The sequence below is a fragment of the Phocaeicola coprocola DSM 17136 genome, from assembly GCF_000154845.1.
GTDB classification, from domain to species: domain Bacteria; phylum Bacteroidota; class Bacteroidia; order Bacteroidales; family Bacteroidaceae; genus Phocaeicola; species Phocaeicola coprocola.
The window spans coordinates 1-82,608 of the sequence record NZ_DS981439.1; the positions used below are offsets into that span (position 1 = coordinate 1).

Annotated in this window: 87 protein-coding genes and 3 pseudogenes; 67 read left to right on the forward strand and 23 right to left on the reverse strand. The window is 49.7% G+C overall.

Annotation, left to right across the window (positions count from 1 at the left end):
- From BACCOP_RS01600 to BACCOP_RS01610, 3 genes and pseudogenes are all read left to right on the forward strand, one after another.
- A pseudogene (locus tag BACCOP_RS01600) lies at positions 1-565 on the forward strand (IS66 family transposase); the annotation flags it as partial.
- A 112-nt stretch (positions 566-677) separates the two neighbouring features.
- A complete protein-coding gene (locus BACCOP_RS01605; RefSeq protein WP_007565513.1) occupies positions 678-1,376 on the forward strand; it encodes a hypothetical protein in 699 nt (232 codons plus the stop codon).
- Between the two features lie 64 nt (positions 1,377-1,440).
- Positions 1,441-1,842: a hypothetical protein gene (locus BACCOP_RS01610; RefSeq protein WP_007565514.1), complete on the forward strand. Its 402-nt coding sequence runs from the start codon at positions 1,441-1,443 to the stop codon at positions 1,840-1,842.
- Between the two features lie 37 nt (positions 1,843-1,879).
- Here BACCOP_RS01610 and BACCOP_RS01615 read toward each other — a convergent pair whose 3' ends face one another.
- The gene (locus tag BACCOP_RS01615) at positions 1,880-2,611 is read right to left on the reverse strand and encodes a toxin-antitoxin system YwqK family antitoxin (RefSeq protein WP_007565515.1); all 732 of its coding nucleotides are present in this window, start codon (positions 2,609-2,611) and stop codon (positions 1,880-1,882) included.
- Positions 2,612-2,881: 270 nt separating this feature from the next.
- Between BACCOP_RS01615 and BACCOP_RS01620 the strand changes: the two genes are divergently transcribed.
- The 11 genes and pseudogenes from BACCOP_RS01620 to BACCOP_RS19415 all read left to right on the forward strand — a co-directional run bounded on the left by BACCOP_RS01620 (position 2,882) and on the right by BACCOP_RS19415 (position 12,534).
- On the forward strand, positions 2,882-3,280 hold the full coding sequence (locus BACCOP_RS01620; RefSeq protein ID WP_007565517.1) for a hypothetical protein: 399 nt from the start codon (positions 2,882-2,884) through the stop codon (positions 3,278-3,280).
- Positions 3,281-3,314: 34 nt separating this feature from the next.
- On the forward strand, positions 3,315-3,878 hold the full coding sequence (locus tag BACCOP_RS01625; protein WP_147401049.1) for a hypothetical protein: 564 nt from the start codon (positions 3,315-3,317) through the stop codon (positions 3,876-3,878).
- Positions 3,879-3,889: 11 nt separating this feature from the next.
- A pseudogene (locus tag BACCOP_RS19410) lies at positions 3,890-3,988 on the forward strand (transcription initiation factor IID); the annotation flags it as partial.
- Between the two features lie 152 nt (positions 3,989-4,140).
- The gene (locus BACCOP_RS01630; RefSeq protein WP_007565520.1) at positions 4,141-5,007 is read left to right on the forward strand and encodes a helix-turn-helix domain-containing protein; all 867 of its coding nucleotides are present in this window, start codon (positions 4,141-4,143) and stop codon (positions 5,005-5,007) included.
- An 87-nt stretch (positions 5,008-5,094) separates the two neighbouring features.
- Positions 5,095-7,503 (forward strand): ATP-binding response regulator, encoded by a 2,409-nt coding sequence (locus BACCOP_RS01635; protein ID WP_007565521.1) that lies wholly within the window; start codon positions 5,095-5,097, stop codon positions 7,501-7,503.
- Positions 7,491-8,801: a sigma-54-dependent transcriptional regulator gene (locus BACCOP_RS01640; protein ID WP_007565522.1), complete on the forward strand. Its 1,311-nt coding sequence runs from the start codon at positions 7,491-7,493 to the stop codon at positions 8,799-8,801. The genes BACCOP_RS01635 and BACCOP_RS01640 overlap by 13 nt, the downstream gene beginning before the upstream one ends.
- 295 nt (positions 8,802-9,096) lie before the next feature.
- On the forward strand, positions 9,097-9,540 hold the full coding sequence (locus tag BACCOP_RS01645) for a dihydrofolate reductase family protein (protein WP_040311719.1): 444 nt from the start codon (positions 9,097-9,099) through the stop codon (positions 9,538-9,540).
- A gap of 231 nt (positions 9,541-9,771) precedes the next feature.
- Positions 9,772-10,413, forward strand: coding sequence for an RteC domain-containing protein (locus BACCOP_RS01650; protein ID WP_007565527.1), 642 nt, complete (start codon positions 9,772-9,774; stop codon positions 10,411-10,413).
- Positions 10,414-10,490: 77 nt separating this feature from the next.
- Entirely contained in the window at positions 10,491-10,670 is a 180-nt protein-coding gene (locus BACCOP_RS01655) for a hypothetical protein (protein ID WP_007565529.1), read from the forward strand.
- A gap of 6 nt (positions 10,671-10,676) precedes the next feature.
- Entirely contained in the window at positions 10,677-11,282 is a 606-nt protein-coding gene (locus BACCOP_RS01660) for a GNAT family N-acetyltransferase (protein WP_007565531.1), read from the forward strand.
- An 82-nt stretch (positions 11,283-11,364) separates the two neighbouring features.
- Positions 11,365-12,534 carry a GNAT family N-acetyltransferase gene (locus BACCOP_RS19415; RefSeq protein ID WP_007565533.1) on the forward strand — a complete coding sequence of 390 codons (1,170 nt, stop codon included), beginning with the start codon at positions 11,365-11,367 and terminating at the stop codon, positions 12,532-12,534.
- A 41-nt stretch (positions 12,535-12,575) separates the two neighbouring features.
- Here the strand turns inward: BACCOP_RS19415 and mobC are convergent, their stop codons facing one another.
- The 3 genes from mobC to mobA are packed head-to-tail and all read right to left on the reverse strand — an operon-like array spanning position 12,576 to position 16,313.
- Complete coding sequence (gene mobC, locus BACCOP_RS01670) at positions 12,576-14,585, reverse strand: conjugal transfer protein MobC (RefSeq protein ID WP_007565535.1); 2,010 nt, start codon at positions 14,583-14,585, stop codon at positions 12,576-12,578.
- A 34-nt stretch (positions 14,586-14,619) separates the two neighbouring features.
- Positions 14,620-15,891, reverse strand: a complete 1,272-nt coding sequence (gene mobB, locus BACCOP_RS01675; RefSeq protein ID WP_007565537.1) for a conjugal transfer protein MobB — start codon at positions 15,889-15,891, stop codon at positions 14,620-14,622.
- Positions 15,876-16,313: a conjugal transfer protein MobA gene (gene mobA / locus BACCOP_RS01680; protein WP_040311721.1), complete on the reverse strand. Its 438-nt coding sequence runs from the start codon at positions 16,311-16,313 to the stop codon at positions 15,876-15,878. Before mobA ends, mobB begins: the two co-directional genes overlap by 16 nt.
- Before the next feature lie 7 nt (positions 16,314-16,320).
- Between mobA and BACCOP_RS21275 the strand changes: the two genes are divergently transcribed.
- The 23 genes from BACCOP_RS21275 to BACCOP_RS01790 all read left to right on the forward strand — a co-directional run bounded on the left by BACCOP_RS21275 (position 16,321) and on the right by BACCOP_RS01790 (position 32,473).
- On the forward strand, positions 16,321-16,449 hold the full coding sequence (locus BACCOP_RS21275; protein ID WP_260401392.1) for a hypothetical protein: 129 nt from the start codon (positions 16,321-16,323) through the stop codon (positions 16,447-16,449).
- Positions 16,450-16,677: 228 nt separating this feature from the next.
- Entirely contained in the window at positions 16,678-16,899 is a 222-nt protein-coding gene (locus tag BACCOP_RS01685; RefSeq protein WP_148315652.1) for a hypothetical protein, read from the forward strand.
- Between the two features lie 201 nt (positions 16,900-17,100).
- A complete protein-coding gene (locus tag BACCOP_RS01690) occupies positions 17,101-17,859 on the forward strand; it encodes a ParA family protein (protein ID WP_007565545.1) in 759 nt (252 codons plus the stop codon).
- Positions 17,860-17,864: 5 nt separating this feature from the next.
- Positions 17,865-18,281 carry a DUF3408 domain-containing protein gene (locus BACCOP_RS01695; protein ID WP_040311715.1) on the forward strand — a complete coding sequence of 139 codons (417 nt, stop codon included), beginning with the start codon at positions 17,865-17,867 and terminating at the stop codon, positions 18,279-18,281.
- A gap of 36 nt (positions 18,282-18,317) precedes the next feature.
- Positions 18,318-18,614 carry a DUF3408 domain-containing protein gene (locus BACCOP_RS01700; RefSeq protein ID WP_007565549.1) on the forward strand — a complete coding sequence of 99 codons (297 nt, stop codon included), beginning with the start codon at positions 18,318-18,320 and terminating at the stop codon, positions 18,612-18,614.
- A complete protein-coding gene (locus BACCOP_RS01705) occupies positions 18,608-19,282 on the forward strand; it encodes a hypothetical protein (protein WP_007565551.1) in 675 nt (224 codons plus the stop codon). The genes BACCOP_RS01700 and BACCOP_RS01705 overlap by 7 nt, the downstream gene beginning before the upstream one ends.
- Positions 19,283-19,458: 176 nt before the next feature.
- Positions 19,459-19,770, forward strand: a complete 312-nt coding sequence (locus tag BACCOP_RS01710) for a DUF4134 domain-containing protein (RefSeq protein WP_007565554.1) — start codon at positions 19,459-19,461, stop codon at positions 19,768-19,770.
- Between the two features lie 42 nt (positions 19,771-19,812).
- Entirely contained in the window at positions 19,813-20,172 is a 360-nt protein-coding gene (locus BACCOP_RS01715; protein WP_007565556.1) for a DUF4133 domain-containing protein, read from the forward strand.
- Complete coding sequence (locus BACCOP_RS01720) at positions 20,169-22,685, forward strand: TraG family conjugative transposon ATPase (protein ID WP_007565558.1); 2,517 nt, start codon at positions 20,169-20,171, stop codon at positions 22,683-22,685. The genes BACCOP_RS01715 and BACCOP_RS01720 overlap by 4 nt, the downstream gene beginning before the upstream one ends.
- Before the next feature lie 43 nt (positions 22,686-22,728).
- On the forward strand, positions 22,729-23,406 hold the full coding sequence (locus tag BACCOP_RS01725; RefSeq protein ID WP_007565561.1) for a ferritin family protein: 678 nt from the start codon (positions 22,729-22,731) through the stop codon (positions 23,404-23,406).
- A gap of 59 nt (positions 23,407-23,465) precedes the next feature.
- A complete protein-coding gene (locus BACCOP_RS01730) occupies positions 23,466-23,879 on the forward strand; it encodes a DUF3876 domain-containing protein (RefSeq protein WP_007565563.1) in 414 nt (137 codons plus the stop codon).
- Between the two features lie 27 nt (positions 23,880-23,906).
- A complete protein-coding gene (locus tag BACCOP_RS01735; protein ID WP_007565565.1) occupies positions 23,907-24,551 on the forward strand; it encodes a DUF4141 domain-containing protein in 645 nt (214 codons plus the stop codon).
- Positions 24,552-24,554: 3 nt separating this feature from the next.
- On the forward strand, positions 24,555-25,583 hold the full coding sequence (gene traJ, locus BACCOP_RS01740; protein ID WP_007565567.1) for a conjugative transposon protein TraJ: 1,029 nt from the start codon (positions 24,555-24,557) through the stop codon (positions 25,581-25,583).
- 97 nt (positions 25,584-25,680) lie between these two features.
- Positions 25,681-26,304 (forward strand): conjugative transposon protein TraK, encoded by a 624-nt coding sequence (gene traK, locus BACCOP_RS01745; RefSeq protein ID WP_040311722.1) that lies wholly within the window; start codon positions 25,681-25,683, stop codon positions 26,302-26,304.
- A 4-nt stretch (positions 26,305-26,308) separates the two neighbouring features.
- Complete coding sequence (locus BACCOP_RS01750) at positions 26,309-26,596, forward strand: TraL conjugative transposon family protein (protein ID WP_007565571.1); 288 nt, start codon at positions 26,309-26,311, stop codon at positions 26,594-26,596.
- A complete protein-coding gene (traM, locus tag BACCOP_RS01755; protein WP_185150263.1) occupies positions 26,562-27,908 on the forward strand; it encodes a conjugative transposon protein TraM in 1,347 nt (448 codons plus the stop codon). The genes BACCOP_RS01750 and traM overlap by 35 nt, the downstream gene beginning before the upstream one ends.
- 59 nt (positions 27,909-27,967) lie before the next feature.
- Positions 27,968-28,960, forward strand: a complete 993-nt coding sequence (gene traN, locus BACCOP_RS01760) for a conjugative transposon protein TraN (RefSeq protein WP_040311723.1) — start codon at positions 27,968-27,970, stop codon at positions 28,958-28,960.
- Positions 28,957-29,514: a conjugal transfer protein TraO gene (locus BACCOP_RS01765; RefSeq protein WP_007565577.1), complete on the forward strand. Its 558-nt coding sequence runs from the start codon at positions 28,957-28,959 to the stop codon at positions 29,512-29,514. The genes traN and BACCOP_RS01765 overlap by 4 nt, the downstream gene beginning before the upstream one ends.
- A gap of 11 nt (positions 29,515-29,525) precedes the next feature.
- Entirely contained in the window at positions 29,526-30,437 is a 912-nt protein-coding gene (locus BACCOP_RS01770) for a toprim domain-containing protein (protein WP_007565579.1), read from the forward strand.
- 5 nt (positions 30,438-30,442) lie between these two features.
- Positions 30,443-30,961 (forward strand): DUF3872 domain-containing protein, encoded by a 519-nt coding sequence (locus BACCOP_RS01775; protein WP_007565581.1) that lies wholly within the window; start codon positions 30,443-30,445, stop codon positions 30,959-30,961.
- Between the two features lie 7 nt (positions 30,962-30,968).
- Positions 30,969-31,481 carry a glycoside hydrolase family protein gene (locus tag BACCOP_RS01780; protein ID WP_040311724.1) on the forward strand — a complete coding sequence of 171 codons (513 nt, stop codon included), beginning with the start codon at positions 30,969-30,971 and terminating at the stop codon, positions 31,479-31,481.
- A 116-nt stretch (positions 31,482-31,597) separates the two neighbouring features.
- The gene (locus BACCOP_RS01785) at positions 31,598-31,942 is read left to right on the forward strand and encodes a hypothetical protein (protein ID WP_040311725.1); all 345 of its coding nucleotides are present in this window, start codon (positions 31,598-31,600) and stop codon (positions 31,940-31,942) included.
- 27 nt (positions 31,943-31,969) lie between these two features.
- Entirely contained in the window at positions 31,970-32,473 is a 504-nt protein-coding gene (locus BACCOP_RS01790; RefSeq protein ID WP_007565586.1) for a hypothetical protein, read from the forward strand.
- 113 nt (positions 32,474-32,586) lie between these two features.
- Here the strand turns inward: BACCOP_RS01790 and BACCOP_RS01795 are convergent, their stop codons facing one another.
- The 10 genes from BACCOP_RS01795 to BACCOP_RS20595 form a co-directional block, all read right to left on the reverse strand.
- The gene (locus BACCOP_RS01795) at positions 32,587-32,892 is read right to left on the reverse strand and encodes a hypothetical protein (protein WP_040311716.1); all 306 of its coding nucleotides are present in this window, start codon (positions 32,890-32,892) and stop codon (positions 32,587-32,589) included.
- 54 nt (positions 32,893-32,946) lie between these two features.
- Entirely contained in the window at positions 32,947-33,153 is a 207-nt protein-coding gene (locus BACCOP_RS01800; RefSeq protein WP_007565590.1) for a hypothetical protein, read from the reverse strand.
- 64 nt (positions 33,154-33,217) lie between these two features.
- Entirely contained in the window at positions 33,218-33,460 is a 243-nt protein-coding gene (locus BACCOP_RS01805) for a DUF6956 domain-containing protein (RefSeq protein ID WP_040311717.1), read from the reverse strand.
- Positions 33,457-33,675 (reverse strand): DUF3873 family protein, encoded by a 219-nt coding sequence (locus BACCOP_RS01810; protein ID WP_007565594.1) that lies wholly within the window; start codon positions 33,673-33,675, stop codon positions 33,457-33,459. The genes BACCOP_RS01805 and BACCOP_RS01810 overlap by 4 nt, the downstream gene beginning before the upstream one ends.
- 11 nt (positions 33,676-33,686) lie before the next feature.
- Positions 33,687-33,944 (reverse strand): hypothetical protein, encoded by a 258-nt coding sequence (locus BACCOP_RS01815; protein WP_040311726.1) that lies wholly within the window; start codon positions 33,942-33,944, stop codon positions 33,687-33,689.
- A 27-nt stretch (positions 33,945-33,971) separates the two neighbouring features.
- Positions 33,972-35,288, reverse strand: a complete 1,317-nt coding sequence (locus tag BACCOP_RS01820) for a PcfJ domain-containing protein (RefSeq protein WP_007565598.1) — start codon at positions 35,286-35,288, stop codon at positions 33,972-33,974.
- Positions 35,289-35,290: 2 nt separating this feature from the next.
- Entirely contained in the window at positions 35,291-35,701 is a 411-nt protein-coding gene (locus BACCOP_RS01825) for a PcfK-like family protein (protein ID WP_040311727.1), read from the reverse strand.
- Between the two features lie 7 nt (positions 35,702-35,708).
- A complete protein-coding gene (locus BACCOP_RS01830; RefSeq protein WP_007565601.1) occupies positions 35,709-35,966 on the reverse strand; it encodes a DUF6926 domain-containing protein in 258 nt (85 codons plus the stop codon).
- An 18-nt stretch (positions 35,967-35,984) separates the two neighbouring features.
- Positions 35,985-36,206 (reverse strand): hypothetical protein, encoded by a 222-nt coding sequence (locus BACCOP_RS01835; RefSeq protein WP_022217990.1) that lies wholly within the window; start codon positions 36,204-36,206, stop codon positions 35,985-35,987.
- Between the two features lie 11 nt (positions 36,207-36,217).
- Positions 36,218-36,436, reverse strand: a complete 219-nt coding sequence (locus tag BACCOP_RS20595) for a hypothetical protein (protein ID WP_022217989.1) — start codon at positions 36,434-36,436, stop codon at positions 36,218-36,220.
- 1,721 nt (positions 36,437-38,157) lie between these two features.
- Here BACCOP_RS20595 and BACCOP_RS01845 point away from each other — a divergent pair.
- The gene (locus BACCOP_RS01845; protein WP_007565610.1) at positions 38,158-39,264 is read left to right on the forward strand and encodes an SGNH/GDSL hydrolase family protein; all 1,107 of its coding nucleotides are present in this window, start codon (positions 38,158-38,160) and stop codon (positions 39,262-39,264) included.
- A 31-nt stretch (positions 39,265-39,295) separates the two neighbouring features.
- On the forward strand, positions 39,296-40,720 hold the full coding sequence (locus BACCOP_RS01850; protein WP_007565611.1) for a sialate O-acetylesterase: 1,425 nt from the start codon (positions 39,296-39,298) through the stop codon (positions 40,718-40,720).
- Between the two features lie 394 nt (positions 40,721-41,114).
- Here BACCOP_RS01850 and BACCOP_RS01855 read toward each other — a convergent pair whose 3' ends face one another.
- Positions 41,115-43,322, reverse strand: a complete 2,208-nt coding sequence (locus tag BACCOP_RS01855; protein WP_040311728.1) for an alpha-galactosidase — start codon at positions 43,320-43,322, stop codon at positions 41,115-41,117.
- Between the two features lie 626 nt (positions 43,323-43,948).
- Between BACCOP_RS01855 and BACCOP_RS21350 the strand changes: the two genes are divergently transcribed.
- The 5 genes from BACCOP_RS21350 (at position 43,949) to BACCOP_RS01880 (ending at position 47,960) form a co-directional block, all read left to right on the forward strand.
- Complete coding sequence (locus BACCOP_RS21350) at positions 43,949-44,806, forward strand: helix-turn-helix transcriptional regulator (RefSeq protein ID WP_007558946.1); 858 nt, start codon at positions 43,949-43,951, stop codon at positions 44,804-44,806.
- A 105-nt stretch (positions 44,807-44,911) separates the two neighbouring features.
- The gene (locus BACCOP_RS01865) at positions 44,912-45,772 is read left to right on the forward strand and encodes an RteC domain-containing protein (protein ID WP_004295489.1); all 861 of its coding nucleotides are present in this window, start codon (positions 44,912-44,914) and stop codon (positions 45,770-45,772) included.
- Positions 45,773-46,169: 397 nt separating this feature from the next.
- Complete coding sequence (locus tag BACCOP_RS01870; RefSeq protein ID WP_004303820.1) at positions 46,170-46,481, forward strand: helix-turn-helix domain-containing protein; 312 nt, start codon at positions 46,170-46,172, stop codon at positions 46,479-46,481.
- 3 nt (positions 46,482-46,484) lie between these two features.
- On the forward strand, positions 46,485-46,811 hold the full coding sequence (locus BACCOP_RS01875) for a helix-turn-helix domain-containing protein (protein WP_004295487.1): 327 nt from the start codon (positions 46,485-46,487) through the stop codon (positions 46,809-46,811).
- A 135-nt stretch (positions 46,812-46,946) separates the two neighbouring features.
- The gene (locus BACCOP_RS01880; RefSeq protein WP_004319206.1) at positions 46,947-47,960 is read left to right on the forward strand and encodes a PDDEXK nuclease domain-containing protein; all 1,014 of its coding nucleotides are present in this window, start codon (positions 46,947-46,949) and stop codon (positions 47,958-47,960) included.
- 63 nt (positions 47,961-48,023) lie between these two features.
- On the opposite strand, the gene BACCOP_RS01885 is transcribed toward BACCOP_RS01880, so the two are convergent.
- The 5 genes from BACCOP_RS01885 to BACCOP_RS01905 all read right to left on the reverse strand — a co-directional run bounded on the left by BACCOP_RS01885 (position 48,024) and on the right by BACCOP_RS01905 (position 58,517).
- Entirely contained in the window at positions 48,024-54,146 is a 6,123-nt protein-coding gene (locus tag BACCOP_RS01885) for a helicase-related protein (RefSeq protein WP_007558953.1), read from the reverse strand.
- A complete protein-coding gene (locus BACCOP_RS01890; RefSeq protein ID WP_004295482.1) occupies positions 54,133-54,582 on the reverse strand; it encodes a DUF1896 family protein in 450 nt (149 codons plus the stop codon). The genes BACCOP_RS01885 and BACCOP_RS01890 overlap by 14 nt, the downstream gene beginning before the upstream one ends.
- Before the next feature lie 143 nt (positions 54,583-54,725).
- A complete protein-coding gene (locus BACCOP_RS01895) occupies positions 54,726-56,825 on the reverse strand; it encodes a type IA DNA topoisomerase (RefSeq protein WP_004319201.1) in 2,100 nt (699 codons plus the stop codon).
- Between the two features lie 15 nt (positions 56,826-56,840).
- A complete protein-coding gene (locus BACCOP_RS01900; RefSeq protein WP_004319199.1) occupies positions 56,841-57,056 on the reverse strand; it encodes a hypothetical protein in 216 nt (71 codons plus the stop codon).
- Positions 57,057-57,059: 3 nt separating this feature from the next.
- Positions 57,060-58,517, reverse strand: coding sequence for a DUF3945 domain-containing protein (locus tag BACCOP_RS01905; RefSeq protein WP_007558960.1), 1,458 nt, complete (start codon positions 58,515-58,517; stop codon positions 57,060-57,062).
- A 312-nt stretch (positions 58,518-58,829) separates the two neighbouring features.
- Between BACCOP_RS01905 and BACCOP_RS01910 the strand changes: the two genes are divergently transcribed.
- From BACCOP_RS01910 to BACCOP_RS01995, 18 genes are all read left to right on the forward strand, one after another.
- Complete coding sequence (locus BACCOP_RS01910) at positions 58,830-59,948, forward strand: tyrosine-type recombinase/integrase (protein ID WP_007565622.1); 1,119 nt, start codon at positions 58,830-58,832, stop codon at positions 59,946-59,948.
- A gap of 72 nt (positions 59,949-60,020) precedes the next feature.
- Entirely contained in the window at positions 60,021-60,551 is a 531-nt protein-coding gene (locus BACCOP_RS01915) for an SMI1/KNR4 family protein (RefSeq protein ID WP_004295476.1), read from the forward strand.
- Between the two features lie 85 nt (positions 60,552-60,636).
- On the forward strand, positions 60,637-61,224 hold the full coding sequence (locus tag BACCOP_RS01920) for a leucine-rich repeat domain-containing protein (RefSeq protein WP_044192934.1): 588 nt from the start codon (positions 60,637-60,639) through the stop codon (positions 61,222-61,224).
- A gap of 77 nt (positions 61,225-61,301) precedes the next feature.
- Positions 61,302-62,198 (forward strand): immunity 22 family protein, encoded by an 897-nt coding sequence (locus BACCOP_RS01925; RefSeq protein ID WP_007558970.1) that lies wholly within the window; start codon positions 61,302-61,304, stop codon positions 62,196-62,198.
- 181 nt (positions 62,199-62,379) lie between these two features.
- Positions 62,380-63,054, forward strand: coding sequence for a hypothetical protein (locus tag BACCOP_RS01930; protein WP_007558971.1), 675 nt, complete (start codon positions 62,380-62,382; stop codon positions 63,052-63,054).
- Between the two features lie 15 nt (positions 63,055-63,069).
- Positions 63,070-63,669 carry a hypothetical protein gene (locus BACCOP_RS01935; protein ID WP_007558973.1) on the forward strand — a complete coding sequence of 200 codons (600 nt, stop codon included), beginning with the start codon at positions 63,070-63,072 and terminating at the stop codon, positions 63,667-63,669.
- Positions 63,670-63,719: 50 nt separating this feature from the next.
- Positions 63,720-64,274 carry an imm11 family protein gene (locus tag BACCOP_RS01940; RefSeq protein ID WP_007480245.1) on the forward strand — a complete coding sequence of 185 codons (555 nt, stop codon included), beginning with the start codon at positions 63,720-63,722 and terminating at the stop codon, positions 64,272-64,274.
- A 73-nt stretch (positions 64,275-64,347) separates the two neighbouring features.
- Positions 64,348-65,097 (forward strand): hypothetical protein, encoded by a 750-nt coding sequence (locus BACCOP_RS01945; protein ID WP_007482664.1) that lies wholly within the window; start codon positions 64,348-64,350, stop codon positions 65,095-65,097.
- A gap of 73 nt (positions 65,098-65,170) precedes the next feature.
- Positions 65,171-65,563 carry a hypothetical protein gene (locus BACCOP_RS21505; RefSeq protein WP_007482662.1) on the forward strand — a complete coding sequence of 131 codons (393 nt, stop codon included), beginning with the start codon at positions 65,171-65,173 and terminating at the stop codon, positions 65,561-65,563.
- A 72-nt stretch (positions 65,564-65,635) separates the two neighbouring features.
- On the forward strand, positions 65,636-66,229 hold the full coding sequence (locus BACCOP_RS01955) for a hypothetical protein (RefSeq protein WP_007482659.1): 594 nt from the start codon (positions 65,636-65,638) through the stop codon (positions 66,227-66,229).
- A gap of 47 nt (positions 66,230-66,276) precedes the next feature.
- Positions 66,277-66,855: a hypothetical protein gene (locus tag BACCOP_RS01960; protein WP_007482658.1), complete on the forward strand. Its 579-nt coding sequence runs from the start codon at positions 66,277-66,279 to the stop codon at positions 66,853-66,855.
- Positions 66,856-66,917: 62 nt separating this feature from the next.
- Positions 66,918-67,385, forward strand: a complete 468-nt coding sequence (locus BACCOP_RS01965; RefSeq protein WP_007482656.1) for a hypothetical protein — start codon at positions 66,918-66,920, stop codon at positions 67,383-67,385.
- Between the two features lie 22 nt (positions 67,386-67,407).
- A complete protein-coding gene (locus tag BACCOP_RS01970) occupies positions 67,408-67,866 on the forward strand; it encodes a hypothetical protein (RefSeq protein WP_007482655.1) in 459 nt (152 codons plus the stop codon).
- A 28-nt stretch (positions 67,867-67,894) separates the two neighbouring features.
- A complete protein-coding gene (locus BACCOP_RS01975) occupies positions 67,895-68,737 on the forward strand; it encodes a helix-turn-helix domain-containing protein (protein WP_032535963.1) in 843 nt (280 codons plus the stop codon).
- Between the two features lie 31 nt (positions 68,738-68,768).
- Entirely contained in the window at positions 68,769-69,671 is a 903-nt protein-coding gene (locus BACCOP_RS01980) for an RteC domain-containing protein (protein ID WP_007482647.1), read from the forward strand.
- A gap of 35 nt (positions 69,672-69,706) precedes the next feature.
- Positions 69,707-70,135, forward strand: coding sequence for a helix-turn-helix domain-containing protein (locus tag BACCOP_RS01985; protein ID WP_007482646.1), 429 nt, complete (start codon positions 69,707-69,709; stop codon positions 70,133-70,135).
- Positions 70,098-72,170: a bifunctional DNA primase/helicase gene (locus BACCOP_RS01990; protein WP_007565634.1), complete on the forward strand. Its 2,073-nt coding sequence runs from the start codon at positions 70,098-70,100 to the stop codon at positions 72,168-72,170. The genes BACCOP_RS01985 and BACCOP_RS01990 overlap by 38 nt, the downstream gene beginning before the upstream one ends.
- Positions 72,171-72,578: 408 nt before the next feature.
- Positions 72,579-73,097: a dihydrofolate reductase family protein gene (locus BACCOP_RS01995; protein WP_004326099.1), complete on the forward strand. Its 519-nt coding sequence runs from the start codon at positions 72,579-72,581 to the stop codon at positions 73,095-73,097.
- Positions 73,098-73,194: 97 nt separating this feature from the next.
- Here the strand turns inward: BACCOP_RS01995 and BACCOP_RS02000 are convergent, their stop codons facing one another.
- Together BACCOP_RS02000 and BACCOP_RS02005 are read right to left on the reverse strand one after the other, a co-directional pair.
- Positions 73,195-75,282, reverse strand: a complete 2,088-nt coding sequence (locus BACCOP_RS02000) for a type IA DNA topoisomerase (RefSeq protein ID WP_007482644.1) — start codon at positions 75,280-75,282, stop codon at positions 73,195-73,197.
- A 26-nt stretch (positions 75,283-75,308) separates the two neighbouring features.
- Positions 75,309-76,625 (reverse strand): DUF3945 domain-containing protein, encoded by a 1,317-nt coding sequence (locus BACCOP_RS02005; RefSeq protein ID WP_007482643.1) that lies wholly within the window; start codon positions 76,623-76,625, stop codon positions 75,309-75,311.
- Positions 76,626-77,569: 944 nt separating this feature from the next.
- Between BACCOP_RS02005 and BACCOP_RS02015 the strand changes: the two genes are divergently transcribed.
- The 5 genes from BACCOP_RS02015 (at position 77,570) to BACCOP_RS02040 (ending at position 81,435) form a co-directional block, all read left to right on the forward strand.
- Complete coding sequence (locus BACCOP_RS02015; RefSeq protein ID WP_004309980.1) at positions 77,570-78,196, forward strand: Crp/Fnr family transcriptional regulator; 627 nt, start codon at positions 77,570-77,572, stop codon at positions 78,194-78,196.
- Between the two features lie 154 nt (positions 78,197-78,350).
- On the forward strand, positions 78,351-78,761 hold the full coding sequence (locus tag BACCOP_RS02020) for a hypothetical protein (RefSeq protein WP_004309979.1): 411 nt from the start codon (positions 78,351-78,353) through the stop codon (positions 78,759-78,761).
- Between the two features lie 34 nt (positions 78,762-78,795).
- Positions 78,796-78,996 carry a hypothetical protein gene (locus BACCOP_RS02025; RefSeq protein ID WP_007478170.1) on the forward strand — a complete coding sequence of 67 codons (201 nt, stop codon included), beginning with the start codon at positions 78,796-78,798 and terminating at the stop codon, positions 78,994-78,996.
- 711 nt (positions 78,997-79,707) lie between these two features.
- The gene (locus tag BACCOP_RS02035) at positions 79,708-80,409 is read left to right on the forward strand and encodes a DUF6088 family protein (RefSeq protein WP_004309978.1); all 702 of its coding nucleotides are present in this window, start codon (positions 79,708-79,710) and stop codon (positions 80,407-80,409) included.
- A gap of 9 nt (positions 80,410-80,418) precedes the next feature.
- A complete protein-coding gene (locus tag BACCOP_RS02040; protein WP_004309977.1) occupies positions 80,419-81,435 on the forward strand; it encodes a nucleotidyl transferase AbiEii/AbiGii toxin family protein in 1,017 nt (338 codons plus the stop codon).
- Between the two features lie 43 nt (positions 81,436-81,478).
- On the opposite strand, the pseudogene BACCOP_RS02045 reads toward BACCOP_RS02040, so the two are convergent.
- Positions 81,479-82,057: pseudogene (locus tag BACCOP_RS02045) on the reverse strand (TraM recognition domain-containing protein); the annotation flags it as partial.
- Between the last annotated feature and the right edge of the window lie 551 nt (positions 82,058-82,608).

An 82,608-nucleotide genomic window follows, 5' to 3' on the forward strand; every position in this document is an offset into this window, starting at 1 on the left:
TCATATAGGATGCTGGACACAATGCAAGGAGGCTGTGGGTCGATGCCTTGCCATCAGACAGAACTGCGATGGATATAATAGACCCTATCGGTGATATGTCAGAAATGAAGACTTGTTCCGCACAATGAAACTCAGCGGTGAGCAGATTAAGGAAAAAAGACTTAAGCTTACGAGACCTATTCTTGAACGTATCCATCATAAGGTGGTCATGATGATGCAGGATACCAAACTCATGGCAAACGAACTGATGAGAAAGGCTGTGAACTATACGATAAACCAGTGGAAATCCCTGAAAAATATCCTCAAGGACGGTTCTGCGGAAATATCGAACAACCTCTGTGAGCAAAGGATGAAACCTGTAAAGCTGCTGCTCAAGAACTGTATGAACATAGGCAGTGAGGATGCAGCAGGAAACTCGGCATTCATCTTTTCTCTGATAGAAAGCTGCAAGCTTAATGATATAGCCCCTCAGGATTACCTGAAGCACTTGTTTGAATGTATTCTTCATGGTAAGGACTGCGACAAGAAGGTCCTTCTGCCATGTTTTTATAAATCGGAATGTTAAAACTAAACTATTTTCTTGCGGACATTTTTATTTTATCGGCTGAAAAACAGCCGATAAAATTGTCGTGGCGGAAAATAGAATGGTTACAAAGTGGCGGTGTATCTGATAGAGTATGCTGTACGGCATTCGGAGTAAAACGATAACACAACAAACAGACAAAGAATATGAAAGCGAACAGAAAATGCCCGGTGCTGCCTCTCCTACTGACAGGGATAGTGGCGGTATTCTCCCTGTACGGCTGTTCTGCCACACGGGGAGTGGAAAAGGTGTCGTGCCACATCGAATACGACACGGCGGTAACGGCGGAGGAACTCCATCCAAACATAGATTCCCTGTGTCCCTCTGCATATCAGTGCATCTGCGACACCGAAAAGAAGTTGGACTACATCATTTATTTGAGAGATGGTTCATGCGTTATGTCATCGACTGGAGTAAAGGCATCGCCAAAATTTACAGGTATGAGGATGTGCGACAGACGCAGCTCACGGATATTCTGTTCGTCTGCTTGAACTATCCCGGTCTCTCTACAATGCTCAGGGCTTACTACTACGACAAGGACGGGAACGTAACCGGGATGAAAGACCATCTTGAAGGCTTCCGCCTGTGTCTCCGTCAGGCACTATACATAGGCAATCGATATACCCGGCGATGCAGAAGCCGGAAGAACCCGGAAAGCAGTGTCGTCCCCCACCAGTCCCCCGTCGAGCCTAAGCGGTGGCGCTATTCCTTTTTGGACAGGAAAGGAAGCAGATGGATGCTCATCATAAACGATGCCACGGGAAAGGTAATCAGTAAGAAAAAAACATACTGACAGTAAACTGACGGTCGGATGATGCGGCACGGAAGATTTTACGACTCAAGATAAACGAGCGATTATGGATATACACAGAATATTAGGATATTTATTTTATAAAACCGAACGTCTGACATGGATGATGGACACAAGGATGTATTCATGGCACACGCCGTTGATATTAAGCATTATCTTGACCATTTACAGCACAGACATCGCATTGGCTTGCCTTATGACTGCGGAAAATATTCCCATTCATCCGTACAAAGGTTTAGCCGATACCATCGTGTGGGGATTCGGCATCTGGTGTGCCATCCTATGGATTGCCTTACATGCGTATTACCATCATAAAAGGAGGTATCTGAAAATACGTCAGGACAAGTCATATGAAAAGTGCAGCAGTATCTGGGCTGTACTGTTCCTGATATTGCCGCTTGTCATTCTGATTGTGCTGGGGCATATCGCTGACGGTGAAATGATATGACAATCCATACATTATACCACTGACCTGTGTGAGATTTTCAATCTGCTCCCACTTCGTCATATTCTGATTCTTCATACCTGGTTTCATACGTAACATCCAAAATCCTGCCGGTTTCCCCGTCGATGCTGTAACGGGCGTATTTTCTGTAAAAAGGAGATACAGGGTTTGCTTCAGGTTCCTTCTCAAAGTCGAGATTAATATCCGCAAGCCATATATTCGTCTTATCATCATATTCCAAACTGAAGAAGAATGCAAATTCTGACGCCGAGACCTTGCGTGACCTTCCATCTGACAAGGAAATAACCTTTTCTCTCTCCAGTATGGACAATATATCCTGTGGGGACATTTTACCGAATTTTTTACTGTAATCCACCTGCTCTGATATATTCCCGTTTTCATCAAAAAAAGTCTGGATTCCCACCGGCAGATTTGCCACACACTCTACGATCATTGAAAGTCTGCCGTTGTCCCAATACCTTACATAATACTGCGAATAGGATGGTGCCAAGGGAAGGATATGTCCGCAAGCCATTTCTCTATCAGTCAAATCCCGTATATCCAACATATAGAACATCCATCCATCTTTTTCGAAAACCGCCTGCAGAGATCCACCTGAAAAAACATCAGCTTCCAACCTGGTGTCCAATATCACATCGGGATATTCCCTCTCACTGGAATAACCGTCCACAGGAACAAGCAGGATTGCTGCCATTACCGCCATGAACAAGGCGGCATATCCTTTAATTCTGTTTATGAATCCCGTATCCATACATCTCTTCATTTATTTGTCTTATAACTGACCTTCAATTCAGCTATCAATCCTGTATTCATACATTCTGTCTCAGTCGTAACAAAACGGCAAGTGCCTATAATTGATACCAAAATACTAAAATGGCGAGAGCGAAGGTAAAACGACAGTGTGAAATATGTGTAAATAATCATAAAATGTAACTTTAATATAAGTATATGACTTCTGCTTCAAAAGAAAGAAGCTATATTTATAGAGAAACAGACTGAACCATTAAATTGAAAGAATAACATGGTGCCTAAGATTTATTATTTGAATGAAGCATCCACTACAGGTATCTGTATATTGCTCGTATTGAAGTTATTGTTTCCCGAAATCATAGCCGGGACTTGGTTTGTGAGTGCGGTCATCATATTGATGGCCATCATTCTTTATTGTGAAATGAACAGAAAAAAAGAGCAGCGCCCCTTATTGTACACCATGCAGCGGGAACTCTTTCTGACTCCTTTTCTCTGGTTTTATTATTATTATGAGAAAGCGCTGTTTATAGTCGCCATATTGTGCTTCTTCACTGATTCCGACGATTCGCCTCTGGTTATGTTCATTCCTTTTATTCTCGGCATATATATCGGATTGAAGGTCGCTGTCAATCTGATTGAATATGCAATACAGAAAGATAGGAAGAACTGATTGTCAATATAAAGGAATAACAAGTGAAATGAATATGGAGAAAGTGATACGTTTCAAGACTATGATCGGATACTGCTACCTGTATCCGGATAAAATAATAATGGCCAGAAACGGCAATCCGGAAGAGGTCAATCTCAAGAACGAGGAACAAAGACTGTGGAAACATCTGGTTTTCTATACCATAACCGGATTGTTGCTCGCGTGGCTGGCCTACATGGACAGAGACCATCTGCCCATGTGTCTGTGGTTGGGGCTGACAAGCGCATGGTTATTGTTCAATGTCTTGAGAAGTATCTTTCAAAAAAGTTCAAGTTCGGCATTAATAGAGCGGGACAAGATTCGTTCTGTCCGGTTCAAGAAAGGTGTAAGATACCTGACACGTTCCCGGTTCATCGTTGTCTTCGAAGACAGGAAAGGATGCAACAGAATCAGGTATATCCTTTTACCCGGTTCTCTCAACGATGGCCCGAAAGCAACAGAAGAGGCATTAATAGCCATGCGGGACAGTGGTTATTATCCGTTTTCGAGCCAAGAAGGATCTCTGACGGGTATAAGGAAATACAATGAAACTGAGGGAAAAGAAAGTGGAACAGGTTAAATTAGAGGACAATGAAAATCAAGGAATACAATACCGATGAGCTGCTGATGATAGCCCACAATGTTACCGGAGAATATCCGGAAAAGAAGGTCAGGCAGGCGAAAGAGGAACAAAAACTGTATTTCACTTATAAGAACATACACCCCATTTCTACAATACAATAAAACCGAGCATTGATTTTTATCAGGATTTGGAACAATAGTCCAGCGACTCCACGCTACTTTTGCCGGAAAACCATTATAAACCATTAAAACAGAGAAAGATGAAGCTGAGAATTACAGAAGCGGTGCTTGCGGAGGCATACAGGGCAAAAGTGTGCAGGGAACGGATGGAAGAACTGGCGGAGAGCATACGGAAGTCGGTGAAGGAACGGCATTCGCTGCCGAAGATGAGAATACGGCTGGCGGAGTACGGCAATGACACGGAGCTGATGCTGGCGGCAGTGAGCGCACTGCGGAAGGATAAGGAAGCACCGTCGGCAAGGGACAGGGATTTCAGGGCATGGATGATCATGCTGTGCCGCTCACGCGAGCATGAAGTGATCTGCTACATGTGCAATGAACTGACGGATGCATGGGAACGGAAATACCGGACACGGGAAATGCTGGTGCTATGCGACGTGCTGCATACACTGAAAGGCCATGCACGTACGAACGAGATGACTAACAGGGTATGCGACTATTTCTTCAGGGAAAGACGCAACAAGCTGTATGGCAAGACTTTCCGCATAGAGGAAAAGGATATGGCATACGCCGAGAGCAGGCTGCCGGAACTGGACAAGGCGGTATTCCGCATGACAGTGAACCACTACAGCCACCGCACATTCGTGGCGGAGGAACTTGCCGGACTGTGCGGCATGGGCTATTCGCTGATGCGGCGCAAGTTCAGGAAATACTACGGCATGGGACCCTCGGAATGGCTTCGCAGGGAGCGGATAAGGCGCATAGAGGAGGATATGGAATACCGGGTGGAACTGCCGCTGAAGGAAGTGGCCGAGCGCAACGCCTTCGGCTCGGCAAGCAATTTTGCGGACTTCTGCCAGAAGCAGACCGGAATGAGTCCGTGCGAACTGAAAGCCATAGGATATGAGAAATGGGAGAAGCGCAGGATGGATTTCTGGAACCAATAAAAACGCGCACTGATTTTTGTCAGGATCTGGAACATCCCTTCGGGAAGGTTCCACTAACTTACCGCCTAAAAAACAATCCGAAAATACATGAACAACAATACATTTTCAAGATGGAAGGAATCCCTCCACCTGAAAATCCTGTCGGGCTATCTCATACTGGGACTGCTCGTACTGGGCATCATCACGGCTGTATGGTACGAAAAGCAGGTATTCGAGCAGGCGGAGGCAGAGGAACGCAGCCTGCTCATGCAGCGTACCGCCGCCAGCGAAGCATACCGGGGACTGATCACACTGTTTCTGGACAATGACCGCGCAATGCTGTGGGACGACTCGGACATGGATACATACGACCGGAGGGAATCGCACACGATGGAGGTAATAGACCGGCTGAAAGGCTACTACGGAGAACCGGCGCAGACGGCAAGGATAGACACGGTAGTAAGGCTGCTGCACGAGAAACGCAGGCTAATTGAGCGGATGGTGGATATGCCGACTACGGCGTACCGCATGGACAGCCTGCTGGAACGCCACCTGCCCGGACTGGAGCAGACGGCATCGGTACGGACAACGACAGTGACAGAACGCACCGAACCGGAAGAGGAAAAGAAACGGGGCGGGCTGTTCGGTCTGTTCCGCAAGAAAAAGAAAGAAGAACCGGCACGCACGACCACACGGGTGAGCACGACGCCCAACACCCGGCACATTGCGGAGATGCGTCGGTTTGAGGAAGAGATGCGTACGGCACTGGCAGAGCAGGAACAGGCATTCTCCTATCTGTCGGATTCACTGAAAATACGCAACAGCATACTGAACCGGAACCTTTCGAGGCTGATACGGGAAATCGGACAGGACGAGACGGAACGCATGGAAGAAAGACACATGCGGGTGGCGGAACTGAGAGAAACGGCATTCGTACTGATATGCGGCATATCGGCGGCAGGTGTCCTGTGTGCGGTGCTGCTGTATGCAGTAGTCCGGAGGGACATCCGCCGCCGCACCAGAGACAGGAAACAGCGGGAGGAACTGATAGAGACCCTGCGCAGGTCGGTCCGGGAGAATGAAGAGCTGATAAAAAGCAGACAGAACATCATGCAGACGGTGACGCACGACCTGCGCTCACCGCTGACCGCCATACGCGGCAATGCGGAACTGATACTGAAGGACGGGAACCGGGAGGCAACAGCGCTGCACGCGGAGCATATACGGCAGTCGGCGGAGCGTATGGGGGCACTGATGGAGAACCTGCTGGACTACTACCGCATAGACAACGGAAAGGAGACCGTCAGGGTGAAGCCGTTCAGACTGGCGGGAGTGGCGGAAACGCTGGAAACGGAGTTTGCCGCACGGATGGAAGAGAAACGGCTGGAGTTCAGGGTGAACAACGCCGCTGACGAGGTGGTCATGGGCGACAGGAACCTGATACTGCGTATCGGCAGCAACCTGCTGTCGAACGCACTGAAGTTTACGGAGCGTGGAGGCGTGACACTGACCGCCCTGTATGCCGGAGGGAAATTCACGCTTGCGGTGGAAGATACCGGAGGAGGAATAGACAAGGACAAACGGGAACAGATATTCAAGCCGTTCGAGCGGCTGAGCAATGCCGCCACGCAGGACGGATTCGGGCTGGGACTGTCGATAGTGAAAAGCCTTGCGGAACTGATGGAGGGCAGCATATCGGTAGAGAACATACGGAACACGGGCAGCCGCTTCAGCGTGGTGCTGCCGCTGCCCCAGGCGGAGAAAGCCGATGAGACAGACCGCAAGGCAGCAGCGAAGCAGACAAGACTGGGCGGATGTTCGGTGTTGTCGCTGGACAACGACAGCATCATACTGGGGATGATACACGACATATTCGTGCAGAACGGGGTGCACTGCGACACCTGCACGAGCACGGGGGAAATGGCGGAGAAGCTGCGCGAGGGACACTATGACCTGCTGACCACGGACCTGAAGATGCAGGACGCAAGCGGCTACGAGGTGCTGGAACTGCTCCGCACGTCGGACATAGGCAACTCACGCACCATCCCCGTGATGGTGGTGACCGGCTCGAAAAGCATCACGAAAGAGGAGCTGGCAGGTGCGGGCTTCGGCTCGGTGCTGTACAAGCCGTTCTCCATCGACGAACTGCTGGCAGCCGCGGAAGAATGCATCGGCGAGGACAGTACCCCACGCATAGACCTCGGTCCGCTGTTCGCATACGGCGACAAGCGGCAGAGGCTGGAATGTCTGGTCAGGGAAACGGAGAAGGAAATGGCCGCCATACGGGAGGAAGCGGAAAGGTGTGACAGGGACAGGCTGGACTACTGGATACACCATATCCGCAGCTCGTGGATGCTGATACATGCCGAAGGACCGCTGCAGGAGCTGTATGACGTGCTCCACGGAAACGGGACGGCAGAAGAAATCAGGGAGTATGCCGGAAAGGTAACCGGTCAGGGCGAAACGATCATCCGGCTCGCCCGAAAGGAAATGGAGAGAACGGTATGGGAAGAATAATAGTAATAGAAGACAACCCGGTATTCCGCGACCATGTCTGCGGAATGCTGGAGAAGGCAGGCTACAAGACCCGCACGGCATACGACTGTGCCGGGGCACGGAGGCTGCTGGAGGAACTGGACGATGGGGACATCATCGTGTCGGACCTGCGTCTGCCCGACGGAGAATGTACGGAAGTGCTGGAGCGGATGCGGGAAGCGGGTGTCAGAAACCCGTTTGTCATCATGACCGACTATGCGCAGGTCGCGTCGGCGGTCAGCTCCATGAGGCTGGGAGCCGAGGACTATATCCCCAAGACCCTGCTGCAGGAAAAGCTGCTTCCGAGGATAAGTGAGCTGGTACGCAAATCGGAAAGAAGGCATACCATGCCCATACTGGAGCGCAGAAGTGCCGCATTCCGGACCATCGACCGGCGTATCTCACTGGTAGCCCCGACGGACATAGGGGTACTGATACTTGGAGAAAACGGCACGGGCAAGGAACACGTAGCAGAAAAGATACATGCGCAGAGTACCCGGCAGAAAGGTCCGTTTGTCGCGATAGACTGCGGTATGCTGACACGGGAGCTGGCTGCATCCGAGCTGTTCGGATACGAGAAAGGTGCATTTACGGGAGCCACAACCGGAAAGAAGGGCTGCATGGCAGAAGCTGACGGCGGCACGCTGTTTCTGGACGAGGTGGGCAACCTGCCCGCTGAGGTACAGCAGAAACTGCTGCGTGCACTGCAGACCAAATGCTACCGTCCGACGGGCTGCACCCGCGAACGGAAAGCGGACGTACGCATCGTGGCGGCTACCAACGAGAATCTGGAGAAGGCAGTGGAGGAAGGACGTTTCCGGCGGGACCTGTATCACCGCCTGAAGGAGTTCGTCATCAAGATACCGCCGCTGCGGGAGTGCCGGGAAGACATACTGCCCCTTGCGGAGTTTTTCCGGGAGCTTGCCAACGAGGAACTGGGACGGCATACGGAAGGATTCGACAAGGAGGCGGAAAAGGAACTCATGAGGCGGATGTGGGCAGGAAATGTGAGGGAGCTGAAACAGACGGTGCGTTCCGCCGTCCTGCTGACGGAAGGAAGGCTGATAGGAGCCGACAGGCTGGAAGCGGAAAGCACGGCACAGGCAGGCTGCTCCCTGCTGCTGAAAGACGGGAATGAGGAAAGGGAACGCATCGTGCGGGCACTGGCACAGGCGGACGGGAATCGCGAAATGGCTGCCGGACTGCTGGGCATCAGCCGCACGACATTGTACAACAAGATGAAAGAATACGGTATCATGCAGAAAAAGAGCGAAAAATGAGAAAATCTCGACTGAAAATCCTATCTTTGCATGAACATAGAAGAAATACGGTACGGAGAAACACGGTTTCCCGTACCGACTAAGATATAGTATAGAATAAGACCGCAAGGCGTTCTAATGGAAATCTGGTAAATTTCGACATCGGGAGCGATTGCGTGATGCTTATGCTATGCCTTGGCATAGCGTGCATTCGCGTATATTTCCCGATAGGCTTTACCAGAGCCTCCATTAGAGATAACGTGTATTGCACGCTATTTTTTATTTTACGGCTTCCGGTCGCAACAGAATGACCGCTATGGCAAAAGTCCGATTACTCGCCGTCCTGACGATGGACGGCTGTCCGGCAGAAACAACCGGTCTGTCCGGGCGATGGCTTGGTTCCGACCAGTACGGGATAGGTGCGCTGAAAGAGGCTGCCACCTGCGTCCTGACAGAAGACACGTCGCTTACACTCCTCTCCAACCGGACCGAACAGACCGACGACTCCCTGAACTATCTGATAGAAGCAACCGAAAAGACGGCAGGCATCATCAACGGCATGATACGGATGCGGCTTGTGGATGAAATCATCCTCTACATGGTTCCCGTCATTGCGGGAAACGGCAGCAGGCTGTTCCAGTCGTCGCTGCCCGAAAGCGAATGGACATGCACGGAAAGCAAACGGTGGAAAGACAACATAATACGGATAACCTACGGGCGGAAAACACCCCGCCAGCCGGTGGTTGTGTTCAAGAAATGAACATTTTCAAGAGCTTCCGACGTTCAAAATGTGAACACACGTTCAGATTTTGAACAAAAAATGAGGCATCGGGAAAAGCTCCAAAAAATATTTTCGGTAAATATTTGGCTGAATATCAGTGTAATATATCCATGCAAAAAGAAAAACACTCCCGCAGGACCGCAATTTGTCCCATAGTTTTATGTGCGCACACTTTTAACCCAAGTGTAATAACATAAAACTGAAAGAGATATGAAATACCTCATATTGACAGAAACCGAATTTTTCGGTCTTATAGACGGGAACGATGAAACAGTCAGTCTGAATGCCGCATACAGCCGCTTTGTCAGGGCGGTTGTGGAACTGATGCATGACGGCGATACGGACGGGGCGAAGATTGCGCTGGCGTACGCCGAAAACGAACTGCAATACCACCACACGCAGTACATTGCGGGTGTGAGAAACCATACCCACCTGTTTGTCCGCAAAGCCCTGTCTTTCGTCCGCAAGATGCAGAAACATATCCCTTCCAACCGCCCGCAGGTGTCGCCACTATCCACAACCATCCACTCCGAATGCGAAAAGAAAAATGAAATGCCTGTCAATGCCCCTTCCATGCGTTGGACGGGCAGTATGGCTGAGTTGGTGGAGCTGATTTACGGGCTGGATGCCATGAAGCTGGTAAACGAGGGTGAAACGGGTATCAAGGAATTGCTGGACGGTTTCTGCAAGGTGTTCGGCATGGAAATAAAGGAGAGCCAGTGCTACAATACCTATGCGGACATCAAGCGGCGGAAGAACGACAGCCGCACCTATTTCTTCGACAAGGCTGCGGAGAAGCTGAACCGGCGGATGCAGGAGGACGAGGAACGGGAACGGATGCGGAAAAGATAACGAGAAAATGAGGCATGGGCGTCATAGTCTGCAAAAAATTGCTTACCTTTGCAGAAACAATTATAATACAATAGATTATGGCATTAGAAATTAAACCTATTCCGGTACTTCGTGGCAAGGCGGCGGAGCGTTTCGTGGAAGAAGCGGACAGGAACGCCAGAGAAAGGCGCGGTTCCATAGACTTCACGAAGCAGGTGGAAAAGATGCGTGCTATCCTGAAACGCTCCAGACTGTACAATATAGATAAGGAGGGATAGGTCGGTATGCTGGAGTATTGTGAGTTCCGTGAGCTGAATGAAGACGTGCTGCGCGAATGCGGCGGCTTCTTGTGCAAGGACAGGGATATAACCGAGTTCTTCACGAGAGAGTATGCGGATTATGCCTACCAGCTTTTGGGAAAGTCCTACTGCTTCGTGGAGCAGGACAAGCACCGCATCGTCGGAGCTTTCACCGTAGCCAATTCGAGTATCCGTGCAGACCTGCTCCCGAACAGCCGGCGCAACAGGCTCAACCGTAACATCCCCAACGAGAAACGCCGTCCCCAATATCCTGCGGTGCTGGTGGGGCAGCTTGCCGTCAGTGACGGCTATATGGGACAGCATATCGGCGATGAGATACTGGATGCCATCAAGTCATGGTTCATCGAACCATTGAACAAAACCGGATGCCGCTATATAGTGGTGGATGCCCTGAACAATCCGAAGATATTTGATTTTTATCAGCGGAACGGCTTCAAGTTCCTGTTTTCCACAGAGGAAGAGGAATGGACTTTCCTGCACGGCAGGAGAACGGCAGAAGAACAATCAGCCATGCAGCCCATGCACACCCGGCTGATGTACTTTGACCTGATACTGCTGCGTACCCGATAAGAAGAAACTGTAAAACAGTACAAGAACGTATCTCCCATGCAATTTGCGGTCTATTTTGCATGGGAGTTTCTATATCGTGAAAATGGCAAAGAAAAAGAAAAGACATAACGGACACTATTGTAAAATATGCGGCTGCCGCAAGTCCAACGAGAGCTTTACGGGCAAAGGACACGCACGGCATATCTGTAAGGAATGCCAGTCGCTTCCGAAAGACGAGCAGGCGGACATGATGCGCTGTAACGAAGTGGAGCGTGCCGCATTCCGTTTCCCTATGAGGCGGCAGGATTGGGAACTGCTGGAAAAATATGCCAAGAAATACAAGGACAGGGAGTCCGGACAGTTCGCACAGGAAATGCTTGACATGAAACGCGGCAATTATGCACCGGAAGCGGATGATGAAGAGGCGGATGAATTGTCTGGCAAAATCTACGAAATCGAAGAAACTCCCTTTTCGGATTTGGATGAAGACAACCGTATTGCCGTTGAAGAACTGCTGGAGGACAATATCAACGAGTTCATGATACACAAGGACTATATCCCCGAAGGAAAGGACTTGCAGGATATAGCGGATTGGGTATTGAAAGAAACCAACGCTGCGTTTTATCTGAAAGTCGTCCCTAATGACGCATACCGCAAGCTCATAGACGATACCGTCCGGAAGCTGGTCAGGGAATGGAAAGACGACGGTATGGAAATAAAGACCTATACCGAATCGCTTACGGTCATGGAAACCGAACGGCTTATAATCAGAAAAATCACCCGAAAGGACATGGGTGCATTACTCGCCCTTATGAGCAAGCCGGAAGTCATGTACGCATGGGAACACGGATTTGAAAAGAAGGAAGTGCACCAATGGCTGAACCGCCAGCTTACCCGTTACCGTAAGGACGGATATGGGTATTTTGCCGTCATATTAAAGGAAAACAATAAGTTTATCGGACAGGCAGGCTTAATGAAAAGCGTGATTGACGGGAATAATACCGTGGAACTCGGCTACATGCTGGACAATGTGTATTGGCATCATGGTTATGCAACGGAAGCCGCCCGAAGATGCCTGCAACATGCTTTTGAGGAATTGGGATTACAGGAAGTCTGTTGCAGCATCCGTCCCGAAAACTCGCCTTCCCTCCGTGTGGCAGAAGCCATCGGAATGATACCCTGCGGCAGCCACACCATTGTATATAATGGAAAGGAAATGCCCCATCTGTTATATAAAGCAGAAAATATAATTGACAAAAAAGAAAATCCGTAACAGTCAGTGCTACGGATTTTCCTTTTTTCGCCTGCGACGCGTTACTTGTTCTGCAAAAGGTATTGCAGTTCCGGGTCGGACTGGATGCGCTGCAACTCGTCGGCGACAATCTGCCGCACTTCGGCACGGATGCGGTTGTAGTTCTCCTGAATCATCTCCTTCATGCGGTCGTTGCCGTCAGCATCGGTAAAGTCCGTGATGACGGGAATAGGCTTGTAAGCCTGTTCCTCACGCTTGACCTTCTCGGCATCCACCACAATCTCGCAATGGAAAATCTTCTGCTCGATGCGCTCGCTGAAGTTGTCGGCGACCGCCCCGACGAACATGCCCTGCGTGAGCGTGGAAATCTTGCTCGCCGGGATAAGGCTCTCCATCTGCGTGTTAATGGAGGTGGACTTGTCCTCGCGGTTAATGGTGATGCTCTGCCGCTTCTGCAAGATTTTACCGAAACGTTCGGACAGGGTCTTGGCGGTCTCGCCGACCACCTGCCCGGAGAAGACGTTGCCGACGGTGTTCATCACCACGGCGGCCTCCTTGTCGCCGTAGTCACGCTTGAGCTGGGAAAAGTCCTGAAAACCCAGCAGGGTGGAAACCTTGTTGCTCCGGGCGGTGGCAATCAGGTTGTCCAGTCCCTTGAAGTAAATCGTGGGCAGCTCGTCGATGATAATGGAGGATTTGAGCCTGCCCTTCTTGTTCACGAGCTTTACGATGCGCGAGTTGTACAGCCCCAACGCCGCCCCGTAGATGTTCTGGCGGTCGGGATTGTTGCCCACGCAAAGGATTTTCGGCTCGTCGGGGTTGTTTATGTCGAGCGTGAACTCACTGTCGGACATGACCCAGTAGAGCTGCGGGGAAATCATGCGCGAGAGCGGAATCTTCGCCGAGGCTATCTGTCCGGCGAGCTGTTCCATCGCTCCGCCCTGCCATGCGTCCATGAACGGGGAAAGGTAGTTTTCCAGTTCGGGGTAGCTGGTCAGAATGGGAAACACGTCCTCGTAGCGGCGGTTGAGCAGCTCGATGGCATGGGGAAAGGTACAATACTTGCCGTCTTTGTAAATCCTTAAAAACCAAATCACTGCGGCGAACAGGATAATCGGCGACTCCACGAAGAAATCCCCTTGTTTCTGCACCCAAGTCTTGTTCAAATTGAGCATTATCGTGTAGGCACTCTCGTAGGCATCGGTGATGTCCTCCATGAAATCCGGGTGTATGGGATTGCAGCGGTGCGAGCGGCGCGGGTCATCGAAATTGATTACATAGAACTTCGGCTTGACCCTGTACCCGTCCGGGTGGTTCAACAGATGGTTGTAGGCGATGGTGGAAAGGTCGGGATATTTAAAGTCATAGATATATTGACTAAAACCTTTCTCAATCTGCTGCTTTATGAAGGAATTTACCACGGCATACGACTTGCCGCTGCCCGGCGTGCCCAGCACGATGGAAGCACGGAACGGGTTTACCACGTTGATAAATCCGTCGTTCCACTTCTTCCTATAATAGAAACGGGTAGGCAGATTGACTGAATACTCGTTCTCCATGAGGCGGGTTTCCTGCATGAAACTTTCGTTTTCCACATTGAACACGTCTTCCATAAGGTTGGTACGCAAGAGGCGGCTCATCCACGTGCCCGCCATGAGCAGGCAGACATAGCCCGCCGCCATCGAAGCGGTGTAGAAACCGGCGACCACCTCCACCGGAAGCGGCAGGGACAATATCCACCAGTTAAGAAAGAACAGCACAAGCCCGGCGGCAAGCACCGCCCAAATCCTGCGCCAAGTGATTTTCTCCTCCTTGACGCCCTTCGTGCCGAGGCACGAGAGCGCGAGCAGCAGAAGGGCAAAGAACTTTGTGTAGAGGATATGATGGAACAGCCCTGCGGTGCGGTCGAAGTTCATCAGTACCCTGTCCATGACACCTATGCCGATGCCCCACAGCCTTACGGCTTCATAACAATACCAGTAGAGGTGGATGACCACCAGAATAATGCTCACGGCACGGAGAAAGTCCATGATTTTCGCCAGTGCCCTCAAATCGTCTTCCTGTTGTGACATAATCTGTTTCTGTTTTTAAGTGTGAATGATTGAATTATAGCCCCAGCCCCTTGCGGCGTTTCTTCCGCCTGCGCTTGAGGTCGCGCTCGAAGGCGGCTTCCTCCGCCTGTGCGCCCGAAGTGTCGCCGCCGAGCAAGCCCAAGCCGGAGGAATACCCCCCGTCGTGTTCCACGGCGGAACGGGTGTCGGGTTGCTGCCCGTCCACGGTAATGGTGAACGGTATGGGCGGAATGCCGGCATAAGGCAAGGTGAAATGCTCCTGCAAGGCATTGGCGGAAAACTCCCTGCCCAGACGAGAGCCGTTGAGCACACAGCCCGTGCGGTGGTCGATGAAGGTTGCCCCGTAGATGCGTCCTTCGTCGGTGTGGCGGAACACCACATCCACGCCTTTCGCTTTGAGCAGGGCGACAAACTCCTCCCGGCGGTACGTCCGGGCAAGGGCGGCGGCGACGGTCTTGCGGGTTATCTCCGCCAGATGCCTGTCGCGGATTTGCCCTTTGGAGTATTCAAACCTGCGCTGTACGGCTTCATAGCCGACGGACTTGCCGATACGGGAAGCCTTGAAAGGGTTGCCGGTCTTGTTCCCGGCACCGTCGGTGGCGGACGAGTTGTCGGGCGATAGCGAAAAATAGACCAGCCCGTGATACTCGCGCCCGTTCACCATGCCGCGGGCTTCCTCCACCGTGACGTTATAGAGCGAGAGCAGGGCGCGGTATTCACCCATCGTCTGGAACTTGTAACCTGCCATGACCGCCTTGGCTACATTCGATACCTGCCGCTTCACGTCGCCCTGCGATGTGTCCACCCGGCGGAGCGGGTTGTCGGTACGGAGCCGGCGGCGGTCAGCCGGGTGCAGCCCGTACTTCTTTTCCAGCTCGGAGGTAATGCGCTTGCTGCGGCGGTGGATGAAGTCACGGTTAAGCCGCCTGCCCCGTTCGTCCACATTGACGGAAACGATGTGCAGGTGGTGGCGGCTGATGTCCTCGTGCTTGAACACGAGATAAGGCTGGTCGCCGTAGCCAAGCCTGTCGAGATACTCGCGTGCGAGCTGTTCCAGTTCCGTGTCGGTCAGACGGTCGTCGGGGTGCGGATTGAGGGAAATGTGGATAACCTTATTACGCGTGCGCACCTGCTCCGGCATGAACCGCTTGAAATCCTGTTCGGTACGTGCCACGTCCACCCGTCCGCTGCCGTCGTCGAAGACCCTGTTCACGGCAAGGAGCCTGCCTTCGCCCTCGTTCACCTTCAGACCGTTGTAGGCGAGTGCGCCGTACAACGATGTCCCCATGCTTATCTTCGCGACCATCTCTCCTCAAACTCCCTTGAAAGTTCCACGACCTGCCGCGTCAGGGCGACCAGTTCCTCCGTGCATTTTTCCAGACGGTAGAGCAATGCCATCGCCTTCTTTTCCGAGAAATGGCAGCGAAGCTCCCTGACCGTCTGGTTGTAGTTGTTGCCGACCATGCGGTACTGCGCATGGAAAGCGGAAAGCTTCGTGCAGTAGTCCAGCAGCGTCCTGTCCGTGACCAGCACACGGAAGGGTTGCCCGAAGAAGTGCGCTTTCAGGAACACCGCCCTCGCGTACACGCCGGATTTCTCATACATGGCGAGAAACTTCTGCCATTCCTCATTGTCGAAGCGCACCATCACGCAGTGCGACTTGCGGCTCTCTTTCGGATGCCGCCCCCATTTGAGGGACGCTTCATCCACGTTCTTTTTCTTGTTCATCTTTATTATGGATTTAGTGGTTCGTTTCACGGCACAAGCGCAGCTTCCGGCACGCATACCGCAGGTAGGAAACAGGCTTCCCGACTTCGGAGGGAAAGCCCTCCCCCGCAAGGGGCAAGGTCGTTTCCGGGAGTAACCGGAAACCCTTTGAGTAACTCAAAGGACACCTTGCTGTGTCTTTAAGGACACAAGAATCCGTACACGACGGATTGGGGATAAACCTGCTATAACAACCCATAAAGGTATCGGTCGCCCGATACCTTCCAGCTGCCCAAAAGAGAGACGAAACCGGGGGCGGTGTGCGCATCGGGAGCGTTGCCCTGCCGCTTGGGGGCAAAGGTACGGGGTAAAAACACACCGGGAAGTGGTTGAAAAACGCCACAAGCTACCGGAACGAAGCCAAATGCTGCCACGCAAGGGGGAAACGATACAGACCGGCAGATTTGTATATTCCTTTGCGGACAGAAACGATGAAGCAACAAGGCAAATAAATGAACATGGACGGAAACAGACATTTGAAAAGGCAGGTCCGCACGGACGGACAGACACACAGCTCCGCTGGCGTACTGACATACATACGTACTGATGCACTGACGTACATACGTGCTGACGTACTGACGTATTGGCGTACGACAACACACCAGCGGAGACTCAAACCAAGACCTCCGTAGAAATACGTGTATGCAAGAAAGTGCGCATACGCATATATACAGAGGCAGAGAAATGAACAGGCGGGGAAGCACACCGCCACAGTCATAAACCCACAACGATTAAAACATAGAGAAAAATGAACAAGGAAACATTCGTTGCATTCGCAACACAGAAAGGCGGTGTCGGCAAATCGACCGTCACCGCGCTCGTAGCCAACTACATCCACAACGTGATGGGGATAGATGTCGCCGTGATAGACTGCGACGAGCCGCAGCACAGCATCGCTGGGCTGCGCGACAAGGAAACGGCACTTATCGAAAAGAACGACAGCCTGAAAGCCGTTGCCTGTGAACATTTCCGCAAGTCGGGGCGCAAGGGATTTCCCATCGTCCGAAGCAACGCCGTGCAAGCGCTGGACGATGCGGACAGCCTGCTGTCAGAGAAAGGATACCAGCCGGAAATCGTGTTCTTCGACCTGCCGGGCACGCTGAAAAGCGACGGGGTGATAAAGACGCTCTCGCAGATGGACTACATCTTCACGCCCGTCAGCGCCGACCGCTTCGTGGTGGAAAGCGCATTGCAGTTCGTGATGATGTTCAACGACAACCTCGTCACCACCGGGCTTGCCAAGACGAAAGGCATATCCCTGTTCTGGACAATGGTGGACGGACGGGAAAAGACCGGGCTGTACGACCTGTACGGGAAGCTGTTCGCCGAAAACGACTTCCATGTCCTTGACACGAGGCTGCCCGACAGCAAGCGTTTCCGCCGCGAGCCGTCGGACGACCGCAAGTCGGTGTTCCGCTCGACCATCCTGCCGCCGGACGCCTCCATGCTGAAGGGAAGCCGTATCCGCGAGCTGTCGGAAGAGATATGTTCCATCATCAACGGATAAACCTCATGGCAAGCCGAAAATTGAATACGGAGGGTATAGACGAAAGCCTGCTGCTTGCCTCCATAGGAAAATCCCGTCAGATGGGCGGACCTCCGGCAAGGGAAGGAACGGACGAACCCGATGCCGGCAACGTACCGGAAGATGCGGTACAGCCCACGGAAGCTAAAGCACGGAGCGAACCCGCGAAAAGAAAGAAGCCTGACTACGGCTCGACCTTCCTCAAACGGAACGAGGTGAAACTCCGGCACTGCGTGTACATCAGCAAGGAGGCACACAGCATCGTTTCCAAGATAGTGAACACCATCGCCGACAAGGAAATAACCGTGGGCGGCTACATCGACACGGTGCTGATGCGCCACTTTGAGGAGAACAAGGACGAAATCAACAACCTGTACCGCCGCAACAGGGACAATCTGATTTGAGGAAAACATTGTATCACATAAAAAAGTAAAGACGAAATGAAACTGAACATCCAAATTTTCAAAAGAAAGCAGAGAGAGGAAGCCTATAAGGGCAAGTACCTGAACGGATGCAAGCCGGAAGGCACCGCACGGAAGGCGGTGTACATCAGCCGGGAGAAGCACAAGGCGGTCAGGCGCATAGCGGGCATGGCGGGAGAAAACGGGATGACCATATCCGGCTATACAGACCGCATCGTCACCGAACACCTTGAACACCACGGTACGGAGCCGGAGAGCCTGCACAGGAAGAAAAGCCACGATGTTGTCGGACAGATAGCGGTAAGCCTATGGTGACGCTGCTGCTAATCCTGATGATGGCGTGCAACCTGTGGGTACTGCTCTACCTGACATGGGAACGCAAGGAGTCACGAAAAGCTGACGGCAAGGACGGCATTGAACCGGCACGGGAACCGTTGCCCGATGTCATTGGAAAAAGCAGGTTCAGAATGCCGGAAATGAAGCCACAGGCTGCCACTCCGACGCCAAATGCTGCCACGGAAATGCAAAGCGAGGCGGTGGACGAAAAGGACGTTACCTTTGACGACGAAATGGAAACCGCCGGCAGCCACACAGCGGAAACAAAGCCGTCGCGCCAAGTGCCCGACGAGGATCTGGACGAGGTTTTCAGGGACAACCGCGTCCACGACACGGACGGGGAGTTTGACGGGGAACCGCCAGAGGCAAGCGGAAGTACCTTTGACGAAATTGACCGTGCGGCAAGGGCGGTGAAGGACCCGAAGGCAAGGAAAGCCGACATCCTGCAAGCGGGCAAGGTATTCCACGAGCTGGAAGGGACAGAGTTCTACGACATGTTCCGGCGCAACAATGCCCGGTACGAGGCAAGGGTGTCGGAAATGGTGGAAACCTATCTCACAAGTATCCAGCCCGCAGAGAAGAAAACAAGAATGAAAGCGGCTGTACGGAAGGAATACGAGAACTTCAACATCCGCGACTATGTATAACAATGTAAAAGATGTAACTAAGATGCGAAAAAAGAAAATCGACTACGGCTGAAAGACGGCTTGCCACCGAATCCACTAAATCCGGAAGCCGGCTTTATCCGAAGCCGCAAGAATTAAAAAGTATCAATCGCCGAAGGGAATATCCGACCCCAAGGCACAAAAAACGAAAAAAGATTATGACAATGACATCGAAAAAGAAACAGATTATCCTCGCAGCCCTTCTGCTGGCTGCCAACATCTCCGCCTTCGCTCAGGGCAACGGTATGGCGGGCATCACCGAAGCAACCAGCATGGTGACCTCGTATTTTGAACCGGCGACGAAACTCATCTACGCCATCGGCGCGGTGGTGGGTCTTATCGGGGGCATCAAGGTGTACGGGAAGTTCTCGTCGGGCGACCCGGACACGAGCAAGACCGCTGCGAGCTGGTTCGGAGCCTGCATCTTCCTGATAGTAAGTGCGACCATCCTGCGCTCGTTTTTCCTCTAAACAGGCGTTTCCCATACATATATAATATAAGGTATAAGGACAATGACTGACGAATTGTTGAGCGCTAAGCGCGAAAAATACCCGGTAAACAAGGGCATCGGTCGTCCGGTGGAGTTCAAGGGGCTGAAGGCGCAGTACCTGTTCCTGTTCGCAGGCGGGCTGCTCGCCGCCTTCATCCTGTTTGTCATCCTGTACATGGCTGGCGTGAGCCAGTGGGTCTGCATCGGCCTGGGAGTCACGGCGGCTTCCGCCGTGGTATGGCTCACGTTCCGGCTGAACGCGAAGTATGGCCAGCACGGGCTGATGAAGCTGGGCGCTGCACGGATGCGCCCGCGCTATCTGCTCCACCGCAGACGGGTGTCCCATCTGTTGAGACGAAAAAAGAAAGGAGGAAAAGCATGAGAAACGTAATGAAAGCCACCACGCTGGAGAGCCGCTTCCCGCTGCTGGCGGTGGAACACGGCTGCATCATCTCGAAGGACGCGGACATCACCGCCGCCTTCGAGGTGGAGCTACCGGAAGTCTATACCGTGACGGCGGAGGAATACGAGGGCATCCACGCCACGTGGTGCAAGGCAATAAAGGTGCTGCCCGACTACTCGGTGCTGCACAAGCAGGACTGGTATGTAAAGGAGGAATACCGCCCCGACTGGCAGAAGACGGGCACGGGCTTCCTCGCGCGGAGCAACGGGATGCACTTTAACGAGCGTCCGTATCTGAATCATAAATGCTATCTGTTCCTGACCAAGACGACGAGGGAGCGCATGAGGCAGCAGAGCAACTGGAGCACGCTGTGCCGGGGACACATCGTCCCGAAGGAGATACAGGACCGGGAGACGGCGGTGAAGTTCATGGAGGCGGTGGAACAGTTCGCCCGCATCCTGAACGATTCGGGGCACATCCGGCTGCGCCGGCTCTCCGATGACGAGCTTGCCGGCACGGAGAAGGAAACGGGTATCATAGGCAGATACCTCACCCTGTCGCTTGGCAACACGAACTGTCTGGAAGACATCGCCATGAGCGCGGAGGAAATGCGGGTGGGCAGCAACCGCCTGTGCCTGCACACGCTATCGGACACGGAAGACCTGCCGGCATCGGTGGAAACGGATTACCGCTACGAGCGTCTTTCCACCGACCGCTCGGACTGCCGCCTGTCCTTCGCCGCCCCGCTGGGACTGCTGCTTCCCTGCAACCACATCTACAACCAGTACGTGTTTGTCGGCAACAGCGACGAGGAACTGCGCCGCTTCGAGAAGTCGGCGAGGAACATGCAGTCGCTCTCGCGCTACAGCCGCCAGAACGCCATCAACTGCGAGTGGATAGAGGAATACCTGAACGAAGCACACTCGCAGGGGCTGAAGTCCGTCCGCGCCCACTTCAACGTGATGGCGTGGAGCGACGACGGGGAGGAGCTGAAACGGATACGGAACGACGTGGGGAGCCAGCTGGCAAGCATGGGATGTGTGCCCCGCCACAACACGACGGACTGCCCGACGCTGTTCTGGGCGGGCATACCGGGCAATGCGGCGGACTTCCCGGCAGAGGAATCGTTCCACACGTTTGTCGAGCAGGCGGTATGCCTGTTCGCCGGAGAGACCAACTACCGGGACTCGCCCTCGGCTTTCGGCATCCGCATGGCGGACCGCATCAGCGGCAAGCCGCTGCACATCGACATCTCCGACCTGCCGATGAAGCGCGGCATCATCACCAACCGCAACAAGTTCGTGCTGGGACCGAGCGGCAGCGGGAAGTCGTTCTTCATGAACCACTTGGTCAGGCAGTATTACGAGCAGGGCACGCACGTGGTACTGGTGGACACGGGAAACTCCTATCAGGGACTGTGCGAGATGATACACCGCCGCACGCACGGGCAGGACGGCATCTACTTCACCTACACGGAGGAGAAGCCCATCTCGTTCAACCCGTTCTACACGGACGACGGGGTGTTCGACGTGGAGAAGAAGGACAGTATCAAGACACTGCTGCTGACGCTGTGGAAAAGCGAGAACGAACCCGCCACGAAGACGGAGACGGCGGAGCTGGGAAGCGCGGTGAACGCCTACATCCTGAAACTCCAACAGGACAGGAGCATCGCACCGTCGTTCAACACGTTCTATGAGTACCTGCGGGACGTGTACCGCAAGGAAATGGAGGAACGCTACATCAAGGTGGAGAAGTCGGACTTCAACATCGACAATCTGCTGACCACGCTCCGGCAGTATTACCGGGGCGGGCGGTATGACTTCCTGCTCAACTCGGCGGAGAACATCGACCTGCTGCACAAGCGGTTCGTGGTCTTCGAAATTGATGCCGTGAAGGACAATGCCGAGCTTTTCCCGGTGGTGACGATTATCATCATGGAGGCATTCATCAACAAGATGCGGCGGCTGAAAGGCGTGCGCAAGCAGCTGATATGCGAGGAGGCATGGAAAGCCCTGTCATCGGCGAACATGGCATCCTATCTCCAGTACCTCTACAAGACAGTGAGAAAGTATTTCGGGGAGGCAATCGTGGTGACGCAGGAGGTGGACGACATCATTTCATCGCCCATCGTGAAGGAGAGCATCATCAACAACTCGGACTGCAAGATACTGCTTGACCAGAGAAAATACATGAACCGCTTTGACCAGATACAGTCGCTCCTGGGTCTGACGGAAAAGGAGAAGTCGCAGATACTCTCGATCAACCAGTCCAACGACCCGGCAAGGCGGTACAAGGAAGTCTGGATCGGACTTGGCGGCACACACTCGGCGGTGTATGCCACGGAGGTGTCGATGCACGAGTACCTCGCCTATACGACGGAGGAGACGGAGAAGATGGAAGTGCGTGAGCTGGCGGAGAAACTGGGTGGCGACATGGAAGCCGCCATCCGGAAGGTGGCAGAGCGACGGAAAGAGGAATGGACGGGACAGTGAACCGGCAGGAAATATACAGTAAATGAAAAATAGAAAATGATTTATGAACCAACAGACTGACAACATGTACATTGATGACCGATACAGCGATGAAGCGCTGCGGAAACGGGAGGAAATCCGGGAGCATATCTCATGGTTCCGTGAGTTCCTGACATTCGGGACTTCGCTACCGGAACATATTAGAAGGCGATACGGACTGGAAGAAGACTACCAGCGGTACAAGAAACTGGAAATACAGGTTCACCGGATGCCTGCTGAACCGGACTGCAGGGGATATGGGAAGGAGCAGCGCATGAAAGAACTGTGCGAGGCAGGAAGAGCCAAGGGAAAAATCACTCTTGCGGTGGAAAAGGCTTACGAAAGCATCTGCCCCGCTCCGGCACGGGACTATCTGGAAGAAAAATATCAGGAACTGCTCTATCTGAGAGGTATGGTGTACCGGAAAGACTATGACGACCCGATGTGGTACAAGCCGGAAATCCTGAACAAATACGGCATTGACCACAAGGGACCGCGCGAAACGGTGCTCAAGCAGGTGGAAAAGGCATACCGGGAACTGGATGCCCGATTCTGCCGGATGACGGGCAAGAAGCCGGATGCGGACGAGCTGTTCGGCAAACCCGCAGCCCAGAAAGCGGTACCGGCACAAAGGGAGGCATCCGAAAGCAACGCCAGAGAGGTCCGTATGCACAAGCGTGGAGGCAGAAGGCCGGGTTTCTGACGGAAAGGGACAGGAAAGGGCAACCTATTTAGAAAAACAAAACTTAAAAAGACAAGAAAATGAATATTAAAATGACAAAGACGGAACGACTGCTGCTGTGCGGCGGTCTGATAGGGCTGGCATCGCTGATGCTGCAAGCCTGCGAGACGGTAATGAAAGAAAACGAGGATGTGCGCGAGAAGATTTGCGGCAACTGGGAAAGCGTGGAGGGCAAGCCTGATATATTGGTGTACAAGGAGGGCGCGCACTACAAGGTTACGCTGTTTCGCAGGACGGGAGTCCGCAGGAAATTGAAGCCGGAAACTTACCTGCTGCAAAGGGAGGCGGACGGTAACCTGTACATGAACACGGGCTTCCGCATCGACGTGGCGTACAACGAGGAAACGGACGTCCTGTCCTTTTCGCCTAACGGCGACTATATCCGGGTGGATACGGATGAAACAGCTAAAAGCGGAAAGAAAGAAGAACAATAAGCATGTACCACTAAATCCAACGTGAATATGGAAATAAGACAGAAACTGAAAATGCCGCTGATAGCGGTCTGCCTGTGCCTTGCGGGTACGGGCGGGGCATACGCCCAATGGGTGGTGTCCGACCCCGGCAATCTTGCCCAAAGCATCATCAACTCCGCCAAGGAGATGGTGGAGACAGCCGGGACGAAAGCCAACACCCTGAACGGCTTTCTGGAAACGAAGAAGGTGTTCGAGCAGGGAAAGGCGTATTACGACGCACTGAAATCAGTGCACGACGTGGTAAGGGGCGGCGCGAAGGTGGCGAAAAGCATCTCTCTGGTGATGGAAATCTCGGAAACCTACGTGAACAACTACCAGAAGATGCTCTCGGACGAGAACTACACGCCGGAGGAGCTTGCCGCCATCTCGTCGGGCTATGCGATGCTGATAGACGAAAGTTCGGACGTGCTGCAGGACCTGAAGAATGTGGTGAACGTGACGGGAATGTCGCTTACGGACGCGGAACGGCTCGCCATCATCGAGAATGCCTACCGCAGCCTGCTGAACTACCGCAATCTCGTGCGCTACTATACGAACAAGACCATTTCGGTATCCTACCTGCGGGCAAGGAAGAAGAACGACATGGACCGGGTGACGGCACTCTATGGAAACCCCGACGAAAAATACTGGTAGCCTATGGGAGAGTTCGAGAACCTTCATCAGATACTCCTCTCGCTGTATGAGGAGATGATGCCGCTCTGCTCGGACATGGCAGGGGTGGCTAAAGGGCTTGCGGGACTGGGCGCGCTGTTCTACGTGGCGATGCGCGTGTGGCAGTCGCTCGCCCGTGCCGAAGCGATAGACGTGTACCCGCTGCTGCGCCCGTTTGCCATCGGGCTGTGCATCCTTTTCTTCCCGACCGTCGTGCTGGGTACGATGAATTCCGTGCTGGGGCTTGTCGTGCAGGGCACGCACTCGATGCTGGAAGAACAGACCTTCGACATGAACAGATACAGGGAGCAGAAGGACAGGCTGGAGTACGAGGCGATGATGCGGAATCCGGAAACCGCCTACCTTGCTTCGGACGAGGAGTTCGACCGGCAGATAGACGAGCTGGGCTGGTCGCCGTCGGACCTGGTCACGATGACGGGGATGTATATGGACTGGGCGTCTTACAACATCAAGAAGAGCGTGCGCGACTGGTTCCGCGAGCTGCTGGAACTGGTGTTCTTTGCAGCAGCACTGATAATCGACACGCTCCGGACGTTCTTTCTCGTGGTGCTCAGCATACTGGGACCGGTAGCCTTCGCCTTTTCCGTGTGGGACGGCTTTCACTCGACACTTTCGGCGTGGTTCAGCCGCTACATACAGATTTACCTGTGGCTTCCGGTATCGGACCTGTTCAGCACCATACTGGCGAAAATCCAGATACTGATGCTTCAGCAGGACATCGAGGCGATGCAGGCTGACCCGAATTTCTCGGTGGAGGCAAGCAACGGGGTGTACATCGTGTTCCTCATCATCGGCATCGTGGGATATTTCACTATCCCGACGGTGGCAGGCTGGATTATCCAAGCCGGTGGCGGCATAGGCAGTTACAACAAGAACATCGGCACCGCCGGAGCTCTGGCAGGCAGTCTTGCAGGAGCCACAGCGGGAAATGTGGCGGGACGCACGGGCAGGTTTATCAAGAAACAGGCCGGCAGGCTGCTGAAAAGGAAATAGCCTGAACTTCCGGGGCGGACACCGGTAGCCCCGAAGCGCCGCTCCGGAAAACAGATACCGAAACATGATTTTACAACCCAAAAAGAAAGACAGAAAAATGGAGTTCAAGAGTCTGAAAAACATCGAAACCGGATTCCGGCAGATACGGCTGTTCGGAATCATCTACACGGCGGCGTGCGCCCTCGTGGTAGTCTGCTCGGTGGTGTGCGCCTTCCGCTTCGCCGAAGCGCAGAGGCAGAAAATATACGTCCTTGACGGGGGCAAGAGCCTGATGCTCGCACTCTCGCAGGACCTGTCGCAGAACCGCCCTGCGGAAGCAAGGGAACACGTGCGCCGCTTCCACGAGCTTTTCTTCACCCTCTCGCCGGAGAAGAGCGCCATCGAACACAACGTGAAGCGCGCGCTGCTGCTGGCGGACAGGAGCGCGTACAACTACTACGCCGACTTCGCGGAGAAGGGTTTCTACAACCGCATCATAGCGGGGAACATCAATCAGGTGCTTCAGGTGGACAGCGTGGTCTGCAACTTCGACCGCTATCCCTACGAGGCGCGGACATACGCAAGGCAGATGATTATCCGCGAGAGCAACGTGACGGAACGCACGCTGGTAACGGTCTGCCGCCTGCTGAACGCGAGCCGCTCGGACGACAACCCGAACGGGTTCACCATCGAGGGGTTCACGATACTGGAGAACAGGGACATCAGAAGCGTGGAGAGATAGGCGTATGGGAAAGACAAGAATAATAATTGAAAAGTGCGCCACCCGTTTCAGGACGGAACTGCACGGAATACTGGACGCGCTGCCACCGAAAGCAAGGCTGGCAGTCATTGCCGGGATGCTTGTCCCCTTCGCCGCCGGATGCCTCTATACGACAGCCACCGCCATTGCCGGCTTCGGGAAAAGTGAAAAGGCACTGGAGATACGGCACATCGGAAATTTGAACCTGCCCGTGCAGGAAAGTGATAACCTATATAATAATGTATATGGAAACGAAAAAAGAACAGAAGAATGAAACAAAAGAGAAGAGACCGCTGACAGGGGAACAGCGTCAGTTGAGAAGGAAGATGCTGGTCTATCCGCTGATGGGGCTGACCTTTCTGGGCTGTATGTGGCTCATCTTCTCCCCCTCGCAGGAGGACAGGGAGAAAGAAAAGCTGGGGCAGGGATTCAACACCGACATGCCCCAGCCGGAAAACGCCGGAATCATCGGCGACAAGGCGAAAGCCTACGAACAACAGCAACTGGAGAAAAGGCAGAAGCAGCGCCGGGGCATGGTGGGCGACCTGTCCTCGTTCTGGGACGACACGGACGTGAAACCGGATACGACAGCTGCACCGGACGACTACCGCCTGACACCGGCAGAAACGCCCCGAAAGGAAACGGAGAGCCGGCAACATGCGGGTATCCGTTCTTCGGTTACTGCCAACAAGCGGCTGAACACCTCGCTGGGCACGTTCTACGAGCCGCCGAAGGAGGATGCCGAGAAGGAGGAACTCAGGCAGCGCATCGACGAGCTGGAGCGCATGGTCATGGAGCAGGAGAAAAAGCCCTCGACAATGGAGGAACAGGTCGCCCTGCTGGAGAAGTCCTACGAGCTGGCTGCGAAATACCGGAACGGAGGAAACAATGCCGGGCAAGTCGTACAGCCCGAAACGGAAACGCCCGCCGGTCATAGAGGCAAAAAGAGAATGAAGGCGGAAGCCGTGAGCGGGGTGCGTCCGACAACGGTGTCCGCCCTGCCGCAACCCCTGACGGACCCGGCTTTCATCGCGGACTACGGCTGCGAGCGCAACTTCGGCTTTCACACCGCCATCGGCACGGCAGAGGCTGCCGGAAAGAACACCATCACCGCCTGCGTGCAGGGCGACCAGACGATAACGGACGGTCAGACGGTGAAGCTCCGGCTGCTGGAGCCGATGCGGGTGTCGGGCAGGACTGTTCCACGGAACGCCCCCCTTGTGGGGTCGGCACGCTTGCAGGGCGAGCGTCTGGAAATCGGCATCACCTCGCTGGAACATCAGGGGAACATCATCCCGGTGGAGCTGGAGGTGTATGACAACGACGGACAGGCGGGCATCTTCATCCCCGGCTCGATGGAGATTGACGCGGCGAAGGAAATCGGGGCGAACATGGGCAGCTCGCTGGGAAGCAGCATCAGCATCTCGACCGATGCCGGGGCGCAGCTCGCCTCCGACTTGGGAAAGGGCGTGATACAGGGAGTGTCACAATACATCTCGAAAAGGATGCGTACCGTCAGGGTGCATCTGAAATCGGGATACAGGGTGCTGCTGTATCAGGAAAGGAATGACAACCGAAAAACATAAAGACGAAAAGAAAAAACAACAAGACAATTTTAATCCACTAAATCCAAAGTAAAATGAGTATCAAGAAAGTAATGACAATGTTTGCCTTTTTCACAGGCATAGCCTGTGCAACCTATGCACAGGGTGTAAGCAATGACAGTACCGCCACTGCAAAGGCAGAGGGGCTGAAACTGACGAAGGAGGTCTGTCCGCAGGCGGAAGAGGACGGCGACCTGTACCACGGGCTGACGAAGAAGCTGATGTTCGACCGCATGATACCGCCGCACGGTCTGGAGGTCACGTATGACAAGACGGTGCATATCCTGTTCCCCTCGGCGGTGCGCTATGTGGATTTGGGTTCTCCCAACCTCATAGCGGGCAAGGCGGACGGCGCAGAGAACGTCATCCGCGTGAAGGCGACGGTAAGGAACTTCCGCACGGAAACGAACATGAGCGTCATCACGGAGGACGGCTCCTATTATTCGTTCAACGTGAAATATGCCGACGAGCCGCTGATGCTCAACGTGGAGATGAAGGACTTCATCCATGACGGCAGCATGGTAAACCGCCCGAACAATGCGCAGGAAATCTATCTGAAGGAGCTGGGCTGTGAAAGCCCGATGCTGGTACATCTCATCATGAAGTCGCTGCACAAGGAGAACAAGCGCAAGGTGAAGCACATCGGCTGCAAGCGTTTCGGCATCCAGTACCTGCTGAAAGGGATATACGTCCACAACGACCTGCTGTACCTGCACACGGAGGTAAAGAACCAGAGCAACGTGCCGTTTGACGTGGACTATATCACGTTCAAGATTGTGGACAAGAAAGTGGCGAAGCGTACCGCCATGCAGGAACAGGTGCTGTTCCCGCTCCGCGCCTACAACTATGCGGTGCGCGTAGCCGGGAAACAGTCCGAACGCACAGTGTTCTGCCTTCCGAAGTTCACCATCCCCAACGGCAAACAGCTCGTGGTGGAAATGAACGAGAAAGACGGCGGTCGCCACCAGACGTTTGTCGTGGAGAACGGGGATTTGGTACAGGCTGAAACCATCAACGAACTGCGCGTACGATGAAAGGCAAGGTACTGTTTATGGCAATGCTTCTGTCCGTCCTTCTTGCAGGACGGGCGGAAGCCCAGCGATGCCTGCCGAAGATGCGGGGCATCGAGATGAAAGCCGGAATGACCGGGTCGGACGGCTACTGGCTGGGAGCCGCACTGTCAAGCTATGCGAGGGGCGGAAACAAGTGGGTGTACGGAGCGGAATACCTTCAGACGAACCATCCGTACAGGAGTGTGAATGTTCCCGTGGCACAGTTCACGGCAGAAGGGGGCTACTATTACAATTTTCTTTCGGATGCGAAAAAGGCGGTGTTCCTCTATGCCGGTGCGTCAGCCCTTGCCGGGTATGAGACGGCGAACTGGGGCAAAAAGACACTTTATGACGGGGCAAGGCTGGGCAACGGGGATGCCTTTGTCTATGGCTGCGCCGCCACGCTGGACATGGAGGTGTATCTTGCGGACTTCATCGCGCTGACCGCCACGCTCCGAGAGCGTTTTCTCTGGGGCGGCAGCACGGGCGTGTGCCGCACGGAGTACGGGATAGGTATAAAGTTCATCATCAACTGACGTGTGAGCCTATGGAAACGGAAATAGACAGAATGAAGAAAATGCCGATAGAGGACTTCCTTGCACGGCTGGGGCATCATCCCGTGCAAAGGCGTGCCAATGCCGTATGGTACAGGTCGCCTTACCGGGAGGAAAAGACACCGTCTTTCAAGGTGAACCCGGAGAAAAATCTCTGGTATGATTTTGGCGAAGGCAAGGGCGGAAACATCTTCGCACTTGCCGGGGAGTTCATCAGGACGGACGACTTCCTTGCGCAAGTGAAGTATGTGGCGGAGATGTCGGGTATGCCGCTTCCGGAACATGAGCCGCGTCAGAGTTCCGGAGTGCGACAAGCTGGCGGGCAGAGCTTTGAGGATGTGGAGATACTTCCCTTGCAGAACCGGGCTTTGCTCCATTATCTGCAAGAGCGTGGCATACCGTCCGCCATCGCCGTAGCAAACTGTAAGGAGATTCGCTATACCATGCACGGCAAGCGGTATTTTGCCGTTGCTTTCGGCAACGGAAGCGGCGGATATGAGATACGCAACCCGTTCTTCAAGGGGTGTGTGCCGCCGAAGGATGTCACCCTGCTGCCGTCCGGCTCGACCGTCTGCAACGTGCATGAGGGCTTCATGGACTACCTGTCTGCCCGTGCGCTGGGTATCGGGAACGGGGAAGACCACCTCGTGCTCAACTCGGTGTCCAACGCGGCGAAGGCGTTCCGGTATCTGGACGGCTATGGGCGGATAAACTGTTACCTTGACAACGACGAAGCCGGGAGGCGGACGCTGGAAGCCCTCGGCACCCGCTATGGGGAAAGGGTGTCGGACTGCTCCGGTATCTATGGCGGATGCAAGGACTTGAACGAACACCTGCAAAAGACGCTTGCCGGAAGGCTGACGCAACATGAGAACGAAAAGAAAAGCAAATCCATTAAAATGTAACGATTATGAACATGAACAGATTGAACAATAGAACAAAAACGAAAAGAAACATGGTGAAATCACTGGCAACTTTCTGTTTGGGGCTGCTCGCTTTCGGCTTCGCCTCCTGCGATGATGAGCTGGACGTAATGCAAGCCTACCCGTTCACGGTGGAAACGATGCCCGTGCCGAAGGAACTGAAACAGGGGGAGACGGCGGAGATACGATGCGAGCTGGTGCGTGAGGGCGAGTTTGACGGGGCGGTCTATACCATCCGATATTTCCAGTTTGACGGCGAAGGTACGCTGAAATTGGACAACGGTCTGGTATTCCAGCCCAACGACCGTTACCTGCTGGAAAACGGGAAGTTCCGCCTGTACTACACCTCGGAGTGCGACGAATCGCAAAGCCTGACCATCACGGTGGAGGACAACTTCGGCAATGCCTTTGAATGGGAAGTGGAGTTCAACAACGACACGGACACGGAGGACATTCCGTCCGGGGTTGATACTTCGGCTATGATGAAAGGAGGTGTCTATCAGTAAGGCAGAATTGAAACGGCTGTTTGTGTCGGCGGTGCTGGCGGTCACTTTCTCCGCCAGCCTGCCTGCACAGGACACGGATGAAACGCCCGCATCGTTCCATGATGAGCCGAAGGCGGAGTTGGCGGTCGAACTGGTCAAGAAATACGAGGGACTCCATGACCGTTCGGACTATCCATACTACGGTTATGGACATTGTCGGCTAGAGGGAGAGGAACTGTCCTACGACATGACGGAGGCGGAAGCGGAGGAACTGCTGCGGAAGGATTTGGAGGAGCGTTACAGGCTGTTTTGCAAATATAAAAAAGATGCCCTGCTCCTGACCGTTCTCAGCTACAATGTGGGGCACGGAACGCTGTTCGGCTACGGGAAGCGTCCGAAAAGCCGGCTGCTGAAGAAGCTGGAAGCGGGCGACCGAGACATTTATGGGGAATACATATCCTACTGCCACTATAAGGGACGGAAAATCCGCTCGATAGAGCGGCGGCGGAAAATGGAATTTCTGCTGCTGTATGAAAAATAGCCATGAGGGAGGGCTTCACGGACGGTGAGGTTCTCCCTTGTATTTTCCTTAAGCTTTTGCTTTGCTCCGGTAAAAGTCCTAAATTTGTATCACTTTTGAAAACGGAAAAGGCAATCATGGAAAATTATATGGCAAAAGCGGCGGATGCCTTTCTGACGGGGCGTCCGTATGGCATACATCTGGACTTCAAACGCAGGGGCTTTGCCCTTTTCAACCACAATCTGAACGAACTGGGAAACGACCTTCCCGGCAGTGTGGACACGCTCCCGCTGGAGAAATTCGATGTGGAGGATATTCCGCTGTGCGGGGAGCATATCGTCCGCAGGGAGAATATAACGGACATATTCTTTTATGACGAAAAGAGCAACCCGTATTCGGGCAACCGGGTGGATATGGAAAAACTGAGGGCATACAACAAGTACATTTATCCGCTCTCGCTTATACTGAATAGAAATCTGTAAAATGAGATAATATAATACACAACAATTATGACAAGAAAAGAGAAAACATCTGCTTTTTTTAAGCAAAGTGAGCTTTTTGATTATATGGTAACTCGCCCTTTATCGCACATAGTACCAAATTGGGAGTTGACTTGGAATTTGAAAGAAAACAGAGTAGAACCAGAAGAGGATTCATTGGCAGAAGAAGTAAATAGATTATTGGATGAAATATCAGAAGTACAGCCACCAAAGGAATATCATGCTAATGAAGATGTTCTTGCAGAATATGTAAAATCACATTTGAATTGGAATATCTATAAAAAAGGTAATAGATGGGAGTCTTCTGATTATGAAGCTATTATTAACCAGGGTAGTTTTGGAGATGAAGACCAGAAAAATCTAATATTAGCTGCTGCTGGAAGAATAGAAGCTGCAATAGAACACGGACAAACAAATTTTGATGATATGGAATATGGACATCAAAAAATATTAGCGATGGTAATGGCTAGTATTTTATATCAACGAATAGATTTTTCTAAAATATTAAATTAAAAGACTTCCGTCTGTGGAAGTCTTTTGAACATGGTTTCTTTGCTACTTTCTTATCCGCTGACCTGCTCATGAAAGAAAGTAGCGGGCAGCAATTTTCGCCATCCGCCAAAGGGTCAGAAACAGGTGTAAAGTCCCGTTACCTGCGTAAAAATGGGCTGGAGCATATCGAAGTACACTCCCTCGTATCTGGCGATGTCCTTGACCTTGATGTCCGCACATTTCGTCAGTGTCTGACGGTAAAAATACATGGTATATGTATCGGTGTCCCCGTCCAAGATGATTTTCAGCCTGTTGGCTGAAGTCCTGTTCCTTGCAAGGCTCATTTGAAGTCCGTTGCCCAAACTGATGAAATTGCGGCTGCCCGTCATTACTGCGAAGCCGTGTCCGCCCAACTGCTGTAAGATTGTATTCGCTACCATTTGTCCGTGAATTTAAGTTATTGTCAGTGGGTGGCTTCTGCCACCCGATTTTTTTCATTTGGAGTTCATCCGCTGTCGGACATGTTCAAGCGTGCGCTCGGCAATGGGCTGTGTATCCTTGTTCCAATGGTCATAGTCATGTACGGATATTCCCACGCTCCGCAAATCACGGATATAGCCGGACACATAATCTCCCGTAGGGAGGTAAACGAACTGCATCCATGCGTCCTTTTCGTCTGTCAGTATAAAATAGTATTTCATGCTCTTTCCGTTTTATGGGTTTTCGCTTCATGAGCGAATGGGCGGTGTTTCCACCGCCACGCACTCAAAATTCTTTCATCTCCGCAATGGGGGTATGCTTTCTGAGCCATTCCACCACGTGCACCGTGTTATACTCGGAAGTGATGACTGCCGTATGGTCGTTTATTGGGGTCATGCGTGTGCTTTCGTAGCCGTCTATCCATTCCTTCAGACTTTCCACTCCCCATGCAGGGCAGTCAAACATACGGTCTAATACGCAAATGGGATCGCTGAATGTAACTATCAGCGTGTCATATCCTGCTGTCATAATCTGTCCTCCTTTTCTTTTATCCATTCGTCACGCAACCGCCTGCACTCCTCCAAAGTGGGCTTCACGCAGGAGAACAGTTCTCCCGACAAGGTGTCCCGATAGTCGTACTGGTACATCGTGCGGACTTTACGCCCGATTTTCATTTGGAATTTCTCGTACTTCTCACCTGTCGTGCAGGTGCTTACTCCGTTGATGGTCATTCTTGTTGCCATAGCCTTTTCAATTAAAATTCAACAATCAAAAGTCTGTAATCCGTGTTTCCATAAATGGTGGGTACACCTTTTTGCTTGACCCACAAATGCCTGCGTCCAAATCCGTAGAGGAAGAAGTCATTGAAATCCTTGTCTTGGGCTAAGGTCGCCATCGCTTCCCTCACTTCCTTCCCGTTCCTTGTCAATACCAATGTATTGACAAGTCTGATGAATGTTTCGGGCAGCTTCTCATGCCACCCGAAAAACAAGTTTTCAATTTTTACGTCCATATCTGTAAGTATTAAGTCATTATACATTTATGCCGCCTTGTTCATCCGTTGCCGTATCAGTTCGGCATTGCTCTCCACAAGGTTTATGATGCGGTCGTGGTATTCGGTATTGGAATTGCATACACCTCTGCTTTGTACGACCTTGAATGTATCTAATGACAATTCCACTGTTTCAATACGTTTTCCGTCTATCCGTGCGGAAAGTATCAGTGTGTTGTCCTGATTATAATATTCGTTGGTATAGACGCAATGGTGCATGGCTTTCCCTTCTTCCAAAAAATCGTCTACGCTCTGTAACACCTTGATAATTAGTAATCCGTCTGTCAGTGCAAGATTGAAAAAAACGGCTTTCTTTCGTATATAATTTTCTTTGTCTTTCTCCATGTCTTCCAATTTCTTACGCTCACGTTCCAACCGCTCGGCTTCCTGCAATATGCGTTGTTGCTCCCGTTCACGTTCCAATATGGCTTGTCGTTTTTCCATGTACCGGTCATGTGCTGCCTTGAGGTCGGGCGGACAGACAAAATGAGGGTTACGTAAGTCTTTGCCTAATTTATCCAACAGACATACGAGGTCGCACCATATCACCATGTCCGATATGTCATATTTATTGCGCATGGCAATTTTATAGGAGTTCCAACATCTGTCAAGTGTTTGCGGATTGAATAGGAAATGGCGCAGGTGATTGATTTTTCCCGACTTCATCAATGTTTCCACCCGACTGTCAGAAAGCAGTGCAGGGATTAGCTTGGTCGGAACAATGCCGTGAAAGTTCCTTTTGAAGCCGTTTCTTTTCAATGTGTCAATAACTCTGATTTTCGGATACATGGGGCAATATGAAATGTGGTCATAAGCGATGTTGTCCTGCCGGATAGCCATAGGCGAGCCAAAAGAGAAAGTGTCCAAATATCTGCCAAGTATCCGTTGTATGCCCACGACAGCCTTGCGTCCCTCCTTGTTCCACCAATACTGCCCGATTTCAAACGCATAAGGCTGTGCCTTGAGTCCTTTTTCCATTTCCACGATAAGCAGGAACATGCGCAGCACTTGGTATTCTCCGCTTGTGGTAAGTATGGTAAAGTATTGTTTTTGCTGAACCTTGCGTGCATAGGTAAGACGGACTTCAAGCCTTGCCCCACATTCGGGGCAAGTGCATTGTTTGGTCTGTTCGCTCATTATCCAGCTATGACCGCAATCCATACAGGTAGTACGACCTTTCGGCAAGCGGTGTGCGAAGTGGTCTATACATTCACGGAACGCCCATTTCATCTGTGCTTTGCTTATACGGGGCAGTTTCTTGCTTTGAGCAAAAACCGCTTTTTCAAACTTGTTTCTCGGTTTCATAATCAAAATTCAAATAATGAGGGTTGGACTTGTGTTTCTTTTTTCGCTGTCGGCTTGTTGCGGTTCTGTAACTTTTGGAGTTCCATCTGCTGATATTGGGCAACCGCCTTTCTCCTTGCTTCCTGCTTTTCCTCTTCTGTCAGTTCCACCACATGGTTTACAGCTACTTGACATTGTATCGGTTTGCCTACTTCAATCTCGTTTTCATCGTAATAGTGAATGGCTTGTCCGTAAATCTCTTCGTCTGAAAAGCCGTTGCAACCGCTTTTCTGCACATAGTTCAGAATGTATGTGACACAATCGTCTATGTTCTTGGCTGGGTTGCGGTAGCTTTTGGCGAATAGTTCATCTTCCGCTGCTCTCTGCTCCAAAAACATCTGTATAGTTCGTTTGAAATGGTCTGTTCCTTTCATCATAATCTCAAATTTTAGTCGGGTTGTCGTTCAAATAAAGTATCTCGCAATCTTCCACTTCTGTGGGAAGTCCGAAAAGGGGGTAATGGGTGAAATAAGGCTGTGCGTTCCCTTCTTCATCTGTGAGGGGTGAAACATCTTGTACTTGCCATTGCTTCATCCATCTGTCTATTGTCTGAACTTCATCGTCTGTGAGTGCGCTTGCATCGCCATTGATGATATAGGCTAAACTCCATGTGGGTATCTTTTCCGTTGTCCTGTTCATCTCCGTTTCTTTATGGGGTCAGACAATCTCTTGTAAAATCTCCGTGTGGTATTGTGGAGGACATTCCACCAAAAGAAAACCGATAAAGTCCTTTCTCGCTTCCTTGTTGAGTTCGTGGTATAGCCTTCTTAGAGTTGAATGGTTGCCGTTGATGTAGGTTTCCACCATATACTCAAAGATGTTGTCCACCTCGTAAAACCTGCATTGCTGTGCTGCTGTTCTGCTGTATCTTCTTGCCATATCTTTATTTGTTAAATAGTTAATAACCAAATGAAAAAGCCGATTGCCGCCATTACTGAAAATAGGGAGATTAGGATGCCGAACATGATGCTCAACATGCCGAATAGGATTTCTCCTATGATACCTACTACCAAACCGCCAGCACAAAAGGCTATGTTTGATGTTGCCGTTACTACTGCGGATAATGCTTTCCACAATACCTTTCCGATGTCACTCAATATCATTCTCATATTTTCCGATTTTAGATTGTTGATTACCTTGTTCGGATTTGGAGTGGGCGGTTTCTTTTTCTTTTCGCCTCTCTGTATGTCCGATGTTTTCTTGTGACGTCTTCCGACCGCATTGGTCGTTTTCGTTTCGGGGGCTTCTCAAAGGTTAGGGAGTAGGATTAGCAAATTTTTTAGATAAAATACTACCCCTGAAAGGGCGTGGAGATTTTTCGACAAAAAATTTGAGTTCCTAATCCCGTCTTTACCTTTGCCCCATGCAACGAAAATGACACCTGATGCCGTCCTGGATGGCGGCATGGAAACAGAGGCATACGCATAGAGAGGCGGAAAGGAAAAGGGAACAGAGGTATTGGCGTGCAGCGCCATGTGGATGGATTAAGGGCGGTGCTACAACTAAGGGGAAAGTTGGCTTTCCGACCACCGTGTGGAAATCCTGTAACCGTCATTGTCATACGTGCATGGCTTGCGGTTACTGGTGTTCCTCCGGTGGTACATTGTCGTAAAAACGGGATTGTCTGCTGTTGCTTTGTCTGCAATGGAAGGCAAACTGGTTTTACGACACGGGGCTTTGTAGCCGAAAATGGTCACAAGAACAGATCCACGCTTGGCGTGTCCTGTAGAAGTGGCATTTTCGGCTACTTGTATATGGATGAAATAATGACTGTAAGAACGGTTTTACCGTTTTAGTACAAGCATATAAAAGAAGTGCCCACGGCGATGGCAGTGTCATTTATGACATTGTGGTCGCTGTTGGCTTTTCTTTTGCTTGTACTGTTTCTGAAATCGGCTTTTAGTAGGCAGAAAGCGTTTTTGGAATTTTATGAAGAAAATGGGTTTCTGACTACGATAAATAAAGCAAAAATAGGTTGTGCGATAAAAAGGAGGTGAAACCTTCTTCATCGTTGAGTAACTTCTGTAATAAGCATTAGTCATGGAATAGCATGGCTTGCGGTTATAGGTGTTACTCCGGTGTATTGCCTTAAAATGGACTTTGGAGATTTACAGAAAAGTCGGTTTTAAGGCAGTGGTCTTTCTGAAAAATGAAACAACAAATTGAAATACAATGTATAAGACGTTATTAGAGAACTAATTAGAGGTCTGAACTTTAATCCATACCGATTTGATTTTGAAAAAAATAGGATAAAAGTTTGCTGTTACAGAAAAAGTGTGTATCTTTGCAACCGTAATGATAAAACGCGCAGATATTGTTAAGTCACATTAGGACATAATCAGTCAAATGTTCGTTACATATTCGTTACAGAAAAGATATACGGTCGTTGTAACAATTTGAAAATCAAATTGTGGACATTTTCGGGTTCGAGTCCCGTACGCACCGCAGAAGTCTGCAAATCATTTTGATTTGTAGACTTTTTTTATGTTATAAACTGTAGTCTTGACATTTTTCATTACCGAATCATTGCAGAATTTCTAACCGTTGCAACGGCTTATGTACAAACTCGTAGATTTTATCTTTTCCTATTTGCTTATATTAGTTAGTTGACAAGTTTTTTGTTGTAGATCTTACTGACGAACATTGTCATTCGAAAAAGGATAGAAAAAGAGAAGTTTATGGTTATAAGAAAGGGTAAAAAAAGTACCATATCAGTAAGCAAATAATCCGAAACAGAGTGAATAGATCTTAAATTTGACAGATATTAGATAATAAAGTATCAAACGCTCTTGAGTCAGATGTGCTATATTTGCAGAAAATACTATGATATATGAAAAACAAAAACTATTTGTATGGTTTATTGCTGTACGGATTCATAGCCGGATTTACTTCTCCGGTTTCAGCCGAAATCCGTCAGTGTGATAAAGAATTTATATCCTCAGATGATTCACGCATCGTTTATATGGGAAGAATTAGCCGGAGTATTCCTCATATTGTCCGTTTTACTTATCCGGGAGTCAGTATACTGGCAAACTTTGAAGGAACATCCTTACAGATGAAAGCAAAACCGGGAAGCGGAGCGTTTATGGTAGAAGTTGACGATGAATTGCCTTATCGGATTAACTTCGCTGAAAACGATTCGATCCAGACGTTAGCAGAAGGATTACCGGAAGGAACACACCGTGTTCGCATTATGTATGCCATAGAAGGATATGAACTGAAGCCAGCATTCAAGGGCTTTTATTTAGATAAAGGATGCAGACTGGCCGAGGCTCCGGTGTTACCTGAACGTCGAATTGAATTTATCGGTAATTCCATTACTTGCGGTTATGGAGTAGAATCAGAAAATCCTTCTGATCCGTTTACCTATGAAACAGAAAATCATTTTTATACATATGCAGCCCGTACGGCGAGAGCATTGAAAGCCCAGCATCTGGTAGTGGCCCGTTCCGGAATCGGTGTATACCGTAACTACGGTGCACCTCGTTCGGGCAGTAAGGACTGTATGCCTGCCATGTACGAACAGGTCCTTTTTACAGACTCTACAGAGTTATGGGATCATACGCTTTATACACCGGATGTGGTGTGTATTAATTTGGGAACAAATGATACAAGTCTCGACAATTATGACATGAATCTGCTGACTGAGGGATATCGCAGTTTTGTGAAAAAGCTCCGTGCTGTCTATCCTCATGCTAAACTGGTATTGCTGACAGGTTCCATGATGAATGGAAAACCATTGGATGATGTAAAGAAAGCAATGGATACCGTAGTGGGTGAAATGAACAGTCATGGAGATAAAGAGATATATCGTTTTGATATGTCGCCTCAGACAGGTTCGCTGGGGATAGGTGCTAGTTACCATCCTTCCATGCGACAGCATCAGAAGATGGCTTCAGAGCTGACCGCCTTCCTTAAGAAACTGATGAAATGGTAAACTGAAAGAATTACTTTAAAATATTGAAGATATGAAAAAATGGATTATCAGTGCCTGTCTGCTGATGATGCAGGCTGGGGCATGGGCAAAAGTTACATTGCCTGATATTATGAGCGACAATATGGTTTTGCAGCAACAGACGGAAGCCTGTTTGTGGGGAAAAGCCAATGCAAATGCCGAAGTTACAATCCGTCCGTCGTGGAATCGTGAAACATACAAGGTTACTGCCGGTGCAGACGGAAAGTGGATTGCAAAGATTAAGACTCCTACGGCAAGTTACAACGCTTACACCATTTCTATTTCCGATGGTGAAGAAATCATTTTGAATAATGTACTGGTAGGAGAAGTATGGTTCTGTTCTGGTCAGTCGAACATGGAGATGCCGTTGAGAGGCTTCTGGAATTGTCCGATAGCAGGAGCTAATGAAACGATCGCTACTTCATCAAAGTGGAAAGGAATCCGTGTAGCTACTGTTGAAAAGAACGGACAATTGCAGCCTGTCGACGAATGTAAAGGAAGCTGGAAAGTTAGTAATCCGGAAAATGCTCCGGCATTCAGCGCGACAGCCTTTAACTTTGCGATGATGATGAATCAGGTACTGGATATTCCAATTGGTATTATCAACTGTAGCTGGGGAGGTTCGATGGTAGAAGGATGGTTGCCCCGTGAGATTGTTTCTCAATATCCCGATATTGACTTGAAACGTGATATCCGTAAGGAAGACGGACACGACTGGTGGCATTATCTGAGTCCGACATTGATGTACAACGGTATGCTGAAACCTTTGCAGAATTATACTATTAAGGGATTTTTGTGGTACCAGGGAGAATCGAACGTAGGTAAACATAAAACGTATGCTGAACGTTTGAAAACGATGGTCGAACTCTGGCGTAAAGAGTGGGGATTGGGTGAGTTGCCGTTCTATTATGTAGAGATAGCTCCATTCAATTCTACAGAAACTACAGGATGTGCATTGCTTCGCGAAGCACAGTTCCAGGCACAGTCTATCATTCCAAACAGTGGAATGATTTCTACAAACGATTTGGTAGAACCTTATGAAATAAAAAATGTTCATCCTAAAAATAAGACTGATGTAGGAAAACGTCTTGCCTATATGGCATTGAGTAAGACTTATCATGTTCCGGGTATAGAAGCTTACGGACCAGTCTACAAATCGATGGAAGTAAAGGATGGTGCAGCTATCTTGTCATTCGATCATGCAGAAGAAGGATTTAACCGTTTGTCTGATATGGAAGGATTTGAGGTTGCAGGAAGTGACAAGGTCTTTTATCCGGCAAAAGCTGAGGTCTTTAATAATTTGCAGATAAAGGTGACTTGTGATAAGGTTGCACAGCCCGTTGCTGTACGTTATTGTTTCCGAGATTTCCAGCCGGGAAATGTTGCAAATCTTCGTGAACTTCCTTTATATCCGTTCCGCACTGATAATTGGGAATAAATTATAAAACTTATTTATTCTAAAAGAGCCATGTCAATATTCCGAAATGGAGTTTGATATGGCTCTTTTATTGTTTTCTATGTCATATATGTTTTTTGGGTTTAAATGAACATTGACAGGTCATTGGACATATACGACAACTATGGGTTATGGCTGAGGGCTGTTATAGAAAATAATCTGTTGGATTGTATTATTTCCACAGTGTGAAGAACTTAAAATGATTAGATCTTTGAGGTTGGGAACCGGCATATGAAAAAATATGCTGTACATTTTGTCTGTTGAGTAAATGAAAGGTCTTGGATAGCATATCAGATTGGAAATTCTGATGAACGAAAAAGGCTGTTTCAGACCTAAAACCTCTGAAACAGCCTTTATTTTTACTTAATTTACAGACTTATTTTACTTCTTCCAAATACAAGACTCTGCTGGAATAATCATTCTGTTTGTGATAATCAACGATATGGTTGTAAGGTATTTCCAGTCCGTTCGCCATCAGATAAGCACCACTGTATACCTTCCCTTCAAAGGCAAGCGGTTGATTGTCTATGCGGTTCAGTTCTGTGATGCGGTACTTTTTGTCAGGATTAAGTCCTGCCATTGTTACGCGAGGCAAATGTTGGTTGACGAAGTGTTCTGTTTTCCACCAGTAGAATACGGCCTTGTCCTTTTCAGGGCTAGTGTACATCAGCGAAGCTACTCCCAGACGGTCGTAAGGTGAGATGAGGCGGTAAATATCTCCCAACTGCACAACTGGGCGAATCTTTTTATAGTCAGCTATAGCCTTGCGGCATAAGTCCTTTTCTTCATCGGTCATATTCTTGGGCTGAATTTCCATACCCAGTCGTCCGCTCATTGCCACATCAATACGGTATTTTAATGGAATGGTACGGAAAGTCTGATGATTAGGAGCTGCGCTGATATGTGAAGCCATGGCAATAGCAGGGAAGAAGTACGATGTTCCCCATTGCATATATACGCGCTGAAGTGCATCGGTATTGTCGCTCACCCAAAATTCATCAAAATAGGGAAGAATACCATAGTTGGCACGTCCGCCACCGCTTGCACATGCTTGAATAGTCAAATCTGGATATTTGGCACGGATGCGCTGGCATATTTTTTCGAATCCTTTGTGGAATTCTATATACATATGGCTTTGTTTATCCGCAGGCAGATAGTTGGAACCATGATTCATGATAGCCATGTTTGCATCCCATTTGATATAAGCTATTTCAGGGTAATTTGTCATCAAGTCGTCTACGACTTTAAATACGAAATCCTGTACTTCCGGATTGGCCAGGTCAAGTACTACCTGTGTACCTCCACGTCCCAGTACCGGGTCACGCTGAGGAGCTTTCAGTATCCATTCAGGATGTTTTTCATACAGTTCGCTGGTCGTGTTTGCCATTTCAGGCTCTATCCAGATACCAAACTTGATTCCGTGTTTCTTGGCGTCTCTTATCAATCCCTCAATGCCTTCGGGAAGCTTGTTCTTGTCTACTACCCAGTCGCCCAGTGAAGAACTGTCGTTCTTACGCGGATATTTGTCGCCGAACCATCCGTCGTCCATTACGAAAAGTTCACCTCCCATTGAGGCAATGTCACCCATCATCTGGTCCATGCCCTTCTGGTTAATATCGAAATATACACCTTCCCAGCTGTTCAGCAGAATATCGCGTACGGTGTTACCATGTGCCAGCTTATACGCTCTTCCCCATTTATGGAAGTTACGGCTCGCACCGCTCAGACCTTCGTTGCTATATGTAAGTGCAACGGCAGGAGTCTGAAATACAGTTCCTTTAGGAAGTGTATACGAAGAGTTCTCTTCGTTGATACCTGCATAAAACTGATGGTAGTCGCTGTCGTCAGTATCTATTCTCAGTTTGTAGTTTCCCGAGTAACAAAGTGCAGCTCCGATAACACGTCCTTTGTTTTCCTGAGGAGCGCCATCGAGTGAAAACATCACTTCCGCGTGCGATGTGTGTGAATTGCGTGCACCGTCTTTGTTCTTGATAATTGTCATGCCCGGTTGTAAAGGCTCTTGGGTAAGCTGACCTTCGTTAGCCCATGAACCTGATAAATGTGAAAGCCATACGTTTCCTCTGCGGATTGGCAAGTAGGCAGATGCAAATTGTGTCAGGTAAACAGGTTTTTTCTCTGTGTGGCTTATTTCAGTCCATGTTTCTATCATGTCTACATCTTCGTAGGCTTTATAGCGTACATCTATATAGAAAGGATATACCTTATCTTTCAGACGTACAGTGGTTAGTGTAGCCTGATTCTCTTTATCAGTACTTACGCTTACCACTTCCATTTGTGTTGACATGTTTCCATCACCATGTCTGACAGCCAGTGCAGTTTCTCCAGGGCAGTTCATACCATAAGTCGGATAAGCTGTATGGTCGCAGTTCTTGCCCCCGTTGATATTCTGTAAATCAGTTTCATTTAACTTGTTTCCATAATAAAGATACTTCAGCTCACCACCGGTTGGTGCATTCAGAACAAGCGAAGTGTTTGGGGTAGAAATGCAAATGTTTTGTGCCCACATGTTTCCAGCAAGTAAAGAGAATCCTGCCAGCAGATAGATTTTGTTTTTTACTTTCATGCTTTTCATCTTTTTGATAATCGGTTTATGCAGTTATTAACTCATTTGCAAAAATAGTAATTATTTTATGAACAGACTGATATGGTTTTATCTTATTTTGATAGAAAGGTGGAAGTAAGATAAAATATTATCGGGAACAGGTGATAAAAGTTTGTACAGAAAATAAAAAAATATCAGCATGTTTTCCTGAAGATATCAGCATATTTCTTTGAAAATATCAGCATGTTTTTTCTATAAACGTGAACACGTTTTTTCTTCGGTTTTATGGTTTTGTCATTTTATTTTTATATTTGATGTAGTCTGAAGGTATTTAATTGACTACAAATAGATTAAAAGAAACTCGCATGAGAATGGGCAACGGATAAGAAATTGGTAAAGTGCTTTGATACACTATATTTCTCATGCTGTCAAACAACTCTTATTTGTTTGCAAATATAATATTATTGCAGGTAATAATCAAAAATAACGAGGTTTATTTTCATTTTTACCTGCTGATATTTGTTCCGGATTATCAGATGCGATATATTTGTAATTAGGATTCGTACCGTGTTCCAAGCGGTTCATAAGTAACGACTTGCGGAGTTTTGGCAACAAGGGGATGCGGCTCCGTTTTATAGAAATGACTTATGCAAACCGACTTATCCATTTACAACAGTCTTCGCCCTTCCTTTATAGAAGGCGTTCACGCCGTGAAGTTCAATGCTTTGTCGGCGGTCATATCGCGTTACCGGGATTATGCCCGCAGTTCCGAACAAATAAAAGCGTACTCGGGAGATTCTCTGCTGATGCGGGACATCGCCTCCTTGCTTGACGAAGCACCCCGTCCCATAACGAGGGAATACCAGGATTTCACCCCGTTCCTGCTTCTTCTGATGCTTTCGGAGGAATTTCATGCCGTCCATTACGTCGAGCGTCTTGTAACGTGGTATTTCGGCTACTGTTGTGTCGATGAACTGCGGACGGTTTGCACCATTCTGTCCGAGTGTTCCTACCCGCATCACGACACGCTGCGGCTGCGGTTCAAGAATTACCTGCGTGAAGCCCGTAAGACATTGGGTATGCCCGTTGAATGTAACGCTGCTGTCATGCTGAAAATGCTCGACGCCTCTTATGAACATCTCACTCCCGCCGATGTCGGGGAGTTCGAGGAGCTGTTGCACCTGGGGGACGATTACGAGTTCATCTCCCGTGTCAAATCGAATTATCTTGCCTCGGATAACGTCACGGAACTCGCCGGGGTTTGCGGGTATTCCAGCACGATTACCTTCCGCCGGCGTTTCCAGCGGGTTTTCGGCTGCTCGGCCTCCTCGTGGTTACGTCAGCGCCGTATCGAACGTATCGGGGAGTTGTTGCGGACGACACACTACACGTTGCAGGAAATAGCCTACATGTGCGGTTTCTCCGCCCAATCCCACTTTACGGACTTTTGCAAGCGGAATATGGGGAGCAATCCCACTTCCATCCGCCAGGAAGGTCGGATCTGACATTAAAATCGGCTCCGTGATAAAAAAACGAAGAGAAAGATAAAAATCGTAATCCGCCGGTTTTTCGATTCGCTAACTTTATACGCGAAAGTAACAAGACGGATTATGATTGCATTTATAGAAAAATTAAACAGCGAAGTCCTGCGGAGTATCGAACGTATCGAATCGCGGGATACCGACGTGTTGAAAAAGTCGCTTGAAGCGTCACGTGTCCTGGGAGAAGCGTTCGACCGTTTGAAACAATATATCATCGGCTACCGTTTTCAAAACGATGACGAGGAAATAAAGTTCTTCAAAGAAATCAAACCTCGTCTTTTTTGCCGTCTGATCTATTACCGCAAGCTCTACAATATCGAGATGAACCGTCCGGTAGGAAGTATCGAGGCACAACGGGAGTACCTGGACGCCCATGTTCGGGCCATCAACGCGTACACGCAGAAACGCCTCGACTTTATCCGCTATTTCCGCAGCGGCGCTACACACCTGGACAGCCTCTATTTCCTGCGCGGGCAGACCGACACGGAGCAATACCTGGAAACCTTCTACTATGAACTCGACCCGCAGTTTTCGACAAACGCGGATTTCAAGGTGGCGAAAATCCTGGCCAACGATATGTTGTCGGTTTATCTTATGGGCGAATTGGAATCACTGGAGAGCACGAACCTCCGGAACATGGTTCTGCCATTGCCTGACGTGCGTCCGACATGGCAGGACTCGAAGACGGATCTGACGGAACTTATTTACCTGCTCGACAGTAAAGGCTGTTTCGGCAATGTGCCACTCACGCAACTTGCCAGCTACATTTCCAACGCTTTCAACGTACACCTCGACATGAACCTTTCGAGGACATTCTGCGATATGAAAATCCGAAACAACCCGACACCGTGGCTTGACAAGGCGAAAGAGGCCCTGCTTAAACGTATGCAGACGTGGAAGCGAAACAAGAAAAACGGCAATTCCGAGTAGAACATGAACCGGTAAAGCACTCTATTTCTTATAGAAGCACTGATAATCAGCGTTGTATATAACAAAAGAACCGAGGTCGGTTTTCCCCCGTAACTCTCGAAAGGAACTTTCCCGAACGCCCGTATTTGCACCCGTATAAGGAGCCGATACGGGTGTTCCGTTGTAGCCCCGTCCGGATTAGAACACCGTTAAGCGTTGAATCACAGTATGCTATCGCATTTCTGCCAATAAAAATACCGAGTACGGGCAGCGGATTTCGGCAAAAAACACTGCCTTCTTCACCGCATGAACCGTTGAGAATCAGTTCACTGCAAATTATCAAAAAAAGTCGTACCGACCTCGTTTTAAGCTGTCCATATAAGCCCGACCTTTGTAACAGACTAAAAAACAAAGGAGTATGAAAATCATAGTGATCGGTTCGCGAGCCTATAACGAGCTTGTCGGGCGTATAGAGAAAATAGAGGCTGCAATCGCCTCTCTCCCTGAAAAGGGGCGTGCATGGAATAAGGAGTATATAAACGACGAATGGATGGACGGCGAGCAGGTCTGCCGTTACCTGGGCATCAGCGGGCGTACCCTTCAACGCCTCCGCTCGGATCACGTGATCACCTATTCGGCCATCAACCGGAAGCTGTATTATTCCCTCACGGAAATCCGCCGTGTGCTGAAGGAGCGTTCCGTGCGGCGCAAAAACCGACCAAAGGAGTAGGCCATGTTTCTGGATAAGGAATATTTCGACGGATGGATGCAGCGGCTCTCGGAACGGCTGGAACGTATTGAGAAGCTGTGCGCGGGGGACGTGGAGCAACCGCTTTCCATCCTGCCTGACGGGGAGCGTCTTCTGGACAATTACGACCTGTGCCGTATGCTCAATATCAGCAAGCGCACACTCCAGCGTTACCGCACCTCGGGAGAGCTGCCTTACGAGATGATCTATCACAAGACCTTCTACCGGGAATCGGACGTCCTGCGGTTCATCGAGCGTAACTTCAGTAATTTCCGCAAGCTGAAAAAGGATCGTCCTGCCGGTTCCGGTTAGGCCCTGTCCCGAGAGTCCGGCGTCATGGAAAAACGCGGAGATACATGGAATAAGGCACGACAAGGCGGTACAACCGTTCGATATTTGCCGTAAAATCAGTATGTTTGCACTTGGAAGCCTATATAATAATGAACAATGAAAGAAACAGATAAAATATATCCTGCCGACAAAGGGGAGGAAGAGCTGCTGCATAACGTGCGCCATATCTTGCAGGAAGCGCGCGCGAAGGTGATACATCATGTCAATTCGACCCTCGTGAGGGCTTACTGGCAGGTAGGGAAATATATAGTGGAGTACGAGCAGCAGGGAACCGGCCGTGCCGGATATGGCAAGGCTGTCATCAACACCCTTTCCAGGCGGCTCGTGGCGGAGTTCGGAAACGGGTTCACGGCCACCAACCTGCGGTACATGAGGCAGTTTTACCAGTGCTACCCGAAATATCACACGCTGTGTGATAAATTGAGTTGGTCGCATTGCCGCACGCTTCTCAAGGTGTCGGGCGATGCCGCCCGTGATTTTTACCTGCACGAGTGCGTCAAGGAAAACTGGAGTGTCCGGCAGCTCGACCGCCAAATCAACACGCTTTTCTATGACCGCTTGCTGGCCAGCCGAGACAAGAAAGCCGTGAAAGAGGAGATTTCCCGTACCGAACCCGGGCGTGTCGAACCCAAAGAGATCATCCGCGACCCGTATATCCTGGAGTTTCTCGGTATCCCCCAGGGAGAGCATTTTCTGGAAACCGATCTGGAGCAACTGCTCATCAGCCGCTTGCAGCGCTTGATGCTCGAACTCGGGAAAGGCTTCGCCTTCGTCGCGCGACAGAAGCGTATCTCCTTCGACGACAAGCATTTCTACATCGACCTGGTCTTTTACAATTACCTGGCCCGCTGTTTCGTTTTAATAGACCTTAAATCCGGGGAGCTGACCCATCAGGATTTGGGGCAGATGCAGATGTATGTCAATTACTACACCCGTGAGTTGATGAATCCCGGGGATAACCCTCCGGTGGGTATCGTCCTCTGCGCGGAGAAAAACGACGCGGTCGTCCGTTATACGCTGCCCGAAGATGAAAAGCAGGTCTTCGCCGCCCAGTACATGACCTATCTTCCCACGCAGGAGGAGCTGCAAACACTCTTGCAGGAAGTGTGACGACAACGCTCACGGGCATATGAAAAAAGCCGATGGAAATATGTACTTCCGTCGGCTTTTCGCTTACATCTTGATCCCTTTCTTCGCGGGGCCGTTCTCCGGCGGGCTGCCCACGCCCGCGATCACGATGCGCCCCCCGGAGGCGTCGGCAATCTGCCGCAGCCGGGAAGGAATACGGGCCGCCGTGTTGTTTTCCTTCGGGAGCTCTTCCGCCGTGTCATGCCGTTCCCGGCACACGTCGTTATCCTCCTCCGCCTCCTTTCCCTCGCTCTCTTCTATCGATTTGAGGCTTTGCTGTATCCTGCGGTCTATTTCCGTCAGGTCAGCTTTCAGGGCCGTCAGTTCGGGCTCCTTGCGCCAGGAACTTTCCACCACTTCCCGCAGGACGGGAATATCTTTCTCCAGTTCCTCGTTCTTTTTCCGGAATTTTTCCAGTGTCGGCTCGATGGTCGCGAGCGCGTGGATGAAGTTCATCGCCGCCAGTCGCGGGTCGGAGGCGATATTCCCGTAGTTATACTGGTATAGATAATCCCCTTCACCCCGGACATAAAAACGGTTCTGCACCAGGTCGAGCCCGTCTTTCCCGGTCGTTTCGCTCTGGACGAGCAGTTCGAACCCGTAGAGGCTCCCGATGGGTTCGAGCCTGTCGAGCGTGCGTGCCGTTTCGGCGATACGGTTGAGCTGTTTCCCGATGAGCTTGGGGTCGGAGGTTTCCAGCCCGTTCAGTTTCACGGGATTGCGGTACGAGCCGTCCTCGTTGAACTCGACGCGGGCCTTGAAGTGTTCCAGATCCTTGCCGATACGCCGTATCAGGTCGTTGTTCTTCTCTATCTTCTCCGTGATCTGCTCCAGCTTGTAGCGGCTCGATGATTTGCCGCGCACGAATGCCTGGCGTTCGCTTTCGAGCGTGGCGATCTTCTTCTCCAGGCGGGCCTTGTCCAGCAGGTCTGTATTTCCCGAGAGGACGGCGACATACTCGGAAAAATTCATGCCGCTCTTCTCGTCGATGGCCCCCTCGTCGATGGTACGGCTTCCCATGTTGTTGGTCTTGAGCTGGCGGATGAACAGTTGCTTGTTGTGCAACAGCCCGAACTTGTAGGCGTCGAGCGACTTCTCGACGGCGTATAATATCACGTCCACCTTGTTGTCGGCATGGAGTTTGGCGATCTCGTTCCCGGTGCGTATTCCCCGCCCGTCGCGCTGCTCCAGGTCGCTGGGACGCCAGGGGCAGTCCAGGTGGTGTATCGCCACGCAGCGTTTCTGCGCGTTCACTCCCGTCCCGAGCATCTCGGTCGATCCGAAGAGTACGCGGATTTTCCCGGCGTTCATACCGGCGATCATCTCCTTGCGCGCTTTTTCCGAGGTCGCCTCCTGGATGAACCGCACCTCGCTTTGGGGTATGCCGTAATCCTCCGCGAGTTTACGCCGTATCTCGGAATAGACGTTCCACCCCGCTCCGGGTTTGTAGGTTCCCAGGTCGGAGAATACGAACTGCGTACCTTTGTACGCCTCGAAACGGCGGTAGTAACCGGCAATCATACGGGCGCAGTGGCTCGCCTTGTTGTCCACGTGGTCGCTGTATAGTTCGGGGTCTATCATACGCATATCGAGCGACATCTTGCGGGCGTAGTCTGTGGCAATGAGCATTTTCGCCTTTTCCTCCCGCTCCGAGAGCGGCAGGCGGCCCAGGAGCGTGGCATCGCCCGATTTGGCGAACTGCACCAGCCGTTCTATGAACTCCGTCTGCTGGGGTGTCGGCGGGATATTGTGCAATATCTCGTTCTTTTGCGGTCGGTCGATCCCTATATCCTCCGCCGAGCGGTAATCTGTAATCTCGGAGTAGAACATGGCCAGTTCGGGAACCTTGATGAAATATCGGAACCGTTCTTTCTGCACGACCTCGTTGGTCACGGAAAACTCGTAGTCGATGGTTTTCTTGGCAAATATGGCCGCCCAGGCATCGAAGGTGCGGATATTCTGACGCTCCAGTTCCTTCGGGCGCAGGTACTTGAAAAGCAGGTACAGTTCCGTGAGCGAGTTGGAGATGGTCGTTCCCGAGAGGAACGTCGCCCCCAGGTCGCGGCCCGTGCGCTGCTGTATGGTACGCAGCGCGAAAAGCATGTTGAGCGCCCGCTGCGACCCCTCGGGATTTCCGAGGCCCGCCACCCGGTCATGCCGGGTCGTGAAAGTCAGGTTCTTGAATTTGTGGCTCTCGTCCACGTAGAGGTGGTCGATACCCATGAGGCGGAAGTCCACGGCGTCGTCCTTGCGTGTTTCCAGCGCGTGCGCCACCTTCTGCAACTTGGCTTCCAGGTTGGCCTTGCGTTTCTGACACCCTTTCATCATGGCGCGGGAAACGTCCCTGCCTTGTGCTTTGAGCACTTCGAGGTTCTCCTCCACACAGTCCAGCTCGGCCTGCAATATCTCCTGCTGTATCTCCGGGGACTGGGGTATCATGCCGAACTGTTCGTGCGAGAGGATCACGGCGTCCCAGTCGTTGTTGCGTATCTCCCGGAAGATGCGCTCACGCTTCCGGGGCGTGAAATCCTCCTTGCCCGGGTAGAGGACTTTGGCCATCGGGTAAGCGGTGCAGAACGTCCGGGCTATTTCATGGATGTTGGCTTTCAGCCCGATAATCATGGGTTTGTTGGCCAGCCCGAGGCGTTTCTTCTCGTAGGCCCCGCAGCACATGATAAGGGTCTTTCCGCCGCCCACCTCGTGGTCGATTATCCCGCCGCCGAGCAGTTTGTCCATCCATATCGCGTCCTTCTGGCTGTCATACAGTTTGTCGATTCCCAGCCCCTTGAGGTCGAGGTCGGGGAATTCCTGGTGCGTCCCGTCGTACTTCGGGCGCACGTAACAGTTGAAAGTACGGTTATAGAGGTCTGTCAGGCGGTCTTTGAAGTCGGACGACTGCTCGCGCAGCCATTCGGGGAAAGCACCCCGGATCTCGTCTATCTTGCTGTTGGCGAGCTGTATGGCCTCCCCGTCACGCACCTTGACCTCCCGCCGTTCGCCGTCCACCCATTTGAGGACGGTCTTGGTGATGTCGGGCGAAGTGTTTTGCAGGGCGTGTTTCAAAAGGTGCAGGCCGTTGTACTTACGGGTCTGCGCGCTGACGGCATACTGCTCCGTGATCTTCACGTTCGTCGCTTCCGCCTTCACGCCGTACTCGTCCAGGTTGGAGGCGAAGGTGATCTTCACCTCCGTATCGAAGAGCGAGGAGGCGAAACGCTCGTAAACACCTTTTGGAATCCACCGTTCGCCCAGGTTGAAGTCCAGGTCGTCGAAAGCGATGGGTTTGGGCGTCGCCTCGCGCAGAGCCTCCAGCGATTCCCGGGCCGGGGCGTGGTCGGGATTCTCCCGCAGGAACGCCTCGATCCGGTCGGCTTTCCCGATGACATTGCCGGCGATGAACTTGTCGGCAACCTCGTAGCCGTCCGTTTCCGGGTTGTAATAGATGCGTCCTTTCAGTTCCCCGAGTATTCCCTCCACGGTAGTTCCCGTGAGCGAGGCCATGTAGTGCGGTTCCACCCGGCCGTACTTGTTCAGGCTGGCCACAAGGGCCTCCGAAGCGTCGTCGGCGTGCGTGATCTCATCGGGATTGAAGGCCACGGGACGCTCGAAGATGTCGGCTTTGCGTGCCTTGCCGTCGATGTAACGCTCCAGCGACAGAATCTCCGTCCCCCGCGCGTCCATCTTGATCAGGTCGAGGTTGCGTTTGTCATTGAGCCGTCCGAAGCGTTCGGTGAAATTGTCGTAAAGCCGGTTGAGCATCTCCCGCAGGGCGGGGTTCGCCGTCAGCGTTTCCGCCTCGTTGTTATAAAGGTGGTAATAGGCATCGCGTATCTCGATATACATGGAGGCTTTCGTCCGTTGTGCAGGCGTGAGTTCCAGCGGGTGGAACATGGGTTGCAGGGATTCAGTCTCCCGCAGGTAGCCGACCCGGTTTTGTCCGTCCGTGACGAGTGTCCCCTCGCGGAAATAGGGGGCGACCTCCCCCTCGAACGGGCGGGGTTTCATATCCGCCTCCCGTATCTGCGGCGTTTCTTTACCGGGTTCTTCCTCCTCCGGATTTTCCGGCGTGTCGAACAAGCTGCCCGTTCTCGGCGTACCGGCGGCTTGTTTTCGTCTGTCTTTCGGGGCTTCCGTCGGGGGGCGTACCGCCTGCCGTTCCCGCTGTTCCGGGGTTTCCTGCTGCCGGGCGCTTTGTCGGCGTAGTTCCGCCCTCCGTTCCGGGGTAAGCGACATCATCATCTCGTAAAAGCCGTTGATCGGCGGGTTGTCCTCCCAGTTCAGGGAGGCATACAAGTCTTCGGGATCACGCTCCGGTGGCGTCGTTTTCGGCATTTCGCTCTTCTGTTCCTCCGGAGAGGAGGCCGGGGCGAATAATGAGGGTTGTCGGGGCGTCTTCCGCTTTGCTCCCCGGCGGCTGTTCCTTTTCTTGGATATACCGAGTTCTGCCTGCCGCCGCTCCTCGGCGCTGAAGCCGAACAGATCGTAGAGCGTCAGCAACGGTTCCTGCTGCACGTTTACCGGTTCGGCAGCTTGGGTGGCAGGTGCGGGAGCCGCCGTTTCCACCGTGTCGAAAAGCGACCCGGCGAAGCCCTCCCGCGGTTTCGGTTCCGTTATTCCGCCCACGTGCTGCACGGGAGTATCCGTCATGCCGAAATCTTCGGGTTTCGGCGGGTGTTGCTCCCACAAGCGATTCTCCCGCTCCTTCGACCAGGCCCCGAAGTCGGCCAGATCCTCCCCGGTCGGTTCTCCGGCGGATGTGGCGGCAGAATCCGGTAACGCTTGTCCGGGTTTGTTTTCGATTCGGGTAATCTCCCCGGTTTCGGTATCGACATGGTAGCCCTGTGCCGCCATTTCGGCGACGACGCGGCGTTTTTCCTCCTCTTCCCGCTGCTGCTGAAGGTTACGGGCATCGGCGATAATCTCCTTGACGATTTCTCCGGCAAGGCGGGGCTCGTGTCTTTCGGCACGCTGGCGTTCCGCCTGACGGGGACGGGACAATTCCCGCTCCGGTGTACCGGGTGTCTGTTCCGGAGCATGTTCCAGGCAATAACTCTCGTTGAAATGCCGGTTGAAATCCTCCGAGAGCATACGCCGCATCTCCCGGTCGATGCCGTCCACGCCCTCCGCGTGGGTGAACTCCATCGCCGGTTTGCCGTAGGGGTCTTTGCCTACTTTGGCCTCGGTATGGATCACCCTGTCGAACGACTGGAAAAGGTTGTTTATCCGGATGCCGTTCGACAGCTTGCGGGATTCGATGAAATCCCGCTGCCGTTCGGACAGTTCCCCCGTGGCGGCTTTCTTTTGCAGGATAACCAGGTCGCTGCCGACCTCCGTCCCCGCGTGTTCTGTAAAGAGGTTGTTCGGCAGCCGGATGGCCGATACGGGCTCGCAGCGGTTCATCAGCCACTCGCGCACGGGGCGTCCCTGCTCGGCGTTCAATACTCCCTGCGAGGTGATGAATGCCACCAGGCCGCCCTCGCGTACCATATCGACGGACTTCATGAAAAAATAGTTGTGCAGCGCCCGTGTGCCTTGCCGCCGCACGGGGTCGGTATGGGTGGAGAAGAACGGGTCGAAGAGCGCCACGTCCCCGAAAGGGATGTTGCTCACGGCCACGTCGTAGTAACCGGCGTATTTGGGTTCGATGCGCTCGAATCCCTGTACCCGCACCCGTTTTTCGGGGTGCAGGTGCTTCAGGATCAACCCCGTGGCGGGGTCTTTCTCGAAGCAGGTGATCTCCGCATAGGGGGCGTGGAAATCCACGGCACTGACGAAAACCCCCGTTCCCGCACTGGGGTCAAGAATACGTTTGGGGACGATCCGCGTGTCCCATATCGCCTCCACGATGGCGTCTGCCACTTTCGGGGGCGTGTAAAAAGCCGTCAGGACGGAGTTCTTGATCCCGTCCATGTAGCGCTTGTATTCCCGTTCGTCGGGGGTGTTCGCCCTGATGACCTCGTGCAACTCGGCCACGAGCGTTGCCATGCCGTCCTTGTCCGGTTTCCCGGTGGGGTTTTCCAGCACTTCCTTGATGGCGCCGAAGCCGCTGTATGCGCCGAGTGTCCTTTCTTCTTCGGGAGTCGGCGCCCGCCGTTCCCTGTCGAGCGTGAAGGCCGTCTTCAGCGCGTCGATATTCTGGCGGAGGTGGGTTTTCTTATTGAATGCCATCTTCGAGAAGTATTTGGACGGTTCCCGTCAGTTCGGTATAGAACAGTTCGTAGTCGGGCGTGTCGGCGAAGTCGTCCGTGAGGTCGTACTTCTCCAGCACCCCGCGGCAGAGGGGCAGCAGGCGTAGAGCCGCCTGCCGGGCGGTATCCTCGGGAATCTCCGCCTCGAATTCCCTCCAGAGGATGTTTACCAGCGTGTTGTAGGGTGAAAAGTGCAGTCCGCGGCAGAGTTCCTCGCGGGCAATTTCTTCGGCCTCGATGTGGTTGCAGCCCGAACGGATCGCCTCGCTGTACGCTTGGGCGGCGCTGTCGGCCCGCTCGGCGATGAACTCACTTTCGGCGATGAGTTCCGGGTGGCTGTCCTTGAGGTAGGATAGTAACGAAAGTCCGTAATAGGACAATTCCCCCGTGGGGGTATGGTGTTGCTTGTCTGGCATGATAAGAATTTTTAGTGGTCGTTGATAATCGGGGAAGAGAAAGGCGCCCCGGGTTCCCACCCGAAGCGCCGACCACTGAAAAAATCCTTATCAAACAAGCGTATCTCGTTATGACAGGTCTTTTCCAGTGGCAAAGGTAACGATTATTTCCGTTTGTTCCTCTTTCCCTGCCTGGGAGTATCGCGCGGTTCGAAAACGAACGAGGTCTTGAACTGGTCATCGAGCGTGAGGGCCGCGTCGAACGTTCCGCCGCCGTTTTTGACGAATCCCCGGATCGTGCCGGTTTTGCCTTTGGTCAGCAGTTCCGCGAGCTGCTTGTCGGTCAGCTCCTTGCGGCCCACGGTTCTCCATACGGTCAGGCCGCAATCGGGATTCTGACACTTGGCGAGTTTGGGATAGAACACCACGGGCCTGCCGCAACGCGGGCAGGCTGTGTCACTCTCCGCGCCGTCGATTCTTGCTTCCAGCAGTTCTTTGGCGATTTGCGAGGTGAAGACCTCGATACCGCGATGGAACGTCGGGGCGTCCATCTCCCCGGTGGCGATCTTCGAGAGGGCCAGTTCCCAGCCGCCCGTCATGGCGACATCGGCAATCTTCTTGTCCCTGACCACGGCATACACGGCCAGTCCCTTGTCCGTGGGTACAAGCGACTTTTTCTCTCGCCTGACATACTCGCGGGCAAAGAGCGTTTCGATGATGGCGGCACGGGTGGCGGGCGTGCCGATGCCGGCATCTTTCATCGCCTCGCGTTCGGCCTCGTCGGACAGTTCGCGTCCGGCGGTTTCCATCGCCGCCAGCAGGCTCGATTCCGTGTGAAGGGGGCGCGGCCGGGTCTGTTTCTGTTCCGTGCCGCATCCTTTGACGGGCAGCTCGTCGCCTTGCACGATGTCGGGAAGGAGGGTCATGTCCTCCTCTTTCTCTTCGACAGGTTCATTCAGGACGGCCCGCCAGCCCGTCTCGACCATGATACTGCCGCGGGCCGTGAAATCATGTCCCGCGCTTTGCAGGGTAAGGAAAGTGTTTTCTTTCACGCAGGCCCCGGAAAAGGTTTCGAGCATCCGCCCCGCGACCATCTCATAGACGATGCGGTGGTCGGCATCCAGTTCGGAGGGGAGGTTCTCGGTGGGAAGCAGCGCGTGGTGGTCGGCGATCTTTTCGTTGTCCACGCTTCGGCGGGAGAGAGATGCGGTATCCATCCTGCCCGCGTATTCCGCGAAACGGGGATAGCGTGTCATGTTCCCGATGAGTGCCGGAATCTCCTCGGCCACATCTTCCGATATATAGCGTGAGCCGGTACGGGGATAAGTGATGAACTTCTTCTCGTAAAGCGACTGGGCGATGTCGAGCGTTTTTTCTGCCGAAAAACCATACCGGCTGTTGGCCTCTTTTTGGAGTGTCGTCAGGTCGTACAAGAGAGGCGGCTGTTCCCTGGCCTCCTTGCGCTCCACGTTCACGACGCGTACCGTTCGGACGCCGATAACTTCGGCGCGGGCTGCTTCCGCCTTCTCCCTGCCGTCGAATTTCTCCGTGGAGAGGACGGTGAACTCCGTGCCCTCCTTTGCCGTGGAGAGCTTCAGCCGGAAATAGGTGGCGGGCTTGAACGCCTTGTTCTCCAGGTAACGGGAGCAGATGATCGCCAGCGTGGGGGTCTGCACCCGTCCGAGCGACCAGACGCCCCGCCCGGCAGCCACGGCAAGCGCTTGCGAGGCGTTGATACCGACGATCCAGTCGGCTTCGCTGCGGGCTTTGGCCGAGAGGTAAAGGTTGTCGTATTCGTTGCCGGGGCGGAGGTGTTGTAACCCCTCGCGGATGGCCCGGTCGGTCAGGCTGCTGATCCATAACCGCACGAAAGGGGTGCGGCATTCCAGGTAAGAGTAGATGTAGCGGAAGATCAGCTCACCTTCACGCCCCGCGTCGGTCGCGACGATGATGCGCTCGGCCATGCCGAACAATTCCCGGAGAATACCGAGCTGCTTCACGACACCCGGGTCGGCCTTATACTCTTTACCCTCCCGAACCTGCCGGGGCAGGAGGATGAACGATGATGGCAGGATAGGCAGGTTTTCCCGGCGGAAACCCGCGATGCCGTACTGTTGGGGCATTGCCAGCCCGACCAGGTGGCCGAAGGCCCAGGTTACGGCGTAGCCGTTTCCCTCGATAAAACCGTCTTTACGGTTCGTGGCTCCCACGATGGCGGCGATCTCACGCGCCACCGAGGGCTTTTCTGCGATAATTACTTGCATGATGATTCGGATTTTTCAGTGGTTGTTTTCTTGTAGTTCTTCTTCTTTCTCTTTTTCCGGACGGGCGATCAGCCGGCGGTCGTAATAGACATGGTTGCCGTTCCCGTCGTAATACTGCCGTCCGTCGTCCGCCTCCTCCGGGGGGCTGCGTTTACCCGGCCGGAGGTACAAGGCGGCCAGCGCCGCGATCAGGAGCGGCATGGCTCCGGCCTGCATGTAGAACCATTTCATACGTTATACCTTGACACCTTTGGAGTTGCTCTTTTTGCTGCTGCGGTAATTTTTCTTCTGCGTCGGGGTGGCTTCCTGCTGTCCCTGCTTGAGCGGCTCTTTCACACCTTTGACCGCTTCGACGGTCTTGCCCTCGGAATTGACGGCGACCTGGGTACGGCTTTCAACGGCGGGTTTGACCTCCGCTCCCTGCCGTTTCGCACGGTCGGGATTCCAGCGGAAGAAGTCCATCTTGTTACGCTCGAAGTTGGGCTTGACCCAGGCGTTGAACGGCTCACCCTGCCCGTCCTTGACCATGCCCTTGATGTAGAAAGCCTTGACATCCGCCCGCTTGGAGGGATCATTCACCGCTTCCGTCCACTGGTCATAAGCCTCTTTGGGCACGGAGGCTTTGAGGATTGTCCGGTGAATCGTGAGCGTGGGCTGTCGTTCGGAGGCCGTAGTTTCCTGCCGTCCGTTTTTCTCGGCGGCCTTCTGACGGTAAATCTCCTTGTTCTCCTGGGCGTAGCGGTTGCGATCCAAACCGTCGTAGGTAAAGGAATAGTTACGTTCGGCCGCGTCGATTTGGATATAGGCATCCCGCTTATAACCCGCGCGGGTGGTATATCCTTCGAGCAACACCTTGCCGCCGCCGTAGAAATCCATCTGCTTGCCTTCCGAGAGGTCGGCCTCCTTGATGCGGGCACGTTTTTCGAGTAGCGAAACGGGCATGGGTTCCAGCGTGTTCGTCCATTTGTCTATCGACACGTAGCAGGGCGTGAGCTTGCCCGGCTCCAGCTCCAGGTCGATCACTTTCCCGGCGTGGCGGGTGTTCATCAGGTTCGTTTTCGCCTCCTCGTCGAGCAGCACCCCGTGGAAGGGGGCGTCGAGGTCGGGCCGTTCCTGCCAGTAATGCGGCACGACGCGCAGCGAGCCGTCCGCCTGCTCTTCGAGCGACACGCGCCCTTTGGTGGAAACACGCATCCCGTTCTCCAGTTCGGGGTTCATCTCCACCAGCCCGTTGGATTTATGTCCGTAAGACATGGCTTTCAGGTGCGGCTCGATGTCCTCCATGCGGATACCTTTCTTCTCCATATCCGCCAGGTCTATCTTCGTGACGTCCAGCGGCTCGAACTGCCGCTGCTCCTGCGTCTGGAGCCGTTCGGAGGGGTCGATACGGTAATTTTCCAGAATCTCCGGGTCGAAGTCGATGCGGATAAGTTTGTTCAGGGCATTCTCCGTCATGACGAAGATACCCGTGTGGACGGGGTTCTGGGCCTGTTCCATGAACTTTTTGAAGAAGGCTTCGAGGGCTGAATCCTGCGTGTTCACGTTCAGCAGGCTCGCCACGTTCTGATCCGTGGGGTCGGCGGTCTGGATATTGCCGTCCCGATCCACGCCGGTAACGGCTTGCAGTCGTCCGTCGTCGGCATTCTGAACGAGCATGACTTGTTTAGCGTCGTTCTTTACGTTTTCGTCCATAATTACGAGTGTTTTTAGTTAGCACCAATAGCGATGCGGGAACGAAAGTAAGGGGAACCGGCTGAACGTAAAAGAGTTGGAAAGGCAATGGAAGCATCGGGCACAGAAGTGGCCGCTTGTGGCGCAGGGCAGAGGAAATCGGAGAAACGGAGTGCCGGGAAGGACGGATTTGGCAGAGGGTATTTTCGTGGCTCCTCACCTTATTGTCAGGTAGTCGGGATCTATTGTTAAATGTCAATAAAGCGCATGGATAACCCGTGTTTTTTTATAAATTTGCGAAAACGGGTTTCAATATCCGACAAAACGTGAGGCATGGAAATATATACCCCAAAAACCAAGATCAAACTTTCTCCGGTGATAAGAAACGGGAGAGAATTTGTCGAAGTGACTTTCGGTAATGACAATGACATCCGCTTGTCGCTGTCGAAGGAAGAAAACGTACTGCTTGTCGGCGGCAGGGCTTATCTGCCGGCAGAAGATTTCGTGCTTGCCGAGTTCTTCGACCGCTATGTGAAAATGGCGTTTATAGACTATTCTGCCATCAAGGAAACCGCCCCCCGTAAAGAGGAAGACAAACGGCCGCCACTGCCGGAAGGCTATCTGGAAAAACTTCAGCAAGTGCGTTACAGTGACCATACCGTAAGGGTATATACCTCCTATTTCCGCGATTTCCAACAGCATTTCGAGGGGCGTAAGATTGAAACGGTTACCCCCGGCGAGATAAACGACTACCTGCTGTATCTCATCCACGAGAAAAACATATCCTCCTGCCAGCAAAACCAGCGTATCAACGCCATCAAGTTCTATTACGAGAAAGTTCTCGGTCAGGAACGGCGGTGTTACAAGGTGAACCGTGCCAAACGGGAGAAGACGCTGCCCGACGTGTTGAGCAAGGAGGAAATAAAGAAGATACTCGACGCGACGGTGACAGACCTGCGCTTCTTCTGCATGTTCTCCATACTCTATTCCGCAGGATTGCGCATCAGCGAACTGCTGGAACTGAAACCCGGCGACATCAACGAATCCCGCTCCCTGATACGGGTGCGGCAGGGTAAAGGAAAAAAAGACCGCTACACCCTGCTATCAAAACCGTTGATGAAAAAGCTGACGGAATATAACAGACTATACAAACCGAAAGTGTGGCTCTTTGAACACAGACCGGGCGAACCTTTCACCGAGAGTATCGTGTCGAAACGGCTGAAGGCAGCGGCCCGGGAAGCGGGAATCACGAAACGGATTTATCCGCACCTGCTGCGCCATTCGTTCGCCACCCACCTGTTGGAGCAAGGAACCGACATCAAGATAGTGAAAGAGCTTATGGGACATAACAACATCAAGACAACGGAAAGGTATGTCCACATAGCCGACACTTTCAAAAGCAATATCAAAAGCCCGTTGGACGATCTGTTGATGGAGGAAGACGAGGTCTGATACTTAAAGAAAATAACAGCCAAATCGGCTGATAGTATAACGTTATGTGCCACAAAAAAAGAAAATGAGAATATGAAACAAGAATTTGAAGGTTTTGATTTTACAAACTTTTGGGATGATAATTACTATGCCCGCAAGGAGTATATCAGTGATGCCCCAACTGATGAATTGATAGCTGATGTAGAGAAAGAATTAGGATACAAGTTGCCAGCTTCCTATATATGGCTGATGAAGCAGCATAATGGAGGCATCCCTTTCAATACATGCTTCCCTACTGATTCACCCACAAATTGGGCTGAAGACCATATTGCTATAACTGGCATTTACGGTATAGGTAGGGAAAAGGACTATTCACTATGTGGAGAAATTGGCAGTCAGTTTATGATTGATGAATGGGGATATCCGGAAATAGGTGTGGCTATTTGTGACTGTCCGAGTGCTGGGCATGATATGATTTTCTTGGATTATCGAGAATGTGGTCCATTCGGAGAACCAAAAGTTGTGCATATCGATCAAGAATCAGATTTCAAAATAACTACATTAGCAGAAAATTTTGAGGATTTTATACGAGGGCTTGAAAATGCTGAGAAATATGAGGAATAGTAAGTAAGGCACATAACAAGCGGAAGAATCTCCCTAAATGGTCGATTATCCGCCGAACATTATCGTCATTAAAATAAAAACGAACATGGAGAAAGGAATAAAAAGAATTGAGCAGAATGGTGTTCACGTTGCATATCTTACTTGTCCTCAAATCAAATTGAACAAGTATAAAAATGCAACCATGTTATCGTTGTGGCATATTAAAGGCAACTCAATGGATTTTATTTTGGATATGCCCGAATTGCAAGATATCAGGATGTATTCGTGTAAATTCAATGACTATACAGCATTAAACAAATTGACACATCTAAAGAGATTATGTATTAATGGTATTGCCACAAAAGAAGAGCAAACATTTGATTATATAGCCAATCTTTCTCCTTTAGAAGAACTAATCATTTGTAACATAAAACCGTTTAGCAAATTCCCCAATTTATCGAACTTACATAGTTTATATTGGTTATTTATTTGGGAATGTAAAAATTTAGTTGATATAAAAAACATTGCCGATATTCCCAATTTGCGTGTATTTGATTGGTGTTGTTCTCAATTAAAGCCTACTGAATTGGAATTTGTAATGCAAAAAGACAGTATTCAAAAAGTTGCTGCTCAATTTGGAGGAAAGAGGTTAAATGAAGAATTTAAATCATTATTAATGAAGTACAATTTATGACGATAACAAGCGGATGAATCTCCCTAACGGTCGATTATCTGCCGGACATTAGTCGCTTGAAAAATAAAAAAAAGAAAATGAGTAAGATAATGATATGGGTCGGTCAATTCGATTCCGAAGCTGACTTTGAGAAATATATGGATCAATCGGCTTTCCGTCAATGGTGGAAAGATTATGATGAAGACAATAAGGAACTTCGTTGCCAGTTCTGTAAGGAGCTTGGTGTAATGAGCTATGATGAGGATTTTCTTATTATGAAATTCACATCTGACGGCTTGGCAGGATTACTTAACCTTATTCCTGCTGATACCCAAAAGATAAGTCTGTCGATAGCTGATAAAAATATTACAATGGCAAATGCTGTTATCTGCTATAATTGTCGTGAGGGTATATCTCCTAAGAAGGCAGAGAATACCACAACCATGACTTATCTTGGTACGTTTGAGTTTGAACTGTCGCCTGAAGGAATGCAAGGGTCTAATGCTGGATTAGAATATATGATTTGGATTGGCACAACCGATAAAAGTAGGGAAGAATTTATGGAGTATTTCAATCAAGATGAATACATGAAAGAAATACGAGATTACGAAGAAGGTCGTACAAAGAAACGCCCAAATCCCGACCATCGCTGTCAGTTCTGCAAGGACATAGGAATTAAGTTCTATTACCCAGAATTTTTGAAAGTGGAAATTTTGGATCATCTTGAGAATCCATTTGAAATGGTAAAAAGGATGATAAACAATCAATTTGTGCCTGATTGGGTAATTGAACTCTACGTCAAGGAAGAACATGTATCAGCATCGAATTGTATAGTCTGCTATATTCCTAATGGATTTAAAGATAAAAAGAAAAATCAGAACATCTATATAAAGAAAAAAAGTTACGATGATTCTGATGTTCCCAAAAAACATATTGAGGAATTAGTAGATTACAACGGCATTAAATATCTTGAATGGTTTAAAGCCGAAGGATAATTATAATGGTATAGATTAGGTCGTCTATCTGCCATAACCTTTTATGGTAAAGATGATAAAAATATGAGCAGCTAATAGTTGAGTTGAAAAAAGAACAAATTGTGCGACTAACAAGCGGCTTAACCTCCCCTGAAAAAGGTCGGTTAGCCACCAAACATTATCGACCTGAAAAGAACAAGAAATGAAACCAAGAGATATATTTATTAAAGCCTGCAATGAGATAGCTATTCCTTTTATCGCAATGGGATTTAAGCCGTCTAAAAATGGACAATGTTTGAAAAAGATTTCAAAAGACAAAAATTTGACTTTTGAAATATGGTTTCGTTCAAGTGTATATAATTCATCTTGTAGTGTGGCTATATATCCACTGATTACGATTACCTGTAAAAACTTGAAAAAGTGGGTGCAAGAAGAGAATCTCAATGTCAATGATGATGGCTTAGTATATCATAATCATATTGGATACCTATCGCCAATAAATCAATATCAATCTTGGGATCTTGCCGGACTAAGCTATGCTCCATCAGTAAAAACAATAATTGATTTACTTGAAAAATATGCTTGTCCGATATTTGATTTATTTGAGAATAGACAAATGGCTATTGACTTCATTATGCAACATGGCTGTTGTTTCAATCAATACACGAAAGACTCTCTCCTTGCCCTGCCATATATGTTGAGATATGGTGAAAAGGAACAAGCCGAGAACTACTTCAATCATTACATACATTCAAGTAAATGTCGAAATAGATTTGTAAAAGCCTATTCTCAATTAGAAAAGAATGAAGTAATTGATTGTGGATTAGATAATCGTTTCGTAATACTTGCATATAGTCAAAAACTAAAAATAAAATAGGTCGATAACAAACAGATGAAACTTTTAAGGTGGTTTATCCGCCGAACATTATATGCCATGTATGAAAAGGATAAAATATTAAATTCATTTCCTCCGGATCTCGCAAAAGATGTACGGAGAGTATTGGATATGCTTGTGATGAAAAATGATGATATAAGCAGCCGATACTATATCGTCAATCTTGGAGGTTTGAATATAGCAATTCCAGAACGGGTATATATGAGAGAACAGACACCGTCCAATATGACAGCAGTACAAAGAAATATTCTTGACTGTATTTTCACAAGACATAATAATGGTTTTGTAAGGCAACGCCATCTACAAAACCTAATCTCCTGCACAGAATATTGGACTATACCATTTTGCTTTAAGCTATTAGGAGAATATGTAGATAATATTTTATACGATGTGAAGAAGCATTTGGAGTGTAATATGGATAGCTACCTTCGTTTTATCGGAGAAAATGAAAAATTCTTTGATCGAACTAAAAATCAAATGATTAGTTATTGGAATTGCTATTATAGGTTGAGATACCCCAACAAAGAATCATATATAGGTTTTAATATCTTTAATAATTTGGAAATGGCATATAACAAGCGGCTTAGCCTCCCCTAAAAAGGTCGGTTAGCCACCAAACATTATCAGTAATTAAATAGTGTAACATTATGAATATATATGAAATTGGACAAGACTTTGATAATTACAAGTTCTTTGTATTCAAGGAAGAAGATAAATCAAATAAAGATGTTTGGGATTATAATGGTCAATCACTTGTTAATGAGTGGAAAGGGCTTAGCTTAGAATTGTTTAAAGATAAAAGAAAAAAGAAAGACAAACGAAGTGAGGACTTTGATGCTTCTTGTTATTTTTCTGGTTGTCTGATAGTAAATAAAAGAACATCTTTATTGCTCGCTGAAAAGCTGAAAGGACAAATAGAAGTTTTACCTGTCAATGTAGACGGTAATACTTCAAACTATTATTTTATAAATGTATTGAATACAGTCGATGCCTTAAATATAGAGTCCAAGAGCAATGAAGAAATTTTGAAGATGATGAGAGATAATAATGGTATTTTCAATAAAGGAAATATCGGTTCATATATCATATTTCGGGATAGTCTGTTTAATAACAATTATTATTGCACAGATGAATTTGTAGATTTTGTGAAGCAATATTCAATCACAGGATTAAAATTTACATGTGCAGGTATCGCAAAATAAATCACTGATAACAAGCCAAGTTAGCTGCTAAACGCAGCTCCTTGTCAAGCCATTATAAACAGTAATGCAAAATATGAAACAGAAAATATACCATATCATTATCTTTTTACTCTTTTGGTTTTGTGGAGTAGCCTATTCACAAAATCCCAAAGCAGATATTTTGCAGCAAGACCTTTCGGGCTTGTTTGACAATTTAAGCATGATTGGCATATTAGGAGAAGATTGTAGCCGAATTGATATTCATATTACCGAAGTTCGGAAAATGGATAGTAGAGAATATGAGATAAAGGGTATCAGTCGTACCCGATTATCCGTAATCTGTCCGTTTAAGGGAAAGGTTTGTGTAGATAGCATTTCTTCCTGTTCCCAAATGATAAAAAGTGAATATACGGAATTGGACGGTTTCATATACGGGTATTACTCGTTTGCGGAATACGGAGATAAACGATATAGCGGTACATTCTCCGGTTCTTTCAAGCAGGGGTATCGGATGAGCGGACAGCAAATAGAGAAAGGACGGAATGAAATAGCAGAACTGAAATTGAACTTATCTGAATATCGGGGTAAGTGGAAATCCGCAAAGGGACTGACAAAAGTCTGTTCTTGGGCAGATGAGATTATACCCGATACTCCTGCAAACTTCTGCCTGTTTAATGATGCAGGCGAATGGATTGTATCACCGAAATATCGTAAGAATGGTTGGGAAAATCTATATAATGCCTATCACAATGAAAATCTGACAACGGACGAGATACAAAAGGCTCGTGAGGTGGAAGAACAGGAATGGTGGGTAAATAAAAGCCAATCATGCAAAGTAATTTGAGTTTATAACAAAGCGTGATAACGCCTAACAGCGTTCCCCGCTTAGCCATTACTAACAATACGAATAACTCTTTATGATAAAATTCATTTTAGATGCGATGTATTATCAGATATTCATATTTAATAGGGATAAATTTATATTGGAAAATCCACATGAGCGGACGATACAGATAATATGTGGAATATTATTTCTTCCTGTTATAGTATTGGCATATCTACTGATAGAGGAGAATTTCAATTATAAAACCCCTTTTGTGTTTTTCATCATAATCTATGTTTTATTATACAAGACATTCTGTTCGTATTATATCAAAAGGAAAAAAGGTATGGAAATTATAAGGAGTAAACCTCTGATATTTAATAGCCAAAAGGTTTCTTCCTTCATATCATGGATGATTTATCCCATTTTGGTTGTATTACTTTATTTTATAATAACACATCGTCATTGGCTAAAAATTATACAATAAAGATTTAATAAGTTAGTAACAACGAAAGATAGCATCTGACGATGCTCCTTTCTAATCATTAGATATAAAGACATGAGAATATTTGTATTGTATTGTTTGTTCCTTTTCCCACTTAGCTATGTTATAGCGAAAAACGGCTATGTGGAACAAAATTCAGTAAAGTATCATTTTTTGACTGAACAAGATACCCTTTATATAGAAACAGAAAAAACAGAATTTGAAACTCTATATAGGCTGTGTTTTAATCAGCACGATGAAAAGAAGGTCATTTTTGAGTTGAAAGCGGTAGATGATAGCAATATTGACTTCGTGCAAAGCTATACAATCAATGGAGTGAGAAAGTTTGATTGCTTTGCTGTGTATGATAATGTGGCAGACGGAAACCGTTTCCTGTTCTTTGATTATGAAAATCAAGCAGCTTACATAACGCCTACTTGTTTTTCCGGTTTCTATCCGATATGCAGTTCTGTGGACTTTTCAAAAACGGAAGTTTTATTACAAAATGAGCACTCCCATTTGAAACAGCTAAACGACACATTAAGTATTGATAGTAAAGTGGCTTATGTACCATTTAACTGTAATAATCGAATTATAAAGGCAACTTTAGTTCCATATCCTCAAGCGAGAAAGGGCAATAGATATCTAATAACGAAAGATAGCATCTAACGATGCTCCTTTCTAAGCATTCAAGGCATTAGCTGTAATTATATGACATGAAAATCTATGAGAATAAAATATTGAGAATACTTGGATTTATTTTTATTTGGATTTATGTATTCGGTGTGGGCATTTGTTTTGCCGGAAGGTGGTATGCCATTGGAATACCGGGAGTGGTTTTATTGCTTGTATGGTTAAATCACAATCTTATAGGTGCTGCTATTCGTAGATATAGAGCAAGGCAGGCAATCAAACAGATAAAAAAGCATGGAACACGATTATCGGTTGATTTAAGCCAATGTAAAGTCAGTGCGCAGAAATGGAGTAGCAAGAAGTCAAGGATGCAAGAGCCAGTCTTTAAGGTATTCAATTCATGGGAAACCCAGTTTTGGAATGGTGTTAGCGGCTCTTTGTTTCCTGACATTTATCATAGTGAACAAGTAGTGTCCACTGCAATATGCACCGTGACGTACACCACCCCATACAAAGGAAAGACAAAAACATTTCGCAGTGATGCAATTTTGAAGGAAAAAGTTTCATTGGAAATGCTATTGCAATATTATGGAGTGGCAACGATTTACATAAATCCGAAGAATGACAATCAATATTATTTTGATTTGGATTTTCTAAAATAGATACAGCTAACAACGCAGGATAACGGACAAGCCGTTCCCTGCTAACCATTAACAATAGTGCGATGAATAAAACTGTTCAATCCATAATAGCATTGACAGCTTTCAGTGCTTTGCTGATAGCCATAACATTATTTTGTGGTGGCTTAGGCTTTGGTCGTCTGTTCGGAATATATGGCATTATGGAATATTGTCTTTTGGGTATGCTTGTAATAATAGATATACTGGTAATCTACAAGGTCTATAAACTATATGCAATGCAGCCTAAAACCATAATGTTATTGTTGGGTTTGGAATGTTGCTCTATCCTTTTGTGGCTTGCCTTTATCTGTATAGACCAAAGTTTATTGGATTGGCAAATTACAAACTTCATATTGCAAGCTGTTTGTTTAGACGGCTTCACGGGAGATGAACGAGGATTGAATATGCTTGCAGTCTTATGTGGCATTGTTTATCCCCTTATTGGGATTGGGTGTTTATTCACCGGATTGGGATTTGTAAATAAGTTAGTAACAACGAAAGATAGCATCTGACGGCGTTCCTTTCCAAGCCATTATGAATAAAGGAATAAAAAATACAGATAACTATTTTGAACGAGTGAAGCAACGTGCAAACCGGACGAATTACAGATACTATTTTTTTGACTACCTATATTTCAAGGGAGAGGTTTGGGGCAAGAAGATAGGGCGGATGTCAGGTTTTATACTGCTGTTTTGGTATTGGTGGTGGGTAGTAGTTCTGCCCGGCAACTTTCTCCTGATTAACAGTGTACCGGAATGGTCGTCCTTACATCTTGGCTATTTAGGTGCAATGTTTTTGCTTATTTGTGTATTTATTCTTGCACGATACAGGAAAGCCCGTGTACAGGCATTGTTGAACCGCTACCGCCGCTCTAAGCATATCAGCGCAGTACAGGCATATTTTCTGTTCCTGCTGCCCTTTGTACTTTTCTTCTTAGAAACATGGCTGTTCGATGAATGGGGTTGGACGGATTGCGTGAAGTGGAACAAATGATATGTCATTCATATATAAAACATCAGATATGGAACAACGGATTACATCATTATTGCTTCCCGCTCCCGAAGCGGAGTTGGAAGCGTCCTGCAAGGAACTGGACGAAAAGGTAACATGGCTGCTGCACAACAGCCGGAAAATGGACAACTACTTGGAACTTGAACCGTTCAGCAAGGACGGGCGGCTGTGCGCCCACGTGTGCGACACGCTCAAAAGCCTGCCGGAAACGCCGACACTGGCGGCATACAAGGACTACAAGGCAATCATTATCCTGCTGGGTATGTCCACCACCCATTACGCCATACTTGACGAACTGGCGGAACAGCACCGCAAGCGGGACGAGATACCCGAACTGACCGCCTACTGCGATGCGCTCCACTGGATGCGACCGGGACGGCAGTACCTCTGCAACGTGTACAACACGGTATGCCACGCTTTCCACCTGCTGCGGAGAAACCCGGTAAGGGGCAACCGACTGCTGGTGACGGAAAAGGAACTGCGCCACGCCGAACGGATGCTGCCGGAACTGGGCAGGCAGACGTTCACCGAAATGGTACGTCTGAAAGGCTACATGGTCTATGATGCCGAGAAACTGGCGGACAAATGCGGCATGGAATACGGCTCGTTCCGGCGAAAGGTAAAGAAAATGACCGGGTACACGGCTAAGGAATGGGTGATAAAGGAACGGGTAAAGGACGTGGAACACTACCTGTTGAACACAAACCTCACGCTTACCGAAGTGGCGTTCACCACCGGGTTCGCATCGACATCGAACCTGAACGACTTCTGCAAGGCGTATCTTTTAGATACCCCCGGAGAAATACGCAGAAAAGCGCAGGAAACAAGAAAATGCACAGTTACAAGAACGTAATGTGAAAAATCAAGAATAAAACTGATTTTTTATGCCCGTAACTTTGTGCTTCATAAAAGATAAGCACAAGGTTATGGAACATAAGATACCGTTGGAAACATACTTCGCCGGACTGCTTCAAAAAGTGGAATGGCAGATACAGGAATACGAGGACACCGCAGCGGACACGCTGACGCTCTGCCGCCTGTGCGTGGACTACCTGCAAGAGATACTGGGCGAACTCAAAACCTTTATAATCTCCTACCCGTTCGCCAGCACGGAAGAAGAAATACACTTCTTCAAGGAACTGAAACCGCTTTTAGCGAGCAAAATCATCTATTACAATACCGTTTACAAGATAGAGGTGCGCTTCCCCAGCGGCAGCGAGGACGTGCAGCGGGACTACCTGCTGTCGGAAACCGACCGGATTTCAAGGTCGTTCCAGCGGAACTTGGCGTTCTACCAGTACCACCGAACGAAAGCCACCTACTTGGACAGGCAGTATTTCATACGTGGGAAGCCTGACATACAAATCATCGTGGACAGTTTCTATTACGAAACAGACCCACAGTTCAGCACCAGTCACGATTTCAAGGTAGCCAAGATTTTAGCCAACGAACTGCTGGAAATATACCTCACCAACCGTCTGCACGAGCTGGAACGCCGGGAACAGCGCAAGCGGGTGAAGAACGGCTTCATGGGCAGGCTGTTGCGCTGGACGGGGACGAAAAGGGCGTTGGTGGAACTTATCTACGCACTGGACGCCTGCGGCTGTCTGAACAAGGGAACGGTTGATATTAAGGAGATTGTAGCCTACTTTGAATACGTGTTCGACATAGACCTCGGCGACTTCTACCACACCTACATGGAACTAAAAGCCAAGACCAAAGACCGAACGGGCTTCCTCTCCACCCTGAAAGACAGGTTGCTGATGCGCATGAGGGAGCAGGATTAGGCAACCGTGCTTTAACAAAATTTATTTCGCCACAGGTGGGTACATCTGTGGCGTTTTATTTTTCAGGACACCCGAACTTTGCGGCAAATCAATCAGTTACCGTTATGGAAATAATAACATTCGAGTCCAAAGCCTACAAGGAACTGGACAACAAGATTACCGCCATTGCCGACTACATCTTCAACCACATGGAAACGGCAAGGCAAAGCGAGGAAGACATGTGGGTGGACAGCTACGAGGTCTGCACGTTCCTGAAAATAAGCGAAAAGACCCTGCAACGCCTGCGGGTGTCGGGGACTATCGCCTATTCCAACATCAGGGGACGCTACTTCTACAAGGTCAGCGAGATACGCCGGATGCTGGAAGAACGCCTGATAAGGAGCAACAAGGAGAACATCGACAACCTGATAACCAACCACCAGTTGTATGCTAAGGAAAGAGGAAATCTTAGAAAGGACAAGTAACGGGCTGGCGGTGTTCAAACACTACCTGCCCGGAAACTGGCGCATAGGTCGCAACTTCCTTAACCCGCTGTACGAGGACAGCAAGGCTTCCTGCAACATCTACTTCGACCGCCGGGGCGGTATCTACAAGATGAAAGACTTCGGCAACGACAGTTATAGCGGCGACTGTTTCTTCCTCGTGGGGCAGTTAAAGGGGCTGGACTGCAACCGGGCGGCTGACTTCGTGGAGATACTGGAAATCATCGACCGGGACTTGGGTTTGGGGCTGGCTTCCGGCACTCCGGTTTCCGTTCCCCCGGCAACCGTCCGCCGGGCAGTGCCGGACAAACCCGAAGAAACGTCCGAAAAGCCCGTCAAGCCCTACCAGTTCCGGGAACAGAAGTTCCCGCTTGCCGAACTGGTGTACTGGCAACAGTACGGCATCACGCCCGAACTGCTGGAACGTTACAAGGTCTGCTCGCTCCGGGAGTATCACAGCGAAACGGCAGAGGGCAAACCGTACACCTACACTTCATCGGTGGCAGAACCCATGTACGGCTACAAGGGCAAACAGCACATCAAGCTGTACCGCCCGTTCTCCACGCCCCGCTTCCTCTACGGCGGCAGCTTCGGCGAGAACTACAGTTTCGGGCTGGAACAACTGCCAGCCAAAGGCGACACGCTATTCATCACGGGCGGCGAGAAAGACGTGCTTTCGCTGGCGGCGCACGGTTTTCACGCTATCTGCTTCAACAGCGAAACGGTGACTATCCCTCCCACGCTGGTCTATCGGCTGACGTTCCGCTTCAAGCACATCGTCCTGCTCTTTGACATGGACAAGACGGGCAGGGAAAGTTCATGCAAGCAGGAAAAACTATTGGAAGAATTTGGCGTGAAACGCCTGCTGCTCCCGCTTCCGGGAACGAAAGAGGAAAAGGACATATCCGACTACTTCAAAGCCGGGAACACCCGTGAAGATTTCCTGAAGCTGTTTATCGAATTTTTAGACAACCTGTATAGCGACACATTGATTATGCTAAAATCATGCGAGATAGATTTCAACAACCCGCCCGCCAAAGCACAAGAGATTATTTCGGCGGGTGACGTTCCGCTGGGGACACAAGGCAACCTGTTCGGCATCACCGGGGGCGAGGGAACGGGAAAGAGCAATTATGTAGCCGCAATCGTGGCGGGCTGCATCTGCCCGGCTGGTGCGGAAGTAGATACGCTGGGCATACAGATAACCGCCAACGGCAGGCACAAGGCGGTCTTGCTTTACGATACCGAGCAATCGGAAGTGCAACTGTTCAAGAATGTAAGCAACCTGCTGGCACGTGCCAAACAGCCGGACAAACCCGATGAACTCAAAGCGTTCTGCCTGACGGGTATGTCACGCAAAGAACGCTTGAACGCCATTGTGCAGAGCATGGATAAGTTTTACTACCAGTACGGCGGCATCCAGTTGGTCGTCATTGACGGCATCGCCGACCTTGTTAAGAGTGCCAACGATGAAGCGGAAAGCGTGGCGGTGATAGATGAACTTTATCGGCTGGCTGGCATCTACAACACGTGTATTCTGTGCGTGCTGCATTTCGTCCCCAACGGTTTGAAGCTGCGGGGACATTTGGGCAGCGAGTTGCAGCGCAAGGCGGCTACAATCCTTTCGATAGAGAAAGACGATGAACCCGCCCAGTCGGTGGTGAAAGCCCTGAAAGTAAGGGACGGAAGCCCGCTGGACGTGCCGCTGATGCTCTTTGCATGGGACAAGGAAGCCGGGATGCACGTGTACAAGGGCGAGAAGCCCCGTGAGGAAAAGGAGAAACGCAAGGAAAGGGAACTGGTGAATGTCGCACATGACATCTTCGGGCGGCAGACACGCATCACCTACATAGACCTTTGCGAGCAGTTGCAGCAGGTATTGGACATCAAGGAGCGCACCGCAAAGAGCTATATCCGCTTCATGCGGGAAAGGGACATCATCACCAAAGACACGGCGAACCAAAGCTGTTTTGTCATCGGTTCATATCATCTTCAAAGGAACGCAAGCTGCCCGTAGGCGTATGGGCTGAACTTGTGTATTTTTAGGTGCTTGTGTCCTGCCCTGTTGTGATAACACGGCAGGATTTTTTCTGTTTGCACGTGATTTTTCAGGGTATTTGCTTAACTTTGCAGAAGTTACACGGAAAAGTAACGGCAGTTGGACGGCGGTTGCCGGAATATTGCCTTTATATATAACATATACGTTCGCCGAACGTCCCAAAGTAGAAAACTGGCACTTTTCAAAATGTGGGGATATTCAGCGCAGGATATGCTATGCGTTTGTCATAGCGTGGCTGCACTGTTTCCACATTTGGGTATGCCAGTACCTCTACTTTGAAACAGCGTCATGCCACGCTTTCTTTTTTGGGGTTGCGGCTAACGTGCCAAGACAGTAGGGATTTATATCACTTTAATACCTGACAATATGGAACAAATCAAAGCGCACATCGCCGTATCGCTGGACGGGCATACCGCCACGCCGGACTATGAACTGGACTGGATGCCCCGTGAGGTCAAGGAACTGGCGGCAAGGGAACACGCCGCCGCAAGCTGCCTGCTTATGGGGGCGAACACCTACAACTACATCTTTGAACACTGGGGCGGGTGGCCGCACAAAAGCAAACGGTCTTTTGTGGTGTCACACTACGACACCAACGTTACACCGGACTGCGGGGTGGAGTTCCTGACCGAAGAACCGCTGCAAAGGGTCTATGAACTGAAACAGGAAACCGACATGCTGGTGGTGGGTGGCGGCAAGCTGCTTACTTCATTGATTAAAGCCGGACTGCTGGACAGCCTGACAATCTACACCGTCCCGGTCATGGCGGGCAAAGGCATCGGTTTTGTCGGGGAAACATCCGGCTCGCTGTGGAAGCTCTCGGAAAGCAGGGTGCTGGATAACGGGGTGGTCTGTTCGACCTACCTGTTTGGCGGGAACATATAAAAAATGCGCCCGGTTTCCCTCCGGGCGCAACCACTAAAATTTCAATTATTATAAGCTGTAAAACCTATCACAATGAAATTTCAGCGGCAAAGATAGGCTATTTCTTCGGTTTCGCTTTCTTTTCGGGGAATGAAAAACCGACATTGAACTGCTCGTCCAGTACCAGCGAAGCATCGAAAGCCTTGCCGTTCTTGCCCTTGAAGCCCTTGATTAGCCCGGTCTTGCGTTTAGTCACCAGCTCGACAATCTGCTTGTCGGAAAGCTGCTTGTCGCACTTGTTGCGGAATATGGTAAGCGTGCAGTCCACGTTGGAACACTTCGCCACTTTCGGGTAGAACAGGATGCGCCCGCTGCCGCATTTCGGGCAGGGGCAGGTTTCACCAGTAGCGACAGATAGCTGCACCGATAGCAGTTCTGCGGTGATTTGCGTTGCGTACACCTCGATGCCCTTTCGGAACGTGTCGGCATCCATGCTGCCCGCTTCTATCTTGGCAAGGGCGGTTTCCCACATGCCCGTCATTTCGACATCGGCAATCTTCTTGTCCCTGACAATCCCATAAACGGCAAGCCCCTTGTCGGTAGGCACAAGGTTCTTCTTCTCACGCACGATGTACTGGCGGGCGAACAGCGTTTCGATAATCGCCGCACGGGTGGCGGGCGTGCCTATCCCGACATCTTTCAGGCTGGCTTTCAGTTCGGCATCTTCCAGTTCCCTGCCTGCGTTCTCCATTGCCGCCAACAGGCTGCTTTCCGTGTGCAGCGGTTTCGGCTTGGTCTGCTTTTCGAGCAGATCCACGCCGGAGAGTGGCAAATATTCTCCCTCTTGGAGTGGCGGCAGGCTGGCGGCTTCTTCATCCCCGCCCGTTTCCGGCTCGCCGAACACGGCACGCCACCCGGCTTCTTTCATCACAGACCCTTTCACCGTAAAGTCGGTATCTCCCCCTGACAGCAAGGCGGTGGTAACGTCTTTCACGCACTTGCCCGAAAAGGCTTCCAGCATACGCCCGGCTACCAGCTCGTAAACCGCCCGCTCGTCTTTGGAAAGTTCGCCGGGCAGGTTCTCGGTAATGATTAAGGCGTGGTGGTCGGTCACTTTGCCGTCATTCACGCTGCGGCGGTTCAGGGGTGTGCCGTCCAGCCCGGCGGCATACCCGGCAAAGCGGGAGTATTGCCCCAGCAGGGCGACACGTTCCGGCATTTCATCGAAAACGTCCTCCGGGATATAGCGGCTTCCGGTTCGGGGATAGGACATCACTTTCTTTTCATACAGGCTTTGCGCTATGGAAAGCGTCTTGTCAGCCGAGAAGTTCAGCTTCGTGTTCGCTTCCTTTTGCAGCGTGGTAAGGTCGTACAAAAGCGGCGGTTCTTGGCAGGCTTCTTTCCTCTCAACGGATTTAACCACAAGTTGCCCGGCATCCTTTACCCGTTGCAGGGCGGCTATGGCTTCGGGCTGCTGTTCCCACTTGGCGGTCGATTGGGCGGTAAAATTTATTCCCCCGCTGGCGGTCACCGCTTTGAGTTGCCAAAACTTGGCGGGTACGAAATTCCTGTTCTCCAAATAGCGGCCGCATATCATCACGAGCGTGGGTGTCTGTACCCTGCCCAGCGAGAACACCCCCTGCCCGGCAGCTACGCTCAACGCTTGGGTGGCGTTTATCCCTATCAGCCAGTCCGCTTCGCTGCGGGACTTGGCAGAGAGGTAAAGGTTATCGTAACGCTCTCCCGGCTGCAAGTTATCCAGCCCCTCACGGATTGCCTTGTCGGTAAGGCTGCTTATCCACAGGCGCACAAATGGTTTCCGGCAGTTCAGGTAATGGAAGATATAGCGGAAGATTAACTCACCCTCACGCCCGGCATCGGTGGCGACAATAATCCGGTCGCACTGGTCGAACACTTCCTTTATCACTTTCAACTGTTTCAGCACGCCGGGGTCTGCCTTGTACCCTTTCTCCGCTTTCACCTGACGGGGGATTAGCTGGAAATCGGGCGGCAGTATGGGCAGGCTCTCCCTGCGGAAGTTCGCCACGCCGTAGGCTTCCGGCATGGCAAGCTGGATTAAGTGGCCGAACGCCCATGTCACCATATACCCGTTGCCGGAAAGATAACCGTCATTACGCCCGGTCGCACCGATGATGCGGGCGATGTCCTTTGCCACGCTGGGCTTTTCTGCTATCAATGCAATCATAATTCTTTACTTTTTAATGGTGGATATTACATTTTCATTCCTCTGGACTTCTTGGGCTTGTCAGCTTTCAGGCTCTTGTCCTGCGCTTTCTCCTGCTTCTCTTTCTGCTTGGGGGTGGGCTTGTCCTGACCCTGTTTCAACGGCTCTTTGCCCTGCTTGGTGGCTTCGTTGGTCTTGCCCCCGGAATTGACCGCTACCTGCGTCCGGTTCTCGGCGGCGGGGGTAACGTCTTTCGGCTGCACCTTGTCGTGGGATTTGCCCTGTGCGCCGGGCTGTACATGACCGTTGAACTCAACGCCCTTGCCGTCCTTTAGCCCGGCTACCTGCTGTTCTGCGGGCTGCTGCCCCTGCTGCAAGAACTGGACGGCGGCACGGGGCAGGAACTCCAAGCCACGCTCCACCGCACTGACCTGCAAATAGGCACTGCGCTTCGTGCCGTCCCTGAATTGCAGGTTTTCCATTTTCACCGCTTGCCCGGCTTCAAAGGCGGCTTTCTGTTCCGGGCTGACTTGCACGTTACAGATTGTATCGGGGCATTTCCATTTGTCAGCCCGCATGTATTCCAGTTCGTGCGTGTACCTGTCCCGGCTGACAAACACGGGGATTTGCTCGCCGCTTTTCGGGTCTTTGATTTCAGCGATGCCGCCCAAGTTGCCAGTGCCTTGCAAGTTGCCCTGTTCCTGCTTGGTGAACCCGTGTTCATGGAACGGGCGTTGCAACAGCTTTTCGTCCTGCTGCACGCCGTGCAGCTTGGGTACTACCGTGCCGTCCTTTGCCTGATAGAAAGAGAGCTTGACATCGGTAGGTTTGAGGTAGAAGCCGCCCACCGTCCCCGAAACGGTGTAGGTATTTCGGGACTTGTAGCCACGCATCACCCGGTCGAAGTCCTTCGTGTTTTTCAGGGTGTCGGCGGTGATGCCGACTTTTTTCAGGTTCTCCCAGTCGATTTTTGCCGGGTCGAAGCGGTAACCCTGCTTGAACTCGTGGAAGTCGGGCTTCGGAACTCGAAGCATTTCAGCCCGCTTGTCGCCCTCCGGTGTAGGGTTGCGGTGGTTTTCCTCGATTGCCTTTGCGTCCCGCTCCGCTTCGGAAGCCTTGACGCTGAACAGTTCCAGCCCGGAAGTGTCCTGATACTTGCGGTAGAAGTTGGAAATGAAGTTGCTGAACACATCGCTGTTCTTGTCCACCTGCATGAACTCGCCACCGTGTGTCGGCGGTACGGTCTGCAAATTGCCCTCCTTGTCAATACCCTTAACGGCACTCACCTTTCCCTGCTGTTTATCCAAGACCAGCAGCACGTCTTTTTCCTGCCCCTCTGCGGGCGGGGTCATTCTGTTTGCCATAAATAATTGAAATTTTAGCGGTTACGGGAATAGTCCCGCCCAAAGGTAGCGACTAAATATGCTATATTTGGACGGGCGGCAAGGGCTGTCCGAATTTGTCCTGCGGTGTCCCGATTTGTCCGGGTGGGATGAAATTCCGCAACCATTGGTTGCAGAATTGAAAAGGGCATAAAAAAAGAGAGTGAATGATTTCACTCTCTTTCGATGAACCCTTTGTGAACCCTTTGGTCGTTTTTTGAAATAGCTAAAACTCAAGTAATTTGCATATTTTGCAAAAGAAAATCATTCGAGTATGAACCATATGTGAACCCTTTAATGGATTAGCGGGGAACACTGTTTAAGCGTCATCGCGCTTCGTTAGTAATCTGTTATTGCACTCGTTTCAAATCCCCGATAGATTGGAGTGACATTTCTATGTAGGGAATAGTTTTTAGAATATGGATGTTATCTATTGCTTCTTTACCACCCAATGCCAATGCCGATACAAGACATGGAGATTATAGAATAAAAATAATTCATCTTTCTTATTATCAGTCATTTGAATATTTTCTGTTTTTCTCTATTTTTGCCATTTTCTGTTATTCAGTACACTTTGAAATATCATTTTCTTTTGTACCTTTGCATCCGCAAAAAACAAAAGAAAATCAACTATTTAGTGTAATTACCCGGTTACGGCACCTAAATCGAGATAAAACCTCTAAACAATGGCAATGTTAGAAAATAAAACGAAAGAAAACCCCAAGCTGGAGCAAAATAAGCTCTCGGACGGTAGAATAAGCCTTTACTTAGAGTATTATTTCCTCCTCAAATTATTAAAAGTAATACTGTCAAAAAGAAATACCTTTTATTCTTACTCTTTTCGCCAGTACTTATATCTTGCAGTCAACAGAAAAAAGTTTAGTACGGTTTGGATATATAGACAAAAAACAGACTAAACTCCAAACATGGAAATTCAGATATTTTTTATACATTTCTCTTATATACAAATGATAGCCGAATTCAATTCATATATGAGTAACATAGACATAGACTTCTTCAAGGAGTTGTGTCTGAAACATGGAGAGTTACGACATTATAAAAAGAATGAGTTTATTCTCCATGAAGGTGATGCCTGTTCTTTCTTCGGGTTTATCTTATCAGGCGTAGTCAAATACAGTTGCACCAACCGGACAGAAAACAAGCCGTATAATGTCGGTTTTTCCTTTCCAAATGAATTTATAGCCGATTATCCCACTTGCTTATATGGCATGAAATCAGAATTGAATATACAGGCGATAATCCCGTGCGAGATTTACATCTGTTCTTCTACATTCTTACAGCAAAAATTCAAGGAAAATAATGAAAACCAACGGATAGCCCGTATCGCAGCCGAACAGATGTTTTTCCAATCATATTCACGTTATTTGGATTTATTCAGATTCACACCGGAAGAGCGTTACCTCCAACTTTTAAAAAAATGCCCTGCAATCCTTCAAATGGTATCACTAAAAGAAATAGCATCCTACCTTAAAATTACACCCATACACATGAGCCGAATCAGACGCAAGCAAAGTTTTGACAACAAAAAATAAACATAGGTTTAGAAATTTACATTATAACAATATTCCAAGAGTATCTTAATCTGCCAAAGAATTCTTCTTTTTATCTTTGTCTTATCTTTGGTTGGTTCAACGAAGAGACAAAATAAAGATTGAATGAGTTAAACAAGAGATTAAAAAAAAGAATATGAAAACAAAAGAAATTCTTGGAATACTTATGCTATTCCTCTGTACATTCAGCTTTATAAGCTGCGACGATGATAATGAACAGACAAATGAATTAACCCCCGAAGCACTTTATCAGACTTCATGGCGTGGAACAGGGCATTGTGAGGCTTGGACAGTACAAAATATGGGGGTCGGTATGCAATTTGTAGATACTCGGAAAGGGAAAGTAAATTGGGAAGGTTACGATGAAATTGATATTACTTATACAATAGAAGGGAAATATATCACATTTAATAGCAATGCTTTATATTTGGGTGGAGCCCCTTGGATTATCAAAAGCTATACCCAAAAACATATAACCATTATACAGAATGAAATTAGTCCAGATAAAGAGAAAGTAGCTACAATTGAATTAGAGAAAATAGATTAAACTGAATCATGGGAACATTAAGTTGCATAAATGTATGCTACAACAGAACAATGAGAACCGTGAGATTTGCAAATTGAGCAAAGAAAGTCATAAATACCTTGTAAATAAAGGAAAAAATGCAGATTCATCTAATATTCCTTTATGTGCTATTATCGGGCTGGTCTATGGGCTGAAACACAAGGAAAAGAGATTCACCTTGTTCTTTTGTATAGGATTGGTTATTGGGTTAGGATGAGCAATTTATATGCTACTGCTAATAAGGTCAATGTAAATCAAAGGAATATGAAACTGAAATATATATTGAATGCTATACTATTTGTTTTGGCATTATCTTTTTTGTCTATGTGTATATTTAAGACTACAGAGTTAAGTTTAAAATGTATGCAATTTGCTGTATCTATCTCTTGTATAGGAGCAATGTTTTCTACAAAAAGATATAGATACATATTTGCATCTATTGCTTTAATCATTATAGGAATATCTTTTTCACTTTAAATGTCCATAATAACGATAATGATTTGATTATTGAATGGTATAATAATAGTCCAGTCTACAGATAGCGACTAAAAACGGGGGCAAGGGATGCCCGAATTTGTCCTGCGGAGCTTGAAATTATCCGGGTGCGGTAAATCTCCAACTGTTGGTTGGAGATTTAAAACGGGTACAGACCGAAGTTAATCGCTTGCTTTAAACGAGCCATTTGTGAGCCATTTGTATATATTGTTTTCGGCTTATAATCAACAGTTTTACAAAAATCGCATTATACTTGTGAGCCATTTGTGAAGCGTTTATGAAGCGTATGGCAAGCCTTTGATTGAGTTTCCGTTATTCTCCTATTATCAGGTGACACGACAAAAAGAAAACATCTTCGGCAAAATCTTTGTTATGTTTTTGCAGGTGATTACATAATATACTATCTTTGCATATAGAAACAAAGGACATAAATATGGCTTCATTCAGAAAAGAGATACTTGGGCAGATTGAACGGATAGATACCGGGCGTATATTCACGTTCCGGGATTTATCGTTTGAAACGGAAAAGACCGCCAATGTTGCGGTGCTACTTTCCGAACAGAGCCGCAAAGGGGTACTGGTACGGGTTGAAAAGGGGGCGTACTACCGTCCCAAGAAATCAGTGCTGGGGCTGGGAAAGCTGCCTGTCTATCAGGATGAACAGTTCCGCTACCTGACTGAAAAACTGAACGGCTATATCACGGGGGCTTACATCTATAACAAAATGGGGCTGACCGAACAGGTAGCCACAACCATAACGATAGCCACTCCTAACCCGGTTCGCCGTTTCCGTTTCAAGAACTTGGATATAGAGTGCGTGAAAGCCTACTGCATGGTCTATCCGGATGAAAGCCTTGTCCCGTACTTGCGGCTGCTCGATGCGATAAAGGACATGAAGCGCATACCCGGAACAACCGGGCAGGACATCTACAACCGGGTCAAAAGCCAATATTTCAACGGGTACAGCCTGCCGGAACTGGAAAAAATCGTATCTTTGGCGAAAAGTTACCCGCCACGTGTCAGAAAGGTGGTGGCGGATATACTGGGCGACATCAGACAAACCGTATTGCAAACGGAAATGGCAAAGACCATTCTTCCCACGACACGGTTCAACTTGGATTATAAAACAGCATAGGACAGAAATATGAATTTACATTCGGACAAGGAAGCGTTCAAGGAAATCATCGCACTGGCGGCTGACCATTTCGGCTACGAGCAGTCGCACGTGGAAAAGGATTACTGGGTATCGAAGATACTGCGGGATATTTCCATGTCCGAATATGCGGATAAGACCTACTTCAAAGGCGGAACTTCACTTTCCAAAGCCTACGGGCTGATAGAACGTTTCTCGGAAGATTTGGACTTGTTCGTGTTCACGGGTGATAAAGGTGCGTCCAAGCAGGCAGAAAAGACATTGAACAAGAAACTTTCCAAATACATAGCCGAACTCAATAGTGACATATACAAGGAAGATTTGTCGGAAACGGGCGGTAATTACCGTAAACTGTATTTCTCGTATGACAATGTATTTCAAGGCGTGGGACTGAAAGAACATTTGGAAGTAGAGATAAAATCCTGTGACCTGCCGGACAAAAAACTGATGTTCTACCCGGCGGACAAGCGGGTTATCAAACCGATTGTGACCGCCTTTCTTGAAAGCATCGGGCAAGAGGAACTGATAAGCACCTACGGGCTGGAAAGTTTTGAAACGCAGTGTATCAACCCCCGAAAGACTATCTGCGACAAGGTTTCAAGGCTGGTAAAGCTGTCTTACAATGAGGATGCAGCCGCACTGTTGGCAAAGCATATCCGTGACGTTTACGACTTGTCGGCACTCTACCACAATCAGGAATATAACGATTACCTACATTCGGAAGATTTCTTGGATGCCATGTACCGGGTGACGATAGAGGACGGACTAAATAAAAACTCCCGTTCGCACTTGTCGCTGGCTGATGCACCGATATTCAAGGATGCCGAAGCGGTCATGGCGTTACCCGAAGTGGCTACGGCGTACACTACCGATTTGAAGAAACTGACTTTCGACAAAAGCAAGATGCCGCCGATAGGCAAGGCTGTGGAAGCATTGAAGAACCTGCACGAAATATTAGTGCGTTTTGAAGCCTACCGCACCAAAAAGCAAAATGAAGAACAACCGTAAAGCTACATCGGCTGTTCTTCACTCCATACATTATTATATATAGCTATTCTTCCTCCTTAATCAAGTGGCATAACTCCGGGTCGTTCTTAATCCGGGTTATCTCGTCCTCGACTATCTGCCTGACTTCCTGACGGATGCGGTCATAGTTGGCTTGTATCTCCTCCTGCATCCGGTCGTTGCCGTCCTTGTCGGTGAAGTCGATAATCTGCGGCAACTTCACGTAATGGGCGGTTTCCCGCTTCACCTTTTCGTTGTCCACCACGATTTCGCAGTGGAAAATCTTCTGCTCTATCCGTTCATCGAAGTTGTCCGCCACAGCACCCACGAACATACCTTGCGTGAGGTTGGATATTTTGCTGGCGGGTATCAGGCTGTCCATTTGGGTGCTTATCGAGGTGGATTTTTCCCGTTGGTTTATCGTCATGCTCTGCCGTTTCTGCAACACCTTTCCGAAACGCTCGGAAAGGATTTTCGCCGTTTCACCGACTACTTGACCGCTGAACACGTTACCCACAGTATTTTGGATAACCCGGCTTTCCTTGTCCCCGTAATCACGGGTAAGCTGGCTGTAATCCTGAAAGCCTAACAGAACCGCAACCTTGTTGCTTCGGGCGGTACATATTCCGGAGCATACCCGTTCACTTTCCGGCAGCTTATTAGGGTATAAAACCATACCTTAAAAGCGTAATTTTTATCCGTTCATCCCCTAAAAGGATGAAAAAATGGATAACCAGACATTAAAATCTCAATTTTTCCGGAGCATATCCGTTCACCTCCGAGAATTGCAGGTTGTAGCACCCTTTTTCCGGAGCATACCCGTTCACTTTAGACGTATGCTTTCAGATTTTCCGGAGTATATCCGTTCAGCCGTGCATGGAATTGTGAGCGTATATCTTCGTTTCCGGAGCATATCCGTTCATTCTTTCCCCGGTTTCAGTTTCCTTTGTGCTGGTAAGCTAACAAGAAACAGCACAGTCATGGCAGGAACAACAAAGGATATGAGTCTGATAAAACAAGTACTCCAGCTCAGCAGGCCGGAGAATCCAACCGCGGTGTAAGCCCAAGTTACCGATTGACAAGAAACTGTCAACCGTAATGTGATACAGTAAAGCCATCGATGAACATCGAGCGACCTCCTTGAGATGAAGATCCCGAGGTGGGAATGGATGTTCC

Bases quoted from the DNA above. Each gene is read 5' to 3' on its own strand.
- BACCOP_RS01805 (WP_040311717.1), bottom strand. From the start codon at position 33,460: ATGACAGCAGGATATGACACGCTGATAGTTACATTCAGCGATCCCATT.
- BACCOP_RS01875 (WP_004295487.1), top strand. From the start codon at position 46,485: ATGTTTCTGGATAAGGAATATTTCGACGGATGGATGCAGCGGCTCTCG.
- BACCOP_RS01750 (WP_007565571.1), top strand. From the start codon at position 26,309: ATGGGAAAGACAAGAATAATAATTGAAAAGTGCGCCACCCGTTTCAGG.
- BACCOP_RS01635 (WP_007565521.1), top strand. From the start codon at position 5,095: ATGAACAACAATACATTTTCAAGATGGAAGGAATCCCTCCACCTGAAA.
- BACCOP_RS21350 (WP_007558946.1), top strand. From the start codon at position 43,949: ATGCAAACCGACTTATCCATTTACAACAGTCTTCGCCCTTCCTTTATA.
- BACCOP_RS01645 (WP_040311719.1), top strand. From the start codon at position 9,097: ATGGCAAAAGTCCGATTACTCGCCGTCCTGACGATGGACGGCTGTCCG.
- traM (WP_185150263.1), top strand. From the start codon at position 26,562: ATGTATATGGAAACGAAAAAAGAACAGAAGAATGAAACAAAAGAGAAG.
- BACCOP_RS02000 (WP_007482644.1), bottom strand. From the start codon at position 75,282: ATGATTGCATTGATAGCAGAAAAGCCCAGCGTGGCAAAGGACATCGCC.
- BACCOP_RS01855 (WP_040311728.1), bottom strand. From the start codon at position 43,322: ATGAAAGTAAAAAACAAAATCTATCTGCTGGCAGGATTCTCTTTACTT.
- BACCOP_RS01845 (WP_007565610.1), top strand. From the start codon at position 38,158: ATGAAAAACAAAAACTATTTGTATGGTTTATTGCTGTACGGATTCATA.
- BACCOP_RS01885 (WP_007558953.1), bottom strand. From the start codon at position 54,146: ATGGCATTCAATAAGAAAACCCACCTCCGCCAGAATATCGACGCGCTG.
- BACCOP_RS01650 (WP_007565527.1), top strand. From the start codon at position 9,772: ATGAAATACCTCATATTGACAGAAACCGAATTTTTCGGTCTTATAGAC.
- BACCOP_RS01630 (WP_007565520.1), top strand. From the start codon at position 4,141: ATGAAGCTGAGAATTACAGAAGCGGTGCTTGCGGAGGCATACAGGGCA.
- BACCOP_RS01785 (WP_040311725.1), top strand. From the start codon at position 31,598: ATGGAAAATTATATGGCAAAAGCGGCGGATGCCTTTCTGACGGGGCGT.
- BACCOP_RS01705 (WP_007565551.1), top strand. From the start codon at position 18,608: ATGGTGACGCTGCTGCTAATCCTGATGATGGCGTGCAACCTGTGGGTA.
- BACCOP_RS01970 (WP_007482655.1), top strand. From the start codon at position 67,408: ATGAATAAAGGAATAAAAAATACAGATAACTATTTTGAACGAGTGAAG.
- BACCOP_RS01910 (WP_007565622.1), top strand. From the start codon at position 58,830: ATGGAAATATATACCCCAAAAACCAAGATCAAACTTTCTCCGGTGATA.
- BACCOP_RS01795 (WP_040311716.1), bottom strand. From the start codon at position 32,892: ATGGTAGCGAATACAATCTTACAGCAGTTGGGCGGACACGGCTTCGCA.
- BACCOP_RS01800 (WP_007565590.1), bottom strand. From the start codon at position 33,153: ATGAAATACTATTTTATACTGACAGACGAAAAGGACGCATGGATGCAG.
- BACCOP_RS01610 (WP_007565514.1), top strand. From the start codon at position 1,441: ATGGATATACACAGAATATTAGGATATTTATTTTATAAAACCGAACGT.
- mobC (WP_007565535.1), bottom strand. From the start codon at position 14,585: ATGTCACAACAGGAAGACGATTTGAGGGCACTGGCGAAAATCATGGAC.
- BACCOP_RS01920 (WP_044192934.1), top strand. From the start codon at position 60,637: ATGGAGAAAGGAATAAAAAGAATTGAGCAGAATGGTGTTCACGTTGCA.
- BACCOP_RS01850 (WP_007565611.1), top strand. From the start codon at position 39,296: ATGAAAAAATGGATTATCAGTGCCTGTCTGCTGATGATGCAGGCTGGG.
- BACCOP_RS01725 (WP_007565561.1), top strand. From the start codon at position 22,729: ATGAACCAACAGACTGACAACATGTACATTGATGACCGATACAGCGAT.
- BACCOP_RS01965 (WP_007482656.1), top strand. From the start codon at position 66,918: ATGAATAAAACTGTTCAATCCATAATAGCATTGACAGCTTTCAGTGCT.
- BACCOP_RS01940 (WP_007480245.1), top strand. From the start codon at position 63,720: ATGAATATATATGAAATTGGACAAGACTTTGATAATTACAAGTTCTTT.
- traJ (WP_007565567.1), top strand. From the start codon at position 24,555: ATGGGAGAGTTCGAGAACCTTCATCAGATACTCCTCTCGCTGTATGAG.
- mobA (WP_040311721.1), bottom strand. From the start codon at position 16,313: ATGAACAAGAAAAAGAACGTGGATGAAGCGTCCCTCAAATGGGGGCGG.
- BACCOP_RS01695 (WP_040311715.1), top strand. From the start codon at position 17,865: ATGGCAAGCCGAAAATTGAATACGGAGGGTATAGACGAAAGCCTGCTG.
- BACCOP_RS02025 (WP_007478170.1), top strand. From the start codon at position 78,796: ATGCTACAACAGAACAATGAGAACCGTGAGATTTGCAAATTGAGCAAA.
- traK (WP_040311722.1), top strand. From the start codon at position 25,681: ATGGAGTTCAAGAGTCTGAAAAACATCGAAACCGGATTCCGGCAGATA.
- BACCOP_RS01995 (WP_004326099.1), top strand. From the start codon at position 72,579: ATGGAACAAATCAAAGCGCACATCGCCGTATCGCTGGACGGGCATACC.
- BACCOP_RS01870 (WP_004303820.1), top strand. From the start codon at position 46,170: ATGAAAATCATAGTGATCGGTTCGCGAGCCTATAACGAGCTTGTCGGG.
- BACCOP_RS01900 (WP_004319199.1), bottom strand. From the start codon at position 57,056: ATGAAATGGTTCTACATGCAGGCCGGAGCCATGCCGCTCCTGATCGCG.
- BACCOP_RS01770 (WP_007565579.1), top strand. From the start codon at position 29,526: ATGGAAACGGAAATAGACAGAATGAAGAAAATGCCGATAGAGGACTTC.
- BACCOP_RS01640 (WP_007565522.1), top strand. From the start codon at position 7,491: ATGGGAAGAATAATAGTAATAGAAGACAACCCGGTATTCCGCGACCAT.
- BACCOP_RS01790 (WP_007565586.1), top strand. From the start codon at position 31,970: ATGACAAGAAAAGAGAAAACATCTGCTTTTTTTAAGCAAAGTGAGCTT.
- BACCOP_RS01980 (WP_007482647.1), top strand. From the start codon at position 68,769: ATGCCCGTAACTTTGTGCTTCATAAAAGATAAGCACAAGGTTATGGAA.
- BACCOP_RS01730 (WP_007565563.1), top strand. From the start codon at position 23,466: ATGAATATTAAAATGACAAAGACGGAACGACTGCTGCTGTGCGGCGGT.
- mobB (WP_007565537.1), bottom strand. From the start codon at position 15,891: ATGGTCGCGAAGATAAGCATGGGGACATCGTTGTACGGCGCACTCGCC.
- BACCOP_RS01720 (WP_007565558.1), top strand. From the start codon at position 20,169: ATGAGAAACGTAATGAAAGCCACCACGCTGGAGAGCCGCTTCCCGCTG.
- BACCOP_RS01895 (WP_004319201.1), bottom strand. From the start codon at position 56,825: ATGCAAGTAATTATCGCAGAAAAGCCCTCGGTGGCGCGTGAGATCGCC.
- BACCOP_RS01715 (WP_007565556.1), top strand. From the start codon at position 19,813: ATGACTGACGAATTGTTGAGCGCTAAGCGCGAAAAATACCCGGTAAAC.
- BACCOP_RS21275 (WP_260401392.1), top strand. From the start codon at position 16,321: ATGGATTTAGTGGTTCGTTTCACGGCACAAGCGCAGCTTCCGGCACGC.
- BACCOP_RS02005 (WP_007482643.1), bottom strand. From the start codon at position 76,625: ATGGCAAACAGAATGACCCCGCCCGCAGAGGGGCAGGAAAAAGACGTG.
- BACCOP_RS01765 (WP_007565577.1), top strand. From the start codon at position 28,957: ATGAAAGGCAAGGTACTGTTTATGGCAATGCTTCTGTCCGTCCTTCTT.
- BACCOP_RS01605 (WP_007565513.1), top strand. From the start codon at position 678: ATGCTGTACGGCATTCGGAGTAAAACGATAACACAACAAACAGACAAA.
- BACCOP_RS01615 (WP_007565515.1), bottom strand. From the start codon at position 2,611: ATGGATACGGGATTCATAAACAGAATTAAAGGATATGCCGCCTTGTTC.
- BACCOP_RS01655 (WP_007565529.1), top strand. From the start codon at position 10,491: ATGGCATTAGAAATTAAACCTATTCCGGTACTTCGTGGCAAGGCGGCG.
- BACCOP_RS01915 (WP_004295476.1), top strand. From the start codon at position 60,021: ATGAAACAAGAATTTGAAGGTTTTGATTTTACAAACTTTTGGGATGAT.
- BACCOP_RS01825 (WP_040311727.1), bottom strand. From the start codon at position 35,701: ATGAAAGGAACAGACCATTTCAAACGAACTATACAGATGTTTTTGGAG.
- BACCOP_RS01625 (WP_147401049.1), top strand. From the start codon at position 3,315: ATGGAGAAAGTGATACGTTTCAAGACTATGATCGGATACTGCTACCTG.
- BACCOP_RS21505 (WP_007482662.1), top strand. From the start codon at position 65,171: ATGATAAAATTCATTTTAGATGCGATGTATTATCAGATATTCATATTT.
- BACCOP_RS02020 (WP_004309979.1), top strand. From the start codon at position 78,351: ATGAAAACAAAAGAAATTCTTGGAATACTTATGCTATTCCTCTGTACA.
- BACCOP_RS01945 (WP_007482664.1), top strand. From the start codon at position 64,348: ATGAAACAGAAAATATACCATATCATTATCTTTTTACTCTTTTGGTTT.
- BACCOP_RS01710 (WP_007565554.1), top strand. From the start codon at position 19,459: ATGACAATGACATCGAAAAAGAAACAGATTATCCTCGCAGCCCTTCTG.
- BACCOP_RS01890 (WP_004295482.1), bottom strand. From the start codon at position 54,582: ATGCCAGACAAGCAACACCATACCCCCACGGGGGAATTGTCCTATTAC.
- BACCOP_RS01815 (WP_040311726.1), bottom strand. From the start codon at position 33,944: ATGGACGTAAAAATTGAAAACTTGTTTTTCGGGTGGCATGAGAAGCTG.
- BACCOP_RS01660 (WP_007565531.1), top strand. From the start codon at position 10,677: ATGCTGGAGTATTGTGAGTTCCGTGAGCTGAATGAAGACGTGCTGCGC.
- BACCOP_RS01925 (WP_007558970.1), top strand. From the start codon at position 61,302: ATGAGTAAGATAATGATATGGGTCGGTCAATTCGATTCCGAAGCTGAC.
- BACCOP_RS01990 (WP_007565634.1), top strand. From the start codon at position 70,098: ATGCTAAGGAAAGAGGAAATCTTAGAAAGGACAAGTAACGGGCTGGCG.
- BACCOP_RS01835 (WP_022217990.1), bottom strand. From the start codon at position 36,206: ATGGCAAGAAGATACAGCAGAACAGCAGCACAGCAATGCAGGTTTTAC.
- BACCOP_RS01830 (WP_007565601.1), bottom strand. From the start codon at position 35,966: ATGAACAGGACAACGGAAAAGATACCCACATGGAGTTTAGCCTATATC.
- BACCOP_RS02040 (WP_004309977.1), top strand. From the start codon at position 80,419: ATGAATTTACATTCGGACAAGGAAGCGTTCAAGGAAATCATCGCACTG.
- BACCOP_RS01935 (WP_007558973.1), top strand. From the start codon at position 63,070: ATGAAACTTTTAAGGTGGTTTATCCGCCGAACATTATATGCCATGTAT.
- BACCOP_RS01865 (WP_004295489.1), top strand. From the start codon at position 44,912: ATGATTGCATTTATAGAAAAATTAAACAGCGAAGTCCTGCGGAGTATC.
- BACCOP_RS01975 (WP_032535963.1), top strand. From the start codon at position 67,895: ATGGAACAACGGATTACATCATTATTGCTTCCCGCTCCCGAAGCGGAG.
- BACCOP_RS01735 (WP_007565565.1), top strand. From the start codon at position 23,907: ATGGAAATAAGACAGAAACTGAAAATGCCGCTGATAGCGGTCTGCCTG.
- BACCOP_RS19415 (WP_007565533.1), top strand. From the start codon at position 11,365: ATGGCAAAGAAAAAGAAAAGACATAACGGACACTATTGTAAAATATGC.
- BACCOP_RS01700 (WP_007565549.1), top strand. From the start codon at position 18,318: ATGAAACTGAACATCCAAATTTTCAAAAGAAAGCAGAGAGAGGAAGCC.
- BACCOP_RS01905 (WP_007558960.1), bottom strand. From the start codon at position 58,517: ATGGACGAAAACGTAAAGAACGACGCTAAACAAGTCATGCTCGTTCAG.
- BACCOP_RS01880 (WP_004319206.1), top strand. From the start codon at position 46,947: ATGAAAGAAACAGATAAAATATATCCTGCCGACAAAGGGGAGGAAGAG.
- BACCOP_RS01930 (WP_007558971.1), top strand. From the start codon at position 62,380: ATGAAACCAAGAGATATATTTATTAAAGCCTGCAATGAGATAGCTATT.
- BACCOP_RS01620 (WP_007565517.1), top strand. From the start codon at position 2,882: ATGGTGCCTAAGATTTATTATTTGAATGAAGCATCCACTACAGGTATC.
- BACCOP_RS01820 (WP_007565598.1), bottom strand. From the start codon at position 35,288: ATGAAACCGAGAAACAAGTTTGAAAAAGCGGTTTTTGCTCAAAGCAAG.
- BACCOP_RS01955 (WP_007482659.1), top strand. From the start codon at position 65,636: ATGAGAATATTTGTATTGTATTGTTTGTTCCTTTTCCCACTTAGCTAT.
- BACCOP_RS01775 (WP_007565581.1), top strand. From the start codon at position 30,443: ATGAACATGAACAGATTGAACAATAGAACAAAAACGAAAAGAAACATG.
- BACCOP_RS01960 (WP_007482658.1), top strand. From the start codon at position 66,277: ATGAAAATCTATGAGAATAAAATATTGAGAATACTTGGATTTATTTTT.
- BACCOP_RS20595 (WP_022217989.1), bottom strand. From the start codon at position 36,436: ATGAGAATGATATTGAGTGACATCGGAAAGGTATTGTGGAAAGCATTA.
- BACCOP_RS01810 (WP_007565594.1), bottom strand. From the start codon at position 33,675: ATGGCAACAAGAATGACCATCAACGGAGTAAGCACCTGCACGACAGGT.
- BACCOP_RS02015 (WP_004309980.1), top strand. From the start codon at position 77,570: ATGGAAATTCAGATATTTTTTATACATTTCTCTTATATACAAATGATA.
- BACCOP_RS01690 (WP_007565545.1), top strand. From the start codon at position 17,101: ATGAACAAGGAAACATTCGTTGCATTCGCAACACAGAAAGGCGGTGTC.
- BACCOP_RS02035 (WP_004309978.1), top strand. From the start codon at position 79,708: ATGGCTTCATTCAGAAAAGAGATACTTGGGCAGATTGAACGGATAGAT.